The organism is Janthinobacterium sp. GW821-FHT03C08 (assembly GCF_059420905.1).
Genome location: NZ_JBWKUP010000001.1, coordinates 342,404 through 457,746 on the forward strand (window position 1 = coordinate 342,404; position 115,343 = coordinate 457,746).

The following is a 115,343-nucleotide window of genomic DNA, read 5'->3' on the forward strand; positions in this document are numbered from 1 at the left end:
GATTTCGGCATCCGTCTCGGCCAGGCAGCGGATCAGGTCCTGCAGGTTTTCCGGATGCGCGGGATCGGGGTGGTGGTTGGGGAAGTTGCCATCGACGTCGCAGAACAATTCAATCACTTCGCAGCCCATGCCGCGGAACAGGTCGCCCGCAAACGCGCCCGCGACGCCATTGCCGCAGTCGACGGCGATCTTGATCGGGCGCGCCAGCTTCACGTCGCCCAGGATGCGCTCCAGGTAGGCGGCGCGGATGTCGTGGGTGCTGTAGCTGCCCGGGCTGGCAACGTCCTTGGCGCTGTCGCTGTCGTCGTGCGCGACGATGCTGTGGTACAGGGCCTGGATCGCTTCGCCGTGGATCGCCTCGCCGGCCAGCACCATCTTGAAACCATTGTAGTCGGGCGGATTATGGCTGCCCGTGACCATGATGCCGGAGCGTGTATCGAGCACGTTGGTGCCGAAGTAGACCATCGGCGTCGCCACGACGCCCAGGTCGATCACGTCGACGCCTGCGGCCTGCAAGCCCTGCGCCAGCGCCGACGCCAGTTCAGGCCCTGACAGGCGGCCATCGCGGCCGATCACGACCCTCTGTTCCCCCTTGGCCAGGGCGGCCCGGCCAAATGCCGATCCGATCTTGCGGGCCACGCTGACATCGAGGGTGGTAGCGACGATGCCGCGGATATCGTAGGCCTTGAAGATCGTTTTTGACAATGGAAGCATGGTTTGGACGGTATGGAATAAGGACAGAACAGGAGCATTACAGGCGAAAAGCTTGTCACTGCGCCAAAAGTATACCGAATTATACGCGCAGCAGATCGATCGACTTGCCCGATTCCACCCAGTTCCTGACCCACAGCGGCTGGCGGCCACGGCCCGTCCACTGCTCGGCAGCGTTATCGGGATTACGATAACGTACGGCAACTTTTCCCGTGCGCGGATGCAAGCCATCGAGTATCAACTGCTTCAGGGGAATGCCGGCTTGCTGCGCAATGGCCATGATTTGTTCGCGCGCCTTGCTCAGATCCTGGCGCTCGCGACTGCCTATTTCTTGCTCAATCTTGTCTTGCAGATTGCGTAGCTCAACCATTGTCATTGTCGATAAATTCATGCTTCGCCTTCGAGAAAATAAGTATGTTTTACTGTAACCCGTGACTATACACCATCAAACTCATTTCTTTTTTTTCATAATGAGCCAGCGCGGAGATTTAAATCGGATAATTCTGAAATATAACCAAATATAGGTTGCCATGAATAACAACGAACATAAGATCAATAGCCAACTATGGCGCCAGAACAGGGTTGCCGGAATCACCGCCGTCAGCGAAAACAACCATAAATAGGGAGAAGTCATGGAATTGCGGCGTATCAATGCGCGAGCCTCCTTGCGCCCCACGGTCCACTGCACGATGCGACGAAAAATCAGGCTATGCAAATGAATACCATCGGGCATCACAGGCGACTTCCCTTGAATAAAAGTACGCCGATAGGCGGAAAAAATCGTTTCAAATGCAGGATAGATGAGCAGCAATATCGCATACCAGGTCGATACCTGGGGATTGCGCATTACCAGCAGCAGGGCCAGTTCGCCCAGCATGAAGCCGATAAAATAGGCGCCGCCGTCGCCGAGAAAAATCAGGCCGACTGGATAATTCCAGATCAGGAAACCTGTAATCGCCCCGGCTACCAGCAACGTCGCCACCAGAATGAAGGCATCATTGACTTGCAGGGCAACATAGGCGAGCGACAACAGCATACAAATGGACACCACGCTGGCCAGGCCATTGAACCCATCGATAATATTGATGGCATTGGCGATGCCCGCCACGGCCAGCACGGTGATCGGCAGGCTGAGCCAAATGAAGGGAATCGCCCAACTGGAAAAGATCCAGTCAATACGGTCGATACGCGCATCGATCAGGAAATAGGCGAGCAGCGCCCCCGCCATGGTCATCAGCAGACGCCCCAGGGGACTGACCTTGCCGGTAAAATCTTCCGCAATGCCGCCAATAAAGGCGATGCCGGAACACAGCAGCAAGGACAACATCCAGTACGTCATGAGCGGCAAACGCCAAATCGAGACCCATGCGCTCAATACTACCGCGAGGAAAATCGACAGACCGCCGATGCGCGCCACCGAGTGCGAATGGACTTTTTGCACGCCATGGAAATCCGAATCGAGCGCCGAACTATGCAATCTGACCTGTTTTATAATCAACAGCGTCAATAACGCGGATACGACAAAGCTCACGATAAAGGAAAACATTTTTTATTATCAATAATAAGTCGGACTCACCACAAAAAACCATCGTCAAGGTAAAACACGGGTGGAAATTCATACCGCGGCAGTGAAAGCATTGTACCAAAATACCAATAAATCCCCGTGTTTTAAAATACCAATAGATACGAGCCTTCAATGCCGCCAGTCAAACAGGCAGGCAGCATGGTCAGCGCACGCCGTTCTGCCGAGAAAAAACCATACAATAACCGTGATCTTGGACAAATCTCACTTTGTCGCAGCGACCGTAAGGATAGTAGCAAGTCCTGCCACGATTGCTCACGGCTTTTACCATTTGACACATCGTCCTTAGCAAAATGGATCACATGACAAGCCTGCGCTGCCCATTGCGCAGGACTTGCCCCCGCAGCCTTGCGACATGATTACCGATGCCGGCATCGCTGGCGCCATGCACCGCACCCGTGGTATACCTGTGTTATTGAAAAACAATTCTGCTCTATGAAAACCTACTTTATCGGCGATCTGCAAGGCTGCCATGCACAAACCGTCGAATTGATCGAGCAAATCCAGGCGGCGGCAAACGGGCCGTACCGGCTGCTGTTCGCAGGCGACCTGATCAACCGTGGCCCGGCCTCGCTGGCCACCTTGCGCCACGTCTACGCGCTGGCGCAGCAAGGCTTGGCCGACAGCGTCCTGGGCAACCACGACTTGCACTTGCTGGCCGTGGCCAACGGCATCCGCCCCGAGCATGCCTCCGATACCCTGGCCGAGATTCTCGATGCGCCCGACCGTGAGGAGTTGATCGCCTGGCTGCGCCACCGTCCGCTCGCCATGGCGCAGCAGGGCCACGTGCTCGTGCATGCGGGCTTGCTGCCCCAGTGGAGCGCGCAACAGGCGCTGGCCTTGAGCGACGAGGTGGCGGCCATGCTGCGCAGCGACGACTGGGTGGCATTCCTGCGCACGATGTATGGCAATGAGCCGGCTGCCTGGCGCGACGACCTGCAGGGCGCCGACCGGCTGCGCTGCATCATCAACGCCATGACGCGGCTGCGCTTCTGCACACCGGAGGGCGTGATGGACTTCAAGATGAAGGAAAGCGGCAGCCCGCCGCCAGGATCCGGCCTGCTGCCATGGTTCGACGTGCCAGGCCGGCAAAGCGCCGGCGACACCGTCGTCTTCGGCCACTGGTCGGCGCTGGGACTCACGTTGCGGCCGCACCTGATCGGCCTCGACAGCGGCTGCGTCTGGGGCGGCCAGCTATCGGCCGTGTGCCTGGAAGACCGCTCGCTGCTGCAAGTGAGCTGTCCCACATTCCAGCAGCACAGCGGCAAGCAGTAAGCTGCATCAGCTGCATATGCTTAGTCGAAATCCGTCGTTGGCCCCGGCGCGCGCGGCCCGTATGATGCAGCTTTTGCCTCTTCAATCCCATGCATCCTGACACCGACAGACTGGCGCGCTGGCTGCTCGGCAGCCTGCAGCTCGACACCGCCGTGCTGCACGTGGGTCAGTACTGCGGCCGTTGGCGCGCCTCCACGGCGGGCCGGGAACTGGGCAGCTTTCACCTCGTGCTCGATGGCCACTGCTATTTGCACCTCGATGGCGCGGCACCGATCGCCCTCGGCCCGCGCGATGGCGTCTTCCTGCTGCGCGACCTGCCGCATTTCCTCAGCCCCCACAGCGATCCCCTGCAGGCGGTGAATGCGCAAGCCATGCTGCCGCTGCAGGTGGCCACGGACAGCCCGGCGACGGCGCTGGCCTGCGGCTTTTTTCAGTTTCGCGGCGCCCTTTCCGCGCTGATCGTCGATTCGTTTCCACCCTATTTGCTGATACGCGGCGACGCGCCCGCCTTCGGCGCGGCCACGGCACTGTTCGACCTGATCTTGCTGGAGGCGGGCGGCGACCCGGAACAGCCCTCGCCCCTGATCGCGCGCCTCGTCGAACTGCTGTTCTTTTACCTGATCCGCCATGTGGCGCAGGGCGAGCAGGTGGCGGCCGGCCTGCTGTCGCTGCTGCACCAGCCCGCGTTTTCGCCGCTGCTCGAACGCATGCTCGACGCGCCCGCAGACGACTGGTCGATCGAGAACATGGCCAAGGCCGCGTGCATGTCGCGCGCCAGCTTCTGCAAGCATTTCGCCAGCGCCAGCGGCCACTCGCCGGCCCAGTTCCTGCTCCTGCTGCGCATGAAGATCGCCGCGCGGCGCCTGCACGATGGCGTCTCCGTCGAACGCGCGGCCGAACTGGTGGGTTACCGCTCGCACGCGGCCTTTACGCGCGCCTTCAAGCGCGTCACGGGCGAGCAACCGGGCGCGTACCGGCGCGACCAGCGCCTGCGCCAGCTGGCCAGCTGAAGTCAAGAATCACACAATCGCAGACGAACGAGCACAAAAGGGCGACGCTCACGTCTGTTGTATGCACGATATGGCCGATATAATGCATGAGTGACTTACTAACTTAGCAAGGTACCCCATGTCCCGTCTGACTCTGCATACTCTCGATACCGCGCCGGCCGACAGCCGCCCCTTCGTGGAAAAGGCCATCGCCAACAATGGCTACCTGCCCAACCTGATCGGCGTGCTGGCCAACGCGCCGCTGGCCCTGGAAACCTACCTGACCGTATCCGGCATCAATGCACGCGCCAGCCTGAGCCTGATGGAACGCGAAGTGGTGCAGATCACGGCCGCGCGCATCCACGGCTGCGATTTCTGCATCGCCGGACACAGCGCCATCTCGCTGAAAAAAGCGGGCCAGGCGCCGGAGACGGTGCGCGCCCTGCAGCATGGCCAGCACACGGGCGACGCCAAACTGGATGCCGTCGCCGCCTTCGCCACGGCCGTCATCGCCACGCGCGGCGCCGTCACGGACGCCGACTATCAAGCTTTCCTGGCCGCCGGCTACAACGAACAGCAGGCGCTGGAAGTCGTGCTGGGCATCAGCCTGGCCACCCTGTGCAATTTCTCCAACAGCCTGGCCGGCACGCCCGTCAACCCGCAATTGACGCCCTACCTGCCCGGCGCCGTCTGACATGGGCCACCTCAATCACTGGCTGCACATGCATGCCGACCAGCTGGACCAATCGTCGCAGCTGGCTGAAACCGTCCTGCCGGCCCTCGCTGGCGACCACCTGCTGCGCATCGGCGTGCCGCAGGAACACGGCGGCGCGGGCGGCGACGTGCGCGACGCCATCCATGCCATCGCCAAGGTCGCCGAAGAATCCGTGACGGCCGCCTTTGTCTTCTGGGGCCAGCGCTGCTTCATCGAATTCATGCTGCAAAGCGGGAACCGCGCCCTGGCCGAGCGCCGCTTGCCCGGCCTGCTGGCCGGCACGCAGGCGGGCGCCAGCGGCCTGTCGAACGCCATGAAATTCTTGTCCGGCATCGAGCAGCTGCAAATCACGGGCACGCGCCATGCCGACGGCTTGCTCGTCGACGGCGGCCTGGCCTGGGTGACGAACTTGCGCAAGGCGGGCTTTGTCGCGGCGGCCGCAGTGGCGCCGGACGACGGTACGCCGCCCGTCATCGTGGCCTTCGACAGCAGCGCCGCTGGCGTACAGCGCAGCGATGACCTGGACCTGATCGCCCTGCGCGGCAGCAATACGGCGTCCGTCAAGCTGGCGCAGGTGCACATCCCCGCCGCGGACATCATCAGCGACAACGCGCCGGCCTGGCTGCCGCAGGTGCGCCCATCGTTCCTCGGCATGCAGTGCGGCCTGTCGATCGGCCTGGCGCGCGCCAGCCTGGCGCAGGCGGCGCAGATTTCCGCCGGTTCGCGCAACGCCCTCACGCCGCGCATCGAGGCGCTGCAAGCGACCCTGGAAGCGGCTGTCGCGACCCTGCTGGACGGCGTGCACAATGGCCGCTTCAAGACGCAGGCGCCGGCCATGTTCCGCCTGCGCATACAACTGGCCGACGTGCTGCAGCAAGCGCTGATGCTGGAGCTGCAAGCCATGGGCGGACGCGCCTACCTGAACGCGGAGCAGCAGGGCTTTGCCCGCCGCTGGCGCGAATCGTCGTTCATTCCCATCGTCACCCCCAGCCTGACGCAGTTGCAATCGGCCTTGCAGCTGTTCGACAGCCAGCAGGCGGCCAAGGCGGCGGGAGCGCCGGCATGACGGTAGCCGCAGAACCGCAACAATGGGCCTTGCAGGCGGAGGACCTGAGCTTTTCCTATCCGGGCGCCGCGCCCGTCTTCCAGCGCGTCGCGCTGGGCGTGCGCAAGCGCGAAATCGTCTGCCTGCTGGGCGGCAGCGGCTGCGGCAAGTCGAGCCTGCTGCGCGTCCTGGCCGGCCTGCAGCCGCCATCCACGGGCGCCATTCAATTCCTCGATGCGCCCATGCGCGAGCCGGACCCGCGCAGCGCCCTCGTGTTCCAGCAGGCGAGCCTTTTGCCCTGGCTGAACGTCACGGGCAATGCCGGCTTCGGCCTGGACTTCCAGCACCAGCCCAAGCTGACGCGCGAAGCGCACCAGGCGCGCGTGGCGCAAGCCATCGACGCGGTGGGATTGAAGGGCCGCGAAAAGCTGTACCCATCCGCGCTGTCGGGCGGCATGGCCCAGCGCGTGGCGCTGGCCCGCGCGCTCGCGCGCGAGCCGGAACTGCTGTTCGCCGACGAGCCGTTTTCCGCCCTCGACGCCATCACCCGCGCCGAGATGCAGTCGCTGCTGGTGGACGTGGTGCACCGCTGGCACACGGCCGTGCTGCTCGTCACGCACGATATCGATGAAGCCATCCTCGTGGCCGACCGCATCTTGCTCATGGGCGGCAAGCCGGGCAACATCGTGCGCGAGTGGCCCGTCGCCATCGCCCAGCCCCGCATCGGCCACAGCGCCGACGTCATCGCCCTGAAGATGGACATCCTCGACGCCTTGCAAAGCATGCAAAAGCAGGATCAGCAGCCCGTCTTTGCTCCCAATTAATCGACCGGAACTTCCCCATGACATTCGAAGACCACAACAAACCCCTGCACATCTGCGCCTCGTCCGATTGCGACTGCGGCCTGACGCGGCGCGACTTCCTGCGCATGTCGGCCCTGGCCACGGCCAGCGTCGCCTCGCCCCTGCTGTTCGCCGGAGACGCCATGGCCCAGCAAGGCCCGAAAGGCGACGATCAGCCCGTCAAGATCGGCTACCTGCCCATCACCGACGCCACCCCGCTGCTGGTCGCCCACGCCCGCAAGCTGTTCGAGGCGGAAGGCTTGCAGGCGGAAACGCCGCGCCTGTTCCGCAGCTGGGCGCAGATCATCGAAGCCTTCGTCGCCGGCCAGGTCAACGTCATCCACCTGCTCTCGCCGGCCACCCTTTGGGTGCGCTACGGCGCCAAGTTCCCGGCGAAAGTCGTCGCCTGGAACCACGTCAACGGTTCCGCGCTGACGGTGGCCAACGAAATCAACAAGGTGTCCGACCTGGGCGGGCGCACGGTCGCCATTCCGTTCTGGTACTCGATCCACAACATCCTGCTGCAGCAGATCCTGTCCGCCAATGGCCTCACGCCGGTCACGCGCGCGCGCAACGCGGCCATCAAATCGAATGAAGTCAACCTGGTGGTGCTGGCGCCGGCCGAAATGGTCTCGGCCCTGGCCAGCAAGTCCATCGCCGGCTACATCGTGGCCGAGCCGTTCAATGCGGCGGCGGAAAACGCCGGCATCGGCAAGATCCTGCGCTTCTCTGGCGACGTGTGGAAAAACCATGCCTGCTGCGTCACCTTCCTGTCCGAGCGCGACATCAACACGCGGCCGGAATGGGCGCAGAAGGTCACCAACGCCATCGTCAAGGCGCAGCTGTGGACGCGCTCGAACCAGGTCGACACGGCCAAGCTGCTGTCGAACGTGGGCGAGCACCGCTACACGCCGCATCCGCTGCAGGTGCTGACCAAGGTGCTGGCCACCACCGATTACGCCAGCTATGAAAAGCAGGGCCTGATCGTGCACAAGAACTGGCAGCAGCGCCGCATCGACTTCCAGCCCTATCCGTTCGCCTCATACACGGAAGAACTGGTGCGCGCCATCGGCCGCACCAAGGTCGAAGGCGATACGCGCTTCCTGGCGAACCTCGATCCGAAGTTTGCCGCGCGCGACCTGGTCGATGACCGCTTCGTGCGCAAGGCCATCACGGCAGTCGGCGGCCCGGCCGCCTTCGGCCTGCCGGCCAACCTGCTGCGCAGCGAAACCGTGGCGGTCTGACGATGGCGAGCAAGTTGTTCACGAAGTTCGGCCTGCCCCTGGTGGGGTTGGCCTGTGCCTTGCTGTTGTGGTCCGTGGGCGTGACGGCGCTGGAGAAATCCACGCCCATCGCCACCGCCTTCGCGCCGCTGCCCACGGCGCTGGCGTTCAAGGAAATGCTCGGTGGTGCGGATATCTGGCTGCACGTGGCCTTGAGCCTGCAAAGGGTGGCCGTGGGCCTGGGGCTGGCCATCGTCATCGGCGTGCCGCTGGGCGTGCTGGTGGCCATGTCGAAGAGCTTTTCCGGCGCCGCCATGCCGCTGTTCCAGCTGCTGCGCATGATTTCGCCGCTGTCGTGGATGCCGATCGCCGTGATGGTACTCGGTGTCGGCGACGCACCCGTATACTTCCTGCTGGCGTTTGCGGCCGTCTGGCCGATCCTGCTCAATACGGCGGCCGGCGTGGCGCGGCTCGACCCGAACTGGCTGCTGCTGGCGCGCAGCCTGTCGGCCACGCGCAGCGAGATCGTCTTCAAGGTGATTTTGCCGGGCATCACGGCCGATATATTGACGGGCGTGCGCCTGGCCATCGGCATCATCTGGATCGTGCTAGTGCCGGCGGAAATGCTGGGCGTCTCGGCCGGCCTGGGCTACTTCATCCTCGATACGCGCGACCGCCTGGCGTATTCGGAACTGATGGCCGCCATCGTGCTGATCGGGATTTTAGGGTTTATCCTCGACTATCTGGCCCGCGCCGCGCATGCGCGCTGGCTGCATATGAAGAATTAAGAGCGCCTAACAGAACCGTAGCGAGCGGCAGTGAGTTGCGGCTGAGAGGCGGAGCTGTGCACATGCACAGTGAGCATCGGAGGCCGCAAATCGCGACGCGCAGTAGGTTATGTTAGGCGTTCTAAGCCGTCTTCTCCAACGGCAGCGCAGCGGCCACCGCCGCCTGCGTTGCCGCCGCCAGGTCGCGCCGATGCGCGTCCAGAGTCGCCACTGGCGCCAGGCAAGTCAAACGCGCCGTGATCGGCGGTCCGCTCAAGATCGCCACCATGCTTTGCGCAAAACTCATCTCGCCGATGAAATCGACGGCGTGATGCAGCGCCCCCTTGTCATCCACGTACACGAGCGCGAACGGCTGCACCGGCACTTGCGCATCGATGGCCGCCTCGAACAGGTTGGCGTGGAACGGCAAAATCTGTCCCTGCGCGGCGGTGGTGCCTTCGGGGAAGAACGCGATGCGCTCACCCGCCTGCAATTTATCCACCAGGCCCTGGAAAATCAGGCGCAGGTCGCGCTTGCTGCCGCGCGAAATGAAGATGGTGCCGGCGCGTCCCGCCAGCCAGCCCAGGATCGGCCAGGCGCGGATTTCCGCCTTGGCGACGAAACGGCAGGGATGGACGGCGTTGATGACGAAGATGTCGAGCCACGAAACGTGATTGGCCACTACCATTGCATGGTCGAGCGCCGGCAGGCTATCGGCCGGCTGCACCACGCGCACGCCGCAGATATCGAGCAGTTGCGTGGACCAGCGGCGGATGCGCCGGTTACGCCCCTCCAGGTCCAGCCACGGGAACAGCACGGCGCTCTTGGCCATGCCGCAGCTCAGGTGAATGGCGATGCGCGCGAGGCGGTAGGTAAGCAGAAGTTTCAAATCACACCAACAAATAAACCAGAACCGAAATCCGGGAGCAGACAAGGGATGCCGGGGCAGCGTGCCCCGGTCCGCGGATCTGATTTTTTTAACGCTGGAACGCCACCTGTCCGGCAACGATGGTCGCCTTGACGATGCCGCTCAGCTCATAGCCGAGGAAAGGCGTGTGCTTGCCCTGGCTGGCCAGCGAGGCCGACGACACGGTCCAGCGCGCGGCAGGATCGAAGACGCAGATGTCTGCCGCTTCGCCCACGGCCAGGCTGCCGGCCGGGATGCCGGCGACCCGCGCCGCGTCCGACGTGATCTTCGCCACAGCGCGCGCCAGCGGACGCGCGCCCGTTTGCGGTTGGTTCAGGGCGTAGTCGTCGGCCCATTTCAGGGCCAGCGACAGCAGCAGTTCCAGGCCCGTCGCGCCGGGCGAGGCTTCGCCGAACGGCAGCAGTTTTTCATCGTCGTCGACGGGCGTATGGTCCGAGCACATGGCGTCCACGGTGCCGTCGAGCAGGCCGGCGCGGATCGCATCGCGGTCGCGCTGGCTGCGGAACGGCGGCGTGACGCGTGCGTTCGGGTCGAAGAAGCCGATGTCGGCATCCGTCAGGTGCGCATGGTGCGCGCCCACGTCGCAGGTGACGGGCAAGCCTTCGGCCTTGGCGGCGCGGATCAGTTCCAGGCCGGCGGCCGACGAAATGCGGCACAGGTGCACGCGCGCGCGGCTGGCGCGCATCAGCTCGAAAATCGTGTGCAGCGCGATGGTTTCGGACATCACGGGCACGCCGGACAAACCCAGGCGTGACGCCAGCGGGCCGCTGTGGGCGATGCCGCCACGGCCGATGTGCGGGTCCTGCGGGCGCAGCCAGACCGTGTAGCCGAAGGTGTTCGCGTACTGCATGGCGCGCAGCAGCACGGTGGTGTCCTCGATCGGCTCTTCGGCCTGCGCAAAGCCGATGCAGCCCGCTTCCGTCAGTTCCGCCATCTCCGTCAGCGACTGGCCCTTCAAGCCCATGGTCAGTGCGCCCAGCGGATGCACATGCGCCTTGTTCTGCGTCTTGGCGCGGTATTTCAGCATCTCCACCAGGCCCGGCTCATCGAGCACGGGGTCGGTGTCCGGCGGGCAGACCAGGCTCGTGACGCCGCCCTGCAGGGCCGCCTGCAATTCCGATTCCAGGGTCGCCTTGTATTCGTAGCCCGGCTCGCGCAGGCGCGCGGACAGGTCGACCAGGCCGGGGGAAACCACCAGGCCGGCCGCGTCAAACGTGCTGTCGGCGGTGAAACCGGCGGGGGCGCTGCCCACGGCCAGCACCTTGCCGTCGGCGATGAACAGGTCTTGCAAGCCATCGATGCCGTTGGCAGGGTCGATCAGGTGGCCGTTCTTGATATGTAATGTCGTCATGCTTGCTTCTCGTCCTTGGGCCATCAGCCCTGATTACCAGCCAAAATACTCATCACCGCCATGCGCACGGCGATACCGAACGTCACCTGCGGCAGGATCACCGCCTGCGGACCGTCGGCCACGGCCGAATCGATCTCCACGCCGCGGTTCATCGGTCCAGGATGCATGACGATGGCATCCGGCTTCGCCAGCGCCAGACGCTCGGGCGTGAGGCCATAGCTCTTGAAGTATTCCTGCGCCGACGGCAGCAGCGCGCCGCTCATGCGTTCATTCTGCAGGCGCAGCATGATGATCACGTCCACGCCCTTGAGGCCTTCATCCATGTTGGTGAAGGTGCGCACGCCCATCTGTTCCAGGCCGCCCGGCAGCAGGGTGTGCGGGCCGATGGCGCGCACTTCCGGCACGCCCAGCGTCGTCAACGCGTGAATGTCGGAACGGGCCACGCGGCTGTGCAGGATGTCGCCCACGATGGCCACCGTCAGGTTGGTGAAATCCTTCTTGTAGTGGCGGATCGTGTACATGTCGAGCAAGCCCTGGGTCGGGTGCGCGTGGCGGCCGTCGCCGGCATTGACCACGTGGACATGCGGCTGCTTCGTGTCGATCAGGTGCTTGGCGATCAGGTAGGGTGCGCCCGACTGCGCATGGCGCACCACGAACATGTCGGCATGCATGGCCGACAGGTTGTCGATGGTGTCGAGCAGCGACTCGCCCTTGCTGGCCGATGACGCCTGGATGTTCAGGTTGATGACGTCGGCCGACAGCCTTTTTGACGCGATCTCGAAGGTGGTGCGGGTGCGCGTGGAGTTTTCAAAGAACAGGTTGAAAACGCTTTTGCCGCGCATCAGTGGCACCTTCTTGACGTCGCGGTCGGAGATGCCGACGAACGAAGAAGCGGTGTCGAGGATGTGGTTGACGATAGACTTCGGCAGGCCTTCGATCGTCAGCAGATGTTGCAGTTCGCCGTGTTTATTCAGTTGCGGATTAAGCATGGTGGGTATCTATGGTAAGCGTGAATTTTCCGTCGTCGGCTTGCTTCAGGACCAGGGCCTGGCCAGGCGGCACGGCAGTGAAGGCGGCCACGAAATCGGCGGCCACCGGCAGCTGGCGCTCGCCGCGGTCGACCAGGGCGGCCAGCATGATCTTCGCCGGGCGGCCATAGTCGAACAATTCGTTGATGGCCGCGCGCGTGGTACGGCCCGTGTACAGCACGTCGTCGACCAGCAGGATGGTGGCGCCGGCCACGTCGAAGCTGATTTGCGTCGGCTTGACGTCCGCGTGCAGGCCTTTTTGCGCAAAGTCGTCGCGGTAGAACGAGACGTCGAGCACGCCCAGGCGGTCGAGCAGGTTCAGGTCGCGCGCCAGGCGCTCGGCCAGCCAGGCGCCGCCCGAATGGATGCCGACGATGGCCACGTTGGAGATGCCCGCCAGGCCGCTCCGCACTTGCTGCAGCAAGTCGGCGTACAGGGCCTCGGCGTCGAGTTGGGAAGGGTTCGTAGGGTGCGGCATAGAGTTCTTAATCATTCAGGAGTGCAGTCTAAGGTCAGATTAATAATTCGCGTCGAAATACTGCTGCAGGATGATGGCGGCGGCGCGGTCGTCGATGACTTCACCGCGCTTGGCGGCGATGACGGCCGAGGAATAGCGCTCGTCGACCAGTTCCACGGGCAGGTTGAAGCGGCCGTGCACCTGGTTGGCAAAACGCCGGCAGCGCGCGCTCATCTCGTGCTCCGTGCCATCCGGGTGGCTGGGCAAGCCCACCACGATGCGGCTGGCGCCCCACTCCTTGATCAGGCTGGCGATGGCGGCGAACTTCGGCTCGTTCGCCGTGGCCGTGATCACGCTGAGCGGCTTGGCCTGGCAAATCATGGTATTGCCGATGGCCACGCCGATGCGTTTCAAGCCGAAATCGAAGGCGAGGACGGTATCGATGGCGTCACCGCTCATGCGTGGCCAGCCTCGCTTGCCAGCATCAAGGGGTCGATGCCCAGCAACTTGATGGCCGCCACGTAGCGCTGCTCGATGGGGAAATCGAACAGGATATCGGCCGAGGCGCCCACCGTCAGCCAGCCATTGCGGCCGATCTCGTCCTCCAGCTGTCCCGGGCTCCAGCCCGAGTAGCCGATGGAGACCAGCATGCGCTCGGGGCCATCGCCCTTGGCGACGGCTTCGAGCACGTCGATCGAGGTGGTAAACGCGATTTCATCGGTCACCGTCAGCGACGAGGAATAGCGCGCGCCCGGCGTATGCAGCACGAAGCCGCGGTCGTCCTGCACCGGGCCGCCGAACATGATCGGTTCATGGACGATGGGCGCGTCGCTGCCGGCGGCCAGTTTCAGGTCGATGCGCTCGAACAGCACTTCCATCGTCATGTCGGTGGGTTTGTTGATGACGACGCCCAGCACGCCGTTTTCATTGTGTTCGCATACGTAGACGACCGTGCCGCCGAAGATCGGGTCTTGCATGGCCGGCATCGCAATCAGGAAATGGTTGGCCAGATTCAGGGTGGAGGAACCAGTGGCAGCCGGCTCGCCGACGCCCTGCATCAAACGATGTCCTGGTAGAGTCTGGTCGATTTTACTCTTTTTCATACGCGATGCTCTCTCTGTGGGCTTGCTGGCAAGTCTCGCTTACCCCGCTGTCGTACGCCTGGCACAGCCCGCCGCGAATGTGGGGCGGCGTGCAGTCATGTTGCCAGACGCTATTCTTGTTATGTTATAAATTTATTTGTACATTCGCTACCAAAAGTGCATCGCGCGTATTGCGGGATATCACACAACCGCAATTACAATCGCAATGACAGCCACATTTCGGAAACAATTGTAAAATCGATTGCAAAATCGCTGTCGCACATAAAACACTGCGCACATACCCGCTAGTTTACACTGAATTGCCGCCACAGCGACGCCAATGGCATGACGCGAGCGGCCATCAGGCCCACTCGACGGCAAAAAACCGCTACTCTTTGACCCGGAACACGCGAAAATAATGACACTCAAGACTTCCCTCGTATGGTTCCGCCGCGACCTGCGCGCCTTTGACCATGCTGCATTGCACCACGCCCTGCGCCAGAGCCAGGCCGTGCATTGCGTGTTTGTGTATGACACGGCCATCCTGGCGGCACTGCCGCGCCGCGACCGGCGCGTCGACTTCATCCATGCCAGCGTGGCCGAACTGGCGGTCGAATTGCGCGCACTGGGCGGCGACCTGATCGTGCTGCACGCCGATGCGGCCGAGGCGATTCCCCGCCTGGCGGCCGAATTGCAGGCCGATGCCGTCTTCGCCAACCACGACTACGAACCGCAGGCCATCGCCCGCGACGCCACGGTGGCGACCGCACTGACGCGCGCCGCGCGCCTGTGGTTCAGCTTCAAGGACCAGGTCATCTTTGAAAAGGACGAGGTGCTGACCCTCTCGGCCAAGCCCTACACCGTCTACACGCCGTACAAGAATGCGTGGCTGAAGAAAATGCGCGCCGAACCTGGCTGCCTGGCCCCTTTCGACATCGAACCGCACGCCGCCCGCCTGGCGCCACCGCGCCACGGCGCGCCGTCCCCCTTGCCCTCGCTGGGAGAACTGGGTTTCGAACCGAGCAACCTGGCCGAACTGGCAATTCCGACTGGCATGTCGGGTGCCAGCAAGCTGTTCGAGGATTTCTTGCCCCGCGCGGCCCGCTATGACGTAGCGCGCGACTTCCCCGCGCTGAAAGGGCCGTCCTACCTGTCCATGCATCTGCGCTTCGGCACCGTCTCGCTGCGCTATCTGGTGCGCACCATCGTCGACCTGATGGACCGGGGCGGCGGCGGCGACGGCGCGCCCGTGTGGCTGGCGGAACTGATCTGGCGCGACTTCTACGCCATGATCCTGTACCAGAATCCGCACGTGGAAGGCGGCGCCTTCAAGCCCGCCTACGACGCCATCGCCTGGGAAACGGGACCCGAGGCCGACGCCGCCTTCGCCGCCTGGTGCGAGGGCCGCACCGGCTATCCGCTGGTGGACGCGGCGATGGCGCAGCTGAACCAGACAGGCTACATGCACAATCGCCTGCGCATGGTCACGGCCTGTTTCCTGATCAAGGATCTGGGCATCGACTGGCGCCGTGGCGAGGCGTATTTCGCGCTGCACCTGAACGACTTCGACCTGGCCTCGAACAATGGCGGCTGGCAGTGGGCGTCGTCCTCGGGCTGCGATGCGCAGCCCTATTTCCGCATCTTCAACCCGATTACGCAATCGGAAAAATTCGATGCGGGCGGCCGCTTCATCCGCCGCTACCTGCCGCAGCTGAAGGCGCTGGGAGACAAGGAAATCCACGCCCCATGGCTGGTGCCGCGCATGCTGCTCGAACAAAAAAACATCGTGCTCGGGCGCGACTATCCGGAGCCGCTGGTGCAGCACGACGAGGCGCGCAAGGAAACCCTGGAGCGCTATGCCGTGGTGAAGACCGTGGCGTAGGCCGCATCAGCAGGGCAAGCCCCGCATCAGCCGACGATATTGCCGGCATGGCGGTAATGCCGGCTCACGCCACGCCGCCGCCCAGCAAGCGCTCCACTTCCGCCAGCAGTTCGTCCTCCTGGAACGGCTTGCCGAAGTAGGCATTCACCCCCAGTTCAAACGCATGCGTGCGGTGCTTGTCGGCGCTGCGCGAAGTGATCATGATGACGGGAATGGCGCGCGTCTTGTCGTCGCTGCGCACATTGCGCGTCAGGTCAAAGCCATCCATGCGCGGCATTTCCACGTCGACCAGCAGCAGGGCAGGCATGGCGGGCAGCTCCAGCGCGTGCAGCTGCTCCAGCGCATCGACGCCGTCCTTTGCCAGCATGACCAAATAGCCTTCGCGCTCGAACAGCCGCTGCATCACGCGGCGCACGGTCAGGGAGTCATCGACGACCATCACGCAGGCGCGCGGCGCGGCAAGCGCGCTGGAAGCGGCGCGCTGGTCTCCGGACGCCACCACGTATTGCGGCAGCAATTCCGGATGATGTTCGAGGTGCTGCGCCAGCGCCACCGGGTTCAGGATCAGCACGATATCGCCCGTGCCCAGCACCGTGGCGCCGGCGATTCCCGGCATGCGCGCCAGCTGGGGTCCCACATGCTTGACCACCACCTCGCGGTTGCCCAGCACGTCGTCGACCTGCAGCGCCAGCCTGTCGTTGCCATTCCTGAGCAGCAGCACGGGCACGTAACGCTGCACGGCCTGCGCTGCCGGCGTCTCGCCCAGCATGGACGACAGGTGGTGCAGCGCCAGTGCATGGCCGTGCGACTCGATGCAGCCGGCCGCCTGCACCTGCTCCAGCTGCTCGCCCTTCAAGTGCAGCACCTGCTCCACCAGCACCGAGGGCAAGGCATAGGTCTTGCCGTGCGCCGCCAGCAGCACCACTTGCGTCACTGCCAGGGTCAGCGGCAGGTGTATCGTGAAACGCAGCCCTTGCCCCGCCTGCGTGGCTGTCTCGATGCGGCCGCCCAGGGCCAGCGCTTCGGAGCGCACGATGTCCATGCCCACGCCCCTTCCCGCCAGCTCCGTCAGGCTGTCGGCGGTGGAAAAACCGGGGGCGAAAATCAGCTCGGCCGCTTGCGCATCGCCCAGCTGGGCATCCGGCGCCACCAGGCCGGCGCTGAGCGCCTTGGCGCGGATGCGTTCCAGGTCCAGTCCCGCGCCATCGTCGGAAAAGGCGATCGCCACCTCGTTGCCTTGCTGGCTGACCTGCACCAGCAGCTCCCCCGTTTCGCTCTTGCCTGCGGCCAGGCGGGCCTCGCGCGGCTCGATGCCGTGCACGATGGCGTTGCGCAGCAGGTGTTCGAATGGCGCCGCCATGCGTTCGAGCACGCTACGGTCGATTTCCACGCCACCGCCGCGGATATCGAGATTGACGCGCTTGTCGACTTCCTTGGCGCTTTGCCGCGCCACGCGGAACAGGCGCTCGGCGATGCTGGCAAACGGCACCATGCGGATCTGCATCAGGTCGCGCTGCAAATCGCGCGTCAGCCGCGCCTGCAGCACCAGGTCGTCCGTCACGGCATTGACGCTGTGGCTGAGATTTTCATGGAAAGACGCCACGTCGTTGACGCTTTCGGCCATCATCCGCGTCAATTCCTGCAGGCGCGTAAAACGGTCGAATTCAAGCGGGTCGAATTCGCGTTCGCTGCCGACAGCCATGCGCGAGGCGATCTGCGATTCGGCCTGTATTTCCACTTCGCGCAACTGGCGCCGCAAACGCAGCAGATTATCGGAAAATTCCGCCAGCGAAGCGCCCAGCACGCCGACCTCGTTTTCCATCTTCGAGCGCGTGATCGACACTTCGCCAGCCTGGTTCACCAGGCGGTCGAGGATATCGGCCCGCACGCGCACCAGGGCCGCCTTCGGCTCGACGGCGGGCATGTCCTCCATGCCCGGCAAGGGCAGCAAGGGCTGCTGCAGCTGTTCGAACAGATGCAGCGCATGGTCGTAATGGGCCAGCAATTCCTCGAAGGCCTGCGGCGTGGCGGTGCCGGCGTGCAGCATGTTTTCGATATGCGTCTCGATTTCATGCGCGTGCTGGCCCAGGCGCATGGCGCCGGCCATGCGCGCGCTGCCCTTGACCGTATGCAGGGTACGCAGCAGCATCTGCGCCTGGCCGCTGTCGTGCGGCTGCTGCTGCCAGCTGCGCAGCGCTTCGCCGATCTGCGGCAGCAGGTCGGCGCCCTCTTCCAGGAAGACGGACAGCAGGTCGAGGTCGAGTTCATCGCTGATGCCGGCGCTGGCGGCCAGCAGCGCGGCCGCGTCGGCTGGCATGATGGCCGGCACCAGCGCTTCCGGCAGCGCGTGCACCAAAGGCGGCGCGTGCTCGAAGCCTGCGTCGAACAGGTCGTCGCTGGTACCGAGGTCCGCTGCGGATGTTTCGGCTGTCGCGGGGACATCCGCCTGCAGCGCGTCGGCGACGATGTTCGCATACGTCGCCGCGAACAGGGTCTCGAGCTGCGGATCGGCGGGCCTGGTTGCCGCCTCGGCTGGCGTTTCGGCCGGGGATGCCGGCTGCGCCGGCGTGCCGACGATGCTGGCGTAGGTGGCCGCAAACAGGGCGTCGAGCTGCTCCTCCCGGCTCTCGCCGGGCGGCGCCGTCAACGACCGCCACAGGGTATTGAGCGCCTCGATCATGTCCGGCTGCGCCGGTGCCAGGTCGCCCAGGGCAAACGTCTGCAGCATCTGCCCGATGCGCTGCGTGGCCTGCTCCAGCATGTCGTGCTGCGCATCGCGCAAGCCGGCCAGCGGCGGCACCACCGTTTCGATCGTCGTTTCCAGCGCATGCGCCAGGTCGCGCAGGGCCTGGAAGCCCACCGTCCCGGACGTTCCCGCAAGGGTATGCACGGCCTGCAGCGCTTCCCCGCTGACGGCGCGCTGCTCATGGCGCCACTCGCCGAAGTCGCGCGTCAGCACGCGCAGCAACTCATCCGTCTCGGCCAGGTAGATATTGTACAAAGGGAGGCTGATGCGCAGCTCGCCCACGTGCTTCAGGTGATCGTCGGGTGCCTCGTGCGCAGCGGGCGCCGTGGCGGAAGGAAAGCCGATCACGTTGCCGCTGCCGGGCATGGACACGGGCGCGGACGCCTTCGCCGCCGGCGGCTCGGCCGCGGCAGGACGCGGCTTGCGCAGCTCGAACGGTCCGCCTTCGCGCACGCGTTCGGCTGCCGCCAGCAGCATGCCCGCCTCGCGCTCGCGGCCCGCGCCGCCTTCCAGTTCGGCGACCCATTCGCTGAGCTGGTACCAGCCGTAATTCAGCAGGGTAAACAGATCGTCACTGACGGGGCGCGCCTCGGCCAGCCAAGTATTCATGACGCGCTCGATGGCGCCGGCCGCCTCGGCAAACTGCGCCAGGCCGATCATGCGGCTGCTGCCCTTCAAGGTATGGAAGGAACGGCGCAGCATGGCCAAGTGCTCGCTGCCGGCGGCCTGCTCGCGCGGCAGGGCCAGGGTCGTGTCGATAAAGGCCAGCACGTCGCGCGCCTCGGCGATGAAGATGTCGAGCATCTCCGCATCCATGTCCGCCGCGGCGGGGGCAGCGTCGATGGCAGACGGCACGACCGGCGCCAGCGCCTGGTCCAGCAGGGGCACGGGCACCGCGCCGGCGGCGGCCACTTTCTCGAACGGCAGCGCGCGGAAGGTGCCGGCAGCTGCGTCAAAACGAAACCGCCCCTTGGCCGCCTGCGCATTGCGGCCCAGCATATCGACAAAGAAGCCCAGGGCGCTGACATTCTGCGCGATCTCGTCGAGCGCCTCGGCCTGCTCAACCTGTGCCTCGCTGTCCGGCAGTTGCCGCACGGCCGCATCGACCTGCGCCACGGCGGCGCTGGCATCGCCCTGCCCCAGTACGGCCAGTTGCTGCTGCAATTGCCGCAACAGTGGCGCCACGCCATCGAGCGAAATGCGGCCAGCACCATCGGCGTAGTAGTCGTTGAGCAGTCTTTCCACCTGGCGCAGGCCCGCCTTCATGTCGTCGGCCAGCGCGGCGACGGTCTGGCCCTGTTCGATCTGGCGCGACAGCTCGCCGGCGCTTGCGGGCGGTGGCGCCTCTCCTGCCAGCAGCGCCTGCAGGCGCGCGGCGATGGTTTCCGCGTTGCCGGCGAAATCGTCGGGCAGGCGGCGCACCTGCTCCAGGCCCGTCTCGGCGAACAGCAGCGCCGTGCCGATTTCCTGCTCCAGGGCCGCACTGCGTCCGCTGACCACGGCTTGCTGCGCCACGTCCGCGCACTGGCGCAGCAGACTGGCCAGCGCCGGCAGTTTCAGGGCATCCGCGTGCGCCGCCACGTCCTGCAAGGAGCGGTCAAAGTCCGCGCTGCGGGCAGGATCGAGATCGGCCTGCGCCAGGCGGCTCCAGCTGGCGCGCGCCTGCGCCAGCGCCGTGCGCGCGTCTTGCAAGACGTCCTGGTCGACCTGGCCGTAGCGCCGCGTTTCCACGTCGGCGGGCACCATGCCATCGAGGTCGAACGCCGTGCGCAGCTGCTGCGCCGCCGGCGTCGGTTCGGCGGCGGCGGCGATGAAGAACAGGGCATCGCGCAGCATCGTTTCGGGCAGGCTGGCCGTGCCCTGGGCCAGGCGGCGCAACTGCAGGTTGATCAGGCCAAACAACTGCTTCACATAGAGCGTGCCCATGCCCTCGCCGCTGGCCGCCAGCTCGGCGAACGCCTGCATGGCGTACCAGAAGGTGCGCGCCGGCGCTTCCTGCTGCGCGTCGGCCACGAGGGTCAAGGTTTCATGCAGGGCGGCGGCATGCTGGCGCCTTGTTGCGTCGTCCTGCGCTTTCAGGAAGGGCAGCAAGGACTTTTCAAAGCGGCCGCGCCATGCCGGATAATCGGCGCCTGGCGGCGTTCCGGCCAGCGCGATGGCATGGCCTTCCAGCACGGACGATGGCGGAAAAAACAGGTCGGCCGGATGGATGCGCTCGGCGCCCAGCATGGTTTGCAGCGCCCGATAATAGGGGAACAGACGGGTCGGCTGCGGCGGCGTGCCGGCCACCAGGTCTTCCAGGTATTCGGTGAGGGCCTGATACAGCTCGGCGACGACCTGCGCATGATCCACCGTGTATTCCAGGCTGCCGTCGCGAAAGCGCGCCAGCGCCTGTTCCGCGCCGGCCGTCAGCAGGCTGGCGCCGGCCACGTCGACCATCACCAGTGCGCCATGCGCCTGGTGCAGATGCGAACGTGCATGCTGCAGGGCCGTGGCGCGCTCCTCGCGCTCGCGGCCACCCGCTTCGAACAGCGCCGTCTTCGAGCGGCCCAGCGCTTCGCGGATTTCCACCATCACCCACGACAGAGGTTCGCTGTCGAACGGCTTGGACTGCTGCGGACTATCTGGTGTGCTCATGCATGCCTCGGTAAAGAAATCGTAGCGCAAAAATCGGTACGCACAACGCGCCGCGCCATCGGCTGGCGCGGCGTTCAGGCGGCGACGCGGAAGCGCGACACCGAGTTTTTCAGTTCCTGCGCCAGCATCGATAGCTTATGGATCGATTGCGCCGTCTGTTGCGTGCCATCCTGGGTCTGCTCCGTCACGCTCAGGATATGCTGGATATTCAAGGCCACGCCGCTGGCCGAACCGGCCTGCGTGCCGGTGGCAAACGAGATGCCCTGGATCAGTTCCGCCAGGTGCTTCGACACCTGGCTGATGTCGTTCAGGGCAGCGCCGGCCGCATCCGACAGGCGCGCGCCCTCGACCACGCCCTGCGTGGATTTTTCCATCGCCCTGGTCGCATCCTGGGTATCGGCCTGGATGGCGCGCACCAGTGCGCCGATCTGCTTGGCGGCGGCGGCCGAGCGTTCGGCCAGGCGCTGCACCTCCTCGGCGACAACGGAAAAGCCGCGTCCCGCCTCGCCGGCCGATGCGGCCTGGATGGCGGCATTCAGCGCCAGCACGTTGGTCTGCTCCGTGATGTCGGAAATGAGTTCGGTGATCTCGCCGATTTCCTGCGACGACTCGCCCAGGCGCTTGATGCGCTTGGACGTATCCTGGATCTGCTCGCGGATTTCATGCATGCCCTTGATGGCGTTTTCCACCGCCGTCGAGCCCTGCAGCGCGGCCGCCACCGACTGGCGCGCCACGTCGGCCGAGACGCTGGCCGATTTCGACACGTCGGTAATCGCGTTGGCCATCTTCACCACGGTGGCGCTGGCGTCGAGGATTTCGCGCGACTGCTGCTGCGAGGCGATCAAGAGTTTACTGGAGATGCTTTGCGCCTGCGTCGAGGCGCGGTTCACCTGCTCCGCCGTGGCCGTCACGCGCCCCACCAGGCCGCGCAATTCCTCCACCGTGTAGTTGACGGAATCGGCGATGGCGCCCGTGATGTCTTCCGAGACGGTGGCCTGCACCGTCAGGTCGCCGTCGGCCACCTTCTGCAATTCGTTCATCAGGCGCAGGATGGCCGCCTGGTTCTGGTCATTCGTGGCCTTGGCCTGCTCTTCCTTCTCCTGCGACAGCAGGCGCTGGATCTCCGCCTCATGGCGCCGGCGCTCGGCCTCGCGCGTGCGATTGACGGAATCCTGCAGCAGCACCCTGCCAATGCCGGCCGCCGCGATCAAGGTCAGCAGCACGCCGGCCACCATAAGCCAGAAGGCGACACCCAGGGTTTCCTGGTTCGCGTGGTACATCTGCTGCAGCAGCGTCAGGCGCTGGCGCAGGTCTTCATTCTCGTTGAAGATCAGCTGCTCGGCGCTTTTCGCCGAGCTGAATTTATCCAGGCGGTCGAGGATGGACGAGACCAGCTTCTGGTAATTGTCGAAGCTGGCCTTCAGCGCCACCAGGCGCTCGCGCAGTTCGGCGTCGCGCGTGGGCGCCAGCTGCAGCGACACGCTGCCGTTGAGCAGGCCTTCCACGGCGGCGCGGAAGTACGTCGTGTCGCGCCCCAGCGAAAACGCCGTTTCCGAGCTGATGCTGCCCGACGAGAGGAATTCGCTGGCGCTGCGGCTCATGCGCTGGCTCAGCATCATCAGCCGGCCGATGACGGCCAGGTCGCGCGCATTGCCGCCGCGCTGCACCTTCAGGGCCGCAATTTCCTCGGCCTGCGCCAGCAGCGCGGGCGACAGTGCGTTCAATTGCTGCAAGGTCTTGTCGAATTCGCCCAGTTCCGTCTTCAGGCGCAGGATGGTGCTGGCGGCACGGTCGCTGCTGGCCCATTTCTTGCGCGCGTCGGCCACCGCCGCCAGCAGGCCAGAGCGCGATTCGCCGATGTCGCGCCCATGATACGTCCCGCCGCGCAGCATGAGGCGGAAATCCTGGTTCAGTTCATTGCGGCTTTCCTCGAGCTGGCGGAAGGCTTCCGGATTGCCTTGCACGGCGTTCGGCGCGGCCTTGCCGACGCGCTGCGAGTGCATCAGCGCATCGCTGGCCAGCTGCGTCTGCGCCGAGGCGATATTGCCGCTGCGCGTGTTCAGGCCGACGAACAGCAGGCTGGCGGCCAGGCTCAGGGCCATCACCGTCGACAGGATGCTCAATTGCTTTTGCAGCGGCAGGTGGCCGATCAGCGGCAGCTTCAAGTCGCTGGCCGGTGCGCTGGCCAGCGACTTGCGCCGTCCCAGCGCGTCGCGCAGGCGCAGCGGCAGGTCGGCCGGCAGCGCCGGTTCGCCCGGGGCGTGCTCCACCTCGGCCATGCCGGATGCCAGGATAGGGGAATTGGCGCCCATCAGTATTCATCCTTGCCGGTGGCCGTGCCGGCATAGCCGGCATCGAGGAAGCGCTCCGCCTGCGCCAGCTGCGCCAGGTCCAGGCGCAGCCAAAGCTGTCCTTCGCCGTCGCGCAGTGCCTGCCTGGCCCATGGCGGCCCGTCGGGCGATGGCACGCACTGCATGCCGCGTTGCTGGCGCAGGCCCAGCACGCGCTCGACGAGCAGCGCGCAATTCATGCCCAGGCGGGGTGAAAAGGTGATGATGCGGCTGTCGCCGCCTGGCACGCAAGCGGCCTCCCCCATGTAGCGGGCCAGGTCGATGACGGCCGTCAGGCGTCCGCGCATGGTGGCCAGGCCCAGGTACCAGTCCTGCGCCAGGGGCACGGCCTGGATTTGCACGCCGGAGGCAATGACAATTTCACCAAGCTGCGTCAGGTCGAGCAGGCAGCAGCGGCCGCCGAGCAGCACGCCCAGCTCCTTGCGGGCCGCCAGCACACCGCTGCGCGCCGCCTGCACGCGCTCGATCAACTGCAGCTGATACTGACGCAAACGGCCCTGCCGCGCGCCAGCCTCGAACGGCGGCATGGCCAGCAAGGCCGGAGCAGGCACGCCATTGCCAGGCATCGTGCGCATGCGTCAGGACAGCGCCGCGATCTTCGCCAGCAGGTCGGCTTCGACCACGGGCTTGACCAGGTAATCGCGCGCGCCCTGGCGCAAGCCCCAGATGCGGTCCGTTTCCTGGCTCTTGCTGGAGCAGATAATCACGGGCACGTCCTGCAGTTCAGGATCGCGGGCGATCGCGCGCGTGATCTGGAAGCCATTCGCACCGGGCATCACCACGTCCATCAGGATCAGGTCGGGCCTGGCCTGCTTCAGCTGCGCCAGCGCGTCGGCGCCGTCTTGCGCCGTCAGGACGGCGTAACCGGCACGCACCAGCATCTCGCTCAGGTAGTAACGTTCTGTCGGCGAGTCATCGACGATCAGAATTGTGTGTATGGCCATGTGTTTGTTTACTTCCTTGCTGCGTTGTATACATCATACTAAAAACGGCTGGCCAGGTGCTGCCGCACGGCCGCCAGCAGGGCCTCGGGCGCGAGCGGCTTGGCCAGGCAGGCACTGGCGCCCGCCATGGCGCCGCGCGCGCGGTCGAACAAACCTTCCTTCGACGACAGCATCAGTACCGGCGTGGCATGAAATGCCGCGCTGGCCTTGATCAGCGCACACGTGCGGTAACCATCGAGGCGCGGCATGACAATATCGCACACGATCAGCGCCGGACGGCAGTCGCCGATCGTGGCCAGCGCTTCAAAACCGTTTTCCGCCACCACCACGCGATAACCGGCCGCGCGCAGGATCTTTTCAGCCGCGCTGCGGACGGTGGCACTGTCGTCGATGAGCAGGATGAGGGCGCCGGCGCACGCGCCATCGGACGATGCCTCGGGCAGTAGCGAACTCGTCATTTGATTATTCGGCAATCTTTCATACCATAGCATATGCTGCCGCTACACCATTGTGCGGCCAGCACATGCCAATTGATCAGGATTAACTAAATGGCCACCATTTCGAAATCATCCTTGCGCGCGCCGCATTCGGGGCAGGTCCAGTTCATCGGCACATCGGCCCAACGCGTGCCGGGAGCGATGTCTTCGTCGGGCAGGCCGGCCGCTTCATCATAAACCCAGCCGCAAATAAGACACATCCACGTTTGGAATTGCTGCGTTGTTTCGTTGCTACTCACGTTCTGCCACCCTTCAATCAAGTAAAATGCTGAATTAGGTATCTTAATCTACCCGCCGTGCAAAACCAAACTTCTCCCCTCATATTAAGCTTCGGCGTGTCCGATCCCGTCGGCGCGATCGGCATCCAGGCCGACCTGGCCACGTTTTCAGCCTTCGGCTGCCATGGCCTGTCGGTCACCACGGGCCTCTTGATCAGCGATACGGCGCGCGTGGAAGACGTGCAGGCGGTCGACCCTGACTGGGTTTCCGACCAGGCCCGCGTGCTGCTGGAAGACATGTCCGTGGCCGCCATCAAGATCGGCGCGCTGGGCAGCGTGGAAAACGTCACGGCCATCGCCGAAATCGTCTCCGACTATCCGAACGTGCCGCTGATCCTCGATCCCTTCATTTCGGCGCTGCCGGAACAGGGCATGGACGACGAGGACATCCTCACCGCCGTGCGCCAGCTGCTGATCCCGCAAACGACCCTGCTGGTGCTCTCGCCGGACGAACTGGAACGCCTGGCCGAGACCTGGCGCGACGCCGACCCGGACGACACCCTGCAGAACGACGTCGACTACCTGGTGGCACTGGGCTGCGAATACGTGCTCGTCACCGGCATGCCGGCCGACGCCAGCAAATCAGGCACGGCGGAAGGCAAGCTGCGCGCCAACACCCTGTTCGGCGAAGACGGCGTGGTGCGCCACGATCAATGGCGCCACCTGCCCGGCATCTTCAACGGCGCCGGCAGCACCCTGTCGGCGGCCGCCACCGCCCTGCTGGCCCTGGCGGACAATGAAGACGATGTGCCGCAGGTCGTCGTGGCGGCGCAGGAATTCACGGCCGGCGCGCTGGCGCACGCCCAGCGCCACGGCATGGGCAAGCTGGTGCCGAACCGGCTGTTCCAGCTGCAGCGCCAGCACGGCGCCCAGTAATCCCGTCCAGACAAATACAGACGACACAGACAACGATCCACTTTCAAGGCACGATTATCATGACGACGACTTCCCAGAACGACATCCTGTTTACCCGCGCGCAAAAAACCACGCCAGGCGGCGTCAATTCGCCCGTGCGCGCCTTCCGCTCCGTGGGCGGCACGCCGCGCTTCATCACGCGCGCCGAAGGCCCGTACTTCTGGGACGCGGACGGCAAGCGCTATATCGACTACATCGGCTCGTGGGGCCCGGCCATCGTCGGCCATGCCCACCCCGAGGTGGTCAAGGCGGTGCAGGATGCGGCCGCGCTGGGCCTGTCCTTCGGCGCGCCGACCGAAGGCGAAGTGCTGATGGCCGAGGAAATCACGCGCCTGGTGCCGTCGATCGAGCAGGTACGCCTGGTGTCGTCCGGCACGGAGGCGACCATGAGCGCCCTGCGCCTGGCGCGCGGCGCCACGGGACGCGACAAGATCGTCAAGTTCGAAGGCTGCTACCACGGTCACGCCGATTCGCTGCTGGTGAAAGCGGGCAGCGGCCTGCTCACCTTCGGCAACCCGACGTCGGCCGGCGTGCCGGAAGACTTCGTGAAGCACACCCTGGTGCTCGACTATAACAACGTGGAGCAGCTAAAGGACGCCTTCGACAGCTTCGGCGCGGAAATCGCCTGCGTGATCGTCGAACCCGTGGCCGGCAACATGAACCTGGTCAAGGCCACGCCGGAATTCCTGCAGGCGATGCGCGAGCTGTGCACGCAGCACGGTGCCCTGCTCATTTTCGATGAAGTCATGTGCGGCTTCCGCGTGGCCCTGGGCGGCGCGCAGGCGCTGTACGGCATCAAGCCGGATCTCACCGCGCTGGGCAAGGTGATCGGCGGCGGCATGCCGGTGGCGGCCTTCGGCGGCAGCGCGGCGCTGATGCACAACATGGCGCCGCTGGGCGCCGTCTACCAGGCCGGCACCCTGTCGGGCAACCCGGTGGCCGTGGCCGCCGGCATGACGACCCTGAAACTGATCCAGCAGCCGGGCTTCTACGAGCAGCTGGGCGCCACGGCCAAGCGCCTGGCCGACGGCCTGACGGCCGCCGCCAAGGAAGCGGGCGTGGTCTTCTGCGCCGATGCCATCGGCGGCATGTTCGGCATTTATTTCAGCGAAACGCCGCCGACCAGCTATGCGGAAATGATGGCCGGCGACCGCAGCAAGTTCAATGCCTTCTTCCACGCCATGCTGGACGAAGGCGTGTACTTCGCGCCGGCCGCCTTCGAGGCGGGCTTCGTCTCGGCGCAGCACGACGATGCCGTCATCGACGCCACCATCGCCGCTGCACGCAAGGTGTTTGCCACATTGGCATAAGCACTGTCAGACGGTCGCGGTGTCCAGCACCGCTGCCACCAGCGCCGGAAGCTTGTCCATGTCGTTGAACACGACATGGGCACCGGCCGCCTTCAGACGCGCTTCCTGGCCCGGCGCGATATGGCCGCCGCCGATGAATCCCAATACCGTCATGCCCGCCGCCACGGCAGCCGTCACGCCCGTGACGCTGTCTTCCAGCACCAGGCACTGGGCCGGCGGCACGCCAAAGGCGGCGGCTGCCGCCAGGTAGACGCCCGGATGCGGCTTGGCGTGGCCCACCAGGTCCGGCGTGAAGACGCGGCGCTCGAACAGGGGCGCCATGCTAGTCCGCTCCAGCGCCGACAGCACGCGGGCGCTGACGCTGTTCGAGGCCACGGCCTTGGGCAGGGGAATGGCCGCCAGCGCCTGCGCCACGCCGGGCACGGCGCGCAATTGCGCATCGCAGGCCGCATCGACGGCATTGCCGATGGCCATGATCTCATCGGCCGGCAGTTGCGGCAGCCCCAGTTCCTTGTAGATATCCTGCATCAGCGGCACCAGGCGCTGGCCCAGGCGCGGCTCGATCAAGCCTTGCAGGGTGACACCCTCGGGCAAATTGGGCAGGCGCGGCACCAGCAGCTCCAGCAGCGCCTGCAGGGCCACGGCTTCGCTGTCGATCAGTACGCCATCGCAGTCGCTGATCAGGTGGGTGTAACGCGGGAGGGAAGGAACGGTGTCAGGCATGTATTCTCCAGTAGGGGCGACGCGCGGTGCGCACCGCCAGCATAAAACAGCGGGACGCGGCGCGCCACGCCTGGCCGGCCACGTCCCGATACTTTGCGGCGCGTGCCACGCATCGGCGGCATGAAGTAATTTCTTTTAGATAACCTCAATGGCATACTCCAGTTGCCCTGATCGCTTGAATCAGGCCCAACAGGATAGATACCATGACACGCAAAAACTTTCTGCAAGGCCGATTATCCCTGATTTCCACAATTGCCGCGTTTGCCTTCGCGGCGGCCGCGCAGCCCGCGCGGGCCGCGGACGACGATGCCGCCGTCCTCAGCCTCGTGCGCCAGCACGTGGCGGCGCAAGCCAGTTTTGACGTGCAGACCCTGGCAGCCTTGACGGCCGACAACTATGCGGAAGTCTCGCCGATGGGCGACGTCGATACGCGCGAAAAAATGCTCGCGTTCTATGCTCCCGAGAAAAAAACCACCGCCCCCCTCATCACGGTGGAAGAGCCGTTCGTGCGGGTCGCTGGCGATGCGGCCGTGCTCATCGCCAGGCTGGCGGTGACGGTACAGGCGGGTGGACAGTCGCGCGCGATGGCCTTGCGCGCCAGCTATGTGGCGAAAAAGGAGGGGCCGACATGGAAACTGCTGTCGGCGCAATACACGGGCATCGCGCCCAAAAGACCGGCGCCTTGAAAAAACGGGTCTGCGGGCCCGTTTTTCCTATTTCAGCCAGCCGCGGTGGCGGAAATACAGGAAGGGCGCGATGGCGCTGGTAATCATCAGGCCCCAGGCCCAGGGATAACCAAACGACCATTCCAGTTCCGGCATCAGCTTGAAGTTCATGCCGTACACGCTGGCGATCAGGGTCGGCGGCAGGAAAGCCACGCTGGCCACCGAGAAGATCTTGATGATCTTGTTCTGGTTGATGTTGATGAAGCCGACGGTGGCATCCATCAGGAAGTTGATCTTGTCGAACAGGAAAGAGGTGTGGCCATCGAGCGATTCGATGTCGCGCAAAATCTGGCGCGCTTCCTCGAACTGCTCGGAATTGAGCAAGCGGCCGCGCATCAGGAAACTCACGGCGCGGCGCGTATCCATCATGTTGCGGCGGATGCGGCCATTCAAATCTTCCTCGTGGGCAATCGCGTTCAGCGCTTCGGCCGCGTGTGCATCCGTAAATTCCTTTTGCAGCACGCGCGTGCTGACTTCTTCCAGGTTCTGGTAAATGCCTTCGAGCACGTCGGCCGAATATTCCGCATCCGTGGCGTACAGGTCCAGCAGCACGTCCATGTAGTCGGCGATGGAGCCTGGCCGCGAGCGGGCGCGCATGCGCACGAGGCGGAACACGGGCAAGTCGTCCGTATGCATGGAGAACAGAATCTTGCGGGCAAGAATGAACGCCACGGTGATGACGCGCGACGGGCCGTCGTCTTCTTCGCGCAGGAAGTCCGTGCGCAGGTGCAAGTCGCCGTTTTCCGCTTCGTAGTAGCGGGCCGACGCTTCAATGTCCTTGACTTCGTCTTCGCCCGGCAGGGTGACGTTGTAGATGGCCTTGACCCAGGCCCGTTCATCATCGGTGGGATCGGTCAGGTCGACCCAGACTGGTTCGGCGTTTTCGAGGTCTGCGCGGCTGTCGATCGGCACCTGGTTGAGCCGGCCATTCTGTAATACAAAAACATTGATCATGCGCGCTCTCAGCCGGATGTTAGGTTATCGTGATGTGCTGGCGCTGGCGCCAAAAATGAAAACAGCGCAAGTGTACCCGCAAAGCCCTTTTCACGACCACCCCTCGCCACCGCTTTTTCACGGAAAATGTGTGTCGCTGCACCACGGGGCCGGATTAAGATGCTACACTGCAATAATGCAAATTAAGCATGCTTGATCTTATGCAAAGCCTGGCCGCTCGTCCTCACGGCAGTTCGGCCGCCCCCATGCGGCGCAGGATGACACTGGTGCGCCGGTTCAGGTAGCCCGTATCGCGGTGGCGGTCGTAAAAACGGGGATTCGGCAGCATCACGGCCAGCTTCGCTGCCTGCGCCGCACTCAGACTGGCCGCGCTCACATGGTAATAATGACGCGATGCCGCTTCGGCGCCGAAGATGCCCGTGCCAAACTCGACCACGTTCAGGTAGATCTCGAAAATGCGCTGCTTGTCCATCAGGCTTTCCAGCATGTAGGTAATGATCAGTTCCTGGCCCTTGCGCACGTAGCTGCGCGAGCCGGACAGGAACAGATTCTTCGCCAGCTGCTGCGTGATGGTGGAACCGCCCGCCACGACCTTTTGCTTCTTGCTGTTTTTTTCATATGCCTTTTGCAAGGCTTCCCAGTCCACGCCTTCATGCTCGGAAAAGTTCGCGTCTTCCGAGGCGATGATGGCGCGCTTCAGGTTGTTCGAGATGCGGTTATACGGCACCCACGTCTGCTGGATGGTGGCGTTCGGATTCTTTTCCTGCAAGACAGACAATTGCTCGCGCATGAAGGCCGTGCTGGCCGGATTGTGATCGACCCACCACCAGATTTGCAGGAGGAAATATAGTTGCACGACGACAAATGCCAGCACGGGCACGATGAACAGCCACTTGATCCAGCCGTAGCGGCTGCCGCTGCGGCCCTTGGCTTTCTTGGCCCCGCTCACAGGGCACCGCGCAGCTGCGCCAGCAAGTCCTGCGTCTGCGGCCGCACGCCGCGCCACACGTAGAACGCTTCGGCCGCCTGCTCCACCAGCATGCCCAGGCCGTCGCGCACCTGCGCGCCATACTGGGCGGCAAAGTCCATGAAGACGGTGGGCTGGGCGCCATACATCATGTCCAGCGCCAGGGTACGACTGCCGAAGATAGCGGGCGGCACGGGCGGCAAGTCGCCCGCCAGGCTGGCCGAGGTGGCATTGATGACGATATCGAAGACGCCTTCGGGCTGCGTGAAGCCGCCGGCACGCAGCTGGCCGGGGTGCGCCAGCGCCTCGGCAAACTGCGCCACCAGGGCCTCGGCCGTGGCCACGGTACGGTTGGCAATGAACAGTTCCTGCGGCCCCTGCTCCAGCAGGGGCAGGATCACGCCGCGCGCGGCGCCGCCCGCGCCCAGCAGCAGGACGCGCTTGCCGGCAATGGCCACGCCCGCGTTGCGCAGGATGTCCGCCACCAGGCCCGCGCCATCGGTATTGTCGCCAAGAATGACATCGCCATCGAAACGCAGGGTATTCACGGCGCCGGCGGCCCTGGCGCGCGGCGTCAGCTGCGTGGCCAGCGCGCACGCGTCCAGCTTGAAGGGCACCGTCACGTTGGCGCCCTTGCCGCCCTCGGCCGCAAAGCTGCGGGCCGCCAGCGCAAAGCCGTCCAGCGGCGCCAGGCGACGCTCGTAGACGATGGGCTCGCCCGTCTGCAAGGCAAACGCAGCATGGATCAAGGGCGACTTGCTGTGAGCGATGGGATTACCAAAAACGCAATATTGATCAAGGGTTATTTCTTGTGTGTTCAATTGCTGCCGCCAGTCAGGTTAGCTTCCATTTTTTCTTCGCGGGTAAATTTGAAGCGGGTGATCACCACCCACAGGTCATCTTTGTCGCTCGATAACATATTCGGTGGGAAACGCCCGAACGGCGCGGCGCGGCGCACGATGGCCAGGGCGGCCGCGTCCAGCGCCGGGTTGCCCGAGCTGCGCTCGACGCGGGCACCGCCCTCCTTCTGGTAAATCGTGCCATCCTGAAAGATCGGGATGTACACGACCAGCTCGCCGTACATCTTGCGGCCATTCTTTTGCGGGAAATTCAGCGTACCGATTTCCTCGATGCGCTTTTGCAAGGCCTTGTAATACATGGCATAGCCGACTTCCTGCGTGCTGGGCGTAATGAAGGTCTTGCGGGGACGCTTGTTCTGGTCTTCCACGGTCTGGCTGATCTCGGCCGCCATGCGGGCGATGGCCTTGCTGCTTTCCATCAAGTCCGAGCCGGACGCCAGGGGATTGGGCTTGTCCTTTTCCGTGACGGGCGCGGCGCTGTAAGGCGTGGGCCTGGCCGCCTGCGTCAGCAGCTCCTGCTGTTTCTGTTCCAGTTCGGCAATGCGCCGGGCGCTGGCCTTGACGCTCTCGCCCTCTTCCACCTTGCGCATATCGGGCAAGGGCGACTTGGCGCGCCCCTTGTCGGCCTGGCCACCGCCATCGAGGTTAGCTTGCGCCAGAGCATCCGCCTTCAGCGGTTTATTTGCATGCTTGGCATTGACGAGGATCACTTCCAGGCCGGGATCGGTGGCGACGGCCCGCTGTGGCGCCGGGGCGACAAAATGCATCGCCAGCAAGGCGCCGTGCGCCAGCAGCGAGACCGCCACGGCAATCATCAGAAAACGATTCTCTCGGAAAGACTTCACGCGCAACCCAGTTCGCAACAAGCACAAGATACAAGACTGCTGAATTCTACGTCAAAGGGCGGCGCCGGCAACAGATTTCAGCACCGCCCCACAGTCTCTGCCGCGCCTTATTTGACTTCTGGCTCGCTGACCACGTCTTCGCTGGCCAGTTCCGCCACTTCCGCGTCGGCGTCGCTGACCTGGTTCGCCGCTTCCGGCGACGCTTCCGGCGCAGCGTCGCCCTCGTCGGCGCCGTCGTCGCCCGCGTCTTCTTCGTAGTCGAGTTCGGCAGCGGCCGCCGCATCGGGCAAGGCGGCGATTTCCAGCAGGCGCGCTTCGATGCTCAGGTCGACTTCATCCCAGCGCAGCAAGTCCAGCTTGACCTGGGCGCCGCGCGCCACGGATGGCATGCCCGGCAGCTTGATGACGAGCGGAATATCGACGAGGCGCAGGATTTCATCCTTCAGCACGACGGCGTCGACCTGGCGCGCGTTTTCCTGGTGCAGCCAGCGCAAGCACCAGTAGCGTTCCATGTTCGACTGGAAATCGCCATACGCCGCATACGCGGCGTCAAACGCCGAGACGATGGCGAACAGGTTCGCGTCGCGCGGCTTGAAGGGCGCCACCAGGGGCGCCGTCACGCCGTGCTCGGCGCAGGCGATGATTTGCCACTGGTTCACCAGGTCCGTGTAGCGGCGCAAGGGCGAGGTGCTCCATGCATATTGATCCACGCCCAGGCCCTGGTGCGGCGCCGCATGGGTGACCATGCGCACCTGCATCTTTGCCGCCCAGCTATTGCCCGTGCCGCCGCCCTGGCTGCGGTAGATGCCCGGCACGCCATGGTCGTGCAGCATCTTGCCCCAGGTGCTGTTGGCAAAAATCATCAGTTCGGCGACGATCTTGTCCAGCGGCGCGCCACGCTTGCGGCGCGCCACGGTGACGATGTCGTTTTCCACATAGAAGTTGAAATCGACGCGGTTGTTCTGTTCCGGCTTCAAGCCGAACGCTTCGCGCTTCTTCATGCGGCCCTGTTCCAGCTGCTGTGCCCATTGCCACAGGATGGCGAAATCGGCCTTGTGCGGGTATTCTCCCTCGCCGCTGGCCAGGGTTTCCTCGTTGACCAGGTCATCGAGCTGGTTGTGGCGCAAGTTGCTGGCGATGGGCACCAGTTCGGCGCGCGTCTGCGTGCTGACGACGGCCCAGTCCGCTTTCGGGTCCAGGGTGGCGTACAGCGACAGGGCCGGGCAGGTCGTGCCTTCCGCCAGGGTAAACGCATTGACGATTTCGTCCGGCAGCATGGTGATCTTGTCGCCCGGCATGTAAACGGTGGACATGCGCTGGCGCGCCATCTTGTCGATCACGTCTTCCGGGCGGATGCCCAGGCCCGGCGCGGCGATGTGGATGCCGACCTTGATCGTGCCGTCCGGCAATGGTTGCACGGAGAAGGCATCGTCGATCTCGGTGGTGGTCACGTCGTCGATGGAGAAGGCGGCCACGTCGGCCAGCGGCAGCTTGGCCGTCACGGCGGGCACGGGCACGTTCGGGAAACCCGCGCCTTTGGGGAAATTCTCGAAGAGGAATTTGGACAGGTGCAAATCTTTCGGCGAAGCAATACCGCCGACGGCCAGCATCAAACGGGCCGGGGTCGTGTGCAATTCCGTGCATGCCGCCTCCAGTGCCTTGTATTCGATGGTGTTCTTGTCCGGCTTGAACAGCAGTTGCAGCACCATGGGCTGCATCGCTTCGGGCAAGCGGTTCTGCTTCAGCTCTTCCACATAGGCGGCTTGCACGAGCGCCTGCTGCTTTTTCTTTTCGATGCCGGCCAATGCCGCCTTCAGCGACGCTTCCGGCGCCGCCTTGTAGCGGCCACGGCCTTTCTTGTAGAAATACACGGGCGCCGAATGCAGGGCCAGGATCAGGCCGGCAGCTTCCGGCGGCAAGGGCGCATGGCCGAAATACTCGGCGCCCAGTTCGGCAAAGCCGAACTCGTCTTCGCCCGCCACTTCCCACAGGAAATCGAGGTCGATGTCGGCCGCCACGGCCTTGGCTTGCTCCAGCAGTTCGGCCGGCGCCGGTTTTTCATACTGCAGCAGCACATCCTTGGTCTTGACCTTGGTACGCTTGCCGCTGGCCATTTCGACCTGGTAGGCTTCACCCGCTTGCGACAGGACCGTGCCGACCTTGAAATCGCCGGATTCTTCAAAAAATAGATTCATTGTTATGCTTTGTTTATTAATGTGTCGGTTGCAACGGTGCGAGGCGTGACACTCAGCTCAAACACCGCCGGCAGAAATACTTCCGTTACCAGCAGCAATCCTTGATGGCGCTGATACAGGCAGCGCCGGGCAAAAAACGGCGCTTGCTCATCGACGCGCGCCCCTTCCAGGGCCAGCGCCGCCTGCACGCGCTGCACCAGCGGGTGTCCCGCGCGCAAACGGGCAAATTCCAGTGCGCCGCGGCGCACCATGCGGTCGCCGAACAGAGTCGTGCCCAGCGAACGCTCGCCCAGCGCGGAAAACAGAGGCCAGTCCGTGGCCGTCGCCTGCATGGGCACGACGGTATGGCCAAACACGGCCGGTCTATTATCACACCGCAACAGCACTTCGCGTTCCCAGACGCGGCCAGGACGGTGCAGGCCGATGCTGGCCGCCTCGTCGCTGAGACAGCGCGCTGTTTCCTGATGCAAACATTGCACGCGAAATGCCTGGCTGTGCGCTTTCAGCTTGGCCGTCAGCGAACCGCCGCCCGTCAGCCAGTGGCGCAAGGCGGGCGGCGCATTGACGGAATTCACGTGCGCATGCCATTGCGCCTGGCGCAGCGAACCCGGCCTCACCGGCCGGCTTCCATGTCGATGCCAGCAAAGGCCAGCACGGGCGCCACGTAATCGGCAAATTCGCTGATGCCATGGTCGCTGCCCTCGATGACGATCTGGCGCGTCCCCTGATAATGCGCCAGCATGTCGCGGTAGTCGAGCACTTCGTCGCCCGTGGCGGCAATCAGGAAATAGCGTTGTGGCTCAGTAATTTTCTCTACGGCAAATGTACCTAATTCGTCGATATATTCGCGCTTGAACTCGAAAGGCTTGTCCGAATGGAACTCGGTCGTCACGCCCACATGCTGTTCCAGGTCGATCAAGGGGACGATGGCGGGATTGAGCAACACGGCGCGGCAGCCGAGCCGCTCGGCAAGCCAGGTGGCGTAATAGCCGCCCAGCGAGGAACCGATGATCGTCAGGCCGGCGGGCGCCACGTTATTGACCAATGACAAGGCCAGCTCGATAGCCAGTTTCGGCGAGGCCGGCAATTGCGGGCACAGCCATTCATCCGTGTGGCCCAGCGCCTGCATCTGCGCGGCCAGCAGGCGCGACTTCATCGAAAGCGGCGAGGAGCGGAATCCATGCAGGTACAAAATCATCGGCCCAGGGCCTCCAGCAATTTCTGGTGCACGCCGCCAAAGCCGCCATTGCTCATGACGATGATCTGGTCGCCGGGACGGGCGCTCGCTGCCACGGCCGCCACCAGCGTATCGATGTCTTCGTAGGCGCTGGCAAGCTGGCCCAGCGGCGCCAGCGCGGCGCCCAGGCTCCAACCCAGCGCGGCCTGGCTGCCGAAGCCGAAGACCAGGTCCGCGTCCTTCAGGCTGCCCGGCAACGCATCTTTCATGGCACCCAGCTTCATGGTATTCGAACGCGGTTCCAGCACGGCCAGGATGCGGCCGCTGCTGCCGATCTTCTGGCGCAAGCCGCCCACGGTGGTGGCAATGGCCGTCGGATGGTGGGCAAAATCGTCATACACGGTAATGTTGTTGACCACGCCGCGCACTTCCATGCGCCGCTTGACGCTCTCGAAGGTAGCCAGCGAAGCACACGCCTGGGCGATGGGTACGCCCACGTGGCGCGCGGCGGCGATGGCCGCCAGCGCATTGCTGCGGTTGTGCTTGCCTGTGAGCGCCCACGCCACATGGCCTTCGTGCTTGCCATTGAACAATACATCGAAGCTGCCGTCGGCCTGCTCTTGCAGTTGCCAGTTGGCATCCTGGCCGAAACTTTCCTGCTCGCTCCAGCAGCCGCGCGCCAGCACGCGCTGCAGGGACGCTTCATCGCCGTTGTACACGAGGCGGCCGATCCCGGGCACGGTGCGCACCAGGTGGTGGAATTGCGTCTCGATCGCGTGCAGATCGGGGAAGATGTCGGCGTGATCATATTCCAGGTTATTCATGACGGCCGTCTTCGCGTGGTAATGCACGAATTTGCTGCGCTTGTCGAAGAAGGCCGTGTCGTATTCGTCCGCTTCGATGACGAAGAAGTCCGAATCGACGCTTTTACCGTCGATCTTGCCGCTGAGGCGGGCGGAAATGCCAAAGTTCATCGGCACGCCGCCGATCAGGAAGCCCGGAGCGTAGCCGGCGTCTTCGAGTATCCATGCCAACATGGCGGACGTGGTCGTCTTGCCATGCGTGCCAGCCACGGCCAAGACCCACCGGTTGCGTAATATATGTTCACCGATCCATTGCGGACCGGAAACGTAAGGCAGGCTGCGGTTGAGGATTTCCTCCACCAGCGGGTTGCCGCGCGACACGACATTGCCAATCACATACAAATCCGGGTTCAGCCTGGTTTGTTCCGGGTCAAAACCCTGGATCAGTTCGATGCCCTGCGATTCCAGCTGGGTGCTCATCGGCGGATAGACGTTGGCATCGCAGCCGGTGACTTTATGGCCGGCCTCCTTGGCCAGGACAGCCAGGCCGCCCATGAAGGTACCGCAAATGCCGAGGATATGAATATGCATGTGATCAGTGCGAAAAGGTGCGCGGTTAAGTAATTGGGTAGGCTAAAAAAAAGCCAAGTGTGGGATTTTACCCGACGCCATGGTTTTTCCCGCTTCGGAGTATCATCTCGGTCATGACGACTGATGCATTTGACGACAGCGCGCTCGTGCGCCTGGAAATTGCCGCCGCTGCCGCGCGCCTTGTGGCGCAGGACGGCGCCGACTATGGCAGCGCCAAGCGCAAGGCGGCGCGGCAGGTGCTGGGCGATACGCCCAGCCGGCCCAATGTGCTGCCCGATAACGACATGATCGAGGAACAGGTACGCCAGTACAACGCCCTGTTCCTGGCCGACAGCCAGCCGGCGCGCCTGTTCCAGCTGCGCACGATTGCGCTGCAGGTCATGGAAGCGTTGCAACAATTTCATCCCCTGCTCAGCGGCCCCGTCCTCAATGGCACGGCCGGCCCCCACGACGAAATCTATCTGCAGCTGTTTGCCGAGAGCGCCAAGGAAATCCACATCTTCCTGCTGAATAAAAATGTGCTGCTCGACATGTCGGAAAGCCCGCATTTCAAGGGAGCGCGTTATGATGCGGTCGAGACGGCCAGCTTCTTGTGGAAAAACGAAGGCGTGCATGCCGCCCTGTATGAACTCGACGATATGCGCGGCGCGCTGAAGGCCAAGGCGGACGGCAAGGTGTTGCGCACCGATATCGCGGGCTTGCGCAGCCTGCTGGCCGCCAGCCTCGCCGATGGCGCGTCGGCGGTCGACTAACATTGATATAGATAAAAGATATGACAAAAAAGAATTGGATCGCCTGCGCCATCGTCGCCCTGATGTTCGGCGGCATGGGTGCCTATGTAGGCTTGCATAAAGAGAAAGAAAAAGCGGGGCCGGTGACGACCGCCATCGCGCCCGGCGCGACGGGCCCCGTGAATGAGCTGTACGCGCTGTCGCTGCCGGACGCGGCTGGCGCCACGCAAGCCTTGTCTCAATGGAAAGGCAAGAATTTGCTGGTGAATTTCTGGGCCCCCTGGTGCCCGCCCTGCGTGGAAGAAATGCCGGAGTTATCCGAAGTGCAAGGCCACTATGCGGCAAAAAACCTGCAAGTCATTGGCATCGGCATCGATTCGGCCAGCAATATTGCCACCTTTGCCAGCAAGGTCAAGATTGCCTATCCCGTCTACGTTTCCGGCATGAGCGGCACCGACCTGTCGCGCCATTTTGGCAATGCCACGGGCGGCTTGCCCTTCACGGTACTGATCGGCGCCAATGGCGAAGTGAAAAAGACCTATCTGGGACGCTTGAAATTTGATCAGTTGCGCGCCGATCTGGATAATTTGTAAATTCGGAGCGTGCTTTTTTCTCTTGCCAATGCGTATCTTTGGCGGCAAAATGCGGAACTTTCGCTAAAACGGTCTTCCATACATGGCAAAAAACCTCCTTCTGCTCAACGGCCCCAACCTGAATTTGCTGGGGACGCGCGAGCCTGAGGTCTACGGCGCCAGCACCTTGGCCGATATCGAGCAGGCAGCGATGGCGCAAGCCATGGCGGCCGGTGCCGACCTGGTCTGCTTTCAAAGCAACCATGAAGGCGCGCTGATCGACCGTATCCATGCCGCGCGAGCGGAAGGGATCGATGCCATTGTCATCAATCCGGGCGGCCTGACCCATACCAGCGTCGCCTTGCGCGATGCGCTGGCCGGGGTCGCCATCCCGTTTGTGGAAGTCCATATCTCGAATATTTATCAACGCGAAACGTTTCGACATCACTCATTTCTCAGCGCGATCGCGCAGGGGACGATCTGCGGGCTAGGTATCGATGGATATCGGTTTGCCATCGACTTTGCGCTTAAAAAACGTTAATCTACGCGATCTGCACGCATTTAGCGCGGCGATAGGTTCTTGGACATCACCGCATCACTCATAAAACAAACTACATTCCTAGGGGTTTTACATGGATCTACGAAAACTCAAGACCTTGATCGACCTGGTCGCCGAATCGGATATCGCAGAGCTGGAAGTTACCGAAGGCGAAAGCAAGGTTCGCATCGTCAAATCGTCGGCCATGCCGCAAAACCAGATGGTCATGATGCAGCCACAAGGCATGCAAGCCCAGTACCAGCCAGCCGCGCCAGCCGCCGCGCCAGCACCCGCTGCTGCCGCCGTCGTGGTGGCCGCCGAGCCGACGGGCTATGTCGTCAAGTCGCCGATGGTCGGCACCTTCTACCGCTCCTCCGCTCCTGGCAGCGCCGCGTACGTCGAAGTGGGCTCCACCGTCAAGGAAGGTGATACCCTGTGCATCATCGAAGCGATGAAGCTCCTGAATGAAATCGACTCGGACAAAGCCGGCGTCGTGACCCAGATCCTGGTCGAAAACGGCCAGCCGGTCGAATTCGGTCAACCCTTGTTTGTGATCGGCTAAAACCCAGTCCACACGGCCGGCAACGGCCGTTTGCAGTTTTAGCCCCTCACACTTGTTGTTTCGCCGGCTCGCCGGCTCTCACAGACATACGCGAACCTACCATGTTTGAAAAAATCCTGATTGCCAACCGTGGTGAAATTGCCCTCCGTATTCAGCGCGCCTGCCGCGAAATGGGCATTAAAACGGTTGTAGTCCACTCCGAAGCCGACAAGGACGCGAAATACGTCAAGCTGGCCGACGAATCCGTTTGTATCGGGCCGGCACAGTCCGCCCTGAGCTATCTGAACATGCCCGCCATCATCAGTGCCGCTGAAGTGACGGACGCGCAAGCGATTCACCCAGGCTACGGTTTCCTGTCGGAAAATGCCGACTTTGCCGAACGCGTCGAAAAATCGGGCTTCGTCTTCATCGGCCCCCGCTCCGAATCGATCCGTTTGATGGGCGATAAGGTATCGGCCAAGCAGACCATGATCAAGGCTGGCGTGCCCTGCGTGCCCGGCTCGGAAGGCGCCTTGCCGGACGATCCGAAAGCGATCGTGCAAATTGCCCGCAAGATCGGCTACCCCGTCATCATCAAGGCCGCCGGCGGCGGCGGCGGACGCGGCATGCGCGTCGTGCACACGGAAGCGGCCCTGATCAACGCCGTGGCGATGACCAAGACGGAAGCCGGCACGGCTTTCGGCAACCCTGAAGTGTATATGGAGAAGTACCTGGAAAATCCGCGCCACGTGGAAATCCAGATCCTCGCCGACGAACACAAGAACGCCGTCTGGCTGGGCGAGCGCGACTGCTCCATGCAGCGCCGCCACCAGAAGGTGATCGAAGAAGCACCGGCGCCTGGCATCCCGCGCAAGCTCATCGAGAAAATCGGCGACCGCTGCGCCGAGGCCTGCCGCAAGATCGGCTACCGCGGCGCCGGCACGTTTGAATTCCTGTACGAAAACGGCGAGTTCTATTTCATTGAAATGAATACCCGCGTGCAAGTGGAACATCCCGTCACCGAGATGATCACCGGCATCGACATCGTGCAGGAACAGATCCGCATCGCCGCCGGCGAAAAACTGCGTTACCGCCAGCGCGACGTCATGCTGTCGGGCCACGCCGTCGAATGCCGCATCAATGCGGAAGATCCATTCAAGTTCACGCCATCGCCAGGCAAGATCGTCTCGTGGCATGCACCAGGCGGCCCGGGCATCCGCGTCGACTCGCACGCCTACGCCGGCTACTACGTGCCGCCGCACTACGACTCGATGATCGGCAAAGTGATCGCTTACGGCGCCACGCGCGAACAGGCGATCCGCCGCATGCAGATCGCCCTGTCCGAAATGGTGGTCGAAGGCATCAACACGAACATCGCCCTGCACCGCGAGCTGATGATCGACGCGCGCTTCATCGAAGGCGGCACGAATATTCACTATCTGGAACAGAAACTGGCCGACATGCCGGACCTGGGCAAGAACCTGAATAGCGGCAGCCCCAGCATCGCCAAGAAATCCGAAATCAAGGCGGGCGCATGAGCTGGACTGAAATCGTCATCGAAATCGCCCGGGACAACGCCGAGGCCATGTCCGACGCCCTGATGGAAGCGGGCGCGCTGTCGGTGTCGGTGGAAGACGCCGACGAAGGCACGGAAGCCGAGCAGCCCCTGTTTGGCGAACCCGGCATGGAACCGAAGGAAGCGGCGTGGGAACGCAGCCGCGTGGTGGCGCTGACGGACGTCGACGCCGACCAGGCGGCCATCGTGGCCGCTGCCGCCCAGGCCGTTGGCATGGCGGCAGCGCCCGCGTTTGCCGTGCGTCCCGTGGAAGAGCAGGATTGGGTCCGCCTGACCCAGTCGCAATTCGCGCCGATTCACATCGGCAAGAATATCTGGGTCGTGCCCAGCTGGCACGAGGCACCGGACCCAAGCGGCCTGATCCTGGAACTGGACCCCGGCCTGGCTTTCGGCACGGGCAGCCACCCGACCACGCGTCTGTGCATGGAATGGCTGGAAGCGCATCCCGCCCCCGGCAAGACCGTGCTCGACTACGGTTGCGGTTCCGGCATCCTGGCCATGGTGGCCAAGAAACTCGGCGCGGCAACGGTGGCCGGCGTCGATATCGACCCGCAGGCGATCGAATCGGCGCGCGACAATGCCCAGCGCAACCAGTGCGAGATCGAATATTTCTTGCCAGACACGTTTGCCACCTCGGCACACGCCACGGCCAAGTTTGACATCGTCGTCGCCAACATCCTGTCGAGCCCATTGAAACTGATGGCGCCGATGCTGTCGGGACGCGTCGCCGACGGTGGCGCCCTGATCCTGTCCGGCGTGCTGGCACGCCAGGCGGAAGAAGTGGCCGCTGCCTACGCCCCCTTCATCGAGCTGGGTGTCTGGGCCGAGCAGGATGGCTGGGTGGCGCTGCATGGCCGCCTGGGCGCCACGCAAGCCCCTGCGCCCCGCGCGGAAGGTGCATAAGCACAGCAATGGCCCTCGCCACCAAATGCCCCCACTGCAACACGATATTTCGGGTCGCTGCTGACCAGTTGAAGTTACGTGGGGGCATCGTGCGCTGTGGCACGTGCAGGGAAGTGTTTGACGGCAATGCCGCACTGGTCGATCCAGCTGCGGCATCGCCGTTTTTAACATCCGGCCCCGCCACCGCCGCCCCGCTGTCGCCCTCTCATCCACTGGATGCCAGCCTGCCGTCCGCCACGGACGACGAACCCATCTATTCCCTCGATTTCGACACCTCATTCGATCCGTTCGGCATCCTGCCGGAAACGGCGCAGCTCAGGGATGACGAAGACGAGGACGAACACATCGAACTGGACCTCGACGTGGGCCTGCCCGCCGAGGTGCCGGGCGACGCGTCTGTCGCCGCCCCTGCCCCGCCCGAGCCGCCGGCAGCGACACCCGTCGCCACGCCATCCGCCCGGCCGGAAGCGCCCCTGCCCCAGCCGATGGCGCCGTTCAAGCGCCGCCAGGCCGATGACGCGCCCGCCTTCGCCACGTATCTGCGCGACAGCCGCCGCGAACCGAGCCTGCAGGCCGGTGCCGCGCCAGCCTTGCCGGCAGCCGAAAAAGTCAGCCTGGACAAGCCCGTGCCACCTGCGCCCGTCGCCGACGGCCCTGCGCGCCAGGAGCCCACGTTCGGCGATCCTCCGTTTGCGCCGCTGCCGGCCGCAACTGTTGTTCCAGATCAACCCCAGGAAACTGGCGACGCCGCTGTGCCGCCCCTCGATGCCGCCCCCGAACCCGCCTTCGTGATCCAGGGCCGGCGCCGAGAACAGAGCGGCAAGGCCGTGCGCGTGGCGATGGCCCTCGGCTCCGTCGCCCTGCTGCTGTTATTGCTCCTGCAAGTGATGACCACCTTCCGCAATCCCCTGGCGGCGCAATTTCCGCAGTGGAAGCCAACCCTGGTGGCATTGTGCAAGATGAGCGGCTGCCAGGTGGACTTGCCGGCACAGATCGAGGCGCTGTCCATCGAACAGGGCGAATTGCAAACCCTGAAGGAACAGACCTTCTCGTATGTGTCGCTGCTGCGCAACCAGAGCCGCAGCGTGCAAGCCTGGCCCAGCATCGAACTGATCCTCAACGACGCGAATGACAAGCCCGTATTGCGCCGCGTCATCGCACCGCGCGACTACCTGCCCGCCACCATCGACGTCAGCCAGGGTTTTGCGCCACGCTCGGAACAAACCATCAAACTGTACTTTGCATTAGACCAGCTCACGGCGTCTGGCTACCATATCGCCATCTTTTACCCTTAAAGCACACTATCATGACCAAAACTTCGTTGATCTGCGGCTCGCTTGCCACCGACACCATCATGCAATTTCCCGGCCGCTTCGGCGAATCCCTGCTGGCCGACCAGTTGCACAAGGTAAACGTTTCCTTCCTCGTGCCCACCATGCGCACGGAGTTCGGCGGCTGCTCGGGCAACATCGCCTACAGCCTGAAAATGCTGGGCGGCGACCCGCGCATCGTCGGCGTCATGGGACAAGACAGTGCCGCCTACCTGGAACGCCTGCAAAGGCTGGGCATTTCCACCGCCAACATCCTGATCAAGGCTGACAGCTACAACGCGCAGTGCTTCGTCACGGCCGATGCGGACAATAACCAGATCAACGCCTTCCACCCGGGCGCCATGTCGTTCGCGCATGAAAACCCGATCGCCAATGCCGGCCCGGCCAAGGTGGCCATCATTTCGCCGGACGGCGACCTGGGCATGCTCAAGCACGCTGCCGACCTGGCCGAACTGGGCATTCCCTTCATGTTTGACCCGGGTCAACAGTTGCCGCGCTTCAATGGGGAACAGTTGATCGATTTCATCAACAAGGCCACGTATGTCTCCGCCAACGATTATGAAATGGAAATGTTGATGGAACGCACGGGGTTGACCCTGCCGGACATCGCCAGCCGCCTGCAAGCGCTGATCGTCACGCGCGGCGAAAAGGGATCGGAGATCTATACGGACGGCAAGCGCATCGACATTCCTGTCGTGGCTGCCAAGGAAGTGCTGGATCCGACGGGTTGCGGCGACGCCTACCGTGCTGGCTTGCTGTTCGGCATCACCAACGACCTGGGCTGGGAAACCAGCGGCCGCCTGGCCAGCCTGCTGGGCGCCATCAAGATCGCCACGCAGGGCGCGCAAAACCACGTATTCACGCCGGCAAGCATTGCCGACCAGTTTGAAGCGGCGTTCGGCTACCGCTATTAATGAGCCGGGGTCAGTCCCTGCAGGAGCGCAATCCGTGCCATTGGGACGGATTCCCCCGCCAGGTCCTGCCCCCGCATGACATGCGGTGATGTCGGCTTACGCTACGCTAAGCCGACCCATGCCGCCCTCCCGCGTTACCGCACCACAAAAATCATCCCCACCAGCACCTGTGCGATCTGCAGCAGGATCAGGGCCACCAGCAGCGACAGGTCCAGGCTGCCGACCAGCGGCACCACTTTGCGTAGCGGACGTAGCAGCGGCTCGTTCAGGGCCCGTACGAACGGCGCCAGCGGCGCATGCGGATTGACCCAGCTGAAGATGGCTTCAATGATCAGCAAGGCCATGAAACCGTAGAGTATCCATTGCAGGAAGCGTTGCAGCGACTTGAGCAGTACCGCCTCGAAGGGATAGCCGGAAATCAGCAAGACTGTGCTCGCCAGCAAGACGATCAAAAAAGCGCCGATCAGGCTGGCCCAGTCATACCCGCCCACGCCGGGTATCACGCGGCGCAGGGGACGCACCAGCCAGTCGGACAATTGAAAGGTGAATTGCGCCACGGACGACGGCGGCCGCACGCGTACCGCCTGCATCCAGAAGCGCAGCAGCAGGACGCCGCCCAGCAAGGTGGCAATGGTATCAACGATCAATGTAAGGATAACGATCAGCACGACTAATTCTCCAAAAAAAAACCGCTGTGTGATTGAGTCACACAGCGGCGTGTTGCCTCATCCAGGCATCCGTATCGTGGAAATTACGATGGGCGGGTGCTGGTTGGGAATGGCCAGGCGGCGGCCGGTGCCAACACGGTTTTTGCTACAGGTGCGATAGGCGCCGATGGCTTGGCGACAGGAGCTGCCTTCTTCGGCGCGGCCTTTTTAGGCGCGGCCTTCTTGACGGCTGGCTTGGCTGCTACGGCGGCTGGTGCCGCTGCAGTTGCTGCTGCCGGTGCTGCGACAGGAGCCGGTGCGGTCACTGCTGGCGCTGCAGCTGGCTTGGCGGCAGGTTTCGCTGCGGCTTTTGCTGCCGGCTTGGCGGCCGGTTTTGCTGCGACCTTGGCCGCTGGCTTAGCGGCAACCTTGGCCGCTGGCTTGGCTGCCGGTTTCGCTGCGACCTTGGCTGCCGGCTTGGCTGCGACCTTGGCGGCCGGCTTCGCTGCTGCCTTGGCCGCTGGCTTGGCTGCCGCTTTTGCTGCTGGCTTGGCTGCGGCTTTGGCTGCCGGCTTCGCTGCTACCTTGGCTGCTGGCTTCGCTGCAGCCTTGGTTGCCGGCTTTGCCGCTGGCTTGGCTGCGGCTTTGGCGGCCGGCTTGGCTGCTGCCTTGGCGACGACTTTCTTCGCTGCCGGCTTGGCTGCCACTTTGGCCGCCGGTTTCGCTGCTGCCTTGGCGGCAGGTTTCGCCGCGGCTTTTTTCACTGCTGGCTTCGCTGCTGCCTTGGCCGCTGGCTTGGCTGCAGCTTTTGCTGCTGGCTTGGCTGCTGCTTTGGCGGCCGGCTTGGCTGCTGCCTTGGCGACGACTTTTTTCGCCGCTGGCTTGGCTGCTGCCTTGGCGACCGGTTTTGCTGCTGCCTTGGCCGCTGGTTTCGCTGCGGCTTTTTTCACCGCTGGCTTGGCTGCTGCCTTGGCGGCAGGTTTTGCTGCAGCTTTTGCAGCTGGCTTGGCGGCCGGCTTCGCAACGGCTTTTTTCGCCGCTGGCTTGGCTGCTGCCTTGGCGACAGGTTTCGCTGCGACTTTTGCTGCCGGCTTGGCGGCCGGTTTGGCTGCTGCCTTGGCAGCGGGTTTCGCTGCGGCTTTCGCTACTGGCTTGGCGGCAGGTTTTGCTGCGGCTTTCGCTACCGGCTTGGCGGCCGGTTTTGCTGCAGTTTTAGCGACTGGTTTTGCGGCTGGTTTGGCTGCGGCCTTGGCAGCTGGTTTAGCGGCAACCGGCTTCGCTGCGGCTGCCGGCTTCTTCGCGGCAGGAGCAGCCTTGGCGGCTGGTTTCTTTACTTCTGATTTCTTAGCGGCTGTTGCCATTTGTCTCTCCTTCATCTGAGATGAGAAATTTAAGCTACAAGATTTAAACCCGTCCGGCCCACCACGAGGATAGGCCAGGCGAATTATTCATCGGCACAAACGGTCGTTTGCGCTAATGAATTCGGCACCAGCTGAACTGCTGCAACTCCTCACGTTTGCAGCACTTCAGCCATCGTCGGTGCCACCCTGCTTTATCTCGCAGCTGGTGGCAAAGTCTGAATTCGGTCATTCGTTTTCGATGCCGTGCGTTTTTTCGCTCCTCGCATCGCGCTCGCCACAACACCTATCCGTCAAATAAAAAACCGCCATGCCTGAAAAAATTCGGGCACGGCGGCAGACGAAAACGGTGTGGTTTTGTGCATATCCGTGTAAATCTGTATCCCTGTTTTGCGAGGTTTTTTCGTTACCGCGCTGGTTAAAAAACCCCGCATTCTAACGCTCGCATTTGCAATCTCATAAAGTACACGAAAACCTTGTCAATGCGCAACCGGCACGACACGTTTTCACGGGCTTTTTTGCACGATACGCGCGCTATCGCACAATCGCGCCCCAAATGCCGCCGCCAGCGTCTCCGGAAACGATATTTTCAGCCCGCGACGCGGCCGTGCGCGGCCTCTGAAAAAACTGGCGCAAGCCGTGTCGCGCGCCCGATGCTTGCGCATTTTTGCGCCATGCCGGCGACGCTTTTCGGCGTGCCGCGGCGACAGGATTTTTTGGGCGACGGGACGAAAAAAAAGCGCCGTCACATGACGGCGCTTTTGATTTTGGAGGGCGCTGGCTTATTCCCAGTTCAGCGCGCCGCCGGTCTGGTATTCCGTCACGCGCGTCTCGAAGAAGTTGCGCTCCTTCTTCATGTCGATCATCTCGCTCATCCACGGGAATGGATTTTCTTCCTGGGCGAACAGCGGCTCGATGCCGATCTGCTGCGCGCGGCGGTTGGCGATGAAGCGCAGGTAGCCCTTGAACATCGGCGCGTTCAGACCCAGCACGCCGCGCGGCATGGTGTCTTCCGCGTACGCGTATTCCAGTTCCACGGCCTTCATGAACAGGTCCTTGATCTCTTCGCGGAAGGCGGCCGTCCACAGCTGCGGGTTTTCCATCTTGATCGTGTTGATCAAGTCGATGCCGAAGTTGCAGTGCATCGATTCGTCGCGCAGGATGTACTGGTACTGCTCGGCCGCGCCCATCATCTTGTTCTGGCGGCCCAGCGCCAGGATCTGCGTGAAGCCCACGTAGAAGAACAGGCCTTCCATCAGGCAGGCAAACACGATCAGGGACTTCAGCAGCTTCTGGTCGTTTTCCACCGTGCCGGTGACGAATGCCGGGTCGGTCAGGGTGTTGATGAACGGGATCAGGAATTCATCCTTGTCGCGGATCGACTTGACTTCGTTGTAGGCGTTGAAGATCTCGCCTTCGTCCAGGCCCAGCGATTCGACGATGTACTGGTAGGCGTGCGTATGGATCGCTTCCTCGAACGCCTGGCGCAGCAGGTACTGGCGGCATTCCGGCGCCGTGATGTGGCGGTAGGTGCCCAGCACGATGTTGTTGGCGGCCAGCGAGTCGGCCGTCACGAAAAAGCCCAGGTTGCGCTTGACCAGGCGGCGCTCGTCGTCCGTCAGGCCGTTCGGGTTCTTCCACAGCTCGATGTCGCGCTGCATGTTCACTTCCTGCGGCATCCAGTGGTTGGCGCAGCCGGCCAGGTATTTATCCCATGCCCACTTGTACTTGAACGGCACCAGCTGGTTGACGTCCGTCTTGCCGTTGATGATGCGCTTGTCGTCGGCATTCACGCGGCGCGCCACTTGTTCGGCATTCGCTTCGGACGGCTCGGCACCGGCCGGCAGGTTCAAATCGGTATTTCCCAGTGGCGCTTGCTGCGCCGGACGCGGCACAGCTGCCGACGTGGTTTCATCATCCCAAGACAACGACATATTCTTCTTCCTTTCCATGCCGGCTCACCGGCGTCTGCAACAGGCCCGTTGAATCGGACAATACAGACATTGACAACATTGAATCAGCCCAGAAGTTCTGGGCTGACAACTAAAATCTTACTGGCAGGCTTCGCATTCCTCGAAACCGTCGTCACCCGGACGCAGGTAGCAGGCTTCGCCATCGGCGTCGTCCGCTGCCGCTGCCACGGCTGCCACCGGCGCCACGGCGACGGCTGCTGCCGCCACGACGGCCGCCTGGGCACTCTGCGCGCTGGCCGACATGCCGCCATCGACTGCCACGGCGTTCAGGGCGCCGGTACGCGAGGTCGATTTCTCCATGTGGGTAGCGGCGATGGTACGCAGGTAGTAGGTGGTTTTCAGGCCACGCAGCCATGCCAGCTTGTAGGTCTCGTCGAGCTTCTTGCCGGAAGCGCCAGCCATGTAGATGTTCAGCGACTGGGCCTGGTCGATCCACTTCTGGCGACGCGAAGCCGCTTCCACCAGCCAGCTTGGCGACACTTCAAAGGCGGTGGCGTAGATGTCGCGCAGGTCTTGCGGGATGCGGTCGATCTTCACCAGCGAGCCGTCGAAGTACTTCAGGTCGGAGATCATGACTTCATCCCACAGGTCGCGCGCCTTCAGGTCGCGCACCAGGTAGCCGTTGATCTCGGTGAATTCGCCCGACAGGTTCGATTTCACGTACAGGTTCTGGAACGTCGGCTCAATACAGGCCGATACGCCGATGATGTTCGAAATCGTCGCCGTCGGGGCGATCGCCACGCAGTTCGAGTTGCGCATGCCGAACTTGGCGATGCGTTCGCGCACCGGGGTCCAGTCCATGGCCGACGAGGAATCGACTTCCAGGTAGCCGCCGCGCTCTTCGGCCAGCAGTTTGACCGAGTCCTGCGGCAGGATGCCGCGGTCCCACAGCGAACCGGCGTACGATTCATAGCGGCCGCGCTCTTCGGCCAGTTCCGTCGACGCCAGGTAGGCGTAGTAGCAGACGGCTTCCATCGAGGTGTCGGCAAACGACACGGCGGCGTCCGAGGCGAACGGCACGCGCATCATGTGCAGGCAGTCCTGGAAGCCCATCACGCCCATGCCGACCGGACGGTGGCGCATGTTCGAGTTGCGCGCCTTCTCGACGGCGTAGTAATTGATGTCGATGACGTTGTCAAGCATGCGCATGGCGGTGCGGATGGTCTTGGCCAGCTTGACGTGATCGAGCTTGCCTTCCTTCATGTGCGCCGGCATGTTGACGGAACCGAGGTTGCAGACGGCGATTTCGTCAGGGCCCGTGTTCAGCGTGATTTCCGTGCACAGGTTCGAGCTGTGGACGACGCCGACGTGCGACTGCGGGCTGCGGATGTTGCACGGATCCTTGAACGTGATCCATGGGTGGCCCGTTTCGAACAGCATCGACAGCATCTTGCGCCACAGGTCCAGCGCCGCGATCTTCTTGAAGACGCGGATTTCGCCGGCGGCGGCCTTGGCTTCGTAGCCCAGATAAGCCTGTTCAAAGGCCTTGCCGACCTTGTCGTGCAGGTCAGGCGTGTCCGACGGCGAGAACAGGGTCCATTCGCCTTTTTCCATGACGCGCTTCATGAACATGTCGGGAATCCAGTTCGCCGTGTTCATGTCGTGCGTGCGGCGGCGGTCGTCGCCCGTGTTCTTGCGCAGGTCGAGGAATTCCTCGATGTCCATGTGCCAGGTTTCCAGGTAGGCACAGACGGCGCCCTTGCGCTTGCCGCCCTGGTTGACTGCCACGGCCGTGTCGTTCACCACTTTCAGGAACGGCACCACGCCTTGCGACTTGCCGTTGGTGCCCTTGATGTGGGCGCCCAGGGCGCGCACCGGCGTCCAGTCGTTGCCCAGGCCGCCGGCAAACTTGGCCAGCAGCGCGTTGTCCTTGATGGCGTCGTAGATGCCTTCCAGGTCATCGGAGACGGTGCTCAGGTAGCACGACGACAGCTGCGAGCGCAGGGTGCCCGAGTTGAACAGGGTCGGGGTCGAGCTCATGAAGTCGAACGAGGACAGCAGGCTGTAGAACTCGATGGCGCGCGCTTCGCGGTCCGCTTCGTTCAGCGCCAGGCCCATGGCCACGCGCATGTAGAACGCTTGCGGCATTTCGATGCGCACGTCCTGGATGTGCAGGAAATAGCGGTCATACAGGGTTTGCAGGCCGATGTAGCCGAACTGCAAGTCGCGGTCGGCGACGATGGCTTTGGCCAGGAGCTCTAGGTCGAAGCTGGCGAGTACCGGGTTCAGCAGCTCGGCGGCGATGCCCTTGGCGATGTATTGGGGGAAATACGTCAGGTATTCGGCGGCAGCGGCCGCTTGCGGCACTTCCTTGCCGAACACTTCCTTGCGCACCGTGTGCAGCAGGATGCGGGCCGTGACCTGGCTGTAGGCCGGGTCTTTTTCCATCAGCGCGCGCGCCGCCAGGATGGCCGACTTGTGCAGCTCTTCGACGGGCACGCCGTCGTACAGGTTCTTCACGGTTTCGGCCAGGATGGCGTCGGCATCGACGTGCTTTTCCAGGCCGGCGCAGGCGGCGTTGATCAGGTCGCGCACTTCCTGCATGTCCAGCAGGCGGCGCACGCCGTTGTCCAGCACGTTCAGTTGCGGTGCGGAAACTTGCGCGGAGGCGCCTTGCGCTTCCTTCTGCAGGCGGCGCTCTTCCATGTGCTTGGCACGGTACAGCACGTAGGCACGCGCCACGTCGTGTTCGCCCGAACGCATCAGCGACAGTTCCACCTGGTCTTGCACGTCTTCGATATGGAAGGTGCCGCCACCCGGATGGCGGCGCACCAGCGCGGCGACGACGCCGTCCGTCAATTGTTCCACCAGTTCGCGGATGCGGGCCGAAGCGGCGCCCTGGCCGCCGTTAACGGCCAAAAACGCCTTGGTCATGGCGATGGCGATCTTCGAAGGCTCAAATGCCACCACCGCACCGTTGCGGCGGATGATGCGATAGTCGCCCAAGGCCGCGCCCGTACTCGCCACGCTGTTGGCCGCGCCTGGCGCTGGCGATACTGGCGTTGGATGGATGGAAATATCTTGAGGTGATTGCATTGAAGCTCCCGTTGTCAGCTAAAGTCAGCCTGCAGTTTTGCTGCCGCGTGTGTGGTTGAATAGAACGCCCGATGGTCAGGGTTTCTTCAGGTAATTTTTATTGCCAAATAGTAAATAATGCACAGTCAGAATTCATATCGCCAACCTTGGCTGCCGGCTGGCGGAAAACACGATCAAGGGTGATGAACCGCCAGTTCCAATTGCCACAACAGCAAGAAGGTTAGCTTTGATAATAATTCTGGAAACGTCTGAGATGGCACTACATATAGTCATTAAATCCAAGTTCTGCACTAATTGTAGTGCCCATCGAAAGGCGATGCAATAGTTTTCCGGCATCGGCCAGTGTAATTTTTTGTACTTTCTTCTACGATTTCGGTTGACTTTTCAGGGTGGCGGCGGGAAGCCCAATGCCCGCGTAGTAAGCGCTAACGCAGGCTGCTCGCGCACGGTTTCCAACCAGATTTCTTGGTAGAAATTCCAGTCAAAAAACGGTCCCGGATCGGTCTTCCTTCCCGGCGCGATATGCTCATGTCCACGCACCTGGCCCAGTCCGTAGCGGGTCACCAGCGCCGCCGTCAGCGCTGCCAGCACGTGGTATTGTCGCGGCTGGAAGGGGACAAAGTCCGAGCCTTCCATTTCGATACCGACGGAATAGCCATTGCACTGCGGGCGTCCCTCAAATGTGGACGTACCGGCATGCCAGGCACGCTGGTCAGCCGAAACATATTGCAACAGCGCACCATCGCGCCGCACAAAAAAGTGCGCCGAGACCTGCAAACCACGCAGGTCGGCAAAAGAAGGATCGGCATTATAATCTACCCGGCCGGTAAACAAGTCCGACACATGCGGCCCGCCGAAGCGCCCGCCGGGGAGGCTGATGTTATGGATCACCAACAAATCGACGTGCGCACCTTCCGGGCGGGCGTCGTGGTAGGGCGAGTCGTAGCGCACCGCGCCATCGCACCAGCCATCGTCATCTATCTTCCATGTCGTCATCAAACCGGGGCTCCTGTATCGCCAACTTCTGCATTCTGTAACGCAACTGACGCACGCTGATGCCCAATTGCCTTGCCGCCCGCACGCGGTGATAGCGTTCCCGCACCAGTGCCTGCATGATCATTTCCCGCTCGACCTGGCACAAGTAGCGTGCCAGCGGCAAGACCGGCGCCATGCTGCGCGGCGGCACCCCGGGCAGCGACAATTGCCGCTCCGGCACGACCGGCGTCGCGCGCAACGGCGTGACGCTGGCCATGCAAGGCAAGCCCAGGTCGTCGGGCGTGATCACGCTGCCATCGGCAAAGGCCAGCGCCCGCTCCAGCAGGTTTTCCAGTTCGCGCACATTGCCCGGGAACGCGTATTGGCGCAAGGCGTCCAGCACCGGCGGCGCCAGGCGCACGCCTTGCCGTGGCGCCAGGCGCGCCAGGATTGCCTCACATAATACCTGCAGATCGCCAAGCCGTTCACGCAGCGGCGGCACGGCCAGCTCGATTACGTTGAGCCGGTAATACAGATCCTGGCGAAAGGTGCGCGCGGCCACGCCGCGCGCCAGGCCATGCTGGCTGGCGCACAGGATGCGCACGTCAACGGCCTCGTCCCTGCTGCCGCCCAGCTTGCGCACGCGGCGCTCCTGCAGCGCGCGCAGCAGCTTGACTTGCATGGCCAGCGGCAAGTCGTCGACTTCGTCGAGCAGCAGGGTGCCGCCGTGCGCCGCCTGGAACAAGCCTTCGCGCTCATGCAGGGCGCCCGTGTAGGCGCCCTGGCGGCAGCCAAAGAACTCCGCCTCCATCAGCGCGTCGGGAATGGCACCGCAATTGACGGCAATGAACGGGAAGCGGGCGCGCGGGCCCTGTGCATGGATGGCGCGCGCCACCAGTTCCTTGCCGCTGCCGGACTCGCCGCGGATGGCCACCGGCGCGCCGCAGCGGGCAATGCGGCTCACTTGCGCCCGCAGCGCCTGCATGGCGGCTGAATTGCCGATCAGTTGCGGCGCTGGCGGCATGCCGCAGGCGGCTGTCTCGCCGGTGGCGGCCGCGGTACGTGAGCTGCTGGGGCTGTGCATGAGGCTAGCCTTTCTGCGATGACGACCGGGGCCGCTTACTGCAGATGCTACGCCTGGCGGGCAAGGAGGGGATGTACGATACGGATGAGCAATGCGGGATGAGCAATGCTGCGCGTGCGCGCCCTGTTTACAAGGTGGCGTGCGCGTGGCTGCAGTAATCGTAGCCCTTGGCCTGCACGTTCTCGGAGGCGGGATAGTACACGCCGCAATGGGCGCAGCACAGCATCAGCTCCGCATCGGGCAATTCCTGCACCCGGCCCGGCGGTGTAAAGGGATGGGGCTGCTGCTGCTGCGCCCGGGCACGCTGCTGCATGCCGCGGATCTTGCTACGGATAGCAAACAGCACCAGAAACACCAGCGCCAGCCAGAATAAAACACGTGTCATGCGAATCCTCGGTGTAAGACCACTTCAAGTACAAAACGGCTGCCGACATAGGCCAGCAGCAAGGTAGCAAAACCGGCCAGTGTAAAGCTCAGGGCCGTCTTGCCGCGCCAGCCGCGGAAGCGCCGGCCCGCCAGCAGCGAGGCAAACAGCAGCCACGACAGCATGGTAAACACCGACTTGTGATCCCAGTTCAGGGCCTTGCCAAACAATTGCTCGGAAAAGACGATGCCCGACAACACCGTCAGGCTGAGCAGGATGAATCCCAGGCCGATCATACGGAACAGCAGCTTTTCCATCGTCAACAGGGCCGGCAGCTGGTCCAGCGCGCTGCCGATGAAGCCACGGCTTTCGCTGCGCGTATGCAGACGCGACTCCTGCAGTGCCATCAGCACGGCATGAAAGGCGGCGATCGTCAGGGTGCTGTAGGCCAGCACGGCCACGGCGATATGCCAGCCGAAGATGGCCGACTTGCCTTCCATGCTGACCTGGCTGCCGGGAAAGGCCCAAGCCAGGCCGATGGCGATGACGGCGCTGGGCATGACCATGCGGCGCAAGCCGTCCAGGCTGAAATTGCGGTTCTCTATCCAGTACGCCCCCACCGACACCCACAGCGCGGCCGACAGCATGGCAGAAAAACCGAAACGCAAGGTGCCCGGCGCCATCAGGTCGAACCACAGGGTGGCGGCATGCGCCAGCCACGCCACGCCCGTCAGGCCCGCGATGAGCCTGGCGCGGGTAGAGGGAAGCACGGCACACGCCGCATACAGGAGGGCGGCAATGAGAAAGAAATAGGTCTGCATAGTTTAAGTTTACACCATAGCCGGCAAGCGTGATTCAAGCGTCGGCATGGGCAGCAGACCCATTCGCCGATGCAAGCCTGCCATGATATCGTGCCTGAGGCCGGACGGGGTGGCGCGCCCTCAAGATTTCAGCAATCTTTCGCGCCGCTGCACTATATTAGTGTGCCGCAAAAAAATGATGGCCCGCTTAAGCGGGCCACCGGACACTGCGGCAGGCGAGTCTTACTTGACGTTCAGGCTTTTCTTGGCCTGCTCCAGCAAATCCGTCTTGACCCAGTCCTTGGCCACGGGCGGTTTCGCCATGCGGCCCACGCCCGTTTTCACCATCACGTCGGTGGTCACCTGGATATGCTCGGGCGTGATGTCATACGAATACGGCGAATTGCTGATCGCATCGTCGAAGTCGTCCTTCGTGATCTGGCCGCGGAACACCACTTCGCGCACGTACTTTTCCGCCGTTGCCTTGCTGTCAATAAATGTCTTCGTCGCTTCGACAAAGCAGCGCATGAACTTTTCCGCCACGGGACGGCGTTCCTTGTAGAATTTTTCCGTCATCACCATGGTCCGTACGGGTTCGCCGATCGGCGTGTCGTACGGCTTGATGACTTCCGTGCCGAAGCCCTTGTTGATGGCTTGCGACGATTGCGGCTCGGACTGCATCATGGCATCGATATTCTTGCCCATCAGCGCCTGGTTCAGGTCGGCATAGGCAAGGAATACCAGCTGCACATCCTTGCCCTTGGTTTCGGAATACGTCAGGCCTGCCTGCGACAGCTCGGCCAGCAGCAACACTTCCTGGATGCCGCCCCGCGTCACGCCCACGCGCTTGCCCTTCAGATCCTTGACGCTAGTGATTTTTTGTCCCGTGCCGCCCACCAGGCGTGCTCCCCCCTTGGCAAAGCCGGCCACCACGTAAATCGGCGCGCCGCCGGCGCGGCCGGAAATGGCGGCCTCGGATGCCGTCGCGCCCACGTCCAGCTCGCCCGCGATGATGGCCTGCATCACATCGAGCCCCTTGGCAAAGATATGCTCCTCCACCTTGATGCCGCACTTGGGCGCGATTTCCTTGATATATGACACGGCGCCATAGTGGGCAAATTTCAGGTTGCCCAGGCGGACGACTTCCTGCGCCTGCACGGCCCCCACGCTGAATGCCAGCATGAGGGCGGCGGCGATACCGGTCTTCAAGGTTGATTTTTTATGCATCGGATTCTCCTGTGGTGGTTGGTATGTGTGCCCGGCAAAGGGCATGGCAACAAAACACTGCTTTTTTATTATGGGGAGATAGTACCGCGTGTTAGAGCTAGAGCAACATTTTTTTGCCGGCAACCGCCGGGGCGACAGGCAGCGCCTGCCGCCCCATAGGGATTGAAAGCAGGCCTACTGGCCCGCCAGCGCCACCACCGGGTCGAGTCCCGACGCCTTGCGCGCCGGCATGAAGCCGAACACCAGCCCCGTCACCACGGCGCAGGCAAAGGCGCCGCCGATGGCGCTGAGCGAAAAGATCACGGGAACTTCCCACACCAGCAGCGCCGCGGCGAACGTCACGCCGACCACGATGCCGGCCACGCCGCCCACCACCGACACCAGCACGGCCTCGGTGAGGAACTGGCGCAGGATGTCGCGCCGGCGCGCGCCCGTCGCCATGCGGATGCCGATCTCGCGCGTGCGCTCGCGCACCGTCATCAGCATCACGTTCATGACGCCGATGCCGCCCACCACCAGGGAAACGGCCGCGATCAGGCTGAGCATCATGGTCATGTTGTCCTGCGTGCGCGCCTCGGCCGCAATCGAGGCGGCCGCATTGCTGATGCCGTAGTCGCGGATGCGGTGGCGCTCGAACATGACGGCATCGACGGCCTTTTCCGTCTCGGCGATGCGCTTCACGTCATCGGCCGCCAGCACGATATAGGTCGGCTCGCGCTGGCCGAAGACGCGGATGCCGGCCGTGGAAAACGGCAGCAGCAGCACGTCATCCTCGTCCTTGTCGCCTGTCAGCGCGCCCTTCTCGCTCATCACGCCGATCACCTGGAACGGCACGTTGCCGATCAGGATATTCTGCCCCACGGGGTTGGCGATATCGGGCATCAGCTTGTGCGCCAGGCGCCAGCCCAGCACGGCGACGGTGGCCATCTCGCGCTCGTCCTGCTGCGTGAAGAAGCCGCCATGCGCCAGCGGCCAGGTCTGGATCTGCGGCAGCGCCGCGCCCGTGCCCCGCACATACGTCTGCACATCCAGGTTGCCATGGCGGATGACCTTGTTGCCGGTGACATTCGGCAGCACGTGGGAAATGCCGGGCACGCCCTCGAGCGCTTCCAGGTCGGCCAGGGTGATGCTGCGCCCGGGGACGCGCGAACTTTCGCCGATCGACGACATGTACAGGAGGTTCGAGCCGAAGGCGCCCAGCTGCGCCATCACCTGCTGGCGCGTGCCCAGGCCGATAGCCAGCATGACGATCACGGAAGCGACGCCGATGATGATGCCCAGCAGGGTCAAGCCCGTGCGGAAGCGGTTGATCCACATCACGCGCCAGGCGGCGCGCGCCGCGTCGAGCAATTCCGTGCCCAGCGACGCGCCCTCATCGTGCGCGGCGCGCGACATGTCCAGCGGCGGCAGGGCCGCTGCCGTGGCGGGAATGGCGACGGCGCCCGAATCGTCGATGATTTCGCCATCGCGGATCTCGATCACGCGGCGCGCCTGCGCCGCCACCTTGCGGTCATGCGTGATCAGGATGATGGTGTGGCCCGCGTCGGCCAGTTCGCCCAGCAGGGCCATGACTTCGGCGCCGCTGGTGCTGTCGAGCGCCCCCGTCGGTTCATCGGCGAGGATGATGCGTCCGCCGTTCATCAGCGCCCGGGCGATGGAGACCCTCTGCTGCTGCCCGCCCGACAGCTGGTTCGGACGGTGATCGAGCCGGTCTTTCAAGCCCAGGCGCTTGAGCAGCGCTTCCGAGCGGGCGTGGCGGGCCGCGGCCGGCATGCCCGCGTACAGGGCCGGCACTTCCACGTTTTCGCGCGCCGATTCCGTGGCGATCAGGTGGTAGCCCTGGAAGACGAAGCCAAATGCTTCGCGCCGCAGCCACGCCAATTCATCGGGGTTCAGGCTGGCCACGTCCTGGCCGGCGAAGCGGTAGCTACCGTCGCTGGGGCGGTCCAGGCATCCCAGCAGATGCATCAAGGTCGACTTGCCGGAACCGGACGCGCCCACAATGGCGACGAATTCGCCGGCGCCGATGGACAGGGTGACGCCGCGCAGCACTTCCACGGCCGGCGCGCCGTCATGGCCGCCGTAGCGCTTGCGGATGCCTTGCAATTCAATCAACGGCGCCGCCTGGTCCGGCTGTCCCGCTTGTCCCAGCGAAGCGGCCTCGCTCATCGCACTCATAGCTGGAACCTGCTGGCGCCAGTGCCGGCCGGCTGCTCGCCCGTCACCAGCAATTCGCCTTCGCGCAAGCCTTGCAGCACTTCGGCATTGAGGCGGTTGCGCACGCCCACGGTGACGGCGCGCGTATCGACCTTGCCGTCGGCATCCATCACGCGGGCCGTGAACTGTCCCGGTTTCGCGCCCTCCTCGGTCGATGGTTTCAGCGCCGGCAAGGGCACGGCCAGCACATTGTTCGCCGCTGCCGTGACAAACACCACTTGCGCCGTCATTTGCGGCATCAATTCGCCATCGGCGTTATCGACGTCGAACAGCACGGTATACAAGATCACCTTGCTGGTTGACGGCGCCAGGGCCGTGCCGGCGGCGGAACCACCGGGCACCGGCGGCGCCGGCAGCACTTGCCGCACCTTGCCGCTCCAGCGCCGCTGGTCGCCGCCCAGGGTGGTGAAATACACGGGCATATCCGGACGCACGCGGCGCACGTCCGCCTCCGACACCTCCGTCCACACCGTCATGGCCGACAGGTCGGCGATGCGCAGGATGTTCGGCGTCTGGTACGTCGCGTTCAGGGTCTGTCCTTCCTTCGCGTCCAGGCCCACGACGCTGCCGGCCATCGGCGCATAGATGCGCGTATAGCCCAGGCGCGCCTCGTCCGCCTTCAGGCTGGCCTGGGTCTGGGCTATCTGCGCCTTCAGGTGGTCGATCCTGGCGGCGGCCGACGCCAGGGTGGCTTCGGCCGCTTCCAGGTCGGCCAGCGGGGTCGAGTCGAATCGCGCCATCTGCTTCTGGCGGCCATGCTGCTGGCCTGCCAGGCGGTGCTGCGCCTGCTGGTCCGCCAGCTGGGCGCGCAAACCCGCCAGCGCGGCGCGGCCCGCGTCGACCGTGGCTTGCTGCACGCTGGGGTCGATCTCGGCCAGCAGCTGGCCCTTTTCCACGGCGCTGCCGGGCTGCACGTGCAAACGCGTGATCTGGCCCGACACCTGGGCGCCCACGTCGACATAGGTTTGCGGCTGCAGGGTACCGATGGCCGTGACGCTGGCCTCGATGTTGCCGCGCTTGACGGGAGCCGTGTCGAACACGGTTTTCGAGCCGCGCGTGGCCCACAAGGCGCTGGCGCCGAACAGCGCCAGCAGGACGACTGCGCCGAGAATGCGCGCGCGGCGGGTAGGCAGACGGGCCGCCATCAGGAAACCGCCCTGTCAAGAGTAAAAACGTCGATCGGTGTCGCCAGGCGTGAAAAGTGCATCAGTCTATCCTTGAAATGTGCATTGCGTTCAATGCAGGAAGGTCACAAGCCCTGCCAGCGCGGCGACGGCTGCCAGCAGGGAACTACGAAACAGCAATCGTGGCGCATACGGCAGCAGCAGGGCCACCAGCAGCGCGCCGGCCGATAAAAAGCCCAGCCAGGCGACCACGCCGACGGTGGCGCTCCAGCCGGCCACGCAAGGCCAGATGGCCAGCGCCAGCAACAGGGCGCCGGCCAGCTGCAGCGCGCGCCGCACGTTCGGCGCCGCATCCGTGCCCCATACCTGGCCGTGATGGCGGTCCATCGCCAGGGACAGGCTGGCCATGCCCGCATACGCCAGGCCCAGCGCGCACAGGATGGTATGGATCATGACTGTCCTTCCGTATTGATTTGCAGGCTGGCCGATGGCGCCGGGCCATCCTTGCCGGCAGCCTTTTTCAGCGGTTTTTCCTTGCGCTTGTGGACGTTCCACGCGCCCCAAGCGGCCAGCAGGCCGAAGGCCATGCTGCACAGCTCCACCCCGGCGCTTTCCCAGTCGCCGCGCGCGATCTGCGCCGCCAGGTTGTCGCCCGTGCTCAGCACATTCAATGGGGGCAGCAGCAGGCACAGGGCGGCCAGCACGCATAATTGCTCGACCCAGGCGCGCTTTTCCCCGCGCAGGCAGGCATGCACGAGCATCAAAAACCACACGCCGAAGAAGGCGCGCACTTCCCAGCCCGCGCGCTGCTCGATGCCGACGGGGATCAGGCGGTTCGCCCACAGGTAGCCGATGCAGGCGATGGCCAGGCCGGCGATGGCCGCCACGTTCAGGCATTCGATGACGCGGTACACGCGCTGCGTGTAGGCGCCGAATTCGCCGCCCGACTTCTGGCGGCGCTTGACCATGAACAGGATGGCGCCCGTGCCCATCATGGCCGTGCCGGCCAGGCCGCAGAGGAAGTACAGCCAGCGCATCGGCGTGCCGCCGAAACCGGCCATGTGCAGGTTCGACATGACGATGCGCGTCAGGCCCGCGCCGCCCGTGTTCGATTCGCCCGGCTGGCGCACGGCGATCTGTTCGCCCGTGGCCAGCGCATAGCAGGCCATGCCCGTGTTGGCGCTGAGGCGCTCCATCGTGTCCATCTCTTCATTCCAGCCGTACATGCACACGCGCATCGAGGCGTCGTTCGGATTGTCCAGCACCACGGCGCGGATTTCCTGGCCGATGGCCTGTTCGGCGCGCAGCGCGAACGGCTCCAGCGCGGGAATCGCCAGCGCCTGGCCCGTTTTCACGGGCTTGCCCGCATCGTTCCAGTCGCTCAGGAAGGCCTTCTTGCCGTTTTCCGCGCCGTATTGCGCCACCACGGGCGCCGGCACATAGTCGTCGCTGTAGAAAGCCAGGCCCGTATAGGCGATCATGAACTGGAACGGCAAGGTCAGCACGGCCACGGCGTTGTGCGCGTCCAGCCACGAGCGCTGGCCCTTGGCCGGGCGGAAGGTGAAGAAATCCTTGAAGATGCGCTTGTGCGTGATGACGCCGCTGACCAGCGCCACCAGCATGATCATGGTGGTGATGCCGACGATCCAGACGCCGATGCGTCCCGCATGCAGCTCATAGTGGAAATCGACGAAATGGTGGCCGCCGATGGTCTCGCGCTCCGTCGCGTCGCGGGCATGCTCGATGACGGCGCCCGTCAGCGGGTCCAGTTCCGCCGAGCCATAGCCGCCGCCGGGCTGGAACCAGTAGGCGGACAGGCCATGGCCGGGACGCTGCACGGGCCAGATTTCCCACATGTCCGCCTTCGGGTGCTCCTTCGCCATGAAGTCGAGCGCCAGTTCCAGCCGGCGGCCACGGTCCGTGACCTTCGGCAGCGGCGGATCGTTCGCATGCGCCGCCTCGGCCAAAGCGTGTTCGGGCGTCATCCAGTGGCCAATGGGGTCGTCGAAGACGGCCAGGGTGCCCGTCAGGAAGATGGCGAACAGCAGCCAGGAAATCCACAGGCCGCTCCACGTATGCAGCCAGGCCATGGCCTGGCGCAGGCCGCCCTGCTGTGGAGTTTTCACCACTTTATCGACCTTGACGGCGTTCATGCGGCACCCCGCGACAGCAGCATGCCAATGCCGCCGCACAGGATGGCCGGCAGCAGCATGCCCAGCCAGACCCGGCGCAGGTCCTGCACGGCAAAGACCCAGATCACGGCACAGGTATACACGGCAAAGGCGCTCAAGGTGGCCGTCAGCACGGCTTCGGCGCGCGACAGCGGCAGCACGGCCGCCAGCAGCACGGCCACGCCGGACGTCAGCGCATAGCCGCCAAAGACGGCGGCGAGCACGCGCGAGAACAACATCATGTTGGCCGACTTCATCATCGCGGCGCTCCCTGTGGCACCAGCGCGGTCACGCCATCGCGGGCCAGGTTCAACTGCACATTCATAAGCCATGCATCCTTCATCAAGATAGGTCATTCAAAGTTATTCAGTTATAGCTTGTAGTTCAAGGTCAGCATCAGATTGCGCGGCGCGCCGGGCAGGTTGCCGAAGACATCGGAATAAATGCTCTGGTAATAGTGCTTGTCGAGCGCATTGTTGACGTTCAGGCGCAGCTCGGCGCGGCTGTCGACCTGCCAGGCCGCGCTCAGGCCCACGATCGCGTAGCGGCCCTGGCGCAGATGGTAGGTGCCGTCGCTCGACTCCGTCGCGCCCTGCCCGTACACGGAGGCGCCGACGCGCCAGCCCTGCGCCACGCCGGACAGGCGGTAGCTGGTGGCCAGCTTGAGCTGCTGGCGCGGATAGCGGCTGTTGAAATCCTTGCCGATATTGGCCGGATCGCTGTCGCGCGTGAATTGCGCCTTCACATATGTAAATCCGGCCGACAGCTGCCAGTCCGGTGTCAGCGCGCCCGCCACGTCCAGCTCCACGCCTTCGCTGCGCACTTCGCCCGACGCGCGCTGGCAATAGCCCCAGGTGCTGCCCGGGCAGGGATTCGGGCCAGCCAGGTCGTCCACGCCGCGGTTCTGCTGGCGGATCTGGAACACGGCCGCGCTGGCATTGAGGGCGCCGCCGAAGTATTCGCCTTTCACGCCCGCTTCATAATTGGTGCCGCTGATCGGCTTCAATGGCTGCGCATTGGCGTCCGTGGCCGCCTGCGGCTGGAAGATCTCGGTCCAGCTGGCGTACACGGAATGCTGCTTGTCGAGGTCATACACGACACCGGCGTACGGCGTGAATTCGCGCGCCACCGAGTAGCCGGCATCGTCCTTGTACCAGCTCACGCGCCCGCCCAGCACCAGCGACAGCGGATCGGCCAGGCGCAGGCGCGTGCCCGCATACACGCCGCTTTGCTTGGTGATGCTGGCCGTGCGCCACTGCGCATAGTTGATGACGGGGCGCGCCACGCCGCCCGCATCCCAGTTGTACGGGTCGAGCACGGGCGCCGCCGCGCCCCAGCTGTACGGGGCCCAGCCGCCATAGCTGTTCTTTGACGAACGGCGGTGGCTGGCGCCGACGGTCAGCTCGTGCTCGCGGCCGAACAGGCTGTAGCTGCCGCTGGCGTACGCGTCGTAGCTGGTGTTGGCCAGTTCGGCGCGGTAGCTTTGCGAGTTGAAGCGCAGGGTGTCGCCGCGGCGGTTGATGCCGGAAAACGTGGTGTCGATCTCGGGCGTCTTGCGCGTGGCCGCCAGCTTGGCCTTCCAGCCGTTGGCGAAGTGGTGCTCCAGTTCGGCAAAGATGGTCTTGTCCGTCTGGCGCCATTCATCGAAATCGGTGCCCAGGTAGGTCGAGCGGGGCAAGTTCAGGAAAGTGCCATCGGCCGCCGTGACCACGCCCGTCGTCACGCCGTCGTTGTCCGTCTTGCGGTAGTGGGCGCCCACGGTCAGCGTGGTATCGGGACGCAGGTCGGCCTCGATGACGCCGTACAACTGGTGATTGCGGCCATGCAGCACGTCGACAAAATCCTGCTTGTCCTGCACCGTGACGACGATGCGCCCGCGCAGGGTCTTCGCTGCGTTGAGCGCGTTGGCCGCGTCCGCTTCCAGCCGGTAGTTGCTCCAGCTGCCCACGCTGGCCGAAAACGACGCCTGCGGCGTGGCCGTCGGGCGCTTGCGCACCAGGTTGATGGCCGCGCTGGGCGTGCCGCTGCCCGTCGTCAAGCCCGTGGCGCCGCGCACCACCTCGATGCGGTCATAGATAGCCAGGTCGTCATTGTCGCCATTGAAAGTGCCGTTCGCACCGAGGCTGGTGGGCAAGCCGTCGAGCAGGATGTTATCGACGGGGAAGCCGCGTGCGCTGAAGCTGCCCGAGTCGCCCGTGAAGTTGCCCTTCTGCATGACCAGTCCCGTGATCGACTGCACGGCGTCGTCCAGCGTCGTGATGCCCAGGTCGTCGATCTGCTGGCGCGTCAGCACGCTGACCGACTGCGGCGTTTCGCGCAGCGACAGGTTCAGCTTGGTTGCCGTATTGCTCACGCCCGTCGTATAGGAGCCGCTGCCTTCCGTTGTCGCATCGCGTGCCGCCGTGACGGATACCGCGCCCATGGTCTGCTCGGCAGTGGGGATGGCAGGCGCGGCCTGCTGCGCCAGCGCCGGCAGGCTGGCGGCCAGGCACAGGGCGGCGGCCGCTTGCGCCAGCGGACGCCGTGAGGAGTGAGACGATGGCAAACTGACAAAATTTAAAGCGTAAGACATGCAAGTTCCTGATAATAGTGGCGTCATCAGACGGTAAGAGAAAGGCGCCCTACTCTGTAGGTGCCGCGAAAACGAAAAACGGGCAGCCGGATGGCCAATATTTTTTACGACGCGTGGCTAAGGGGCCGGTTCCACCGTCACCCAATACGCCGTGCGGCTGCGCACCTGCACGGGCAGGGAGTGCGGCAGCATGTTCAAAATGCGCCCGGTATCGGCCAGCGGGAACACGCCGGACAGGCGCAGCTGGGCCACTTGCGGCGCGCAGTGGATGACGCCGGGGCGGTAGCGGGCCAGGTCGGCCAAGAAGTCGCCCAACGTCACGTCGTCGACGATCAGTTGCCCGCGCGACCAGGCATCCGCATGCGCATCGATGGCGTGCGGCGCGTCCGTTGCCTGGCGCGAAAACGCCACGCCGCGCCCGGCCGCCAGGCGCAGCGGCGCGCCCTGACCGTCGCGGGGGCGGATCTCGACGGCGCTTTCAAACACGTCCACCATGCTGCTGCCATCGTGCTGACGCACGGAAAAACGCGTGCCCAGCGCGCGCACCACGCCTTCGCGCGTGGCCACCATCAAAGGCGCGGCGCTGCCGGCGCCGTGGCCGCTGGTAACGAGGATTTCACCGGCCAGCAGCTCGATCAGGCGGCGGCTGGCGTCGAAACGCACATTCACGGCCGACCCCGTATTCAGACTGAGCACACTGCCATCGGCCAGTGCCACGTCGCGCCGTTCGCCCGTGGCCGTGCGGTAGTCGGCGCGCAAGGCGCGCGCGCCCTCCCAGGCATTCGTCTGCGCGGCCAGCAAGCCGCCGCCGGCTGCCACGCCCAGCCAGGCCAGCAGCTGGCGCCGCCTTCCATTCGCCGTTTTCTGCGGCGTGCCGGCCAGCGCCTGCGCGGCCGCGCTGCGATGCAAGCCGTTGAAGCGCCGCGATACCGCTTCGATATGCCGCCAGGCCCGTTCATGTTCCGGGTCGGCTGCGCGCCAGCGCTGCCAGGCGGCGTGCTGCGCTTCGCTGGCCTCGCTCGACATCAGCACGGTCAGCCACTCGGCCGCCTGCTGCTGCACGTCCTCGCGGATGGCTGGCAGGACAGCGGGTTCTGCCAACTTGCTCATGCCGGCAGGGAGAAAAACACCTGGCGGTTGGCACGCGTCAGGTATTGCTTGACCGAGCTGGCCGATACGTTCAGGCGCGCGGCGATGTCGGCATAGCTGAGCCCTTCGAGCTGCGCCAGCAAGAACGCCGTGCGCACGGGACCCGGCAAGCCGTCGAGTGCCTGGTCGATTTCCTGCAGGGATTCCAGCGCCAGCAGCCGTTCCTCGGGCGCAGGCGCCACCTCGGGCGGCAGGCAAGCGAGCGCTTCCAGATACGCGTCTTCCAGCACTTGCCGGCGGTAGCGGTGCGCCACCAGGCGGCGCGCGATGGTGGCGAGAAAAGGCCGCGCCTCGCGGATCTGCGGCGCCATGCCATGCGTCAGCACGCTGACGAAGGTATCTTGCGCCAGGTCCGCCGCCTCGCCCGCATTGCCCAGCTTATGCCGCAGCCAGCCCTGCAGCCAGCCATGATGGCTGCTGTAGAGCGTATGCAGTTCCTGTTGCTGGGCAAAATCGGCGGCCGACATGGCATCCCTTTCCGGTCTGGCGCGGCGCGCCCAAAAATGTAAATAAGAATTATTCTCATTTTAACCGTGTTCGTGCCATTCGTGCAATCGCAGCGTTGCCAGAAATACCAACTAATCCAAAAATGGTACGACCGCCAGGCTGTGCAGCAAGGGAACGCCGGGACCCCGCGATGGGGTAAAATGGCGCCCATCGTCCGGCTTAGCGCCTTCCCCAGTAGATGCACGCATTCCTACCGGGGCAGGTTCTTTGCGCCGCCCACTCCCAAGCTTTTCATTGCAGGTTCATCATGCTAGATAATCTCACCCAACGGCTTGCCAAAGTCGTCAAGACCATGCGCGGCGAGGCGCGCCTGACCGAAGCGAACACCGCAGACATGCTGCGCGAAGTGCGCCTGGCGCTGCTCGAGGCCGACGTCGCCCTGCCCGCCGTGCGCGAATTCATCGCCAAAGTCAAAGAAAAAGCCATGGGCGAGGACGTCATTTCCTCGCTCACGCCTGGCCAGGCCCTCGTAGGCGTGGTGCAGCGCGAGCTGGCCGCCCTGATGGGCGCCGACCTGGGACCGGAAGCGTCGCAGATCAGCTTTGCCCAGCAGCCGCCCGCCATCATCCTGATGGCCGGTCTGCAGGGTGTGGGTAAAACCACCACCGTCGGCAAGCTGGCGAAGTACCTGAAAGAAGAAAAGAAGAAGAAAGTGCTGACCGTCTCGGCCGACGTGTACCGTCCCGCCGCGATCGCCCAGCTGCAATCGGTCACCGCCCAGGTCGGCGCCGACTTCTTCCCGTCCACCAGCACGGACAAGCCCGTCGATATCGCCCTGGCCGCGCTGGACTGGGCGAAAAAGCATTACCACGACGTGCTGATCATCGATACGGCGGGTCGTCTCGGTATCGACGAAGAGATGATGCGCGAAATCGCCGCCGTCCACGGCGCCGTGAAACCGATCGAAACCCTGTTTGTCGTCGACGCCATGCTGGGCCAGGATGCCATCAACACGGCGAAAGCATTCAATGACGCGCTGCCGCTGACGGGTATCGTGCTGACCAAGCTCGACGGTGACGCGCGCGGCGGTGCCGCCCTGTCCGTGCGCCACATCACGGGCAAGCCGATCAAGTTTGCCGGTGTCTCGGAAAAACTCGACGGCCTGGAAGCGTTCGACCCGACCCGCATGGCCAACCGCATCCTGGGCATGGGCGACATCCTTGCCCTGGTGGAAGAGGCACGCAAGGGCGTCGACAGCAAGGCCGCGGCCGACTTGGCGCAAAAAATCAAGGTCGGCGGCAAGTTCGACATGAACGACTTCAAGGCGCAGCTGGGCCAGATGAAGAAAATGGGTGGCATGGCCAACCTGATGGACAAGCTGCCGGCCCAGTTCCAGCAGGCGGCGGGCGGCAAGAACATGGACCAGGCCGATAAACAGGTGCGCCGCATGTGCGGCATCATCGACTCGATGACGCCGCAGGAGCGCGCCAAGCCGGAACTGATCAAGGCCACGCGCAAGCGCCGCATCGCCGCCGGCGCCGGCGTGCAGGTGCAGGAAGTGAACCGCATGCTGACGCAATTCGAGCAAATGCAGACGATGATGAAGAAATTGTCGGGCGGCGGCATGATGAAGATGATGCGCAGTATGAAAGGCATGATGCCTGGCATGAGGTAAGGCTTCAAAATCCGCTGCGCGGGGCGCCTTGCGGCCGGCGATGCTCACCGTACTAAAGTACGGTTGCGCTTCTCGGCCACAAATCATCCCCGCGCGCTGTGATTTTGAAGGCCTTCGAGATGCCGCAGGATCATCGCTTGAAACCCCGAAAAACACTGTTCCAAATAATGCCAGATTGCATTTTCATGTGTCCTGCATCACTCTTCCCTCCTTCCGCAGTGCCCCTCCCCGCATAGCCAGCAACCATGCCATTTACGGGCAAAAACGCACTTGCGTGCCCCCGAGCGGTGCGCCCGGGAGACAGGCGCGTCATTTCGCTGCTTTTTCCTCGTGAAAACGTGAAAAACACTTGCATACTAGGTAAATCCACACCAATATTAGCCGTGCGATTAATTGCGCAATTTCCCATGTGTTTGTTAAGGAGGCTCGAAGATGGCAACAGCCAAAAAAACCCCAGTAGCAGCGCCAGCCAAAGCAGCAGCAGCCAAGCCTGCAGCCGCCAAGAAAGCAGCACCCGCAGCCAAGGCAGCAGCCAAACCAGCCGCGGCGAAGAAAGCGGCAGCACCGGCAACACCACGCAAGCCAAACGCAGCATTCATGAAAGCAATGACGCCATCGAAAGAGCTGGCCGCCGTTGTTGGCGCAGCACCACTGCCGCGCACGGAAGTGACCAAAAAGGTATGGGATTACATCAAAAAACTCGATCTGCAAGATCCGGCCAACCGCCGCATGATCAATGCGGACGACAAGCTGAAAGCAGTTTTCGGCGGCAAAGCCCAAGTCTCCATGTTTGAAATGACGAAACTGATCTCCGATCATTTGAAATAATCAGCTATGCGCCGGCTAACACCGAGCGAGTGCCCCGCCGCATCACTGCGAGCGGGGCATTTTTTTGGGGCCAAACCCCGTCGGGTCTGGCCCGGCCGTTGCGGTGCGGTTTAAAAACCCATAAAACCCGGCAAATACTGGGGTCCGACGAGCACGCCGGGTCCCACAGGGTCCGCCCCCAGCCATCACGATGCCGGCTTGAACTCCCACTGCCGCCACGCCGCCCGCACGGCATTCGGGTACTCGGCGCGGCCCCGGCTGCCGTTGTAGCGCCCCAGGGCCAGGTACAGGTCCCCTTTTTCCATGTCCAAGTACATGCGCAGGATGGCGCAGCCATAGCGCAGATTCGTCTGCATGTGGAACAGCTTGCTGCGGTCGCTGTCGCCGATGACACCCGTCCAGAACGGCATCACCTGCATGTAGCCGCGCGCGCCGGCCAGCGAGACGGCATATTTGCGGTAGGCCGACTCCACCTGGATCAGGCCCAGCACCAGGGCCGGTTCCAGGCCTGCGCGGCGCGACTCGTACCAGACGGTTTCCAGGAATTCCGTGCGCAGCTGCGCGTCCGGCAGCTTGCGCTGCAGGCGTGTGGACATCTGCGCCAGCCATTGCTGGTAGCGCTGCAGGTCGGCGGGGGTGGCAAATTTGGGTTGCGGCGGACGCTCGTCGCGGATCGCGTGCGACAGCGCCAGGCGGACGGAGTCGGCCAGCGCCTCCTCCTTCTGGTTGCCGGCCTGCGCCGGAACAGCGCAAGCCAGGCCGGCAGCCAGCGCGAGCGCGCCAGCCACCTTGCTTACTGAAAAGCGCTTCACTGCGCCATTTTGCCCTGGATGAAGGCGACGATCTCGTCCGGCGCCACGCCGGTCGCTTCCGTGTCGCGGCGGCCCTGGTATTCCAGCTTGCCTTCTTTCAGGCCCCGTTCGCCGATGACGATGCGGTGCGGCACGCCAATCAGTTCCCAGTCGGCAAACATGGCACCTGGACGCAAGCCGCGGTCGTCGACGATGACATCGACGCCAGCGCCTTGCAGGGCCGCGTACAGCTTCTCCGTCTCTTCCTTGACCAGTTCGCTGCGGTCCATGCCCATCGGGCACAGCACGACTTCGAACGGCGCGATCGAGGCAGGCCAGATGATGCCCTTGTCATCGAAGTTCTGTTCGATGGCGGCGCCCAGGATGCGCGTCACGCCGATGCCGTAGCAACCCATCTGCAGCGGCGCCGGCTTGCCGTTTTCGTCGAGGAAGGTGGCTTTCATGCTTTCCGAGTACGCCGTACCCAGCTGGAACACGTGGCCCACTTCGATGCCGCGCTCGATGGCCAGTACACCCTGGCCGTCCGGCGACGCGTCGCCGGCGACGACATTGCGCAAGTCGGCCACGATGGCTGGCTCGGCCACGTCACGGCCCCAGTTGGCGCCCGTGTAATGGAAACCGGCCTCATTCGCGCCGCAGACGAAGTCGCTCATGTGGGCGACCGTGCGGTCCGCCACCACGGTGACGGGGGCCTTGGTACCGATCGGGCCCAGGTAGCCGGGAATGGTGCCGTAGACTTCCAGGATTTCCGCTTCCGTCGAGAAACGGTGGCCGGCCAGGCCGGCCACCTTGCCCACCTTGATCTCGTTCAGCTCATGGTCGCCGCGCAGCAGCAGCATGAAATGCTGTTTCGTGATTTTTTCGTCCTTGCCCGTCGTTTCCACCGTCAGGGCGATGGTTTTCACGGTGTGCGACAGCTCAATACCCAGCAGGGCGGCCACGGTTTCGCACTTGACGGTGTCCGGCGTGGCCGTTTTCGTCAGCGCCTGGGTGGCCGCCGGGCGCTCGCCCGCTGGCGGCAGCGCTTCGGCCGCTTCCATGTTGGCGGCGTAGTCGGACGTCGGGCAGTACACGAGCGCGTCTTCACCCGTGTGGGCGATGACGTGGAATTCGTGCGAACCGGAACCGCCGATGGCACCGTTGTCGGCTGCCACGGCGCGGAATTTCAGGCCGAAACGCGTGAAGATGCGCGTGTAGGCGTCAAACATGATCTTGTACGACGCCTGCATGCCGGCCAGGTCGCGGTCGAACGAGTAGGCGTCCTTCATGGTGAATTCGCGGCCACGCATCAGGCCGAAACGTGGGCGGCGCTCGTCGCGGAACTTGGTCTGGATGTGATAAAAGTTCAGCGGCAGCTGGCGGTAGGACTTGATTTCCGTGCGCACGACGTCCGTGATGACTTCTTCCGACGTCGGCTGGATCGCGTATTCGCGGCCGTGGCGGTCTTTCACGCGCATCAGTTCATCGCCCATCTTGGTCCAGCGGCCCGTCTCCTGCCACAGTTCGGCCGGCTGCACGAGCGGCATCAGCAGTTCGATGGCGGCGGCCTTGTTCATCTCGTCACGGATGATGGCTTCCACCTTGCGGATCACGCGCAGGCCCATCGGCATGTAGGTATAGATGCCGGAACCGAGGCGTTTGATCATGCCTGCACGCATCATCAATTGGTGGCTGACGATTTCCGCGTCAGAAGGTGCATCTTTAAGTGTGGAAATAAAAAAACGGGAGGCGCGCATAACGGTGAATTCTTTTTAAAAAGAGAGGGTTATAATCAACCTAATTTTAAAGGATTAGCTGGCTGATGCGTCCATACTTTACACAAATGCGCTCAATTGGTGCGATTCCGGCCCTTTTCGCACCCCGAAAAGGTGGCCGGCTTGCGGAGTTGTGGGTAATTATGTAAAAAAAGACGCACTGTCGCAGAAAGTTTGAGGTGCATTATGCTCGACCGTGAAGGGTTTCGGCCCAACGTCGGCATCATCCTGCTAAACGCCCAGAACGAGGTGTGGTGGGGCAAGCGGGTGCGCGAGCACTCATGGCAGTTTCCACAAGGCGGTATCAAATATGGCGAAACACCGGAACAAGCCATGTTTCGCGAACTTGAAGAGGAAATCGGACTCAGACAGGAACACGTCAAAATTGTCGGCCGCACCCGCGACTGGCTGCGCTATGAAGTGCCAGACCACTTCATCAAGCGCGAGATTCGCGGCCATTACCGTGGCCAGAAGCAGATTTGGTTTCTGCTGAGAATGTGCGCGCGCGACAATGACGTCAATCTGCGCCTGACCGACCATCCCGAGTTCGACGCCTGGCGCTGGCATGAATACTGGGTCCCGCTCGATGTCGTGATTGAATTTAAACGCGATGTATATCAGCGCGCCTTGCAGGAGCTGTCCCGCTTCCTGACCTGGCCCGTGCATGGCAACGCACAGCAGCAACACCGCCACACGTCGCGCTACCTGCGCCAGCCGCACGCGCCGCGGGCACAGGACGCCACGGCCGTGGCCAGGCCGTGCGACGGCCCGGACGCGGACGGACGCACGCCGGAGCTGATTCTGCCGGGCAAGGGGTAGTCCACGGCAATGAACGCACTCTCCCACGCAAAAGGGGCAGCCTGACCAGGCTGCCCCTTTTTTCATTCCGGTAGGAACTACCCTGCCGGAACCGTCAACTTAGTTGCTTGCCGGCGCAGCCGCGGCAGCGGGAACGTCCAGGGTAAAGGCTTTCAAGCCCAGGATGCCGCTGCTGTAGTGGCGGATCTTGTTGGCCAGGGCCGGATCGCTGTTCAGCTTTTGGCCGTACGACGGCACCATTTCCACCATCTTCGCCTGCCATTCCGGCGTCGCCAGGCGGCTCTTGAACGCCGTCTGCAGCACCTTGATCATGATCGGCGGCGCGGTCGAGGCACCCGGCGAGGCACCCAGCAGGGCAACGATGCTGCCATCGGCGGCACCGACGACTTCCGTGCCGAACTGCAGCAAGCCACCCTTGACCGGGTCATCCTTGACGATCTGCACGCGCTGGCCAGCGTTTTGCAGGGTCCAGTCTTCCATCTTGGCATTCGGCAAGTATTCGCGCAGGGTGGCCAGGCGGTCTTCCGGGGTGTTCATCACTTGCTGCACCAGATATTTCGTCAGTGGAATATTGTCGTAGCCGGCTTGCAGCATCGGTTTCACATTGCCCGTGCCGATCGAGGCAGGCAAGTCGATCCACGAACCGTTTTTCAGGAACTTCGTCGAGAAGGTGGCAAACGGGCCGAACAGCAGGGCTTTCTTGCCATCGATGATGCGCGTGTCCAGATGCGGCACGGACATCGGCGGCGAGCCGACGGACGCCTTGCCGTAGACCTTGGCCGCATGTGCCGCCACCAGTTCCGGATTGGTGGTGACCAGCCATTGGCCGCCCACCGGCACGCCGCCGTAGCCCTTGGCTTCCGGAATACCCGATTTTTCCAGCAGCGGCAGCGAACCGCCGCCCGCGCCGATGAAGACGAACTTGGCGCGCACATTCTTTTCCTGGCCGTCGGCCAGGTTTTTCACCTTGACGTTCCACACGCCATCGGCGCCGCGCTGAATGTCTTCCACCTGGTGACGCAGGTGCAAGACCATGCCATGGCTGTCCGTCAGGTATTTGACGAGGCCGCGCGTGAGATTGCCGAAATTGACGTCGGTGCCGATGTCCATGCGCGTTGCTGCCACTTTCTGGCCCTTGTCGCGGCCTTGCATGACCAGCGGCGCCCATTGCGCGATCTGCTCCTGGTCTTCCGAGTACAGCATGCCTTTGAACAAGTTCTGCTTTTGCAGCGCGTCATAGCGCTTGTGCAGAAAAGCAATATTGGCATCGCCCCACACAAAGCTCATGTGCGGCACGTTGTTGATGAAGGTCTGCGGCGCGCCCAGGTGCTTGTTGGCCACCTGGTAGGCCCAGAATTGCTTGGAAATTTCGAATTGCTCGTTGATTTCGACGGCTTTCTTCGTCTCGATGCTGCCATCGGCCGCTTCCGGCGTGTAGTTCAGTTCGGCAAACGCAGAGTGGCCCGTACCCGCGTTGTTCATCGCGTCCGAGCTTTCGGCGGCCACGGAATCGAGGCGCTCGACCATTTCCATCGTCAGCGACGGGTCGAGTTCCTTGAGCATGCTGCCCAGGGTGGCGCTCATGGTGCCGGCGCCGATCAGCAGCACGTCGACCGGTTTTTCAGACGAGGCCGGCGGGGTCTTGTTACATGCCGCCAGGATCAGGCACGACATCAAAAGTAATAGCGATTTACGCATACGTAACTCCATTGAGGGATACTGAAGGATGATTCTTGTGCGCCACCGCAACGGCACCATCGCTGCCGTAAATGAAAACAGCCTGCCATCCGGTTCGCTGAAGCGGCCGGAGAGGCGAAGGGCGATGGTGTCAGGCATGCTGCCGTGCCACGGTTCAGGCCGTGAGTGACTGCTGGTGGCAAAGGTGCGGGCAATGGACGGCGCGACATCGTTGTCGGCGGGAAAACCGGCAATGAAATCGCCGTCCTGTCCAGTGCAAATATCAAGAGCGGCGATTTTATCACCGTTATTTGGCGCCGCCGGGGCGCGGGGATCGTGGATAATACTTACTGCCAGGTATTATATTTCGGTAACTATCGGGTCATGGAGACGGACGGGCGGCGTAAAAAAGACCTGCGGCTGCCCACTATTTGCCTACGCGTTACAATGCCGGCTGCCCTTCAGCCATTCATTCAGCCAGAATACTCAGCCATGTTCAACCCCTCTTCCGACGATGTACGCCGTTTCTTTTGCGAAACATTGCGCAAGCACCGAGCCCACGAAATCCTCACGCCCATGGAGGCCATCGCACTCGACTGGATCCTGGAACACCCCGAATACGAGAACGAACTCGCCGATGTGGAAGCGGCGCTGGCGCGCGATTACTCCGTCGAAGGGGGCCAGGCCAATCCCTTCCTGCACCTGTCCATGCACCTGTCGATCACGGAACAGGTACAGGTGGACCAGCCGCGCGGCATCCGCCCTGCCGTGCAGCAACTGACGCAGCGCCTCGATTCGGCCCATGCGGCCCACCACGAGGTGATGGAGTGCCTGGGCCAGATGATCTGGGCTTCGCAGCGCTCGGGCTTGCCGCCGGACACGGACGCGTATATCGACTGCGTGCGCCGCCGCTGATCAGCTAGTATCATGTTGCCAAGACACTCATCAACCGAAGGATATCTTGGCCCATCACACCATTCTTGTATTAGGCGGCTACGGTTTTTTCGGCACGCGCATTTGCCAGGCACTGGCCGGCAATAAGGATATCCATCTGCTGGTGGCCGGGCGCGATGCCGCCAGGGCCGGGGCATTGGCGGCGCAATTGGGCTTGCCGCCGCAGCAGGCGCTGGCGCTCGATGCGCAGGCGCCTGATCTGGCGCGGCGCCTGGCCGAACTGGGTGTCGATACGCTGATCCATACCGCCGGCCCCTTCCAGGGCCAGGATTACCGCGTCGCCTGCGCGGCGATCGACGCCGGCGCCAACTACATCGACCTGGCGGACGGCCGCGATTTTGTCGCCGGCATTGCCAGCCTCGACGAGCGGGCGCGCCAGCGCGGCGTCTTCGTCACCAGCGGCGCCAGCTCGCTGCCGGCGCTCTCGTCGGCCGTGGTGGACCGCTACCTGCCGCGCTTTCGCCAGCTGACGTCGATCCGCCACGGCATCGCCTCCGGCGCCCGTGCGCCTGGCATCGCCACCATGGCTGGCATCTTCTCGTATTGCGGCAAGCCATTCCAGCGCCTCGTCGCCGGCTCCCAGGAAACCACGCATGGCTGGCTAGACCTGAAACGCCACCGCTTTGCCGCGCCCGTGGGACGGCGCTTGCTGGGCAGCTGCGACGTGCCCGACCTGGCGCTGTTCCCGCAACGCTATCCTGGCCTCGAGACCGTCACCTTTCACGCCGGTTTTGCCGGCGCACCCGGCCACCTGTTCGTCTGGGCCGCCGCGCAGCTGGTGCGGCTGGGCCTGTTGCGCAGCCTGCTGCCGCTGGTCAAGCCGCTGCACGCCATCAGCAAGCGGGTGGAACCGCTGGTCAGCGACAAGGGCGCGATGTTCGTGACGATGCAAGGCGTGGGTCTGGATGGCTGGCCCTTGGCGCTGACATGGCAGTTGCTGGCGGCGCAGAACCACGGTCCGCATATTCCCTGCGGCGCGGCGATCGCGCTGGCGAACCGCCTGGCCAGCGCCACCAGCGGCGGCGTACCGCTGCCGCGCGGCGCCACGCCCTGCGTCGGCCTGCTCACGGTAGAAGCTTACCTGGCCGCGCTACAAGGCTATGCTGTGACCGAGGTACCGGCGTGAGCTGGTACCTGTTCGTCAAATGGCTGCACATCCTCAGCGCCACGATCCTGTTTGGCACCGGCATCGGCATCGCCTTCTTCAAATGGATCAATGAGCGGGGCGGCGAGGTGCGCGCGATCCGCCTGTCGGCTGAAAAGACGGTGCTGGCCGACTGGCTGTTCACCACGCCAGCCGTCATTGTCCAGCCGCTGTCCGGGCTGGCGCTGGCGCATCTGGCCGGCTATCCGATCCTGTCCGGCTGGGTCCTCGCCTCGATGCTGCTGTATGCGCTGGCTGGCGCCTGCTGGCTGCCCGTGGTGTGGCTGCAGATCCGCATGCGCAGCCTGGCCCGCCTGGCCGATGATACGGGCACACCGCTGCCGCGCCTGTACTGGATCTATGCGCGCTGCTGGTTCTGGCTCGGCGTGCCGGCGTTTGTCGCCCTCATGCTGGTCTACTGGCTGATGGTGGCCAAGCCCGCGCCATGACGCCGGCGACCCTGCGCCGGCTGTACTGGACCCTGCGCCTCGGCATGGCCTTCATCTGGATCTGGACGGCGCTCGTCTCCTGGTACCTGTATCCGCATGGCGAATCGCTCGCCTGGCTGCGCCGCAGCGGCATCACGCTGCATACCGAGCAAGTGTTTGCCGCCTCCTGCCTGGCCGACCTGGCCATGGGCATCGCCTCGCTGCTGCACGCCCGGCCGTGGCTGTGGTGGATACAGTGCGCGCTGGTGGCCGGCTATACACTGGTGATCGCCGTCTTCCTGCCGGAATTCCTGATCCACCCTTTCGGGCCGCTGACGAAAAACATCCCGCTGATCACCGGTCTCGTATTTCTTGCACTGTATGAAAAAAGCCACGGCTAGCGTGGCTTCGGGACCGGGATCAGCACGGATCAGCGGTGGATGACCAGGGTCGTCGGCAGGCTGTGGAAATAGGCGGCCAGGTCCTTGATGTCCTGGTTGCTCAGCGGTTTCACCTGGCCCGTCATGATGGCGTTGTTGCGGCCGTTGGCCTTGTCGCCCCGCTTGTAGGCGGTGAGCGCGTGCTCCAGGTAATCCTTGTGCTGGCCCGCCAGCTTCGGATACGACGGGTCGATGGGCGAGCCATAATCCTTGCCGTGGCAAGTGGCGCAGCTGTATTTTTCCGCCAGGGCCTTGCCCGTGTTGATATTGCCGGCGGCGCCAGCGCCGAACGAAACGGTGGCGCAAACGAGGGCGGCGAGTAGTTTTTTCATCTGGCTGGTCCTCAGTTCGGCTTGGCTTGTTGCGAATAATAGGCGGCGACATCGGCGATATCCTGGTCCGACAGGCTGCTGGCGATGCCCTTCATGCTGGGGTGCTTGCGGTCGCCCTTCTTGTAGGCCTGCAGCGCATTCTCGATATATTTCGCCGACTGGCCGCCGATCATGGGCACCTGGAACACTTCGGGGAAGGTCGCCTTGTAGCCTGGAATGCCGTGGCAACCGATGCACATTTCCACCTTGGCAGTGGCTGCCTTGGCGTTTCCTACAATGTCAGCCGCTGTGACGGCATTGGCGATGCCGGCAAGCACGAGAAGTGCAAATATTTTTTTCATAGTGGCAAAGTGAACAAAGGTAATCGGAGAAACGCAAAGGCTGGTTTTTTTTGATCTTATGTGTTGACAATTAAGGTTGACAATTAATCTTCTGCTTGCCGATTCTAACCAAGATATTCTTGCAAGTCCACCTACAAAAAAGCCACTGTCGGCATGCGGGCACAAGCCACCGGCGTGACGGTGCGCCGCAGTTCTGTTTATACTCACCGTTTCCCGACTTTGGCAGACCGTTCATGCAAACACCGCACTCCCAGCAAGGCCAACGCTTCGAAGGTTCCGACAGCTATGTCGCCACCGCCGACCTGAAACTGGCCGTGAATGCGGCGCTGACCCTGAAGCGCCCCCTGCTGATCAAGGGCGAACCGGGCACGGGCAAGACCATGCTGGCCGAGGAAGTGGCCGCCGCGCTGAACATGCCGCTGATGCAGTGGCATATCAAATCGACCACCAAGGCGCAGCAGGGCCTGTACGAATACGACGCCGTCTCGCGCCTGCGCGATTCGCAGCTGGGCGACGAGCGCGTGCGCGACATCCAGAATTACATCGTCAAGGGCGTGCTGTGGCAGGCGTTTACGGCGCCCGAGCCGGTGGTGCTGCTGATCGACGAAATCGACAAGGCCGACATCGAATTCCCCAACGACCTGTTGCGCGAACTGGACCGCATGGAATTCTACGTCTACGAGACGCGCGAAATGGTCACGGCGCGCCACCGCCCGCTCGTCATCATCACTTCGAACAACGAGAAGGAATTGCCGGACGCCTTCCTGCGCCGCTGCTTCTTCCATTACATCAAATTCCCGGACAAGGACACGATGGAACAGATCGTCGCCGTCCACTACCCGCACCTGAAGCAGGAACTGCTGGCACAGGCGCTGCAAACCTTCTACGAAGTGCGCGACGTGCCGGGCCTGAAGAAAAAGCCGTCGACATCGGAATTTCTCGACTGGCTCAAGCTGCTGCTGGCCGAGGACATCCCGTTTGACGCGCTGCGCAGCAAGGACAACAAGGCCGTCGTGCCGCCCCTGCATGGCGCGCTGCTGAAAAACGAGCAGGACGTGCACCTGTTCGAGCGCCTGATGTTCATGTCGCGCACCAACCGTTAAGGAGCGCCGGTGAACGACATCAGCCCTGACAACGTCTTCGTCCCCCTGGAACTGCACGGCATCCGCCTCGAAGCGCTGGCGCCGCACCACGCGCCCGGCCTGCGCGCGGCAGCCATGGACGGCGAACTGTGGAAGCTGCGCGTGACATCCGTGCCCGAGCCCGACCAGGTGGAGCAGTACATCTTCAAGGGCATCGAAATGCGTCCCTCGCGCTTCGCCTTTGCCGTCATCGACGTGGCCAGCGGCGAGGTACTCGGCACCACCAGCTACCACGACGTGGTGCCGGAGATCAAACGCCTGGAAATCGGCTACACCTGGTATGCGCAGCGCTGCCAGCGCAGCCACGTCAACACCACCTGCAAATTGCTGCTGCTGGCACACGCCTTCGACACCCTCGGCTGCGCGCTGGTGGGCTTGCGCACCGACAATTTCAACCACGCCTCGCAGGCGGCCATCGAGCGCCTGGGCGCAAAAAAGGATGGCGTGCTGCGCCACCATGCACTGCGCCGCGACGGCACGGTGCGCGACACGGTGATGTACAGCATCGCACGGGGCGAGTGGCCGGAAATCGCCGCCCATCTGCGCTACAAGCTGGCGCAGCGGCCGATTCAAGCGCTGCCGCGCGCGGCAGAGGCGCCGCCATGCTGATCGATTTCTTCTTCACGCTCAAGGACGCGAAGATACCCGTCTCGATCAAGGAATTTTTGACCTTGCTCGAGGCGCTGCAAAAGAACGTCATCGAGGCATCGATGGATGATTTCTACTATCTGTCGCGCCTGACCCTGGTCAAGGATGAAGCGCATTTCGACAAGTTCGACCGCGCCTTTGCGCAGTATTTCAAGGGCGTCAACGGGGCTTTCGACACGAATGCGGCAATTCCCCTCGACTGGCTGCTCAAGCGCATGCAGCGCGAGCTGTCCGAGGAACAGAAGGCGCAGCTGGAAAAATTTGGCTACGACAAGCTGATGGACCGCCTGAACGAGCTGCTGAAGGAGCAAAAAGAGCGCCACGAAGGCGGCAGCAAGTGGATCGGCACGGGCGGCACTTCGCCGTTCGGCAATGGCGGCACGAATCCGGAAGGCATCCGCATCGGCGGCAAGGGCGGCAACCGCACGGCAGTGAAAGTGTGGGAAGCGCGCAGCTACCAGGATTACGACGGCGAGCGCGAACTGGGCACGCGCAATCTGAAGGTCGCGCTGCGCCGCCTGCGCAAGTTCGCGCGCGAAGGCGCGGAAGATGAGCTGGCGCTGGACGCCACCATCGCCGCCACGGCCAATAACGCGGGCTACCTCGACATCAGGATGCGCCCCGAGCGCAAGAACCGCATCAAGGTGCTGATGCTGTTCGACGTGGGCGGCAGCATGGACGACCATATCGAGCGCACGGAAGAACTGTTCTCGGCGGCGAAGACGGAATTCAAGAACATGGAATTCTTCTACTTCCATAACTGCGTCTACGACACGCTGTGGAAGAACAACCGGCGCCGCCACGCCGAACGTTTTCCCACCTGGGACGTGCTGCGCAAATACCCGCCCGACACCAAGCTCATTTTCGTCGGCGACGCCACCATGAGTCCCTATGAAATCCTGCAGCCGGGCGGCTCCGTCGAGTACAACAACGAGGAAGCGGGCTCCGTCTGGCTGGCGCGCTTCACCAGCGCCTTCCCGAAATTCATCTGGCTCAATCCCGAATCCGAAGGCCTGTGGCAGTACCGCCAATCCATCGGCGTGATGCGCCAGTTGATGAACGACCGCATGTTCCCCCTGTCGATCGATGGACTGGAACGGGGCATGCGTTTGCTCAGTAAATAAAGACGCGCAACAAGAAGTCCATGGCGGCATGCCGCCGCCATGTCGTACACTGCGGGACAGAACCACCGCGGAGCTTCTCCGCTGCGGGCGCGCGCCATCGATACTGGCAAGCCCGCCCAGCTGCATCTTGTGCGCGGCCGCCATGGCCGTGACACTGTTCGATTGCGCACATCGTGCGCGCCTTCTGCTCCGGTAGAATCGGCGCATCGCTCTGCGCAAACAATGCACCATCGCTGCACCACGACATTGCCGCGCCAGCTCCCATGCTGCCGGCCGGTGCAAGCGCTATTTCAAAGGAATGAGCATGCAAAGTCTGATCTCGATCGCCGCCGACCTGTCCTGGCCGTTCGCCATCACCCTGGCCTGGGTCGTCGGTGAATTCGGTCACCGCTGGACTGGCCTGCCGCGCATCAGTTTTTATGGCGTGATCGGTTTCATCCTGGCGCAAACCCAGGTCGGCATCCTGCCGCAGACGGACGCGGGCCCCATGCTGGTGCTGGCCGACGTGGCCTTCGGCCTGATCCTGTTCGAGGTCGGCTACCGCATCAACCTGCGCTGGCTGAAGAACAACCCGTGGATCGCCGTCACGGGCCTGGTCGAATCCCTGCTGACCTTTGCCGTCGTCTACTTCATCGGCATCGAATTCGGCACCACCTCGATGACGGCACTGCTGCTGGCGTCCCTGGCCATGTCCACCTCGCCGGCTACCATCATGCGCGTGATTAACGAGGAGCGCAGCTCGGGCCAGGTCACGGAACGCATCGTCCACCTGACGGCGCTCAACTGCGTGCTGGCCGTCTTCACCTTCAACATCATCATCGGCTTCTGGATGTTCCAGAGCTCCACCGACCTGATCGAGGCGACCAGCAGCAGCGCCGCCGTGCTGGCCGCCTCCGTGGCCGCCGGCACCGTCTTCGGCATCGTCGTGCCGGCCATGCTGCGCCGCCTGGGCAACATGGCGCAAGACGCCACCGTGGCCTTCGCGCTGTCGGTGATGCTGCTCGTCGCCCTGACCTACACCACCAGCCTGTCGCCGCTGCTGGCCACCCTCACCTTCGGCCTGGTGGCGCGCCACCGCCGCGTCGCCTTCAGCCAGGCGCAGCGCAATTTCGGCGCGCTGGGCGAACTGCTGACGGTGCTGCTGTTCGTGTACGCCGCCTCGACCCTGGAGTGGAGCAGCGTGACGGCCGGCGCGGCCCTGGCCCTGGCCGTCGTCGGCGGGCGCCTGCTGACCAAAGTCGTCGGCGTGGCCGCGTTCTCGCACGTCAGCGGCATCTCCTGGCGCAAGGGCATCCTGACGGGCGTGGCCCTGACGCCCGTCTCCGTCTTCATCATCCTGCTGCTCGAACACGCGCGCCAGCACGGCGTGAACTTCGGCGACGAATTGAATGCCCTGGCCGCCGTCACGCTGGGCCTGGAACTGGTCGGCCCCGTGCTGGTGCAGCGCGTGCTGATGCTGGCCAAAGAAACCCACGAAATCAAGGAGCGCTAAATGCCGCTGGAACCCTTTGGCCAATCGGCCGCGCTGACTTTCGGCGTCGAACTCGAACTGCAGTTGGTGAACCTGTCGGACTACGACTTGACGGCCGCCAGCCCCGACCTGCTGCACCTGCTGGGGAAAAAACCGTTTCCCGGCAACGTCACGCCGGAAATCACCGAGAGCATGATCGAGATCAACTCGAGCGTGCACACGCATCACGGCCCCCTGCTGGAGCAGTTGCAGGAAATCCGCGATACCCTGGTCACGGCGGGCGACAAGCTCAATATCGGCATCGCGGGCGGCGGCACGCACCCGTTCCAGCAATGGTCGTCGCAAAAAATCTTTTCCAAGCCCCGTTTCCAGGAAATCTCGGAGCTGTACGGCTACCTGGCCAAGCAGTTCACCATCTTCGGCCAGCACGTGCACATCGGCTGTGCCTCGGGCGACGACGCCATGTTTTTGCTGCATTCGCTGAACCGCTACATCCCCCACTTCATCGCCCTGTCGGCTTCTTCGCCCTATGTGCAGGGACGCGACACCCTCTTCGATTCGGCCCGCCTGAATTCCGTGTTCGCCTTCCCCATGAGCGGGCGCGCGCCGTTCACGCTGAGCTGGGAACAGTTCTCCAACGAGTATTTCGCCAAGATGGAAAACACGGGCATCATCAAGAGCATGAAGGATTTTTATTGGGATATCCGTCCCAAGCCGGAATTCGGCACCATCGAACTGCGCGTGTGCGATACGCCGCTGACGGTGGAGCGTGCCGCCGCGCTGGCCGCCTACCTGCAGGCACTGTGCCGCTACCTGCTGGAGCAGAAGGAAGCGCCGCCTGTGGAAGACGACTACCTCGTGTACAACTACAACCGCTTCCAGGCCTGCCGCTTCGGCCTCGATGGCGCCATCACGCACCCAAAAACCTACGAGACGATGTCGCTGCGCGAAGACATCATGACCACCCTGCGCAAGATGGAGCCGCACGCCGAGGCGCTGGGCAGCACGCCCGCCCTGAAGCACCTGTCGGACGTGGCCAAGCAGTGGAGCGACGCGCAATACCTGCGCAAGCAGCATAGCCTGCAGGGCAGCGCCGAGGGCATGGTCGATTCGGCCATCCGCTGCTTCCGTGGCGAACCCATGAATTACTGAGGATGCCAGGCCAAACCTGCTGCGCGTCGGCATAGGTGGCCTGCGATGCTCACCGTACCTGCGTACGATTGCGCTTCTCAGCCACCTCTCCCTTCCGCTCGCGACGGTTTTGCCAGTCATCGTGACCTTTACCCCAGCAACGTGGCCCGTTCACTCCCCACCCGGCACGACCGGGGTTGGCCCCTGAGGGACTCAACCGCCCCTTCTGTCCATGGGATCTGGCTCGCCGGGTCAGACCCCGGCATACCGCGACGCGCCCAAAAAACCACACCGCGTCTTCCCGTCATTTACAGCGCCCGCCCCCGCTTGTTACAATAAGTGAGAATGATTCTTATTATTGTTTAAACCAAGGACCCAGCCCAGCCGGATGGGACAAGCAAGGGGAACGCGATGCCGCTGGCAGAGCCGCTACACCGCCAGGACATCGCGACGCTGTATGCCGACCACCACGGCTGGCTGCAGGGCTGGCTGCGCAAGAAGCTGGGCAGCACGGCCTGCGCGGCCGACATGGCGCAGGATACTTTCCTGCGCCTGCTCGACCGTGAAGACGCCGTCGCCGCGCGCGAGCCGCGCGCCTTTCTCGCCACCGTGGCGCAGCGCGTCCTGTTCAACCATTACCGCCGCCAGAAGCTGGAGCAAGCCTACCTGGACGTGCTGGCGCAGCTGCCTTCCCCGCACGCCCCGTCGCCCGAGGAACGGGCGCTGCTGCTGGCCACCGTATTTGAACTCGACCGCATGCTCGATGGCTTGCCGCCACCCGTCAAGCGGGCCTTCTTATTGCGCCAGCTCGACGAACTGCCGCAGGAAGACATCGCGCGCCAGCTCGGCATCTCGCTGGCCACCGTGAAACGCCATCTGCAGCGGGCCGGCAGCGCCACGCAAGCGTGGCAGCAGCTGCAACTGCAGCACGAGCACTTGCCGCCCGAGGCGCACGCCACCCTGCTGCGCGCTTGCGTGCAAGCCAATGCGCCACGTCGCCACGCCGTCAAGACCCTGACCCTGCTGCTGGCCTGCGGCGCCTCGCTGTACGCGTTCGATCGCCGCAGCCCGTGGCGCAGCTGGACGGCCGACTACCGCAGCGGCGTCAACCAGCGCCGCGTGGTGACCCTGGGCGACGGCACGCAGCTCACGCTCAACACGAATAGCGCCGTGAATGTCGACTACAGCGGCGAGCAGCGGCGCATTCAACTGCTGGAAGGCGAAATCTTTATTGCCACCGGCAAGGATGCGGCGCAGCGGCCGTTCTTTGTCGGTACGCCGCATGGCGGCCTGCAGGCGCTGGGCACGCGCTTCACGGTGCGCCTGCACGATGGCTATGCCAGCGCCGGCGTGCTCGAAGGCGCCGTTGCGGTGCTGGCCGATGACGGCAGCCACCGCCTGGTACTGCATCCTGGTGACGGCGTTCATTTCGACAGTGACAGCCATCACCGCCAGGCGCTGGCGCCGTATGGCGGCGCCTGGCTCGAGGGCATGCTGGTGGCGCGCGACATGCGCCTGGCCGATTTCCTCGCCGAGCTGTCGCGCTACAGCGAAGTCCCGCTGGGCTGCACAACGGCCAGCGCCGGCCTGCGCGTCTCCGGCTCCTATCCGCTGGCCGACGTGGATGCCATCCTCGACGCCGTCAGCGCCAGCCTCCAGCTGCGGCGCAATATCGTCACGCGCTTCTGGGGACATCAGGTGGTGCGCATCGAACTGGCGCGGCGCTGACATTATTTTCCGCAAAGTGAGCTGTTTCACCGTGGCCGCGTGACCTGGAAGACAGGCAGTCTCCCTCTTGCGCATCCACGAAAGGTTTTATTCCATGCATCACGCTTCGCGTTCCCTCCTGACCCGCACCATCCTCGCCTGCGCCCTGTCGCAAATCGGCCTGGCCCTCACCCTGCCCGCGCTGGCCCAGGCTCAAAGCCAGCAACTGCGCGTCTACAGCATCCCCGCCGGCGCGCTGGGCGACGTGCTGACGCGCTTCGGCAGCGACAGCGCCATTTTATTGTCGTTCTCCAGCGAGTCCACGCAAGGCTTGCGCAGCGCCGGCCTGCAAGGCAGCTATGGCGTGCACGATGGTTTCCGCGTGCTGCTGGCCGGCAGCGGCTTGCACGCCGTGCCGCAGCCGAATGGCGGCTACCTGCTGCAGAAAATCCCCGCCAGCGCGAATGCTCCTACGCCGGACAGCCGCGGCGTGGCTGTCATGAGCGGCGTCACCGTCGTGGCGGCGGCCGAGCGCAGCGCCGCCACCAGCGGCACGGACAGCTACACGGGCGGTCCCGCCAGCGGCGCCACGGGCCTGGCCTTGAGCCAGCGCGAGACGCCGCAATCGCTGACCATCGTCACGCGCCAGCAGATGGATGACCAGAACAGCAATGCCGTCTCCGACGTCATGAAAAACGTCAATGGCGTGAGCGTGCAAAACTACGACAGCGACCGCTGGAGCTTCCAGGCGCGCGGCTTTGCCGTCACCAATTTCCAGTACGACGGCGTCTCGGCCATCTATGACGGCGTGTACGACTGGGGCACGACCAACAGCGACATGGCCATCTACGACCGCATCGAAGTGCTGAAGGGCGCGACGGGCCTGATGAGCGGCTCGGGCGACCCGTCGGCCACCGTCAACATGGTGCGCAAGCGTCCCACCGCCGACTTCGCGGGGGCAGCGACCCTGGGCGCAGGCTCGTGGGACAATTACCGCGGCGAGGTCGATGTCTCCGGTCCCCTGAACGCCAGCCGCACGGTGCGCGGCCGCCTGGTGGGCGCTTACCAGGACAAGCATTCCTACCTGGACCGCTACAAGCAGCAGAAATCCGTCGCCTACGGCATCGTCGAGGCGGACCTGACGCCAGTGACCCTGCTGACGGCCGGCTTCACGCACCAGGACTACAAGCCGCGCGGCTCGACCTGGACCGGATTCCCCGTGCTGTTTTCCGATGGCTCGCGCACGGATTTTCCTACTTCGTGGAATCCGGCCACCGGCTGGAGCCGCCGCGACATGCAGAACACCACCCTGTTCTCGTCGCTGGAACACACGTTTGCCAACGACTGGAAAATCAAGCTGAGCGCCAACCAGTTGCGCAGCAAGCATGACAGCGTGCTCGGTTCGGCCAGCGGCGGCAATCCCGATCCCGTCACGGGCGAAGGCGCGTATTTCTTCATGGGCAAATACAAGGGCGACCGCCGCCAGACCACCATCAACGTGGACGCCAGCGGCCCGTTTACTGCCTTTGGCCACCAGCATGAAGCCATGCTTGGCTATTCGTCATCAACGGCGAAGCAGGATGGTCCCGTCTATGAATCGGTCTACCCGCCTGTCGAAGGCAGTTATTTCGACTGGCACGGCCAGTACGCGGAACCGGCCTTCAAACGCCTGGGCAACGACAACGACAGCACGCGCCAGAGCGGCCTGTATGGCGCCGTACGCCTGCATCCCGTCGACGCGCTGTCCGTCATCGTCGGCGCGCGCGTAAGCGACTACAAGCAGGAGCAGGACCGCAGCTTCTTCGACACCGGCACCGCACGCATCACCTCGCGCATCGAGGAGAACAACGTCGTCACGCCGTATGCGGGCGTGGTCTACGATCTCGATAAAACATACTCTCTCTTCGGCAGCTACACGAGCATCTTCGCGCCGCAAAGCAATCGCGACGCCAACCGCCGTTTCCTCTCGCCCGTGCGCGGCAAGGGATTGGAAGCGGGCGTGAAGGCCGAATACTTCGAGGGCAAGGTCAATGCCAGCGCCGCCGTCTTCCAGATCCGCCAGAGCAATGTGGCCAGCTATGTGGGCGAGGTGAATGGCGAGGAGGCATACAAGGCCATCGACGGCGTCACCAGCCGCGGCCTGGAAATGGAAGTGACGGGCGAAGTGGCCAAGGACGTGAAGCTGAGCGCCGGCTACACGTATGCGCATGTGCGCGATGCGGACGGCAAGGACGTCTTTTCCACCATGCTGCAAACCACGCAACCGGCCCATTTGGTGCGCGTGCAAGGCAGCTGGCGCCTGCCCGCCAGCCTGGACAAGGTCACAGTGGGGGGCGGCATCAACTGGCAAAGCAGCTATTTCGGCAAGCTGTGGAATCCGGCCGCCGAAGACTATGCGCGCATAGGCCAGGGCAGCTACGCGCTGGTCAACCTGATGGCCCGCTACGAGATCAGCAAGAACACGACAGCCAGCCTGAATGTAAACAACCTGCTGGACAAGAAGTACCTGACGGGCCTGGGCCTGTTCGAAACAGGCTTCTACGGCGAACCGCGCAACGTGATGTTCACGCTGCGCACGAAGTTTTAACTGCCTCGGCTAAGCGCCATACAGCGCCAGCGCCCAGGCTGGCGGGCGCAGCTCCTGCGCCAGTGGCAGGTAAGCGGGATCGAAGCGCGCCGCCAGCAGGTACACGTTGGCGGCGCCGCCGCGCTCCCATGCGCCCGTGAAGCCTTTTTCGCCTGCCGCCGCCCGCTTGCGGTCGAACGGCACGGCACTTTTCGCGAACTCCTCGTGGGTCTTTCTGCCCTGCGCATACGGCGCCAGCCAGGCCAGCGCCTCGGCCAGGCGCTGCGCTTCCGGCGCGCCGTACCAGTCATCGCCATGCGCCTGCGCCATCAGCGCCGTCGCCAGCAGCGGCTCCAGGCTGTAGGTGGTGTAATGCAGGGCGTCGCGCTGCTCGAAATCAAATGGCACGCCGCCGGCGCCGATATTGCGCGGCACGTGTGCCAGGAAGCGCTCCTTCGCGCGCGCGATCAGCAGCGCCTCGCCCGTGACATAGGCGGCAGCGGTTCCTATCTTGATGCGGTGGCTATGCCAGTTGTTGCGCGCCGTGGATGGCCCGCCCACCTTGACGGGATCACTGAGGTAGCCCTGCGCCAGGGTGCGGCAAAAGGCCCGTACCTGCTCGCGCTCCACGCCGCTCAAGCGTTCCTGTATCAGGTCAAAGCCCATCAGCATGCCGGCCAGCTCCGTCTCGTCGATGGGGCTGAACGACGGCTGGTAGCCGCTGACCCAGGCCAGTACCAGCTGGCGCGCCGCCTCGAAATGCGCCATCTCGCCCGACAAGCGCCAGGCCAGCGCCTGCAGCCGCGCCTGGCGCCAGTCTTCCTGCGCCTGCTGGCTTTTTTCGCGTCCGCCTTCTCCCTTCAGCAAGCCGCCCGTGCGCACTTCGGCCATCAGGTGCACGGGCCGCGCCGCATCCTTGCGCGCCGCCTTGAGCACCTGTTCCGCGATGGCCGGCTCCACGCGCGCCTTGAGCGTGCGGGCGCGCGCGGCCGACGTCAGGGCGAACGCCAGCGCTTCTTCGTGCGGCTGCGGCGCGGCGCGCAACCCCGCCAGCGGCAGCGCCAGCAGGGCGGCCAGCACCGTACGCCGGCGCATCAGGTGCGCACTCAAAACCGCGTCTCCCGCGCCGCGCGCAGGAAATTATCGAGGATGGGCGTGCAATCGAGCAGCTCCACGCCGCCCGCCGAATGGAACTCCGGATGCCACTGCAAGCCCATGACGAAGCGCGCCCGCTGGTAGCGGATGGCCTCGACGATATTATCCCCTTGCGAATACGCTTCCACCGTGATGTCGCGCCCCAGGTCCTTGACGGACTGGTGGTGGATGGAGTTGACCAGCGCCTCTCCCGTCTTCGGGAACAGGCTGGCCAGCGACGAGCCTTTCGGGAAGACGATGGTGTGGCGGTGGCGGTCGTACAGGTCGTTGACGTGCGAAGTGGCGCCCTCCACGTCCGAGGCGATATCCTGGTACAGGGTGCCGCCGAAGCCCACGTTGATGAGTTGGCAGCCGCGGCAGATGCCCAGCACGGGCTTGCCCGCGTCGACGAACTCGTGCAGCAGTTCCAGTTCGTACAGGTCCCGCGCGCGGTCGCCGCTCCATTCAGGCCGCGTGGCCGTCTCGGAATACGTCTGCGGCGAGACGTCGGCGCCGCCTTGCAGCACCAGGCCGTCCAGGTGGCGCGCATAGTGGCGCAGGGTGATGTTACTCGGGTGTAGCAAGCCGCTGGTATTGACGGTCGGGATCATGAACACCAGCACGTCGCGCGACATGACCCACTGGGCAATCGACTCTTCCAGATACTGCAAATTCTTGCTGCGCAGGCCAGTGGCGCCCGGCTCGGGGTGGAAAATGCGCGCCGAGATGCCGATGCGCAGCGTGCGCCGCATGAAGTCGCGCCCCGCCTTGTCGCGCATGGAGCGGTAACGCGACGTCAGTACCCGCCAGGCCAGCGCCAGCGGCGTGTCGTTATCCTTCAGGTAGCGGGGCGCCGCGTCGCGCGCACGGTGCTCGTCATCGCTCGCGCGGCCGACCCGGTCAGGCCGCGCCGGCGTTGCAGGATCGGGGGAGGGGGGCTGCTGGGGATCTTTTTCGTCTGACATGGCGGGGCTGACTGAAAGCGGAGACGTTTTCAATATAAACCCCTGCTTCCGAAAGCACGATTCAATTTTGTAACAAAAGCGTACTCGCGGGGCATCCGCGCAACACGCGGGTGCCCTTTGCATACAGGCTGTTTACGCGGCAAAGCCGGCTTTTTAGAGAATCTTTACGCCCCCGCTGCTAATCTTGAACGTACCTCAACCACCGCTGCATAGCCGCCATGGAAACCCATTCACGTCTGCATACCCGTCAAGCCCTCCCTCACCGCCATTCCCGCCTGCCCACCTTCCTCATGCATATCACCGTCGACACGGCTTGCCTGGCCCAGCTGCGCCAGCTCGTCGTGCAAATCTGCGGCACGATGCTGTCCTTCATGCGCGTCGAGGCGGTCGACCATGCCGCACGCATGAAGGTATGGCTGTGCGTAACGGAACCGGCCCTGCGCCTGACCATGGATGCCGTCATGCGCCTCTTGCCGGCGGCGGAATTTGGCCGCATCAGCCAGGGGAAATCCGCATGAACCAGTACACCTGCGACCACGCCATGTCTTCCGCACGCATCACCGCGCACTTCCAGGGCATCTGGGTGCCGATGGTCACGCCGTTTCGCAATGGCGAACTCGATCTCGCCGCGGCCCAGCAGCTGGCCAGCGAACTGGCCGCCAGCGGCATCGACGGTCTGGTTGTCTGCGGCACCACGGGCGAAGCGGCCATGCTGGACGCGCAGGAGCAAACCCTGCTGCTCGACAGCGTGCTCGAAGCCGTCGGCCCCCGCTTCCCCGTCGTCATGGGCGTGGGCGGCAGCGATACGCGCCAGGTCACGGCCACGGTGCAGCGCTACCACGACCATCCGCTTGCCGGCCTGCTGGTCTCGGCGCCGTCGTACGTACGCCCTTCGCAGGACGGCATCGTGCGCTACTTCCAGGCCATCGCCGCCGCCACCGACCACTCCATCGTGCTGTACAACGTGCCGGCGCGCACGGGCGTGCAGATTGCGCCAGCCACGGCCGCCCTGCTGGCGCGCGACTCGCATTTCGTCGCCATCAAGGAGGCGGGCGGTTCGCTGCAGCAGTTCGCCGAATTGCTGCTCGAGACGCGGCTGGACGTGCTGTGCGGCGACGATGCGCTGCTGCTGGCCAGCCTGTCGATGGGCGGCCACGGCGCCATGTCGGCCGCCGCCCAGGTGCGCCCCGACCTGTATGCGCAGCTGTACCACCTCGTCAGGCAGGGCCGCCACGGCGCCGCGGGCGCCCTGTTCAAGACGCTGCTGCCCGTCATCCGCCTGCTGTTTTCCGAACCGAATCCCGCTCCCGTGAAGGCGGCGCTGGCCATGCAGGGCAAGGTGCGCGACGAGCTGCGTTTGCCGCTGACGCCGATGTCGGCCGCAGGCCGGGCCGCGCTGGCCGACGCGCTGGAGCAGCTGATGGCGCTGCCCGTGTGGACGGCCAGCGACAAGGAAGAGTCTCGCGAAGGCTGCCTGCTGCAGCTGGTGTCCGCCGCCAATATCATGCCAGCCGTGCGCCAAGATGATCATCGCCATCACGGATGATCGGGGAGGATTGGAAAAATCCATCGTCGCCGGACGGCTGGCCGCCTCGCGCGCGCTGGCCGGACGCAAGGTGCTGCTGCTCGACGCCGATCCGCGCCAGGCAGCCCTGGCACACGCCGGGAAGCTGCGTGCCGGCGGCATGCGGGGCAGCGTGACGGCGCCCCGCCTGATGGCCCGTGCCATCAGCGCCAAGGGCTTGCAGCCGGAACTGGAACACTTGGTGCACTGCTACCACGACATCGTCATCGACAGCGAAGGCCGCGATTCCATGGGCAGCCGCTCGGCACTGGGTGCCGCGCGCGTGCTGGTGGTGCCGCTGGACGGTGCCGTGGACGCCGCCGCGCAGGCGGGCCTGGCGCGCCGCATCGCCCATGCGCGCAGCGTCAATCCTGCACTGCGCGTGCTGCTGGCGACAGATACGCAGGCGGCGGCCGCGCATGCCCTGGCGGCACGGATACCGGCCGCCCGCGTGGTCGGCCTGGAACAGCTGTATTGCGCGGTGTTCAGCCTGTCCACTTAGGCCGGTACCTGAAAAAGGCGGCGCCTGCGCCGCCTCTCCCCTCCGTCATTTAAAACGTCTTGCTGACCGTCAACTGCAGCGCCGTCTTGCCCATGAATTTACCATTTACGGGAGAAGCATAGGCGGACTTGCCTGCGTTGGTGCCGATCACGGCCAGCGCACCCGTCACAATGCCGAAATCGCGCGTCACGCCCGCCTTCCAGTCCGTGTAGCTAGCCGCGTCATTGTTTTTGACCTTCTGGTGGCCCGCGTGCAGGTTGCCGGTCCAGCCCTTGCCCAGGTCGATATTCGCGCCGATATCCAGGTAGCCGCTGTTCTTGCTGTTAACGATGCCGAACAGGTTGGAGACGGCGTGCGAATACTTGACATAGGCGGGACCATACGACAGCTGGCCGTAGACTTCCTGCGTATCCGCGTCGGCCAGGCCGGCGACGTGCTTCAAGCCGTTGTCCGCATACACATACGCCAGCACGCCGACGTCATAGCCGATCGCCTCGTTGAACTGGCCGCGCTTGCCCGCATACAGATCCACTTCCATGTCGCCGCTGCCGCCCGCATCCTTGGTCCACTTGATGGTCGAGGCCCAGGCGCCCGCGTACAGGCCCGTCGGATTGTTGATGTAATCCACGCCGCCCTGCAGGGCCGGCTTCAAACGCGTCTGCGAGATGCCCCGATAACGGTAGTCGGACACGCCGGCCACGTTGAAACTGACTTCATTGTCGGGCTTGGCCTCGTCCGCGTGGGCCAGGCTGCCGGTAAAAGCGGTGGCGACGGCGAGTGCGAATAGCATTTTATTCATGGTTTTTTCTTCTTCATGGGTGGTATGGGCCTTTGCCAACATGGCGCAGCTGGCCCGCCGCTGCAAAATTTTGGGTAAAGCATCCCCCTGGCGCGCGCGGCGCCTGTTTTCAAACAGGGGATTAACGGGTGTTAGAGCGGCAGCAACAACCTGTAGCCGACGGCCGTTTCCGTCAGCAGATACTGCGGTTGGGCCGGATCGGCTTCCAGCTTCTGGCGCAAATGGCCCATGTAGATGCGCAGGTAATGGCCGTTCTCGCTGTTCGATGGCCCCCACACTTCGCGCAGCAGCTGCGGATTGGTGACCACCCTGCCCGCGTTTTTCACCAGCACCGACAGCAGGCGAAATTCCGTCGGCGTCATGTGCACCAGCTGCCTGTTGCGCGTTACCAGGCGGTCCTTCAAGTCGACGCGCACGTCGCCGAACTGCACCACGCCATCATCGCTGGCGGCGGGCTGGCGCTGGCGGCGCAAGGTGGCACGCACGCGGGCCAGCAGCTCGCCCACGCCGAACGGCTTGGTGAGATAGTCGTCGGCACCGGCGTCGAGCGCGCGGATCTTGTCCTCCTCGTCGACGCGCGCCGAGAGCACGATGATGGGCACGGCCGACCACTTGCGGATGTCGGCGATGAAATCGATGCCGTCGCCATCGGGCAAGCCCAGGTCCAGCACGATCAGGTCGGGCCGGCGCGTCCCTGCATCGATCAGTCCCCGCTGCAAGGTGGCCGACTCGAAAATCTGCCAGCCCTCGTCTTCCAGCGCGGAGCGCACGAAACGGCGGATTTGCGGTTCATCCTCGACCAGCAAGGCCGTGGCGGAAGGTTCGTTCATGATGGTTTTCCTGTTTCAAAATCGCTTGCATCGTCCAGCTCCGCTTCCGGCAAGGCCGGCGGCGTACCCAGCGGCAAGGTAAATACCAGGGCCGCGCCCTGTCCCTGTGCTGGCGGCTGCGCGTGGATGGTGCCGCCATGCGCTTCCACAATGGCGCGGCAGATGGCCAGTCCCAGGCCCACGCCTGGCTTGTTCGATTCGCGCTCGCCGCGCGTAAATTTTTCAAAGATGGCTTCTTCGCGGCCCGCTGGCAGGCCGGGACCATCATCCGCCACCGTCACCTGCAGGAACTGGCCATGCGTCCTGGCTCCGATGCTGATGGTACTGCCTGGTGGCGTGTACTTGGCCGCGTTTTCCAGCAGATTGCACAACACGCGCTCGACCAGCACGGCGTCATAACGCACCAGCGGCAAGTCCGGCGCCAGCTGCGTCTGTACTTTATGCTGCTGCAATTGCGGGCCGCTGGCGCGCAGCGCGCTGCCCACCACCTCTTCCAGCGCCTGCCATTGCAGGTTCAGGCGCACCTGCCCGCTCTCGATGCGCGCCATGTCCAGCAAGTTCGCCACCAGGGCGCTCATGCGCACGGTTTCGGACTGCAGCGAACGGGCCATGTCCAGCTGCGCGGGCGACAAAGCGGGCCGCGACAAGGCCAGCGACTCGGCCAGGCCCACCAGCGACGTCAATGGCGTGCGCAAGTCATGCGACAGGGCTGCCAGCAGCGAATTGCGCAGCCGTTCCGACTCCATCTGCACCAGCGCGCCCTGCGCCACCTCGATGTAATGCACGCGTTCGAGGGCGATGGCAGCCAGCGCGGCAAAGGTATCGAGGTGCTGGCGCTGTTCCGGCACCAGCAGCCAGCGCCCATGCTGCGGCGCCTGCAGCGGCAGCAGCGCCAGCACCCCCCGCGTGCGCATGGGCGCGATCAGCGGCAGATAGAAAGTCGGCGAGGCGGGCAAGGTGTCCGTGCCCGTACCGGCTGCCTGCGCGTGGTCGAAGGCCCACTGGGCGATGCCCAAGTCCATCTCCAGCGGCTCCGTTGCGCCATTCGGAGCCTGCAATCGTCCCTCGTCATCGGGCAGCAGCAAGGTGGCGCGCGCACGGAAGGCACGTTCGATGGCGCTTTTCGTGATGTCGAAAATCTGCTCCGTCTGCAGCACGCCGGACAATTCCCGCGAAAACTCGTACAAGGCGCGCGCGCGGGCTTCGCGGTGCGACGCCACGCGCGCCTGGAAGCGCAGACCCGCCGTCAAATGCCCGGTAATCAAACCCACGGCCAGCATCACGCCAAACGTGATCACATACTGGAAATCGCCGACGGCAAAGGAAAATCGCGGCGGCACAAAGATGAAATCGAAGCAGGCCACGCCCACCAGGCTCGCCAGCGCCGCCGGCCCACGTCCCAGGCGCACGGCCACCAGCACCACCGTCAGCAAAGACAGCATGGCGATATTGGCCAGGTCCAGGTAAGGCTGCAGCGGTACCGAGGCGAGCGCCGTGGCCAGGCTGGCGCCAGCTGCCAGGAGGTAGCGCCAGTGGCGCGAAGCCCGGCGCGGAGCCGGTGCCGCGTCGCCTGCCGCGCGCCGCACGGGCGCATCGGCCGGCGGCAACCCCACCGCGATCAGGTCGATATCGGGTGCCAGGCTGGCCATGCGCGCAGCCGGCGGCGCCTTCCACAGGCGCACCAGCGCGCCGGCGCGGCCACGCCCGACGATGACTTTCGAGATGTTCGCATTGCGCGCATAGTCGACCACGGCGGCGGCGATGTCGCCCGACGGCACAATGGCCGTGCGCGCACCCAGGTCCTGCGCCAGTTTCAGGGTTTTCAGGATGCGTTCACGCTCGGGCGCGGGCAGGCGCTGCAAGCGGGGCGTTTCCACGTACAACGCATGCCATTCGGCGTTCAGCTGGCTGGCCAGGCGCGCCGTGCTGCGGATCACGTGTTCGCCCCCGGCGCGCGGCCCCACGCAAGCCAGCAGCGCGGCACCCGTTTTCCAGACGGGATTGATGGATTTCTCCACGCGATAGGCCTGCACGTCATCCTGCACGCGGTCCGCCGTGCGGCGCAAGGCCAGTTCACGCAAGGCGATCAAATTCCCCTTGCGGAAAAAATGCTGCGACGCCCGCTCCGCCTGCAGCACGTGATACACCTTGCCCTGCTTCAGGCGGCGCAGCAGCTCGTCGGCGGGAATATCGACCAGCACCACTTCATCGGCGCGGTCGAACACCGTGTCGGGCAAAGTCTCTGCCACGCGCACGCCCGTAATCCCGCCCACAACATCGTTGAGGCTTTCCAGATGCTGTACGTTGACGGTCGAGAGCACATCGATGCCCGCCGCCAGCAATTCCTCGACATCCTGCCAGCGCTTCGGATGGCGCGAACCGGCCACGTTCGAGTGCGCCAGTTCATCCATCAGTATCAGGGGCGGCGCGCGGCGCAGCGCTTCGTCCAGGTCGAACTCGAACAGCGTCTTGCCGCGGTACTCGATCGCCTTGAGGGGCAGCACGGGCAAGCCGTCGAGCAGGGCTGCCGTATCCTGGCGCCCATGCGTCTCCACCACGCCCACCAGCAAAGCCTGGCCATCGGCCAGCAGCTTGCGGGCGGCGGCCAGCATCGCGTAGGTCTTGCCCACGCCGGCCGAGGCGCCGAAATAAATGCGCAGCCTGCCGCGGGCGGCTTTCTTTTCCTGCGCCTGCACCTGCGCCAGCAGGGCATCAGGGTCGGGGCGTTGGCTGTCGTTGGGAAGCATGGGTCTCTTTTAAGGTCAACATTGGGGGCAAAACCGGCGGCCTTGCCCCGACATCATCTTACTTCTGCGCCGCATCGAGCGCCAGATTCAGTTCCAGCACATTCACGCGCGCTTCGCCGAAAAAGCCGATATATGCGGTTTTCTGTACCTTGGCGATGGCATTTTCCACCTGTGCCAACGGCACGGCGCGCACGCGGGCCACGCGCGGCGCCTGGTACAGGGCGCCTGCCAGGCTGATTTCCGGGTCCAGGCCGCTGCCCGACGCCGTCACCAGATCGACGGGAATGGGATTGCGGTTGCCCGGATCGGCCGCCTGCAGGGCCGCGATGCGCGCCTTGACGGCGTCCACCAGGGCCGGATTCGTCGGCCCCAGGTTGGAACCGCCCGAACCGGCGCCATTATTGGCCATTGGCGCGGTGGCCGATGGGCGGCCCCAGAAGTACTTGAGCGAGGTGAAGGATTGGCCGATCAGCGTCGAGCCGACGGGCTTGCCACCACGCTCGACGATGCTGCCGTTGGCTTCATCGTTGAAAGCCAGTTGGCCGATGCCGGCCGTGGCAAACGGATAGACGACGCCGCAGATCACGGTCAGCGCGGCAAACAGGACCAGGGCGGGACGTACGATGGTGCTCATGATGGTTCCTTTAGACGAGATTGAGTGCGGACAGCAGCATGTCGATCAGCTTGATGCCGATGAAGGGCAGGATGATTCCGCCCACGCCATAGATCAGCAGGTTGCGGCGCAACAGCATGGCCGCGCCGATGGCCCGGTACTGCACGCCTTTCAAGGCCAGCGGGATCAGCACGACGATGATCAAGGCATTGAAGATCACGGCCGACATGATGGCCGAGGCGGGGCTGGCCAGGTGCATGATGTCCAGCGCCTTCAGCTGCGGATAGGTGCCCACGAAGGCGGCCGGGATGATGGCGAAGTACTTGGCGATGTCGTTCGAGATCGAAAACGTCGTCAGCGAACCGCGCGTCATCAGCATCTGCTTGCCGATTTCGACGATTTCCAGCAGCTTGGTCGGATTCGAATCGAGGTCAACCATATTGCCCGCCTCCTTGGCCGCCTGCGTGCCCGAATTCATGGCCACGGCCACGTCGGCCTGGGCCAGTGCCGGCGCGTCGTTGGTGCCGTCGCCCGTCATCGCCACCAGCCGGCCTTCGGACTGGTAGCTGCGGATGAGTTTCAGCTTGTCTTCCGGCGTCGCCTCGGCGAGGAAGTCATCCACGCCCGCCTCGGCGGCAATCGCCGCCGCCGTCAGCTTGTTGTCGCCCGTGATCATGACCGTCTTGATGCCCATGCGGCGCAGTTCCGCGAAGCGTTCCTTGATGCCGCCCTTGACGATATCCTTCAGCTCCACGGCGCCCATGACACGGCCATCGTCGACCACCACCAGCGGCGTGCTGCCGCGGCGCGCGATGTCGTCGACGGCGCGCGCCACGTCGTCCGGATACGGCTGGCCCAGCGCTTCCACGTATTTTTTCATGGAATCGGCCGCGCCCTTGCGCAGCTGGCGCACCTGCTGTTCGCCGCGAATATCCACGCCGCTCATGCGCGTTTGCGCCGTGAAGGGCACGAAGGTGGCGTGCAGGCTGGCCATTTCGCGCTCGCGGATGTTGAACTTCTGCTTGGCCAGTACGACGATGCTGCGCCCTTCCGGCGTTTCATCGGCCAGGGAAGCCAGCTGCGCCGCGTCGGCCAGCTGCTGCTCCGTCACGCCGGGCGCCGGCACGAAGCTCGACGCCTGGCGGTTGCCCAGGGTGATGGTGCCGGTTTTATCGAGCAGCAGCACGTCGACGTCGCCGGCCGCTTCCACGGCGCGTCCCGAGGTGGCGATCACGTTGGCCTGCATCATGCGGCTCATGCCGGCCACGCCGATGGCCGACAGCAGGCCGCCGATGGTGGTCGGAATCAGGCACACGAGCAGCGCGATCAGCACGGTGATGGTCACCGGCGTGCCACTGCCGGCCGCCGCCACGGAAAACAGCGAATACGGCAGCAGGGTCACGGTGACGATCAGGAAGACGATGGACAGGGCCACGAGCAGGATCGTCAGGGCGATTTCATTCGGCGTCTTCTGGCGCTTGGCGCCTTCGACCATGGCGATCATGCGGTCGATGAAGGCTTCGCCAGGGTTGACGGAGACGCGCACCAGCAGCCAGTCCGACAGCACGCGGGTGCCGCCCGTCACGGCGGAAAAGTCGCCGCCCGACTCACGGATGACGGGAGCCGATTCGCCCGTGATGGCGCTTTCGTCGACGGAGGCCACGCCGGCCGTCACTTCGCCGTCGGCGGGAATCACGTCGCCCGCCTCGACCAGCACCGTCATGCCCTTGCGCAGGTCGGTGGCGGGAGTGGGCAGCCAGGAGGTGCCGTACTTCGGCGTTTGCATTTTCTTCGCCATCACCGTCTGCTTCAGGGCGCGCAGCGAGGCCGCCTGCGCCTTGCTGCGGCCCTCGGCCAGCGCTTCGGCGAAGTTCGCGAACAGCACGGTAAACCACAGCCACACGGCGACGGCGACGATGAAGCCGAACGGCGCCTCGCCCTGGCCGTTCAGGGCCTGGATGGCCAACAGGGTCGTGATGATGCTGCCCACATAGACAACGAACATCACGGGGCTGCGCCACTGCGTGCGGGGGTCAAGTTTTTTGAACGCATCGACGACGGCGGGGCCGATCAGTGCGGAATCGAACAAAGTCAGGCTTGTGCGTGACATGGTAGCCTCTTATTTGATGAAAAGTTGCAGGTGTTCGACGATCGGGCCCAGGGCCAGCGCGGGAACGTAATTGAGCACGCCGACGAGCACGACGACGCCGATCAGCAGGCCGATGAACATGGGGCCGTGCGTGGGCATGGTGCCGGCATTGGGCGACAGGCGCTGCTTGGCCGCCAGCGAACCGGCCACCGCCAGCACGGGCACGATCACGCCGAAGCGGCCGAACCACATGGCGATCGCCAGCATCACGTTGTAGAACGGCGTGTTGGCGGACAGGCCCGCAAATGCGCTGCCGTTGTTGTTGGCCGCCGAGGTGAAGGCATAGAGGATTTCAGAGAAACCATGCGCGCCCGGATTGGCCACGCCGATCTTGCCCGGTTCGACCATCACGGCGATCGCCGTACCCGTCAGCACCAGGGCCGGCGTCACCAGGATTGCCAGCGACACCATCTTCATTTCATAGGCCTGGATTTTCTTGCCCAGGTATTCAGGCGTGCGGCCTATCATCAGGCCAGCGATGAAGACGGCCAGGATGGCGAACATCAGCATGCCGTACAGGCCCGTGCCCACGCCGCCGAAGATCACTTCGCCGAACTGCATCAGCAGCAGCGGCACCATGCCGCCGAGCGGCATATAGGAGTCGTGCATGGAATTGACGGCGCCGCACGATGCCGCCGTCGTCACGGCCGCGAACAGGGTCGAGGAGCTGATGCCGAAGCGCGTTTCCTTGCCTTCCATATTGCCGCCCGCTTGCAGGCTGCTGGCCTGCTGGTCCACGCCCAAGGCCTGCAGCGCAGGATTGGCTTGCTGCTCGGCGCTCATCACGCCCGCCGTCATGACGACAAAGATCAGGGTCATGGCGGCCAGCACGGCCCAGCCCTGGCGCATGTCGCCCACCATGCTGCCAAAAGTGAAGCACAGGCCGGCGGGAATGAGGAAGATGGCCAGCATCTGCAGGAAGTTCGACAGCACGCTGGGGTTTTCATACGGGTGGGCGGAGTTGGCGTTGAAGAAGCCGCCGCCATTCGTGCCCAGCAGCTTGATCGATTCCTGCGAGGCAACGGGGCCCATCGCGATGGTCTGCGTCTTTGCAACTTGCGCCTCCATCACGGGCTTGCCTGCCGCATCGAGCACGGCTTGGCCGTCAGCCGTCACCTTCGGCGTTTCATACGCCACCTGGTCGAGCAGGGTCACTTCCTTGTAGGCGGAAAAATTCTGGATCATGCCTTCGCCCATGAAGACGACGGACAGGGCCAGGGACAGCGGCAGCAGGATGTACAGCGTGGAGCGCACCAGGTCGACCCAGAAATTGCCGATCGATTTGCCCGAGCGCGAGGCAAAGCCGCGCACCAGCGCGAAGATCACGGCAATGCCGGTGGCTGCCGAGAAGAAGTTCTGGCACGCCATGCCCAGCATCTGCGTCAGGTAGCTCATGGTCTGTTCGCCGCCGTAGCCCTGCCAGTTGGTGTTGGCGACGAAGCTGATGGCGGTATTGAACGAGGAATCGGGGCTGACGGCGCCGAGTCCCTGTGGATTCAAGGGCAAAAAGCCCTGCAGGCGCTGCAGCCCGTAGACAAAGAAAGCGCCCACGGTATTGAAGACGATCAGGGCGATGGCATAGCCTTTCCAGCCCATGGCCTTGTCGGCGGGCAGACCGGACCAGCGGTACAGCAGGTTTTCCAGTTTTTGCAGCCAGCCCAGGCCGCGCACGGGGCCGTCGCCGGCCACCTTGGCCATGTACAGGCCCAGCGGATAGGCGGCCGCCAGCAGCACGAGAAGGAAAGCGGCCAATAACAGTATCGATTGCGTCGTCATCACAGCTCCTCCGCCTTCAGCAGCGCCACCAGCAGATACACGAGCAGGCCGGCCGAGACAACGGCGCCCAGCACATAAAAGGCATTCATTTGACGCTCCCCAGTTTGTCGCAGGCCACGGCAAAGCCGGCCACCACGACGAAAAAAACGGCAATCAAGCCGAGATACACGATGTCCATTCCCACCCTCATACAGGTTTGTTTTGATAGTGAGCAGATTAGCCAAAAGGGTCTAAAAAATTCGTAAAGACTGGGGAGGCGGCTGTAAACAAGATGTAAAAATGGCGGCTTTACCGCATAAAATCCTTCACAATTGGCGCCAAACCGCGCGCATGGCGCACCGTTGTTGCCCCGGAGTAGCGCTATTGCTCGCGGGACAAGATAGAATGCGCGAGCGTCCGCACAAGGACGCCTAGCCTGCCGCACTGCCCTCCCCCAGTGACGCTGGACGGGATATACTGTATATTCATACAGTTATCGCCGCCGCTGTCACTGCGCCGCGCAGTGCCCCGGCCTGGCGTTCCAACCCTAGTCTTTATTTAGCTTGAACACGTATGGCCACTAAAAAACCAGCATCCGACTACAGCGAATCATCCATCCGTGTCCTGAAAGGACTGGAACCCGTCAAGCAGCGCCCGGGGATGTACACCCGCACTGAAAATCCGCTGCACATCATTCAGGAAGTGATCGACAATGCCTCCGACGAGGCGCTGGGCGGTCATTGCACGCATATCGCCGTGACGCAAAACACGGATGGCAGCATCACCGTCGAAGACAATGGCCGCGGCATTCCCGTCGGCCTGCACCCGGAAGAGGGCGTGCCGACGGTGGAAATCGTGTTTACGCGGCTGCACGCGGGCGGCAAGTTCGACAAGGGTTCGGGCGGGGCCTACGCGTTCTCGGGCGGCTTGCACGGCGTCGGCGTGTCCGTCACCAATGCGCTGTCCTCGCGCCTGGAAATCACTGTCTGGCGCAAGGAAAGCGACGGCAACGGCTTGCATCACATGGTGTTTGCCAACGGCGACGTGATCGAGCCGCTGAATTCCCGCCCTGCCCCGCGCGACGGCAAGAAGTCCGGTACGCGCGTCACTGCCTGGCCCGATCCGAAGTATTTTGATTCGCCGAACATTTCGCAAACCGAGCTGCAACGCCTGCTGCGCTCGAAAGCCGTGCTGCTGCCCGGCGTCACCGTCACCCTCACCAATGCCAAGACGGGCGATACGCAGACCTGGCTGTACGCGGAAGGCTTGCGCGGCTACCTGACCGAATCGCTGGCGCAGGTATCGAATGGCGAAACCCTGATTCCCCTGTTCGAAGGCGCGCAATATGCGGGTCCGGACTCGGAAGGCTTTGCCGAAGGCGAAGGCGCCGCCTGGGTGGTCGCGTGGACGGAAGAAGGCGCCATCGTGCGCGAATCGTATGTCAACCTGATTCCCACCTCGAACGGCGGCACGCATGAATCGGGCTTGCGCGACGGCCTGTTCGGCGCCGTGAAAAACTTCGTCGAGATGCACTCGTTGCTGCCGAAAGGCGTGAAACTGCTGCCTGAAGACGTGTTCGCGCGCGCTTCCTTCGTGCTGTCGGCGAAAGTGCTGGACCCGCAATTCCAGGGCCAGATCAAGGAACGCCTGAACTCGCGCGACGCCGTGCGCCTCGTCTCGACCTTCACCAAGCCGCCGCTGGAACTGTGGCTGAACCAGCACGTCGACTACGGCAAGAAGCTGGCCGAGCTGGTGATCAAGCAGGCGCAGTCGCGCCAGCGCTCGCTGCAGAAAGTGGAAAAGAAAAAATCCTCGGGCGTGGCCGTCCTGCCGGGCAAGCTGACGGACTGCGAATCGTCGGACATCGCGCGCAATGAACTGTTCCTCGTCGAGGGCGACTCGGCGGGTGGTTCGGCCAAGATGGGCCGCGACAAGGAATTCCAGGCCATCCTGCCACTGCGCGGCAAGGTCTTGAATTCGTGGGAAACGGACCGCGACCGCCTGTTCGCCAATAACGAGATCCACGATATCGCGGTGGCCATCGGCGTCGACCCGCACAGCATCGGCGACACGCCCGACCTGTCCGGCCTACGCTATGGCAAGATCTGCATCCTGTCCGATGCGGACGTGGATGGCTCGCACATCCAGGTACTGCTGCTGACGCTGTTCTTCAAGCACTTCCCCGCGCTGATCAACAAGGGCCACATCTGCATCGCCCGTCCGCCCCTGTACCGCGTCGACGCGCCCGCGCGCGGCAAGAAGCCGATGCAGAAAATCTACGCGCTCGACGATGGCGAACTGCTGGCCATCGAGGACAAGCTGCGCAAGGAAGGCGTGAAGCAGGGCGCCTGGTCCATCTCGCGCTTCAAGGGCCTGGGCGAGATGAATGCGGAACAGCTGTGGGAAACGACGATGAACCCGGACACGCGCCGCCTGCTGCCCGTGACCCTGGGCGAAATCGACCACATGACGTCCGCCGCCCGCTTCAATATGCTGATGGGCAAGGGCGAGGCGGCAGGACGCCGCGCCTGGATCGAGGAACACGGCAATGAAGCCGAGGCCGACATCTGATCCTGGCAGTTTGCGCCCCCAAAAGATAACCTTAGTTGCAAGATAAACCATGTCCACACAAACCAATTTATTTGACGATGCCCAGCCTGAGCCGATCGAACCGGATGAACCGGTATTCGACGGCGAAGCGCTGACCCTGTCCACCTTCGCCGAGCGTGCCTATCTCGACTACGCCATCTCCGTCGTCAAGGGCCGCGCCCTGCCCGACGTCTGCGATGGCCAGAAGCCCGTGCAGCGCCGCATCCTGTATGCGATGAATGAGCTGGGATTGAATTCCACGGCGAAGCCGCGCAAATCGGCGGCCGTGGTGGGCGACGTGCTGGGTAAGTTGCACCCGCACGGCGACCAGTCCGTGTACGACGCGCTGGTGCGCATGGCGCAGGATTTCTCGCTGCGCTACCCGCTCATCGATGGCCAGGGCAACTTCGGCTCGCGCGACGGCGACGGCGCGGCGGCCATGCGTTACACGGAAGCGCGCCTGACGCCGATCGCCAAGCTGCTGATGGACGAAATCGGCATGGGCACGGTGGATTTCCAGCCCAACTATGACGGCTCCACGGAAGAACCGAAGCTGCTGCCGGCGCGCCTGCCGATGGTGCTGCTGAACGGCGCCTCCGGCATCGCCGTGGGCCTGGCGACGGAAATCCCGTCGCACAACCTGACGGAAGTGGCCAAGGCGGCGGTCGCCATGATCCGCGATCCGAAGATCACGCACGCCGAACTGATGGCCATCATGCCCGGCCCGGACTTCCCCGGCGGCGGCCAGATCATCACGCCGCCCTCGCAGATCCAGGACATGTACGCGAGCGGCCGTGGCAGCATGAAAGTGCGCGCCCGCTGGAAGATCGAGGAACTGGCGCGCGGCCAGTGGCAAGCCGTCGTGACGGAGCTGCCGCCGGGTACCTCGTCGCAAAAGGTGCTGGAAGAAATCGAGGAACTGACGAATCCGAAGATCAAGCTGGGCAAGAAGGCCCTGTCGCCGGAACAGGTGGCCCTGAAGGCCCTGATCCTCAATTCGCTCGACACCATCCGCGACGAATCGGGCCGCGCCGCGCCCGTACGCCTCGTGTTCGAGCCGAAGTCGAAGAACCAGGACCAGACGGAATTCATGCTGATGCTGCTGGCGCATACCTCGCTGGAATCGTCGACCTCGATCAACCTGGTGATGATCGGCGGCGATGGACGTCCGCGCCAGAAGGGCCTGGGCGACATCCTGCGCGAGTGGATCGATTTCCGCTTCACCACCGTCACCCGCCGCACCGGCTACAAGCTGGGCAAGGTCAAGGACCGCATCCATATCCTGGAAGGACGCGAAGCGATCCTGCTCAATATCGACAAGGTGATCCAGATCATCCGCAATTCGGACGAGCCGAAGGCGGCACTGATCGAGGCGTTCAAACTGTCCGAGCGCCAGGCCGACGATATCCTGGAAATCCGTTTGCGCCAGCTGGCGCGCCTGGAAACCATCAAGATCCAGCAGGAGCTGGCCGAGCTGCGCAAGGAAGAAAAGTCGCTGCAGGACCTGCTCGATAACCCGGGTTCGATGAAGCGTGCCATCATCCGCGAGATCGAGGCGGACGCCAAGCAGTTCGGCGACGCGCGCCGCACCCTGATCGAGGAAGCACAAAAAGCCGTGGCCGAACAGAAGGTGGTCGACGAACCCGTCACAGTCATCATTTCGGAAAAAGGCTGGGTGCGCGCGCGCACCGGCATCGGCCACGATGCGGCGCAGTTCACGTTCAAGGCGGGCGACTCCCTGCATGGCGCCTTCGAGTGCCGCACGGTCGACACCCTGCTGGGCTTTGGCAATAACGGCAGGATCTATTCCGTCCCCGTTTCGGCGCTGCCCAACGCCCGTGGCGACGGCGTGCCGATCACCACTTTGTGCGACCTGAGCGGCGGTACGCCGGGCAACGCCGTGCGCATCCTGCATTATTTTGCGGGCAATGGCGCCACCAGTTTGCTGCTCGCGTCGAGCGCCGGCTACGGCTTCATCGCCAAGGCGGGCGACATGGTCAGCCGCCTGAAAGGCGGCAAGGCCTTCATGTCGCTGGACGATGGCGACGTACCGCTCGAACCGAAAATCATCCCGGACGCGGCCAGCGCCGTGGCCTGCCTGACGGAAGGCGCGCGCCTGCTGGTATTCGGCCTCGATGAAATGAAAACCCTGTCCAAGGGCGGCACGGGCGTGAAGCTGATCGACCTGGAAGGCAAGGACAAGCTGCTGGCCGTGCAGCCGATCACGCAGCGCGGCGTGGTGGTCTCGGGTATCGGCCGGGCGTCGAAACCGCAGGAAGCATCGCTGGGCGCCACCGCCCTGGCCGACCATTTCGGCAAGCGCGCGCGCAAGGGCAAGCAGCTGGCGGCCAAGCTGAAGCCGGTATCGATGGCAGCCATCGGCTGACCGCCATCGCGCCACACGAAAAGACAGGTTCGCCTGTCTTTTTTTTCGTCCATCGCATCTGACAGCAGAGAAAATAATTTTACAGATAGGCGCCGTGCTCCCGTTATCCCTGCAGGCAGGCTACCGGCATGCCGCCCACGGACAGGAGAGCAAGGATGACACACAACGTTTCAGGTAGGCCGCCATGCAGCGCCTGACACCGGCAGAACGGCTGGTGGCGGCCATGGCGGCCGAAGGCTTGCCGTATAAAAGCATCGCCAGGGAACTGGGCAAGTCGCCGGCCACCGTGCGCAACCAGCTGCATGCTATTTACCAGAAGCTGGGTGTGGGCAACCGCACGGCGCTCGCGCACAAGCTGCGCGTCCAGCCTTAATGCCGCGCCAGGCGCAGCACGTCGGGCGTCGCTTCGACGATGTCGATCACGTCCTGCGCCCCGCCAGCATCACTGAGCGCATAGCGGCCCATGCCCAGGGGCACCAGCCGGGTAACGGGGCCAGCGCGGGGACGGTCGTCGGGGCCGGGCGCCATGGACGTCAATGTCACCTCACCTTGCGCCATGGCGCCGGCGGGCGCGCCAAACTCCAGCACCTTGCGCCCCTTGCGGCTGGGAGGAAAGGCGAAGGTGGCCGTGGGCCGGTACACCTCGATACCGTCGGCATCCTCCTCGAAGGAATGCGTCCAGCTGCCGCTGGGCAGTGCCGTTGCCATGCCGTGCATGCCTCCTCCCGTTTAACACATTGACGTCAGAAACACGATACCACGCCGCCCAGGCTTTCATAGCCATTCACGGAGGGCGACCAGGCCGTGCCGTTCCAGGCCTTGTGGAACAGGGCGCCGTTCGTGCCCGTGACAAACACATCGAGGCGGTTCGCCGCCCAGGCCGTGGCACGCGGACGTGACGTGCAAATGCCGCCCAGGCTTTCAAAACCCGTCACCGACGGCGCCCAGGCCGTTCCATTCCATGCCTTGTGGTACAGGGCACTGTCCGTGCCGATGACGAACACATCCAGCCGGTTGGCGGCCCACGACACGGCTTCCACCTCGCCCACGCAGATGCCGCCCAGGCGTTCGAAACCATCGACGGACGGTCCCCATTGCGTGCCATCCCACCATTTATGGTACAGGGCGCCATCGGTACCCGTGACAAATACGTCGAGACGGTTCGGTCCCCAGGCCACGGCGCGCGGCGACGAGGTGCAAATGCCGCCCAGGCGTTCATAGCCGGTCAGCGACGGGCCCCAGGCCGTACCGTCCCACCATTTGTGGTACAGGGCACGGTCCGTGCCGATGACAAACACATCCAGACGGTTCGCTCCCCACGCGACCGCTTCGGGCTGCCCCAGACAGATACCGCCCATGGCTTCGTAGCCCGTCAGCGACGGTCCCCAGGCAGCGCCGTTCCACCACTTGTGATACAGGCCCCGGTCCGTGCCGACGACAAACACGTCCAGGCGGTTCGGCCCCCAGGCCACGGCGCGCGGGTCACCCACGCACAGGCCGCCCATGGCTTCATAGCCCGTCAGCGACGGCCCCCAGGCCGTGCCATCCCACCATTTGTGAAACAAGCCGCTGTCCGTGCCCGTGACGAAGACATCGAGCCGGTTCGGTGCCCACGATACCACCTGCGGTGCGCTGGTACAGATGCCGCCCTGCCCTTCGTAGCCCGTGACCGATGGCGCCCAGGCCGTGCCGTTCCAGGCCTTGTGATACAGCGCCCGGTCCGTGCCCAGCACGAAGACGTCGAGGCGGTTCGCGCCCCAGGCCACGACTGGCGAGGAACTCTGGCGCGGCGTGGCGCCGCCCCCGCCGGTTCCCGTGCCGACGCTGGCGCGCGGGCCATCGAGGCAAGCCTGCATGCGCGCCACCTGGCCCGCCGTGAACATGAACATGGCGGGATCGTCGACATAATCCATGTAGTTCATGAACATGTCGCCATTTGGCCCGTTGCTGCAGGAAATATGGGGAAACGAGGGCTGGCCCGTGTTCGGCCCGCCCTGGTTCGGCGTGTCGGCCACGTTGTCCGTGCCCGAGCAGCCCGTGCCGTCGTCACCCCAGATATGGTTCAGGTTGAGCCAGTGCCCGATTTCGTGCGTGGCCGTGCGGCCCAGGTGGAAGGGGGGAGCAGCCGTGCCGATGGTGCCGAAGGCCGATTGCAGGATCACCACGCCATCGGTGGCTGCCGGCCCGCCGGGAAATTGCGCATAGCCCAGCAAGCCGCCACCCAGTTGGCAGACCCATATATTGAGGTAGGTATCGGCCGGCCACGCATTCATGCCGCCCGTCGCCTGCGATTTGACAGCGTCGTCCGCGCCAAACGATGTCACCGTCGTCTGGCGCCGCTCGATGCCACTGGTGGCCGCGCCATTCGGATCCGTCGTGGCCAGCGCAAACTCGACGCGCGCATCGGCCGTCAGCGGCAAGAATGGCGCCGGCGTATTGCCCACGTCGGCATTGGCGTGCCGATAATCGCGGTTCAGCACGTCGATCTGGCTGGCGATCTGCGCGTCCGAGATATTCTGCGCGGCCGTATTCCACACGACATGCACCACCACCGGTATCTGCGTCACGCCAGAACGCCCGGCAATGCCGCTGTCGCCCTCGTACAAGCCCGCCAGGTTTTCAATGTCGGCGCGTACGCGCGCGTACGACGGATCTTCGCTCAGCAAGCGACGATGCACGTCCATCGTGGCGCAGGTGCGTACCTGCGGCGTGCCGCCGCCTTGTCCCCCGCCGTCACCGCCCATGCCGCCACCGCCACCCGCGCCATCGCGGTCGCCTCCCATGCCGCCGCCATCGCCCACGTGCATGCAGCTGCTGCCCGGCATGCCCTGCGATGCCTGATGCATGCTGCCGCCGGGCATGTTCCCTGCGCCCCCGGCACCGGAACCGGCAGCCTGGATGGTGCCCTGGTCCACATACGACACGCCCAGGCGTGGCCCCGGCATGTCGTCGCTGCTGTCAGTGGCGGCAATGTCCGCCTGCACACTCCCCTCGACCGGCATGGCTTGCATGGAAGACATGGCGGGCATGCCTTCGGCGGAACCGGTTGCCGGCGATTTTTTCGTTTTAGCGGTGCTCATGGTCTCTCCCCTCGTCTGCCTGCCAGTGCACTATGGCACGGCGACCAGGCGAGGAATTGAGGCACATCAAGGATGACAAGGCCAACGCACAGCACCGGCGAAAAAAAAGACAGCCGAGGCTGTCTTTTTTTCTACGAGGAAACCCGCAGGCCGGAATTACTTGGCGGCGGCAGCCTTGACTTCAGCGTCGGCCTTGGCCTTGGCTTCTTCCGTCTTGGTGGCGGCGATGGCCTTGTCGGCGTTCGCTTCCACTTTTTCCTTGGCAACCTTGGCGTTCGCTTTCACGGCAGCCTTGTGTGCTTTCGCATCGGCCTTGGCATCGGTTTTATCCGCCTTGGCTTCCGCTTTCATCTTGTCTTCCGGATCGGCTTCAGCCACTTTGTCGTGGGCCTTGGCCTTGGTTTTGTTTGCCTTGTGCTGGGCGTCGGCTTTCTTTTCGTCAGCCTTCATTTCCGCCTTGGCGACATTGGCATCCGCCTTGGCATCGACCTTGGCTTCCTTGTTGGCAGCCTTGTTGACGTCTTTTTGCGCGGAAGCCTGGGCTTTCACGACCGCTTCGGTAGCCGGTGCGGTTTGAGCGAAGGCGGCGGTAGCAAACAGGGTGGCGATCAGGGCGGCGAGTAATTTGTTCATGATGTGACCTTTCAATATGGATTCGATTTATTTTTACTAAAGGCGGGCAAAATGTTCCAAATTTGCCAGGCACCGCGCTGCGGTTGTCAGCAGCTCGATGGCATGACTTCATAGTAAAGATAAGACGCAAACCACACAGTGCGTTAGCGCACTCAAGGAGAAATATATGCAATTCGGCAAATTTCCCCTTGAGCACGCGACGGCGGGTCAGGCCATCAGGCACCCACGGCCAGCGCCGCATGGCGGGCGGCCACCCACTCCTCGTTGGCCGGCTCCACGCCCACCACGATGCGGCTGGCATCGGTGGAAATACGGCTGGCGTTGCGCGCATTGGCATCGGCATCGAGCACGGGGCCGATGAAACCGAGCTCGGCGCAGATGCGCTGGCGCAATTCGGCGCTGTGCTCGCCGATACCGGCCGTAAACACGAGCATGTCCAGCCCGCCCAGCACGGCCGTCAGGGCGCCGATCTCGCGCACGATGCGGCGGATATATAACGCCAGCGCGGCGCGGATGCGCTCCCCCGTGGCATCCTGGCGGTCCTGCTGCGCCAGCAGGATGGGCGGGTCGGCCGACACGCCCGACACGCCCAGCAAGCCCGACTCGTGGTACAGCACATGCGCCACTTTTTCCAGCGACAGCTTTTCGATTTCCATCAGGTAGATGACGGCGCCCGGATCGAGCGAGCCGCAGCGCGTGCCCATCATCAGACCATCGAGCGCGGAAAAGCCCATGGTGGTGGCCACGCTGTGCAGGTTCTCCATGGCGCACAGGCTGGCGCCGCTGCCCAGGTGGGCGACGATGACCTTGCCGCGAGCAAGCGCACCAAAACGCTGCTCCAGCACCAGCGACTGGTATTCGTACGACAGGCCGTGGAAACCGTAGCGGCGCAAGCCCCGCTCCCACGCATCGTACGGCAGCGCCAGCATCTGCTCGACCTGCGGCACCGTGTGGTGGAAGGCCGTGTCGAAGCAGGCCACCTGGGCGATGTCGGGCCGCGATTCGAGCAGCACCTCGATCGCCTCCAGCGCGAACGGCTGGTGCAGAGGCGCCAGCGGCACATAGCTTTTCAGGTCAGCCAGCACGGCGAAATCGATGCGCACGGGAGCGAAATACTTGCTGCCGCCATGCACCACGCGGTGCGCCACGGCGCGCAGCGGACGGCCTGCCAGGCGTTCCACGACTTTTTCGCGGATGTGCGCCAGGGCCGCATGGTGCGGCTGTTCGGCGTCCAGCTGCAGGGCCTCGGCAGGCTGGCCACCGGCGCGGTAGCTGGCGCTTTCGCGGCCGATGCCTTCGACCTTGCCGCTCCATTCGGCCTGCTGCGGCAGCACGCCGCCCGCCTGTTCGAACAGAGCGAACTTGATGCTCGACGAGCCGCAATTGAGTACCAGGATCAGGGTGCCATCGGCGTGTTGGGCTGCGGCGTTCATGGCGGCGTGCTCCGGTAATGGTTGGCCAGCATCACGGCGATGGCGCACGAGGCGATGCGGCTTGCGCGCGAATCGGCGCGGCTGGTGAGGATGACGGGGATCTTCGCGCCCAGCACGATGCCGGCGCTGTCCGCGTCGCCCATGTATTCGAGCTGCTTGGCCAGCATGTTGCCGCTTTCCAGGTCGGGGACCAGCAGGATATCGGCGCGGCCCGCCACTTCCGAGACGATGCCCTTGACGGTGGCGGCGGCGATCGAGACGGCGTTATCGAAGGCCAGCGGGCCGTCGAGGATGGCCCCTGTGATCTGGCCCCGGTCGGCCATCTTGCACAGCGCGGCCGCGTCCAGGGTCGCCGGCATGTTCGCATTCACCGTTTCCACTGCGGCCAAGATGGCCACGCGCGGGCAGGCCACGCCGATCACGTGCGCCAGGTCGATGGCGTTGCGCACGATGTCAGCCTTCATGGCCAGGTTGGGCGCGATGTTAATGGCGGCATCCGTGATGATGAACGGGCGCGGATACGCAGGCGTCTGCATCAGGAAGCAGTGGCTGATGCGGCGCTTGGTGCGCAGGCCGGCGCTGGCCGACAGCACGGCCGACATCAGTTCATCCGTGTGCAGGCTGCCCTTCATCAGCGCCTCGACTTCGCCCTTGCCCGCCAGTTCGGCGCCGCGCGCGGCCGCTGCATGGCTATGCTCGACGTCCTCGATGGCGATGCCGGCCAGGCTCAGGCCCGCTTCCAGGGCCACGGCTTCCAGGCGCGCGCGCGGCGCCACCAGCACGGGCGTGATCAGGCCGGCCGCATACGCGTCGAGCGCGCCGGACAGACTCAGTTCATCGCAGGGATGGACCACGGCCACCTTGATGGGGCCCAGGGTGCGCGCGTGTTCCAGCAGACGACGCGTGCCGTCGCCGTTATGCAGGCGCACTTCGGGCAGGGTGGCGCGCTGGCGCTCGATCTGCTCGGCGGGCGCAATCACCTGCGCTTCGCCATCGAGCACCACGGAGCCATGCTGGTTGATGCAGCGGCAGGCCAGGGTCACGTGGCGGTTGCGCGGCTCCAGCGCCGTGACGGTGACGCTGATGGCCAGCGTATCTCCCACGCGCACGGGCTGCAGGAAGCGCAGGGTCTGGCCCGTGTACACGGTGCCGGCGCCGGGCAGGCGCGTGCCCAGCACGGCGGAAATGAGGGCGGCGCCCCACATGCCGTGCGCGATCACGCCTTGGTAGCGGCTGGAGGCGGCAAATTCCGCGTCCAGATGCTGGGGATTGTCGTCGCCCGACATCACCGCGAACAGGGCGATATCGTCCATGCTCAGGGTACGCGTGATGCTGGCGGTATCGCCGATGGCGATCTGCTCGAAGGTGCGGTTGCGCACGATATTCAAATCATCGTCTTGGGTGGTGGTCATCTTGGCCTTCTAGGCTGGGGTAATGTTCTTGGCGGATTTGGCTTTTGGCTGCGTGGCGGCGACAGATACCGGTTCCGATTCTGCCACGGCAGGTGGCTGCGCCCTCGCTTGCGCCTTGGCGGCACGGTCGAAGACGTCAAGCATCTGCTGCAGGCTCGCTTCCTCGTCCGGCGTCGGCGCGTCGGGCACCAGCAGCACCTGCTGCAACCATTCGGCCAGCGCGCGGATGGATTCCGGATCGGCACGCGACAGCAAGGCCGGCAAGGCGGCAACGGCAGCGTCGAAATCATGCATCATGAGGCGCGCCTGCTGGCGCACGATGTGGCGGAATTCCTCCATGCTGACATCCTGCCGGTACTGAGGCTTGATCAGTTTGAGCGCCAGGTTGACCCGGCGCTCGTCGGCGATCATGCGGAAGCGGTAGATGTAGAACAGCGCGCGCACGGCCGCTTCCACCAGGCCGCCCCGCTGCATGTCCTCTTCCATCTTGCGCGTTTCGCAGCGCACGTATTCGCAATGCTCGGGCGAGATGCCGGGGTGCGGACGCGGCGGATTGGCATCGTTCGGGCTTTGTCCCGTCAGCGCCTGCACCAGCGGCGAGCCGTACACCATGTCGAAGGTCGCTTCCTGCACGCTGTCGCGCCAGTCGCGCCAGCTGTTCAGGCCTGCCGTGATGGCACCGGAAACCGCCTCCTGCATGGCCAGCAGCGGATTGTCGGGTGCTACCGGCTGGCGCTGCGCGCGCACTTTTTCCGCTTCTTTCGCCACCAACCTGGCCAGCGGATTATGGTCGGTCCAGCGCTCGTACGACACGCGCAGCGGATGCGAAAGCTGCAGGAAACGCGCCGTTTGCGGCGTCACCATGGCGCGCACCCACGGCTGCGCGAAGGTGCGGTACAGGGCCAGGTTCACTTCGGAGACGCGCGCGGCGGCGGCGAACTTGCGGTCGTTTTCCACGCTAGGCTGCACGATGGCGCGCACGTCCTCGATGCCGCGGCGCTCCACTTGCAGCACATAGTCGCCGCTGGCCAGATCGGCGTTCGGCGTGTCGGGCGTCTTGTCGACGATCAGCGCCTGGTAGATGCCGGCCGGCAGCAGGTTGATCAGGTCGATATTGCTGGCGAATTTCTGGTGTTCCTTGCGCCCCACCTTGGCTGAAACAAAAATACCCAGGTGGCCGATGCTGTCATGCACGGCATACACGATGGTCTGGTCGTGCATCAGCACGTCGTTGTCGTCACGGTACAGGTCCGTGATCCAGCCCAGCGCCTGCGGCGGCGGCGTGATGTTGTCGCCGTTCGAGCAGAATACGACGATGGGCGAACGGATATTACGCAAGTCCAGACGCACGCCGTCAGAGGTAATCAGTTCGGCCGTGGCCAGGCGGTTGCCGATGAACAGATTGTCAACGATGTACTGCATCTCGACGTCGTTCAGGAAGACGTGGCCGCCCCAGTATTTTTCAAATTCCAGGTAGCGCGGCGCTTCCGTGTCGATGTTCGCGTACAGGTTGTACTGCTTGGTCCACAGGGTGTTGGCCGGGTTCAGGTTCTCGAAATTCTGTACCAGGCTGGCGCCGTCGAAACGGCCGTTGCCCAGGTCGCCCGCCAGCGCCGTGGCCCAGCTGCCGCCCATCAGGCCGCCCGCATAGCGCATCGGATTGCGGCCATGCCAGCCGGCCCAGTACGACACGGGCGCGCCGGCGACGATGATGGGCCCGAACAGGTCGGGGCGCATGGCCGCCGTCATGAGGATTTGCCAGCCCGCCTGGCAATTGCCGATGACGACAGGCTTGCCTTCGCTGTGCGGATGCAGGGCGATGACCTTTTCCAGGAACTGCGCTTCCGCGTGCATGACGTCTTCCACCGTTTGTCCCGGCACGGGGTCGGGCAAGAAGCCGATGAAATAGCAAGGGTGGCCCGCGCGCAGGGCCACGCCGATCTCGCTTTCCGCCTTGAAGCCGCCGATGCCGGGGCCGTGGCCGGCGCGCGGATCGACGACGACGAAGGGCCGTTTCGTCGGATCGGGTTCCGGCGCATCGGGCGTCAGGATGCGCGCCAGGCCGTAGTTGACGGGGCGCGCCAGGTCCAGGCCCGACATCACCAGTTCGGCGGGAAAATCGAGCACGTTCGGCACTTCCTCGGCCAGGTGCTCCTGGTACTGGTTGCCACGGCGGCGCATCACGTCCGCATACAGCACGATGCGCTGCCAGGAGTCGCGCGCATAGTCGCCCAGCATGCCCAGCGGCGGCAGGCCGCCGGTGGAGAAAAATGGTGCAGCTTCGGTTTTCATGGCTATCCTTTTCATGCGAACAAGCGCCGGACCATTCCGGCGCGGGGTCTACGCCATCTGGCTGATGGTCTTGCGAAAACGGGCAAGGGCAAACGTGAACAGGGCCGTGCCGATGGCCAGCAGGGTCAGGAAGGGCTTCCACACCACGTCGATGCCGGCGCCGCGGTAGAGAATCGCCTGGCTCAATTCGACGAAATGCGTAGTCGGCGCGATCAGCATGATGTTCTGCACCAACTGCGGCATGCTTTCGCGCGGCGTGCTGCCGCCCGACAGCATCTGCAGCGGCAGCAGCACGAGGATCAGCAGCATGCCGAATTGCGGCATGCTGCGCGCCACGGTGGCGAGGAAAATACCCATCGAGGTGGTGGCAAACAGGTGCAGCGCCGCGCCGCACAGGAACAGCGCGATGGAGCCCTCGATCGGCACGTGCAGCATGCCGCGCACCACCAGGTTCAGCGACAGGGCGGCGGCCAGCAGCACCACCAGGCCCATCGACCAGACCTTGCCCAGCATGATTTCGGCCGGCGTCACGGGCATCACCAGCAGATGCTCGATGGTGCCGTGCTCGCGCTCGCGGATCAGGGCCGCCCCCGTCAGGATGATCGACAGCATCGTCACCTGGTTGATGATTTCCATCAGCGAGCCAAACCAGGCCTGGCTCAGGGAGGGATTGAAGCGCGCGCGCATCACCAGTTCCACGGGCGACACGGTCACGCCCCGGTAACGCTTGGCGAATTCGGAGATCTCCCCGGCGACGATCTGCTGGATGTAGCCGCTGCCGCTGAAGGCTTGGCTCATGCGCGTGGCGTCCACGTTCAGCTGCAGCTCCGCCTGGCGCCCGCCCAGCACGTCGGCCTGCAGCTTGGGCGGAATCGTCAGCACGAAGGTGTACTGGCCCGCATCGAGGCCCGCGTCGACCTGGCTCTGGTTGATCATGGCCGGCGGCGTGAACTGCGGCGGGAAGAAGGCCGAGGCGATGCGCCCGGACAGGGGCGAGCCATCCTCGTCGACGATGGCGATCGAGGCCATGTGCAGGGTTTCCGGCTTGGCTGTGGCGGCCACGTAGATGGCCAACGTGAACGTGTAGAGGATCAGGATCAGCATCATCGGGTCGCGGATCAGGCTCCAGATTTCCTTCACGCCCAGGCGGTAAATGTTTTCAAGGTGTCGCAAATCAGCTCTCCTGTTTCTTCAGCAGCGCCACCGTCACGCCGAGGATCACGGGAATGGCGACGAGCAGGGGCCAGAACGAGGCGTGCAGGTCGCCGAAGCCCAGCGCCTTGTTGAACACGCCGCGGCTGATATTGAGCATGTGCGTGGCGGGGTACATCAGGCCGATGGCCTTGCCCACGCCTTCCATCGACGAGACGGGATTGAGCAGGCCGGAAAACTGGATGGCCGGGATCATGGTGCCGATCATGGTCACGAACAGGGCGGCGATCTGGCTGCGCGTAAACGTCGAGGCGAACAGGCCGATGCCGGTGGCGCAGATATTGAAGATGAAGGTGGCGCCGATCAGGGTCGGCAGGCTGCCCTTGATCGGCACGCCGAAGGCGGTGACGGCCAGCAGCGCCATGAGGACGAAATTGAACATGGCCAGCACGACGTACGGCACCTGCTTGCCGAGCAAGAATTCCAGGCGCGTCACGGGCGTCACGTACAGGTTGATGATGGAACCCAGTTCCTTCTCGCGCACCACGGACAGCGCCGCCAGCATGGCCGGCAGCATCAGCAGCAGCAAGGGAATCACGGCCGGCACCATGGCCGGCAGGCTTTTCACGTCCGGGTTGTAGCGGTAGCGCGTCTCGATGGCGACGGGGTT

At 64.0% G+C, this 115,343-nt stretch carries 102 protein-coding genes and 1 pseudogene (2 of these 103 running past the window's edge); 41 read left to right on the forward strand and 62 right to left on the reverse strand.

Features of this window, described 5'->3' with window-relative positions:
- The 3 genes from AC07VL_RS01585 to AC07VL_RS01595 form a co-directional block, all read right to left on the reverse strand.
- A protein-coding gene (locus AC07VL_RS01585) for a phosphomannomutase/phosphoglucomutase (RefSeq protein WP_494804310.1) crosses the window boundary here: on the reverse strand, positions 1-714 show its 5' portion. 681 nt of this gene lie to the left of the window's left edge; the window shows 714 of its 1,395 coding nt (coding positions 1-714); it begins with the start codon at positions 712-714; its stop codon lies beyond the left edge, outside the window.
- 79 nt (positions 715-793) lie between these two features.
- Entirely contained in the window at positions 794-1,102 is a 309-nt protein-coding gene (locus tag AC07VL_RS01590) for an H-NS histone family protein (RefSeq protein WP_494804311.1), read from the reverse strand.
- Between the two features lie 60 nt (positions 1,103-1,162).
- Positions 1,163-2,257 carry an MraY family glycosyltransferase gene (locus AC07VL_RS01595; protein WP_494804312.1) on the reverse strand — a complete coding sequence of 365 codons (1,095 nt, stop codon included), beginning with the start codon at positions 2,255-2,257 and terminating at the stop codon, positions 1,163-1,165.
- A 471-nt stretch (positions 2,258-2,728) separates the two neighbouring features.
- Between AC07VL_RS01595 and AC07VL_RS01600 the strand changes: the two genes are divergently transcribed.
- From AC07VL_RS01600 to AC07VL_RS01630, 7 genes are all read left to right on the forward strand, one after another.
- On the forward strand, positions 2,729-3,568 hold the full coding sequence (locus AC07VL_RS01600; RefSeq protein WP_494804313.1) for a symmetrical bis(5'-nucleosyl)-tetraphosphatase: 840 nt from the start codon (positions 2,729-2,731) through the stop codon (positions 3,566-3,568).
- An 89-nt stretch (positions 3,569-3,657) separates the two neighbouring features.
- A complete protein-coding gene (locus AC07VL_RS01605) occupies positions 3,658-4,578 on the forward strand; it encodes an AraC family transcriptional regulator (protein WP_494804314.1) in 921 nt (306 codons plus the stop codon).
- A gap of 118 nt (positions 4,579-4,696) precedes the next feature.
- On the forward strand, positions 4,697-5,251 hold the full coding sequence (locus AC07VL_RS01610) for a carboxymuconolactone decarboxylase family protein (RefSeq protein WP_494804315.1): 555 nt from the start codon (positions 4,697-4,699) through the stop codon (positions 5,249-5,251).
- A 1-nt stretch (position 5,252) separates the two neighbouring features.
- Entirely contained in the window at positions 5,253-6,338 is a 1,086-nt protein-coding gene (locus AC07VL_RS01615) for an acyl-CoA dehydrogenase family protein (RefSeq protein ID WP_494804316.1), read from the forward strand.
- Positions 6,335-7,141, forward strand: coding sequence for an ABC transporter ATP-binding protein (locus tag AC07VL_RS01620; RefSeq protein ID WP_494804317.1), 807 nt, complete (start codon positions 6,335-6,337; stop codon positions 7,139-7,141). The genes AC07VL_RS01615 and AC07VL_RS01620 overlap by 4 nt, the downstream gene beginning before the upstream one ends.
- A 17-nt stretch (positions 7,142-7,158) precedes the next feature.
- Positions 7,159-8,403 (forward strand): ABC transporter substrate-binding protein, encoded by a 1,245-nt coding sequence (locus tag AC07VL_RS01625; RefSeq protein ID WP_494804318.1) that lies wholly within the window; start codon positions 7,159-7,161, stop codon positions 8,401-8,403.
- Positions 8,404-8,405: 2 nt separating this feature from the next.
- Entirely contained in the window at positions 8,406-9,170 is a 765-nt protein-coding gene (locus tag AC07VL_RS01630) for an ABC transporter permease (RefSeq protein ID WP_494804319.1), read from the forward strand.
- A gap of 121 nt (positions 9,171-9,291) precedes the next feature.
- Here the strand turns inward: AC07VL_RS01630 and AC07VL_RS01635 are convergent, their stop codons facing one another.
- The 6 genes from AC07VL_RS01635 to AC07VL_RS01660 all read right to left on the reverse strand — a co-directional run bounded on the left by AC07VL_RS01635 (position 9,292) and on the right by AC07VL_RS01660 (position 13,971).
- Positions 9,292-10,038, reverse strand: coding sequence for a lysophospholipid acyltransferase family protein (locus tag AC07VL_RS01635; protein WP_494804320.1), 747 nt, complete (start codon positions 10,036-10,038; stop codon positions 9,292-9,294).
- An 88-nt stretch (positions 10,039-10,126) separates the two neighbouring features.
- A complete protein-coding gene (locus AC07VL_RS01640; protein ID WP_494804321.1) occupies positions 10,127-11,428 on the reverse strand; it encodes a dihydroorotase in 1,302 nt (433 codons plus the stop codon).
- A 23-nt stretch (positions 11,429-11,451) separates the two neighbouring features.
- Entirely contained in the window at positions 11,452-12,417 is a 966-nt protein-coding gene (locus AC07VL_RS01645) for an aspartate carbamoyltransferase catalytic subunit (RefSeq protein WP_034746695.1), read from the reverse strand.
- Positions 12,410-12,934 (reverse strand): bifunctional pyr operon transcriptional regulator/uracil phosphoribosyltransferase PyrR, encoded by a 525-nt coding sequence (gene pyrR, locus AC07VL_RS01650; protein ID WP_494804322.1) that lies wholly within the window; start codon positions 12,932-12,934, stop codon positions 12,410-12,412. The genes AC07VL_RS01645 and pyrR overlap by 8 nt, the downstream gene beginning before the upstream one ends.
- A gap of 39 nt (positions 12,935-12,973) precedes the next feature.
- Positions 12,974-13,372 (reverse strand): Holliday junction resolvase RuvX, encoded by a 399-nt coding sequence (gene ruvX / locus AC07VL_RS01655; protein WP_290600956.1) that lies wholly within the window; start codon positions 13,370-13,372, stop codon positions 12,974-12,976.
- Positions 13,369-13,971: a YqgE/AlgH family protein gene (locus AC07VL_RS01660; RefSeq protein WP_290601051.1), complete on the reverse strand. Its 603-nt coding sequence runs from the start codon at positions 13,969-13,971 to the stop codon at positions 13,369-13,371. Before AC07VL_RS01660 ends, ruvX begins: the two co-directional genes overlap by 4 nt.
- Before the next feature lie 442 nt (positions 13,972-14,413).
- Here AC07VL_RS01660 and AC07VL_RS01665 point away from each other — a divergent pair, with 442 nt between their 5' ends.
- On the forward strand, positions 14,414-15,877 hold the full coding sequence (locus AC07VL_RS01665; RefSeq protein WP_494804323.1) for a cryptochrome/photolyase family protein: 1,464 nt from the start codon (positions 14,414-14,416) through the stop codon (positions 15,875-15,877).
- 64 nt (positions 15,878-15,941) lie between these two features.
- Here the strand turns inward: AC07VL_RS01665 and AC07VL_RS01670 are convergent, their stop codons facing one another.
- From AC07VL_RS01670 to AC07VL_RS01695, 6 genes are all read right to left on the reverse strand, one after another.
- Entirely contained in the window at positions 15,942-21,260 is a 5,319-nt protein-coding gene (locus AC07VL_RS01670; RefSeq protein ID WP_494804324.1) for a hybrid sensor histidine kinase/response regulator, read from the reverse strand.
- A gap of 74 nt (positions 21,261-21,334) precedes the next feature.
- Complete coding sequence (locus AC07VL_RS01675; RefSeq protein WP_494804325.1) at positions 21,335-23,572, reverse strand: methyl-accepting chemotaxis protein; 2,238 nt, start codon at positions 23,570-23,572, stop codon at positions 21,335-21,337.
- Complete coding sequence (locus tag AC07VL_RS01680) at positions 23,572-24,186, reverse strand: chemotaxis protein CheW (protein WP_494804326.1); 615 nt, start codon at positions 24,184-24,186, stop codon at positions 23,572-23,574. Before AC07VL_RS01680 ends, AC07VL_RS01675 begins: the two co-directional genes overlap by 1 nt.
- A 3-nt stretch (positions 24,187-24,189) precedes the next feature.
- The gene (locus AC07VL_RS01685) at positions 24,190-24,555 is read right to left on the reverse strand and encodes a response regulator (RefSeq protein ID WP_086143773.1); all 366 of its coding nucleotides are present in this window, start codon (positions 24,553-24,555) and stop codon (positions 24,190-24,192) included.
- 38 nt (positions 24,556-24,593) lie between these two features.
- On the reverse strand, positions 24,594-25,013 hold the full coding sequence (locus AC07VL_RS01690) for a response regulator (protein ID WP_494804327.1): 420 nt from the start codon (positions 25,011-25,013) through the stop codon (positions 24,594-24,596).
- 86 nt (positions 25,014-25,099) lie between these two features.
- Positions 25,100-25,252 (reverse strand): rubredoxin, encoded by a 153-nt coding sequence (locus AC07VL_RS01695; RefSeq protein WP_038488910.1) that lies wholly within the window; start codon positions 25,250-25,252, stop codon positions 25,100-25,102.
- A 96-nt stretch (positions 25,253-25,348) separates the two neighbouring features.
- On the opposite strand from AC07VL_RS01695, the gene thiD reads away from it, so the two are divergent.
- Together thiD and hemL are read left to right on the forward strand one after the other, a co-directional pair.
- Entirely contained in the window at positions 25,349-26,206 is an 858-nt protein-coding gene (gene thiD / locus AC07VL_RS01700) for a bifunctional hydroxymethylpyrimidine kinase/phosphomethylpyrimidine kinase (protein ID WP_494804328.1), read from the forward strand.
- 59 nt (positions 26,207-26,265) lie between these two features.
- The gene (gene hemL, locus AC07VL_RS01705; RefSeq protein WP_494804329.1) at positions 26,266-27,555 is read left to right on the forward strand and encodes a glutamate-1-semialdehyde 2,1-aminomutase; all 1,290 of its coding nucleotides are present in this window, start codon (positions 26,266-26,268) and stop codon (positions 27,553-27,555) included.
- Between the two features lie 6 nt (positions 27,556-27,561).
- Here the strand turns inward: hemL and AC07VL_RS01710 are convergent, their stop codons facing one another.
- Positions 27,562-28,278, reverse strand: a complete 717-nt coding sequence (locus AC07VL_RS01710; protein ID WP_494804330.1) for an HAD family hydrolase — start codon at positions 28,276-28,278, stop codon at positions 27,562-27,564.
- 203 nt (positions 28,279-28,481) lie between these two features.
- Between AC07VL_RS01710 and AC07VL_RS01715 the strand changes: the two genes are divergently transcribed.
- A complete protein-coding gene (locus AC07VL_RS01715) occupies positions 28,482-28,964 on the forward strand; it encodes a nuclear transport factor 2 family protein (RefSeq protein ID WP_290600969.1) in 483 nt (160 codons plus the stop codon).
- A gap of 27 nt (positions 28,965-28,991) precedes the next feature.
- Here the strand turns inward: AC07VL_RS01715 and corA are convergent, their stop codons facing one another.
- From corA to mpl, 8 genes are all read right to left on the reverse strand, one after another.
- Positions 28,992-29,957, reverse strand: coding sequence for a magnesium/cobalt transporter CorA (gene corA / locus AC07VL_RS01720; protein ID WP_034746658.1), 966 nt, complete (start codon positions 29,955-29,957; stop codon positions 28,992-28,994).
- 223 nt (positions 29,958-30,180) lie between these two features.
- The gene (gene mtgA / locus AC07VL_RS01725; protein WP_494804331.1) at positions 30,181-30,906 is read right to left on the reverse strand and encodes a monofunctional biosynthetic peptidoglycan transglycosylase; all 726 of its coding nucleotides are present in this window, start codon (positions 30,904-30,906) and stop codon (positions 30,181-30,183) included.
- Positions 30,903-31,730, reverse strand: a complete 828-nt coding sequence (gene aroE, locus AC07VL_RS01730) for a shikimate dehydrogenase (protein ID WP_494804451.1) — start codon at positions 31,728-31,730, stop codon at positions 30,903-30,905. Before aroE ends, mtgA begins: the two co-directional genes overlap by 4 nt.
- Positions 31,731-31,741: 11 nt before the next feature.
- The gene (locus AC07VL_RS01735; protein ID WP_494804332.1) at positions 31,742-32,599 is read right to left on the reverse strand and encodes an energy transducer TonB family protein; all 858 of its coding nucleotides are present in this window, start codon (positions 32,597-32,599) and stop codon (positions 31,742-31,744) included.
- Between the two features lie 137 nt (positions 32,600-32,736).
- Positions 32,737-34,824 (reverse strand): ribonuclease catalytic domain-containing protein, encoded by a 2,088-nt coding sequence (locus AC07VL_RS01740; protein ID WP_494804333.1) that lies wholly within the window; start codon positions 34,822-34,824, stop codon positions 32,737-32,739.
- A gap of 2 nt (positions 34,825-34,826) precedes the next feature.
- A complete protein-coding gene (locus AC07VL_RS01745; RefSeq protein ID WP_494804334.1) occupies positions 34,827-35,441 on the reverse strand; it encodes a chorismate--pyruvate lyase family protein in 615 nt (204 codons plus the stop codon).
- On the reverse strand, positions 35,438-36,022 hold the full coding sequence (locus AC07VL_RS01750) for a YqiA/YcfP family alpha/beta fold hydrolase (RefSeq protein WP_494804335.1): 585 nt from the start codon (positions 36,020-36,022) through the stop codon (positions 35,438-35,440). The genes AC07VL_RS01745 and AC07VL_RS01750 overlap by 4 nt, the downstream gene beginning before the upstream one ends.
- Entirely contained in the window at positions 36,019-37,395 is a 1,377-nt protein-coding gene (gene mpl / locus AC07VL_RS01755) for a UDP-N-acetylmuramate:L-alanyl-gamma-D-glutamyl-meso-diaminopimelate ligase (protein WP_494804336.1), read from the reverse strand. The genes AC07VL_RS01750 and mpl overlap by 4 nt, the downstream gene beginning before the upstream one ends.
- 113 nt (positions 37,396-37,508) lie before the next feature.
- On the opposite strand from mpl, the gene AC07VL_RS01760 reads away from it, so the two are divergent.
- From AC07VL_RS01760 to AC07VL_RS01795, 8 genes are all read left to right on the forward strand, one after another.
- A complete protein-coding gene (locus AC07VL_RS01760) occupies positions 37,509-38,147 on the forward strand; it encodes a hypothetical protein (protein ID WP_494804337.1) in 639 nt (212 codons plus the stop codon).
- A 20-nt stretch (positions 38,148-38,167) separates the two neighbouring features.
- Positions 38,168-38,719: a TlpA family protein disulfide reductase gene (locus AC07VL_RS01765; RefSeq protein ID WP_494804338.1), complete on the forward strand. Its 552-nt coding sequence runs from the start codon at positions 38,168-38,170 to the stop codon at positions 38,717-38,719.
- An 82-nt stretch (positions 38,720-38,801) separates the two neighbouring features.
- A complete protein-coding gene (aroQ, locus tag AC07VL_RS01770) occupies positions 38,802-39,239 on the forward strand; it encodes a type II 3-dehydroquinate dehydratase (protein ID WP_034746628.1) in 438 nt (145 codons plus the stop codon).
- 91 nt (positions 39,240-39,330) lie between these two features.
- Complete coding sequence (gene accB, locus AC07VL_RS01775; RefSeq protein ID WP_086137068.1) at positions 39,331-39,798, forward strand: acetyl-CoA carboxylase biotin carboxyl carrier protein; 468 nt, start codon at positions 39,331-39,333, stop codon at positions 39,796-39,798.
- Between the two features lie 101 nt (positions 39,799-39,899).
- Positions 39,900-41,315: an acetyl-CoA carboxylase biotin carboxylase subunit gene (gene accC / locus AC07VL_RS01780; RefSeq protein ID WP_131373626.1), complete on the forward strand. Its 1,416-nt coding sequence runs from the start codon at positions 39,900-39,902 to the stop codon at positions 41,313-41,315.
- A complete protein-coding gene (gene prmA / locus AC07VL_RS01785) occupies positions 41,312-42,256 on the forward strand; it encodes a 50S ribosomal protein L11 methyltransferase (RefSeq protein ID WP_494804339.1) in 945 nt (314 codons plus the stop codon). The genes accC and prmA overlap by 4 nt, the downstream gene beginning before the upstream one ends.
- Before the next feature lie 8 nt (positions 42,257-42,264).
- Positions 42,265-43,551, forward strand: coding sequence for a DUF3426 domain-containing protein (locus AC07VL_RS01790; protein WP_494804340.1), 1,287 nt, complete (start codon positions 42,265-42,267; stop codon positions 43,549-43,551).
- Between the two features lie 11 nt (positions 43,552-43,562).
- Positions 43,563-44,501, forward strand: a complete 939-nt coding sequence (locus AC07VL_RS01795) for a carbohydrate kinase family protein (protein ID WP_494804341.1) — start codon at positions 43,563-43,565, stop codon at positions 44,499-44,501.
- A gap of 134 nt (positions 44,502-44,635) precedes the next feature.
- Here AC07VL_RS01795 and AC07VL_RS01800 read toward each other — a convergent pair whose 3' ends face one another.
- The gene (locus tag AC07VL_RS01800; RefSeq protein WP_494804342.1) at positions 44,636-45,169 is read right to left on the reverse strand and encodes a YggT family protein; all 534 of its coding nucleotides are present in this window, start codon (positions 45,167-45,169) and stop codon (positions 44,636-44,638) included.
- Between the two features lie 324 nt (positions 45,170-45,493).
- Between AC07VL_RS01800 and AC07VL_RS01805 the strand changes: the two genes are divergently transcribed.
- Positions 45,494-46,528, forward strand: a complete 1,035-nt coding sequence (locus AC07VL_RS01805; protein WP_494804343.1) for a hypothetical protein — start codon at positions 45,494-45,496, stop codon at positions 46,526-46,528.
- 760 nt (positions 46,529-47,288) lie between these two features.
- Here the strand turns inward: AC07VL_RS01805 and AC07VL_RS01810 are convergent.
- From AC07VL_RS01810 to AC07VL_RS01880, 15 genes are all read right to left on the reverse strand, one after another.
- Positions 47,289-48,440, reverse strand: a complete 1,152-nt coding sequence (locus AC07VL_RS01810; RefSeq protein WP_070218582.1) for a ribonucleotide-diphosphate reductase subunit beta — start codon at positions 48,438-48,440, stop codon at positions 47,289-47,291.
- A gap of 117 nt (positions 48,441-48,557) precedes the next feature.
- Complete coding sequence (locus tag AC07VL_RS01815; RefSeq protein WP_494804344.1) at positions 48,558-51,515, reverse strand: ribonucleoside-diphosphate reductase subunit alpha; 2,958 nt, start codon at positions 51,513-51,515, stop codon at positions 48,558-48,560.
- Positions 51,516-51,899: 384 nt separating this feature from the next.
- Positions 51,900-52,511: a 1,6-anhydro-N-acetylmuramyl-L-alanine amidase AmpD gene (ampD, locus tag AC07VL_RS01820; RefSeq protein ID WP_494804345.1), complete on the reverse strand. Its 612-nt coding sequence runs from the start codon at positions 52,509-52,511 to the stop codon at positions 51,900-51,902.
- Positions 52,489-53,574 (reverse strand): sigma-54 interaction domain-containing protein, encoded by a 1,086-nt coding sequence (locus AC07VL_RS01825; RefSeq protein WP_494804346.1) that lies wholly within the window; start codon positions 53,572-53,574, stop codon positions 52,489-52,491. Before AC07VL_RS01825 ends, ampD begins: the two co-directional genes overlap by 23 nt.
- A 127-nt stretch (positions 53,575-53,701) precedes the next feature.
- Positions 53,702-53,959, reverse strand: coding sequence for a PP0621 family protein (locus AC07VL_RS01830; protein WP_494804347.1), 258 nt, complete (start codon positions 53,957-53,959; stop codon positions 53,702-53,704).
- On the reverse strand, positions 53,956-54,759 hold the full coding sequence (locus AC07VL_RS01835; RefSeq protein WP_290600997.1) for a cytochrome C assembly family protein: 804 nt from the start codon (positions 54,757-54,759) through the stop codon (positions 53,956-53,958). Before AC07VL_RS01835 ends, AC07VL_RS01830 begins: the two co-directional genes overlap by 4 nt.
- Before the next feature lie 222 nt (positions 54,760-54,981).
- Positions 54,982-55,920: an ABC transporter substrate-binding protein gene (locus AC07VL_RS01840; protein WP_494804452.1), complete on the reverse strand. Its 939-nt coding sequence runs from the start codon at positions 55,918-55,920 to the stop codon at positions 54,982-54,984.
- Between the two features lie 219 nt (positions 55,921-56,139).
- Positions 56,140-58,134 (reverse strand): MacB family efflux pump subunit, encoded by a 1,995-nt coding sequence (locus AC07VL_RS01845; RefSeq protein ID WP_494804348.1) that lies wholly within the window; start codon positions 58,132-58,134, stop codon positions 56,140-56,142.
- Positions 58,135-58,139: 5 nt separating this feature from the next.
- The gene (locus AC07VL_RS01850; RefSeq protein ID WP_494804349.1) at positions 58,140-59,327 is read right to left on the reverse strand and encodes an efflux RND transporter periplasmic adaptor subunit; all 1,188 of its coding nucleotides are present in this window, start codon (positions 59,325-59,327) and stop codon (positions 58,140-58,142) included.
- Between the two features lie 90 nt (positions 59,328-59,417).
- Positions 59,418-59,759, reverse strand: coding sequence for a DUF3325 domain-containing protein (locus AC07VL_RS01855; protein ID WP_494804350.1), 342 nt, complete (start codon positions 59,757-59,759; stop codon positions 59,418-59,420).
- Positions 59,756-61,459 carry a PepSY-associated TM helix domain-containing protein gene (locus AC07VL_RS01860; RefSeq protein ID WP_494804351.1) on the reverse strand — a complete coding sequence of 568 codons (1,704 nt, stop codon included), beginning with the start codon at positions 61,457-61,459 and terminating at the stop codon, positions 59,756-59,758. Before AC07VL_RS01860 ends, AC07VL_RS01855 begins: the two co-directional genes overlap by 4 nt.
- Entirely contained in the window at positions 61,456-61,737 is a 282-nt protein-coding gene (locus tag AC07VL_RS01865) for a hypothetical protein (RefSeq protein ID WP_494804352.1), read from the reverse strand. Before AC07VL_RS01865 ends, AC07VL_RS01860 begins: the two co-directional genes overlap by 4 nt.
- 110 nt (positions 61,738-61,847) lie before the next feature.
- Complete coding sequence (locus AC07VL_RS01870) at positions 61,848-64,049, reverse strand: TonB-dependent siderophore receptor (protein WP_494804353.1); 2,202 nt, start codon at positions 64,047-64,049, stop codon at positions 61,848-61,850.
- Between the two features lie 117 nt (positions 64,050-64,166).
- Complete coding sequence (locus tag AC07VL_RS01875) at positions 64,167-65,159, reverse strand: FecR domain-containing protein (RefSeq protein ID WP_494804354.1); 993 nt, start codon at positions 65,157-65,159, stop codon at positions 64,167-64,169.
- Positions 65,156-65,665 (reverse strand): sigma-70 family RNA polymerase sigma factor, encoded by a 510-nt coding sequence (locus AC07VL_RS01880; RefSeq protein WP_494804355.1) that lies wholly within the window; start codon positions 65,663-65,665, stop codon positions 65,156-65,158. Before AC07VL_RS01880 ends, AC07VL_RS01875 begins: the two co-directional genes overlap by 4 nt.
- 287 nt (positions 65,666-65,952) lie before the next feature.
- Between AC07VL_RS01880 and ffh the strand changes: the two genes are divergently transcribed.
- Positions 65,953-67,320 (forward strand): signal recognition particle protein, encoded by a 1,368-nt coding sequence (ffh, locus tag AC07VL_RS01885; RefSeq protein ID WP_034746567.1) that lies wholly within the window; start codon positions 65,953-65,955, stop codon positions 67,318-67,320.
- 432 nt (positions 67,321-67,752) lie between these two features.
- Positions 67,753-68,148: an SWIB/MDM2 domain-containing protein gene (locus tag AC07VL_RS01890; protein WP_071653383.1), complete on the forward strand. Its 396-nt coding sequence runs from the start codon at positions 67,753-67,755 to the stop codon at positions 68,146-68,148.
- 185 nt (positions 68,149-68,333) lie between these two features.
- On the opposite strand, the gene AC07VL_RS01895 is transcribed toward AC07VL_RS01890, so the two are convergent.
- Both AC07VL_RS01895 and AC07VL_RS01900 read right to left on the reverse strand, forming a co-directional pair.
- The gene (locus tag AC07VL_RS01895; protein WP_494804356.1) at positions 68,334-68,960 is read right to left on the reverse strand and encodes a lytic transglycosylase domain-containing protein; all 627 of its coding nucleotides are present in this window, start codon (positions 68,958-68,960) and stop codon (positions 68,334-68,336) included.
- A complete protein-coding gene (locus AC07VL_RS01900) occupies positions 68,957-70,696 on the reverse strand; it encodes a proline--tRNA ligase (protein WP_494804357.1) in 1,740 nt (579 codons plus the stop codon). Before AC07VL_RS01900 ends, AC07VL_RS01895 begins: the two co-directional genes overlap by 4 nt.
- A 204-nt stretch (positions 70,697-70,900) precedes the next feature.
- Between AC07VL_RS01900 and AC07VL_RS01905 the strand changes: the two genes are divergently transcribed.
- Positions 70,901-71,533, forward strand: coding sequence for an RNA pyrophosphohydrolase (locus AC07VL_RS01905; RefSeq protein ID WP_494804358.1), 633 nt, complete (start codon positions 70,901-70,903; stop codon positions 71,531-71,533).
- A 99-nt stretch (positions 71,534-71,632) separates the two neighbouring features.
- Here AC07VL_RS01905 and mqo read toward each other — a convergent pair whose 3' ends face one another.
- Positions 71,633-73,231 carry a malate dehydrogenase (quinone) gene (mqo, locus tag AC07VL_RS01910; RefSeq protein WP_494804359.1) on the reverse strand — a complete coding sequence of 533 codons (1,599 nt, stop codon included), beginning with the start codon at positions 73,229-73,231 and terminating at the stop codon, positions 71,633-71,635.
- Between the two features lie 471 nt (positions 73,232-73,702).
- Here mqo and AC07VL_RS01915 point away from each other — a divergent pair, with 471 nt between their 5' ends.
- The 4 genes from AC07VL_RS01915 to AC07VL_RS01930 are packed head-to-tail and all read left to right on the forward strand — an operon-like array spanning position 73,703 to position 76,137.
- Positions 73,703-74,125, forward strand: coding sequence for a DUF1841 family protein (locus tag AC07VL_RS01915; protein WP_131373609.1), 423 nt, complete (start codon positions 73,703-73,705; stop codon positions 74,123-74,125).
- Between the two features lie 46 nt (positions 74,126-74,171).
- Positions 74,172-75,290, forward strand: a complete 1,119-nt coding sequence (locus AC07VL_RS01920; RefSeq protein WP_494804360.1) for a saccharopine dehydrogenase NADP-binding domain-containing protein — start codon at positions 74,172-74,174, stop codon at positions 75,288-75,290.
- Positions 75,287-75,757 (forward strand): DUF2269 family protein, encoded by a 471-nt coding sequence (locus AC07VL_RS01925; protein WP_494804361.1) that lies wholly within the window; start codon positions 75,287-75,289, stop codon positions 75,755-75,757. The genes AC07VL_RS01920 and AC07VL_RS01925 overlap by 4 nt, the downstream gene beginning before the upstream one ends.
- On the forward strand, positions 75,754-76,137 hold the full coding sequence (locus AC07VL_RS01930; RefSeq protein WP_494804362.1) for a DoxX-like family protein: 384 nt from the start codon (positions 75,754-75,756) through the stop codon (positions 76,135-76,137). The genes AC07VL_RS01925 and AC07VL_RS01930 overlap by 4 nt, the downstream gene beginning before the upstream one ends.
- A gap of 29 nt (positions 76,138-76,166) precedes the next feature.
- Here the strand turns inward: AC07VL_RS01930 and AC07VL_RS01935 are convergent, their stop codons facing one another.
- Together AC07VL_RS01935 and AC07VL_RS01940 are read right to left on the reverse strand one after the other, a co-directional pair.
- Complete coding sequence (locus AC07VL_RS01935) at positions 76,167-76,508, reverse strand: c-type cytochrome (RefSeq protein WP_494804363.1); 342 nt, start codon at positions 76,506-76,508, stop codon at positions 76,167-76,169.
- Positions 76,509-76,519: 11 nt separating this feature from the next.
- Positions 76,520-76,849: a c-type cytochrome gene (locus AC07VL_RS01940; protein WP_076566305.1), complete on the reverse strand. Its 330-nt coding sequence runs from the start codon at positions 76,847-76,849 to the stop codon at positions 76,520-76,522.
- A 233-nt stretch (positions 76,850-77,082) separates the two neighbouring features.
- Here AC07VL_RS01940 and AC07VL_RS01945 point away from each other — a divergent pair, with 233 nt between their 5' ends.
- From AC07VL_RS01945 to AC07VL_RS01980, 8 genes and pseudogenes are all read left to right on the forward strand, one after another.
- A complete protein-coding gene (locus tag AC07VL_RS01945) occupies positions 77,083-77,952 on the forward strand; it encodes an AAA family ATPase (RefSeq protein WP_494804364.1) in 870 nt (289 codons plus the stop codon).
- A gap of 9 nt (positions 77,953-77,961) precedes the next feature.
- The gene (locus tag AC07VL_RS01950; protein ID WP_494804365.1) at positions 77,962-78,600 is read left to right on the forward strand and encodes a GNAT family N-acetyltransferase; all 639 of its coding nucleotides are present in this window, start codon (positions 77,962-77,964) and stop codon (positions 78,598-78,600) included.
- On the forward strand, positions 78,594-79,763 hold the full coding sequence (locus AC07VL_RS01955; RefSeq protein WP_494804366.1) for a vWA domain-containing protein: 1,170 nt from the start codon (positions 78,594-78,596) through the stop codon (positions 79,761-79,763). Before AC07VL_RS01950 ends, AC07VL_RS01955 begins: the two co-directional genes overlap by 7 nt.
- Before the next feature lie 304 nt (positions 79,764-80,067).
- Complete coding sequence (locus AC07VL_RS01960; protein WP_494804367.1) at positions 80,068-81,255, forward strand: cation:proton antiporter; 1,188 nt, start codon at positions 80,068-80,070, stop codon at positions 81,253-81,255.
- A complete protein-coding gene (locus AC07VL_RS01965; protein ID WP_290601027.1) occupies positions 81,256-82,386 on the forward strand; it encodes a YbdK family carboxylate-amine ligase in 1,131 nt (376 codons plus the stop codon). It begins immediately after the preceding gene.
- Between the two features lie 390 nt (positions 82,387-82,776).
- Positions 82,777-83,259 (forward strand): annotated as a pseudogene (locus AC07VL_RS01970) (sigma-70 family RNA polymerase sigma factor); the annotation flags it as partial.
- Positions 83,260-83,340: 81 nt separating this feature from the next.
- Positions 83,341-84,093 carry a FecR family protein gene (locus AC07VL_RS01975; RefSeq protein ID WP_494804453.1) on the forward strand — a complete coding sequence of 251 codons (753 nt, stop codon included), beginning with the start codon at positions 83,341-83,343 and terminating at the stop codon, positions 84,091-84,093.
- Between the two features lie 94 nt (positions 84,094-84,187).
- Positions 84,188-86,659 carry a TonB-dependent siderophore receptor gene (locus AC07VL_RS01980; RefSeq protein ID WP_494804368.1) on the forward strand — a complete coding sequence of 824 codons (2,472 nt, stop codon included), beginning with the start codon at positions 84,188-84,190 and terminating at the stop codon, positions 86,657-86,659.
- 9 nt (positions 86,660-86,668) lie between these two features.
- Here the strand turns inward: AC07VL_RS01980 and AC07VL_RS01985 are convergent, their stop codons facing one another.
- Both AC07VL_RS01985 and AC07VL_RS01990 read right to left on the reverse strand, forming a co-directional pair.
- Positions 86,669-87,748 (reverse strand): alginate lyase family protein, encoded by a 1,080-nt coding sequence (locus tag AC07VL_RS01985; RefSeq protein WP_494804369.1) that lies wholly within the window; start codon positions 87,746-87,748, stop codon positions 86,669-86,671.
- A complete protein-coding gene (locus AC07VL_RS01990; protein ID WP_494804370.1) occupies positions 87,745-88,737 on the reverse strand; it encodes a gamma-glutamyl-gamma-aminobutyrate hydrolase family protein in 993 nt (330 codons plus the stop codon). Before AC07VL_RS01990 ends, AC07VL_RS01985 begins: the two co-directional genes overlap by 4 nt.
- A 218-nt stretch (positions 88,738-88,955) precedes the next feature.
- On the opposite strand from AC07VL_RS01990, the gene AC07VL_RS01995 reads away from it, so the two are divergent.
- The 3 genes from AC07VL_RS01995 to AC07VL_RS02005 are packed head-to-tail and all read left to right on the forward strand — an operon-like array spanning position 88,956 to position 90,803.
- Positions 88,956-89,255, forward strand: a complete 300-nt coding sequence (locus AC07VL_RS01995) for a hypothetical protein (RefSeq protein ID WP_494804371.1) — start codon at positions 88,956-88,958, stop codon at positions 89,253-89,255.
- Entirely contained in the window at positions 89,252-90,283 is a 1,032-nt protein-coding gene (gene dapA / locus AC07VL_RS02000; RefSeq protein WP_494804372.1) for a 4-hydroxy-tetrahydrodipicolinate synthase, read from the forward strand. Before AC07VL_RS01995 ends, dapA begins: the two co-directional genes overlap by 4 nt.
- Positions 90,261-90,803: a division plane positioning ATPase MipZ gene (locus AC07VL_RS02005; RefSeq protein WP_494804373.1), complete on the forward strand. Its 543-nt coding sequence runs from the start codon at positions 90,261-90,263 to the stop codon at positions 90,801-90,803. Before dapA ends, AC07VL_RS02005 begins: the two co-directional genes overlap by 23 nt.
- A gap of 49 nt (positions 90,804-90,852) precedes the next feature.
- On the opposite strand, the gene AC07VL_RS02010 is transcribed toward AC07VL_RS02005, so the two are convergent.
- From AC07VL_RS02010 to kdpF, 7 genes are all read right to left on the reverse strand, one after another.
- Positions 90,853-91,602, reverse strand: coding sequence for a TorF family putative porin (locus AC07VL_RS02010; protein ID WP_494804374.1), 750 nt, complete (start codon positions 91,600-91,602; stop codon positions 90,853-90,855).
- A gap of 131 nt (positions 91,603-91,733) precedes the next feature.
- Positions 91,734-92,432, reverse strand: a complete 699-nt coding sequence (gene kdpE, locus AC07VL_RS02015) for a two-component system response regulator KdpE (RefSeq protein ID WP_494804375.1) — start codon at positions 92,430-92,432, stop codon at positions 91,734-91,736.
- Complete coding sequence (locus AC07VL_RS02020; RefSeq protein WP_494804376.1) at positions 92,429-95,179, reverse strand: DUF4118 domain-containing protein; 2,751 nt, start codon at positions 95,177-95,179, stop codon at positions 92,429-92,431. The genes kdpE and AC07VL_RS02020 overlap by 4 nt, the downstream gene beginning before the upstream one ends.
- Before the next feature lie 58 nt (positions 95,180-95,237).
- Positions 95,238-95,813, reverse strand: a complete 576-nt coding sequence (kdpC, locus tag AC07VL_RS02025; protein ID WP_494804377.1) for a potassium-transporting ATPase subunit KdpC — start codon at positions 95,811-95,813, stop codon at positions 95,238-95,240.
- 10 nt (positions 95,814-95,823) lie between these two features.
- Positions 95,824-97,902 (reverse strand): potassium-transporting ATPase subunit KdpB, encoded by a 2,079-nt coding sequence (gene kdpB, locus AC07VL_RS02030; RefSeq protein ID WP_494804378.1) that lies wholly within the window; start codon positions 97,900-97,902, stop codon positions 95,824-95,826.
- Positions 97,903-97,911: 9 nt separating this feature from the next.
- Positions 97,912-99,717, reverse strand: a complete 1,806-nt coding sequence (gene kdpA / locus AC07VL_RS02035) for a potassium-transporting ATPase subunit KdpA (protein ID WP_494804379.1) — start codon at positions 99,715-99,717, stop codon at positions 97,912-97,914.
- A complete protein-coding gene (kdpF, locus tag AC07VL_RS02040; protein ID WP_034746483.1) occupies positions 99,717-99,806 on the reverse strand; it encodes a K(+)-transporting ATPase subunit F in 90 nt (29 codons plus the stop codon). The genes kdpA and kdpF overlap by 1 nt, the downstream gene beginning before the upstream one ends.
- A 463-nt stretch (positions 99,807-100,269) precedes the next feature.
- On the opposite strand from kdpF, the gene AC07VL_RS02045 reads away from it, so the two are divergent.
- The 3 genes from AC07VL_RS02045 (at position 100,270) to AC07VL_RS02055 (ending at position 105,044) form a co-directional block, all read left to right on the forward strand.
- Positions 100,270-102,267, forward strand: coding sequence for a DNA topoisomerase IV subunit B (locus AC07VL_RS02045; protein WP_494804380.1), 1,998 nt, complete (start codon positions 100,270-100,272; stop codon positions 102,265-102,267).
- A gap of 49 nt (positions 102,268-102,316) precedes the next feature.
- On the forward strand, positions 102,317-104,671 hold the full coding sequence (gene parC, locus AC07VL_RS02050; RefSeq protein ID WP_494804381.1) for a DNA topoisomerase IV subunit A: 2,355 nt from the start codon (positions 102,317-102,319) through the stop codon (positions 104,669-104,671).
- A gap of 184 nt (positions 104,672-104,855) precedes the next feature.
- Entirely contained in the window at positions 104,856-105,044 is a 189-nt protein-coding gene (locus tag AC07VL_RS02055; protein WP_494804382.1) for a helix-turn-helix domain-containing protein, read from the forward strand.
- Here AC07VL_RS02055 and AC07VL_RS02060 read toward each other — a convergent pair.
- The 8 genes from AC07VL_RS02060 to rbbA form a co-directional block, all read right to left on the reverse strand.
- Entirely contained in the window at positions 105,041-105,379 is a 339-nt protein-coding gene (locus tag AC07VL_RS02060; protein WP_494804383.1) for a hypothetical protein, read from the reverse strand. The two genes, AC07VL_RS02055 and AC07VL_RS02060, sit on opposite strands and share 4 nt — an antisense overlap.
- 35 nt (positions 105,380-105,414) lie before the next feature.
- Entirely contained in the window at positions 105,415-107,751 is a 2,337-nt protein-coding gene (locus AC07VL_RS02065; protein ID WP_494804384.1) for a DUF8189 domain-containing protein, read from the reverse strand.
- A 156-nt stretch (positions 107,752-107,907) separates the two neighbouring features.
- Positions 107,908-108,384 carry a hypothetical protein gene (locus tag AC07VL_RS02070; RefSeq protein WP_494804385.1) on the reverse strand — a complete coding sequence of 159 codons (477 nt, stop codon included), beginning with the start codon at positions 108,382-108,384 and terminating at the stop codon, positions 107,908-107,910.
- A 215-nt stretch (positions 108,385-108,599) separates the two neighbouring features.
- Complete coding sequence (locus tag AC07VL_RS02075; RefSeq protein ID WP_494804386.1) at positions 108,600-109,817, reverse strand: acetate/propionate family kinase; 1,218 nt, start codon at positions 109,815-109,817, stop codon at positions 108,600-108,602.
- Positions 109,814-111,229 carry a bifunctional enoyl-CoA hydratase/phosphate acetyltransferase gene (locus AC07VL_RS02080; protein ID WP_494804387.1) on the reverse strand — a complete coding sequence of 472 codons (1,416 nt, stop codon included), beginning with the start codon at positions 111,227-111,229 and terminating at the stop codon, positions 109,814-109,816. The genes AC07VL_RS02075 and AC07VL_RS02080 overlap by 4 nt, the downstream gene beginning before the upstream one ends.
- Before the next feature lie 9 nt (positions 111,230-111,238).
- Entirely contained in the window at positions 111,239-113,467 is a 2,229-nt protein-coding gene (locus AC07VL_RS02085) for a DUF3141 domain-containing protein (RefSeq protein WP_494804454.1), read from the reverse strand.
- A 102-nt stretch (positions 113,468-113,569) separates the two neighbouring features.
- Entirely contained in the window at positions 113,570-114,694 is a 1,125-nt protein-coding gene (locus AC07VL_RS02090) for an ABC transporter permease (RefSeq protein ID WP_494804388.1), read from the reverse strand.
- A 1-nt stretch (position 114,695) separates the two neighbouring features.
- Positions 114,696-115,343: the 3' portion of a ribosome-associated ATPase/putative transporter RbbA gene (gene rbbA, locus AC07VL_RS02095; protein ID WP_494804389.1), read on the reverse strand. It continues 2,097 nt past the right edge of the window; only the last 648 of its 2,745 coding nucleotides appear in the window; its start codon lies beyond the right edge, outside the window; it ends in the stop codon at positions 114,696-114,698.

Bases quoted from the DNA above. Each gene is read 5' to 3' on its own strand.
- AC07VL_RS01590 (WP_494804311.1), bottom strand. From the start codon at position 1,102: ATGAATTTATCGACAATGACAATGGTTGAGCTACGCAATCTGCAAGAC.
- AC07VL_RS01595 (WP_494804312.1), bottom strand. From the start codon at position 2,257: ATGTTTTCCTTTATCGTGAGCTTTGTCGTATCCGCGTTATTGACGCTG.
- AC07VL_RS01600 (WP_494804313.1), top strand. From the start codon at position 2,729: ATGAAAACCTACTTTATCGGCGATCTGCAAGGCTGCCATGCACAAACC.
- AC07VL_RS01605 (WP_494804314.1), top strand. From the start codon at position 3,658: ATGCATCCTGACACCGACAGACTGGCGCGCTGGCTGCTCGGCAGCCTG.
- AC07VL_RS01610 (WP_494804315.1), top strand. From the start codon at position 4,697: ATGTCCCGTCTGACTCTGCATACTCTCGATACCGCGCCGGCCGACAGC.
- AC07VL_RS01615 (WP_494804316.1), top strand. From the start codon at position 5,253: ATGGGCCACCTCAATCACTGGCTGCACATGCATGCCGACCAGCTGGAC.
- AC07VL_RS01620 (WP_494804317.1), top strand. From the start codon at position 6,335: ATGACGGTAGCCGCAGAACCGCAACAATGGGCCTTGCAGGCGGAGGAC.
- AC07VL_RS01625 (WP_494804318.1), top strand. From the start codon at position 7,159: ATGACATTCGAAGACCACAACAAACCCCTGCACATCTGCGCCTCGTCC.
- AC07VL_RS01630 (WP_494804319.1), top strand. From the start codon at position 8,406: ATGGCGAGCAAGTTGTTCACGAAGTTCGGCCTGCCCCTGGTGGGGTTG.
- AC07VL_RS01640 (WP_494804321.1), bottom strand. From the start codon at position 11,428: ATGACGACATTACATATCAAGAACGGCCACCTGATCGACCCTGCCAAC.
- AC07VL_RS01645 (WP_034746695.1), bottom strand. From the start codon at position 12,417: ATGCTTAATCCGCAACTGAATAAACACGGCGAACTGCAACATCTGCTG.
- pyrR (WP_494804322.1), bottom strand. From the start codon at position 12,934: ATGCCGCACCCTACGAACCCTTCCCAACTCGACGCCGAGGCCCTGTAC.
- ruvX (WP_290600956.1), bottom strand. From the start codon at position 13,372: ATGAGCGGTGACGCCATCGATACCGTCCTCGCCTTCGATTTCGGCTTG.
- AC07VL_RS01660 (WP_290601051.1), bottom strand. From the start codon at position 13,971: ATGCAGGGCGTCGGCGAGCCGGCTGCCACTGGTTCCTCCACCCTGAAT.
- AC07VL_RS01665 (WP_494804323.1), top strand. From the start codon at position 14,414: ATGACACTCAAGACTTCCCTCGTATGGTTCCGCCGCGACCTGCGCGCC.
- AC07VL_RS01670 (WP_494804324.1), bottom strand. From the start codon at position 21,260: ATGAGCACACCAGATAGTCCGCAGCAGTCCAAGCCGTTCGACAGCGAA.
- AC07VL_RS01675 (WP_494804325.1), bottom strand. From the start codon at position 23,572: ATGGGCGCCAATTCCCCTATCCTGGCATCCGGCATGGCCGAGGTGGAG.
- AC07VL_RS01680 (WP_494804326.1), bottom strand. From the start codon at position 24,186: ATGCGCACGATGCCTGGCAATGGCGTGCCTGCTCCGGCCTTGCTGGCC.
- AC07VL_RS01685 (WP_086143773.1), bottom strand. From the start codon at position 24,555: ATGGCCATACACACAATTCTGATCGTCGATGACTCGCCGACAGAACGT.
- AC07VL_RS01690 (WP_494804327.1), bottom strand. From the start codon at position 25,013: ATGACGAGTTCGCTACTGCCCGAGGCATCGTCCGATGGCGCGTGCGCC.
- AC07VL_RS01695 (WP_038488910.1), bottom strand. From the start codon at position 25,252: ATGTGTCTTATTTGCGGCTGGGTTTATGATGAAGCGGCCGGCCTGCCC.
- hemL (WP_494804329.1), top strand. From the start codon at position 26,266: ATGACGACGACTTCCCAGAACGACATCCTGTTTACCCGCGCGCAAAAA.
- AC07VL_RS01710 (WP_494804330.1), bottom strand. From the start codon at position 28,278: ATGCCTGACACCGTTCCTTCCCTCCCGCGTTACACCCACCTGATCAGC.
- AC07VL_RS01715 (WP_290600969.1), top strand. From the start codon at position 28,482: ATGACACGCAAAAACTTTCTGCAAGGCCGATTATCCCTGATTTCCACA.
- corA (WP_034746658.1), bottom strand. From the start codon at position 29,957: ATGATCAATGTTTTTGTATTACAGAATGGCCGGCTCAACCAGGTGCCG.
- AC07VL_RS01735 (WP_494804332.1), bottom strand. From the start codon at position 32,599: ATGATTGCCGTGGCGGTCTCGCTGCTGGCGCACGGCGCCTTGCTGGCG.
- AC07VL_RS01740 (WP_494804333.1), bottom strand. From the start codon at position 34,824: ATGAATCTATTTTTTGAAGAATCCGGCGATTTCAAGGTCGGCACGGTC.
- AC07VL_RS01750 (WP_494804335.1), bottom strand. From the start codon at position 36,022: ATGATTTTGTACCTGCATGGATTCCGCTCCTCGCCGCTTTCGATGAAG.
- mpl (WP_494804336.1), bottom strand. From the start codon at position 37,395: ATGCATATTCATATCCTCGGCATTTGCGGTACCTTCATGGGCGGCCTG.
- AC07VL_RS01760 (WP_494804337.1), top strand. From the start codon at position 37,509: ATGACGACTGATGCATTTGACGACAGCGCGCTCGTGCGCCTGGAAATT.
- AC07VL_RS01765 (WP_494804338.1), top strand. From the start codon at position 38,168: ATGACAAAAAAGAATTGGATCGCCTGCGCCATCGTCGCCCTGATGTTC.
- aroQ (WP_034746628.1), top strand. From the start codon at position 38,802: ATGGCAAAAAACCTCCTTCTGCTCAACGGCCCCAACCTGAATTTGCTG.
- accB (WP_086137068.1), top strand. From the start codon at position 39,331: ATGGATCTACGAAAACTCAAGACCTTGATCGACCTGGTCGCCGAATCG.
- accC (WP_131373626.1), top strand. From the start codon at position 39,900: ATGTTTGAAAAAATCCTGATTGCCAACCGTGGTGAAATTGCCCTCCGT.
- prmA (WP_494804339.1), top strand. From the start codon at position 41,312: ATGAGCTGGACTGAAATCGTCATCGAAATCGCCCGGGACAACGCCGAG.
- AC07VL_RS01790 (WP_494804340.1), top strand. From the start codon at position 42,265: ATGGCCCTCGCCACCAAATGCCCCCACTGCAACACGATATTTCGGGTC.
- AC07VL_RS01795 (WP_494804341.1), top strand. From the start codon at position 43,563: ATGACCAAAACTTCGTTGATCTGCGGCTCGCTTGCCACCGACACCATC.
- AC07VL_RS01810 (WP_070218582.1), bottom strand. From the start codon at position 48,440: ATGTCGTTGTCTTGGGATGATGAAACCACGTCGGCAGCTGTGCCGCGT.
- AC07VL_RS01815 (WP_494804344.1), bottom strand. From the start codon at position 51,515: ATGCAATCACCTCAAGATATTTCCATCCATCCAACGCCAGTATCGCCA.
- ampD (WP_494804345.1), bottom strand. From the start codon at position 52,511: ATGACGACATGGAAGATAGATGACGATGGCTGGTGCGATGGCGCGGTG.
- AC07VL_RS01825 (WP_494804346.1), bottom strand. From the start codon at position 53,574: ATGCACAGCCCCAGCAGCTCACGTACCGCGGCCGCCACCGGCGAGACA.
- AC07VL_RS01830 (WP_494804347.1), bottom strand. From the start codon at position 53,959: ATGACACGTGTTTTATTCTGGCTGGCGCTGGTGTTTCTGGTGCTGTTT.
- AC07VL_RS01835 (WP_290600997.1), bottom strand. From the start codon at position 54,759: ATGCAGACCTATTTCTTTCTCATTGCCGCCCTCCTGTATGCGGCGTGT.
- AC07VL_RS01840 (WP_494804452.1), bottom strand. From the start codon at position 55,920: ATGCTGGCATTCAGCGTGGGGGCCGTGCAGGCGCAGGAAGTCGTCCGC.
- AC07VL_RS01845 (WP_494804348.1), bottom strand. From the start codon at position 58,134: ATGAGCGAGGCCGCTTCGCTGGGACAAGCGGGACAGCCGGACCAGGCG.
- AC07VL_RS01850 (WP_494804349.1), bottom strand. From the start codon at position 59,327: ATGGCGGCCCGTCTGCCTACCCGCCGCGCGCGCATTCTCGGCGCAGTC.
- AC07VL_RS01855 (WP_494804350.1), bottom strand. From the start codon at position 59,759: ATGATCCATACCATCCTGTGCGCGCTGGGCCTGGCGTATGCGGGCATG.
- AC07VL_RS01860 (WP_494804351.1), bottom strand. From the start codon at position 61,459: ATGAACGCCGTCAAGGTCGATAAAGTGGTGAAAACTCCACAGCAGGGC.
- AC07VL_RS01865 (WP_494804352.1), bottom strand. From the start codon at position 61,737: ATGATGAAGTCGGCCAACATGATGTTGTTCTCGCGCGTGCTCGCCGCC.
- AC07VL_RS01870 (WP_494804353.1), bottom strand. From the start codon at position 64,049: ATGTCTTACGCTTTAAATTTTGTCAGTTTGCCATCGTCTCACTCCTCA.
- AC07VL_RS01875 (WP_494804354.1), bottom strand. From the start codon at position 65,159: ATGAGCAAGTTGGCAGAACCCGCTGTCCTGCCAGCCATCCGCGAGGAC.
- AC07VL_RS01880 (WP_494804355.1), bottom strand. From the start codon at position 65,665: ATGTCGGCCGCCGATTTTGCCCAGCAACAGGAACTGCATACGCTCTAC.
- ffh (WP_034746567.1), top strand. From the start codon at position 65,953: ATGCTAGATAATCTCACCCAACGGCTTGCCAAAGTCGTCAAGACCATG.
- AC07VL_RS01890 (WP_071653383.1), top strand. From the start codon at position 67,753: ATGGCAACAGCCAAAAAAACCCCAGTAGCAGCGCCAGCCAAAGCAGCA.
- AC07VL_RS01900 (WP_494804357.1), bottom strand. From the start codon at position 70,696: ATGCGCGCCTCCCGTTTTTTTATTTCCACACTTAAAGATGCACCTTCT.
- AC07VL_RS01905 (WP_494804358.1), top strand. From the start codon at position 70,901: ATGCTCGACCGTGAAGGGTTTCGGCCCAACGTCGGCATCATCCTGCTA.
- mqo (WP_494804359.1), bottom strand. From the start codon at position 73,231: ATGCGTAAATCGCTATTACTTTTGATGTCGTGCCTGATCCTGGCGGCA.
- AC07VL_RS01915 (WP_131373609.1), top strand. From the start codon at position 73,703: ATGTTCAACCCCTCTTCCGACGATGTACGCCGTTTCTTTTGCGAAACA.
- AC07VL_RS01930 (WP_494804362.1), top strand. From the start codon at position 75,754: ATGACGCCGGCGACCCTGCGCCGGCTGTACTGGACCCTGCGCCTCGGC.
- AC07VL_RS01935 (WP_494804363.1), bottom strand. From the start codon at position 76,508: ATGAAAAAACTACTCGCCGCCCTCGTTTGCGCCACCGTTTCGTTCGGC.
- AC07VL_RS01940 (WP_076566305.1), bottom strand. From the start codon at position 76,849: ATGAAAAAAATATTTGCACTTCTCGTGCTTGCCGGCATCGCCAATGCC.
- AC07VL_RS01945 (WP_494804364.1), top strand. From the start codon at position 77,083: ATGCAAACACCGCACTCCCAGCAAGGCCAACGCTTCGAAGGTTCCGAC.
- AC07VL_RS01955 (WP_494804366.1), top strand. From the start codon at position 78,594: ATGCTGATCGATTTCTTCTTCACGCTCAAGGACGCGAAGATACCCGTC.
- AC07VL_RS01960 (WP_494804367.1), top strand. From the start codon at position 80,068: ATGCAAAGTCTGATCTCGATCGCCGCCGACCTGTCCTGGCCGTTCGCC.
- AC07VL_RS01965 (WP_290601027.1), top strand. From the start codon at position 81,256: ATGCCGCTGGAACCCTTTGGCCAATCGGCCGCGCTGACTTTCGGCGTC.
- AC07VL_RS01980 (WP_494804368.1), top strand. From the start codon at position 84,188: ATGCATCACGCTTCGCGTTCCCTCCTGACCCGCACCATCCTCGCCTGC.
- AC07VL_RS01990 (WP_494804370.1), bottom strand. From the start codon at position 88,737: ATGTCAGACGAAAAAGATCCCCAGCAGCCCCCCTCCCCCGATCCTGCA.
- AC07VL_RS01995 (WP_494804371.1), top strand. From the start codon at position 88,956: ATGGAAACCCATTCACGTCTGCATACCCGTCAAGCCCTCCCTCACCGC.
- dapA (WP_494804372.1), top strand. From the start codon at position 89,252: ATGAACCAGTACACCTGCGACCACGCCATGTCTTCCGCACGCATCACC.
- AC07VL_RS02005 (WP_494804373.1), top strand. From the start codon at position 90,261: ATGATCATCGCCATCACGGATGATCGGGGAGGATTGGAAAAATCCATC.
- AC07VL_RS02010 (WP_494804374.1), bottom strand. From the start codon at position 91,602: ATGAATAAAATGCTATTCGCACTCGCCGTCGCCACCGCTTTTACCGGC.
- kdpE (WP_494804375.1), bottom strand. From the start codon at position 92,432: ATGAACGAACCTTCCGCCACGGCCTTGCTGGTCGAGGATGAACCGCAA.
- AC07VL_RS02020 (WP_494804376.1), bottom strand. From the start codon at position 95,179: ATGCTTCCCAACGACAGCCAACGCCCCGACCCTGATGCCCTGCTGGCG.
- kdpC (WP_494804377.1), bottom strand. From the start codon at position 95,813: ATGAGCACCATCGTACGTCCCGCCCTGGTCCTGTTTGCCGCGCTGACC.
- kdpB (WP_494804378.1), bottom strand. From the start codon at position 97,902: ATGTCACGCACAAGCCTGACTTTGTTCGATTCCGCACTGATCGGCCCC.
- kdpA (WP_494804379.1), bottom strand. From the start codon at position 99,717: ATGACGACGCAATCGATACTGTTATTGGCCGCTTTCCTTCTCGTGCTG.
- kdpF (WP_034746483.1), bottom strand. From the start codon at position 99,806: ATGAATGCCTTTTATGTGCTGGGCGCCGTTGTCTCGGCCGGCCTGCTC.
- AC07VL_RS02045 (WP_494804380.1), top strand. From the start codon at position 100,270: ATGGCCACTAAAAAACCAGCATCCGACTACAGCGAATCATCCATCCGT.
- parC (WP_494804381.1), top strand. From the start codon at position 102,317: ATGTCCACACAAACCAATTTATTTGACGATGCCCAGCCTGAGCCGATC.
- AC07VL_RS02055 (WP_494804382.1), top strand. From the start codon at position 104,856: ATGCAGCGCCTGACACCGGCAGAACGGCTGGTGGCGGCCATGGCGGCC.
- AC07VL_RS02060 (WP_494804383.1), bottom strand. From the start codon at position 105,379: ATGGCAACGGCACTGCCCAGCGGCAGCTGGACGCATTCCTTCGAGGAG.
- AC07VL_RS02065 (WP_494804384.1), bottom strand. From the start codon at position 107,751: ATGAGCACCGCTAAAACGAAAAAATCGCCGGCAACCGGTTCCGCCGAA.
- AC07VL_RS02070 (WP_494804385.1), bottom strand. From the start codon at position 108,384: ATGAACAAATTACTCGCCGCCCTGATCGCCACCCTGTTTGCTACCGCC.
- AC07VL_RS02075 (WP_494804386.1), bottom strand. From the start codon at position 109,817: ATGAACGCCGCAGCCCAACACGCCGATGGCACCCTGATCCTGGTACTC.
- AC07VL_RS02080 (WP_494804387.1), bottom strand. From the start codon at position 111,229: ATGACCACCACCCAAGACGATGATTTGAATATCGTGCGCAACCGCACC.
- AC07VL_RS02085 (WP_494804454.1), bottom strand. From the start codon at position 113,467: ATGCTGGGCGACTATGCGCGCGACTCCTGGCAGCGCATCGTGCTGTAT.